The organism is Vibrio sp. 10N.286.51.B11 (genome assembly GCF_041469245.1).
Lineage (GTDB): Bacteria > Pseudomonadota > Gammaproteobacteria > Enterobacterales > Vibrionaceae > Vibrio > Vibrio crassostreae_C.
Genome location: NZ_JBFRKI010000020.1, coordinates 1 through 83,848 on the forward strand (window position 1 = coordinate 1; position 83,848 = coordinate 83,848).

Below are 83,848 nucleotides of genomic sequence, written 5' to 3' on the forward strand. Positions count from 1 at the left end.
CAGTTTATTGAGTGTTCTTGCCCAATAATGTGCACCACCACACGCTTCAACGCCTATACGCATGAGTGGCATATTTGCTATTGTAGTCAGTAGTTTAGAGCGGGTTACTGACTTATGAAGTATGACCTTACCATTTTGGTCTACGGCATGAAGACTAAAGTGGTTTTTAGCTAGGTCGATACCGCAGAAATAAGAATAATCAGACATGGTGCCTCCGATGCATTTAAGTACCACATAAGTGTGGCAGATCCTCGGTAGGGGGAATCCATGTCATTCGTTGATACCGCAATCAATCATCTAACCTTTTCATAGCTTTACGGTAAACATCGCTACGTTCGCGTTTTCCGACTGCTAAGACGGTTACAATGATGACATCGTCTTCAACTTTGTAGACGAGACGGTAGCCCGATTGGCGCAGCTTAATCTTATACATGTTGTCAGCTCCAGAGAGTTTTGAAGCCGGAACATGCGGGTTATCTAAACGCTCGATTAGCTTTTTCTTAAATTGTTGTTGAAGCGTTGAGCCAAGCTTTTTCCACTCTTTGAGTGCACTCTTTTTAAAGTCGAGTTTATAGGTCATCAATATTTACCGAAATACTCTCTTCAGATTCACGCTCTTTCGCAATAGTTAGTAGTTCAAGATCTTCGAGTCTGTCCATCATCATTTCGTACGCTTCGGCTGGTACGCAATAAAATGCTGGCTCATTTCGGTTCAGTACAGCAACAGGTTCACCGTAAGCACTAGTTGCAACTTTCATAGGGTTAGCTTTCAACTCAGTAATGCTTGCAGCAACATCGGCTAAAATTCTAGTGGTCATGTAATAGGTCTCTTAAGTGGTCTTTGTTTTGGTCATTTTAGCCTCAACCAAGAGGTATAACAAGTTGCTTAAGAATAATTCGCAACGCGTGGCATTTTTACTATGCGTTGGTTTATGTGTTTAAGGTATTATGCGGAGGCTAAGGTATTGGTTTGCTCACACCTTAGCAAGGCGTAAAGTGTCGATATCTTGGGATAATAGTTCTAGATATCTAATTCAGAATAGCTGCGTAAACCTTAATTTAGAGGCTCTTGAACCATGGTATTACTTATAGTTTGGTTGGCTATTTGGGTTTCTTCAGCCAAACCACTTGCTTCTGTCGCCTGACGAACATACCGCATTAGAGTACAAAGTAGTTCGAATGGTTGGAAAAGTATTTTGTTTTCTATATTGGCTCACCTTACCTTTGTTCAACTATTTAGCTTTCCTGTAGATAGTTGGTTTTACTGGGTACTTCCAGTACTAAATGTTTTGTTTGTTATGCACATGCTCTTGCTCTTGGATTTGGTTCTAGATCGTTATAGTGTGGTTGATACTTCACGTTTTACCCATCGTTCAATTGCACCTTTTTTGGTGTCATGTAGTGCATTTATTGCAATGCTTTTCTACTCAGCTTATCTCAATGATGCAATACTGAGGGGAGTATGTATTACTGCTCTCTCAATAGGTTTGACAGGGTTTCTAGTAACTTATAGAAATGTAAAATAGGGTCATACAGCTAACAGAGTATTTTAGGTTGATAAGATTCAACCCAACCAAACAGGGCGCCAATAACGGCGCCCTTTGTGTTAGTTGGACACGCTGTAAGTGTCGTAATTGCGAAGTAAGAAGATTGCGATACAGGCTGCGAGCATTGGCCAAGAGGCGAAGAACAGTAGGTTGTTGAACGGGTCCATGTATTTTCCAAAAGAGGAAAAGGTTGAGCCTGCATGAAGGACTAAAATGGCTCCGTAGGTGTACTTTTTCCACATGCCTACAACGAATGCGCCTAAAAATCCGAGCTGCGCGACACCCAGAGCCATCATCGCATTGTTCGAGATGTCGATGCCGTAAAAGCCAGACAGTACTTTTGTTGCGTGCTCAGGGACAAGGATCTTATCCAAGCCCCAGAATAAGAAGACGATAAAAATGCCGATTCTCAGCAGTAGTAGGCTAGTCGCCAGTTTGGTTTGAAGTGTCTTTTCCATGATATCCCTTGTGATGCATTCAATGATGCGATGATTTAAATGTTCATCAAAGGAGACCCATAGCCTTCGCGTTTTCTTTCGCAGTTTTTCAGTGGCTTATGTAACAGGAAATGTCTGGTTGGTTTGTTCCTCAACGTTGTCGGACTCAAAATGCTGCTGCCTGAGTAAGCTGACAGTCAGGTTTATCGGCATCGGCTTATAAAAATAGAAGCCTTGGATATAGTCGACACCAAGCTTAGATAAGATTTTTACTTGTGACTCATACTCGACACCTTCGACGATCACTTGCATCCCTAAGGTGCGTGATAGTTGAAGCATGGACTCTAGTAAAGGGAGACCAAAGCTGGATTCGTCGGATATGTTTTTCACAAACACGCGATCGATTTTGAGAATGCTGAACGGGAACTGTCTTACGAAATCTAACCCTGCGTAGCCTGTACCAAAATCATCAATCGCGACTCTGACGCCCCTGTTCGATAGCTTGGTTAGGTTGTCTCTAATTTTGACCATGTCGGCATCAGAACATTCACCATATTCGGTTACTTCAAAAACCACCTGCTTGAGGATCTCAGGGTGTCTTTTAAAGATGCTGATCACTTTGTTAGAGAAGTTACTGTTAGACACTACGTTGCGGCTGATGTTGACGCTGATGTACTTTGAGTCGAACACATCTTGATTGCTTTTCAACGTCATTAATACTTTGCGCAGCACGAAGTAGGTGAGTTCCTCAATCAAGCCTAAGCTTTCAGCAAGCGGGATGAAAATAGCCGGGGAGACGTTACCTTCAATTGGGTCGTTCCATCGCAATAATGACTCACAGCCGACGATCTCGTTGGTGTTTTGGTTAACGATAGGCTGCATGTGAACATGAAGGTGCTGGTTTTTTAGCGCACTTGAAAGCGAATATTCTAAGCTGCGTTGGCTCTGCTTTTTATGCTTGATGGAAAGGAGAATAATGGTCGTGATTCCGGCCATCAAAAAGCCAAACCATAAATAACTCAACATGAAGTGAAGATAAAACTGATACCCAATGTATGAGGTGATGGTTAATGGGTAGGTGTTCGATTGTATCCGCACCTTGGCGATTGATGAGTCAATATCGATAGGGTGGATATCTCTTTTGATCACTTCAACTTTGGCCTGTATTCCATGGTTGCTGAGGCTTGTTTCAACAAGGTCATAGATGAAGTGTGGCGGAATCATCAGGCTCACTCCGGCATCTTCTTTGTTCGAGAAAATGAGCATGATGGACTGAACTTGTGTGATGGCCGAGTTGGAATACGACAGGGTCGCTAAATTCGGGTCGTCATTGAGTCGCTGCCTGATGGTGCTGTATAGGCGAAATGAAACGTCACCATCGGTGGTTGAACAGTAAAATCGGTTCTCTTTATTGAATACCGCTGCTTCTTTTACCCAATCGGCTTCAAAAACGTTTTGTCGAAGCTGTCTAACGATCGCGTCGCATGACTGTTCAGGTCTAACTTCAGATAAAAAACGGTCGAACCTTGATTGGATCCCTTCTAACCTGGTTTCGACTAACCTTGATGTGTCTTCGGTTAATGTTTGGTAGTGATGCGGTGTAAAAGGAATGAGTATTGCCATGGAAAAAAAGAAAGAGATGGCAAAGTAAAATGAAGTCTTGGCAATGTTTTGGTACTTGATATCCATAGTTGGAGAAGCGTTACCGATTTATGTGAGCATTCGATTTAATTTATAAAGTTAACGATTACGTAGCAATATAAATAATTAATATTGTGAATGCAGGCACGAATTATTGATATAAATAATATGTTTTCTAGTTTTACCAGCAAAATCTGAGCGTTATCTCGTTTATTTGAGTTGGCGAGGCGTCATTTTTGATGATTCATGCGGATAACAAATGCTTATATCCTGATAAATTTTATTGTTATTTGGTCTGGCTGAATGAGTTGAATGAGCTAAATATTGAGCCACGTTTAAATAAATAAAGTCACGACTCGATTCGTTTTGGTGGTGACAGCATAAAGGATGATTATGACAAAACTGATATCAGCACTCATAGCGGTGTGCTTCTCATTCTCTGCGTTGGCCGACGAAGGTGTTGTTGATTGCGAGAATGCGATGAATACCATCGAGATCAATCACTGTGCGGCAATTGAGTTGGAATCTGCACAAGCGGAACTGGATAAATACCTTGCGGTCAGCTTTGAGCACAATGCTTACGATGCTGAGCTGGTGGCGTCAATTAAGAAGGCTCAGGAGAGCTGGCAGGCGTACATGACAGCACATTGCGACTCTGTTTACACCCAATGGCGTGATGGTTCTATTCGAGGGGTTATGGCGCTTTCTTGCAAGACGACGTTAACCAAGCAGCGCACGCATGAGGTGTGGGTGAATTTCTTAACCTATATGGACAGCACGCCTCCGGTTTTACCAGAGCCTTAATTAGCGCCGTAGGCAGGTTTAAAATACGTACAGGACTGTGCACCTGCTTCAACCTTTGGCGGGCGAATAAGAAAGCGATAGGGGATTGGCCTACTCTTTCGTTCTTAGTTCTTAGTCTCCAGCTTGAAGTATTACCTAGCAAGGAATCGATTGTGAACAATGTCAGTATCACGCTTATTCAGCTTGAAGTTGAATACAAAAACAAACAAAAGAATATGGATTCGGTCTCTGATCTTTTGCAAGCGGAGCCGTCAGTCGGTGATATTACTTTACTGCCTGAACTGTTCACGACTGGGTATATTTTTAACGAGGCTGAAGAAATTCACGAATTGGCTGAAGACTTCGCCGACAGCAGTACTATTGATTCATTAACTCAGCTTGCAGCGAAGCATCACACCTTGATTGTTGCTGGTATTGCCGAGAAAGATAGCGGCCAATATTACAACAGCGTCGTGGTTGTGGATGCTTCCGGTTTACGACACAAATATAGAAAAATCAGTCAAACCAAATTCGATAAGCAGTATTTCTCGAGAGGGGAGGAACGCCTCTCGTTTGAGCACAAAGGCTTAAAGTTTGGTGTCGCGATTTGCTTTGATATTTGGTTCCCGGAGATCATGAGAGGGTATCAGTCGGTCGACGTTATTCTTCACCCTGCCAACTTCGGTGGGCATCATAGTTTTGCCATTGCTCAAGCGAGAGCCTTGGAGGAAGGGTGTCACATGGTTACTTGTAATCGCGTCGGGCAAGATGTGGTTAATGCGTTTACCGCGACATACTGTGGTGGTAGCCGAGTCTACTCACCCAAAGGGGAGTTAATGACTCAGCTCAACGAAAGGCAATCGGTAGAAACCGTAAGTATTCAAGATCTCTCGATTGCGCCGCAATACAATGGCGTTGATGTTGAAGATGAGATGCAGCAAATCACCACTCTGTTAAACCGTTAAATCGTTAAATCGCTAGAACAGAGACTAGCGCGGTATAAGATCGAAAAACGCAAGGTGATTAAGCCTTGCGTTTTAGCTTGGGAGCGAAGCGTTCTTAAGCTTGATCGTTCATTTGATTCAGATGCTCGACTGAATGGGCGTTTTTCATCCGCTGAGCTTGATGGATATTGACCATAAGGCGATTGAGCAGCTTTTGCAGTCGTTCAATATCCGGCAATTGTTGATTTTTGGCTTCGACTTCTAGTTCCAATGCCTGCTTAGAAAGCATGTTAAGGCCTAAGTTTAGTGACATGCCTTTAATGGAGTGCAGGGTGCGACAAAGTGGCGCTAATTCTTTATCTAAATAGTATTCGATGACACGATCAACCGACTGTTCGAACTCAATAATGGTTGAGTCGATGAGTAAGCTGAACCCTTCCGTGTCGTCTTTCAGTATGTGTGTCACTTCTGAGTGGCTGATCTCTTCTTCCGTTAACCTCAGCGTTTCAATAGGCTTACGATGAAGCTCGACAATATTTTCATTCTCACTCGAACCTTCGGCTGCGGTTTGTTTCGGTAATCGACTTGAGAACTGTTGTAGGGCGTCGAAGAAACTCTCTTGCTGCAGAGGCTTGGTCAGAATATGGTCGACACCGGCTTGAATGAAGTTGTCATGCGCCTCACGGAATACATCGGCCGTATAAGCGAATATCAAGGTATCGAGTTTCAGCTTTTCGCGGATGTAATTTGTTGTCTCGACCCCGTTCATTTCAGGCATATGATTGTCCATCAAGATAAGGTCATATTGAGTGGTTTTGAGGCGTTCAATTGCTAGTTTTCCGTTCTCTGCATGATCGACATGATGGCCGAGCTTTTCACAAAAGCCCTGTGCAACAATGGCATTAATACGGTTATCTTCCACCAACAGGATACTTAACGAGTCATAACTGAGAGTTTCTGCATCGACTGTATGGGTTGCGATGTCTTTCGCTTTGCTTTCTTGCCATGTGATAGGCAGAGAGACTTGGAATTTTGTGCCAAGCCCAACAGCACTGGTTAATGTGATTTCTCCATTCATGAGGTTGACTAGGTTCTTGACGATTGCGAGGCCAAGCCCTGTTCCGCCAAACTTCCTTGTTGTGGAAGTGTCGGCTTGTTCGAACGAATTGAATACCTGCTCGTGCTTATCTTTCGGGATACCAACTCCGGTGTCTGTTACCGTGAGAATCAGTTGATTGTTGGGGCGATTGAGGTCAGCTTGAATGGACACATGACCCTCTTTGGTGAATTTGGTCGCATTGCCGCCCAAGTTGAACATGATTTGACGTAGCCTTGCACAGTCTCCGACGAGTTGGATGTTTTTCGGTATGTTATTTTCGATCAACAGGCGAATGCCTTTTTCATCGGCTAAGGGTTTTAGAGCGCTGCATACAGGCTGCATGACTTGAACAAAATTAAAGGGTGCCACATCTAGCTCAAGCTTGTTTTCTTCGACTTTTGAGAAGTCGAGAACGTCGTTGAGTATTGTCATCAAGTGGTGACCAGAATCGAGAATGATGTTGATGTTCTCTTTTGTTTCGGGTTCTTGGGTCTGGCTTGCAATGATTTGAGATATTCCAAGAACGCCGTTCATTGGCGTTCTGATCTCGTGGCTCATGGTAGACAGAAAATCGCCCTTAGCTTTTACTGCGGCTTCAGCTTTGGTTCGTTCGGCGATTAGCTCCCGAGTTTTCGCTCTCATTTCACTGTCATTACTGATCAAATTGTCTGTCATTTTTTGAAAGCTTTGTTTGAGATGAGCGATTTCGTCTTGGGTGTTTATATTCGAACTCAATTCCAGAGTTGCAGCACCTTGATCCAAATGGCCAGCGGCAACTTGGTTAGTGGCCTCAAGTAGGGTGTGTAATCTTCGATTAATACGCTTTGACGCCCACGCAGCAACAAGGAGTGATATGAACACGGAAAACAGTGTTCCGAGGATTAATATGTAGCTGGTTTGATTGGCTGAGTTCTCCGATTTTTCGACCCTGGTAATAATAAGTTGTTGTTCAATTTCAATGAATTGAGCAATCTCTTGGCGAATCTCATCAATCAATTTTTTTCCGGTTTGCTGCTGAGTGAGGTCGATGACACTTTGTATTTCAGCTTCGCCTTTATTGACAAGGCTGCGTTGATTGATCTCTTTCTCTCCAGACTGTTTCAGCCATGTTTTATGAATATCCTCGATTCTATATAGGCGTTCTACTTGAGGTGGGTTATCACTCACTTGAGTCGCAAGGGTTTGGAGTTTTTGAGGCCATACATCAAGCGCTAAATGGTAGGGTTCTAAAAAAACAGGATCTCCCGTGATCAAGTAACCACGTTCAGCCGTTTCTATGTCGACCGTTAAGCTGAGAAGTTCTTGAGCCCGAGCGATGGCTTTATGTGTGTGTACAACCCAATTATTGTCTTTTACAACCGTTCGGGTGTTTTCATGGACAGAAAAAGCCACGATAAGCATCAAAGCGATAGGAATCAAAAAGCTGACTAATAGCTTTTTCTGTAGGGATATATTGTCAAACCAACCCGCGATCATAAAACAGCGCTCTCCATGTCGTTGTTATTCACTGTTAGTGTAGATGATAATCAGTCGTTAAGTGCGCAAATAGTTGCTGAGTGCGTAAATACATATTTTAGCGTGTAAGTTTCGTATATTAACGGCATTTTAGGGGCGATTAAGCGGCGTTATTATGTTTCAAAGACAAAAAAGCTAGCCCGAATAAGCTAGCTTTCAACTGTATCATGGGCGGGTTGAGCCCTAAATCGCTTTTACGCTGCTTCGCTCTACAAGAGTCGGTTCTAGTTCAACGACTTGCGGGTAGGCGTCTGGCGTTTGTAGTCGGCTTAACAGGGTATCGACCGCCGCTTTACCTAAACGGTGCTTTGGCTGGTGGATTGTGGTTAAAGCGGGTGTCATGTACTTAGATAAGTGGATGTCATCGTAGCCAATGATAGACAGGTCATTTGGAATCAATGTGCCATCTTGAGCTGCCGCATGAATCACACCCATCGCCATCATGTCGTTACTAACGAACAAGGCCGAAGGCATTTGACCACGAGCTTTCAATGTTTGGTAAGAGTCAAAACCACCGTCACATTCAAAGTTTGATTCAACAATCCACTTAGGGTTGATCTCTAAATTCGCTTCTTCCATTGCTTGTTTATAGCCTTGATAACGAGAAGAAGCTTGGTTGCGATGCAGTGGGCCAGTAATACAGCCAATATCCGAGTGACCATTATCTATCAAGTGTTTGGTTGCCATGTAGCCACCTTGATGCGAATTGTCTTGGATCTTATCACTTGCGAACAGCATTGGGCCCCAGTCCATGACTACAACAGGCAGTTCTGGGTAGCGCTCGAATACATCGATATGTTGACCTTCAAGCGTTGAACACATCAGCATCAAGCCATCGACACGCTTTTGTAGCAAGGTATCGATAGAGGATTTCATGCGTTCGCTATCGCCTTCTGTATTACACAAGATAAGGTTGTAGCCTTTTTCGTAGCAACGACGTTCAACACCCTTCACTACTTCACCAAAGAATGGGTTGGTAGAGGTGGTCACTAGCATTCCCAAGGTTTTGGTTTGCTTCATTTTCAAGCTGCGAGCCAATGCAGAAGGCGCGTAGTTGAGTTCTTTGGCCGCACTGTTAACACGCTCAGCAATCTCTTCACTGACAAAACGTGATTTGTTCATCACATGGCTCACGGTAGACGTTGAAACCTTTGCAACCCGAGCGATGTCTTTCATTGTTGCCATATAAAATCCTTGTGGGAATCACTTTTCCACGTTGGGCGATATTCTGCCTGAAAACAGGGGCTTATGCTTGTTATTTGTTGTTACCGATTAACAGTCAAAATCAACTAAGCAGACAGTTGCTCTGCCAAAAACGCATCGGTTTCAGCACGGCTTGGAATCGACGTTTGAGCGCCAAAGCGAGTCACTGAAATGGCAGCGGCAGCGTGAGCAAACTTGATCGCACGTTCTAATGGCATGTCTTCAAGTAAGCCTGTGACTAATGCGCCATTGAAAGTATCACCAGCAGCGGTTGTGTCCGTTGCTTCAACGCGGAAGCCTGCGATTAATTCACCTTCGCTAGCTTCATTACCTTGACCACGATGACTCACCCAAACGCCTTTCGCGCCTAGCGTGATCATTACCGTTTCGATGCCTTTAGCATGCAGAGCCAAAGCTGCCTGATGAGCAGATGCATTGTCCGTCACGGTAATGCCCGTCAGCACTTCTGCTTCGGTTTCGTTGGGTGTGATCACATCAACACAAGCAAGCAGTGAATCCGATAATGGACGAGCAGGTGCCGGGTTAAGAATCACTTGCGTGCCGCTCTCTTTTGCTACTTTTGCTGCGTATTCAATGCCTTCAATTGGCGTTTCAAGTTGAGTCAGCAGGTACTTAGCACCGCGAATCTTCTCTAGATGCGGTTCGATTTGGTCGCAAGTCAGCTTGTTGTTGGCTTCTGCAGAAAGACAAATGCTGTTTTCGCCCGTTGCTGATACTTGGATCATCGCGATGCCCGTCGGTGTGTTTTCTGCAACGATCACACCGTCGATGTTGATGCCATCTTTGGCGAAGTCTTGACGAATATTGATCCCAAATGGGTCGTCACCAACACAGGCGATAAAGCCAATGTCTGCGTTTAATCTTGCTGCAGCGACCGCTTGGTTTGCGCCTTTGCCGCCAGGGATGACCTGATAGTTACCGCCAATCAAGGTTTCACCCGGACGAGGGAACGAAGGAACTTGCAGTACGTGGTCAGCGTTAACGCTACCTAAAACAATCAGTTGAGTCATGATACGAGCCTTATGATATATCGTATTTGAAAATGCATGGGTCTTTCTCATGGTGTTAAGTGCGCTCTCTTTTGTGAGCGGAATGAGAAACAGCGATGCACTGTCGGGGTTTGCTTTTGTTTGAGTCAGCGAGCCTATCAAAGCAGGGAGATAGGGAACTCCCTGCTTTATATCGCGTTACCTAGTAACGATTACTTAGCGATGATTTTTAGAGGTACTGGTACGTACTCGTCTACTGTTTCGCCTTTCAGTACTTTGTCTGCCATTTCGATACCTAGAGAACCGATTAGGTCAGGTTGTTGTGCAACTGTAGCGCCTAGTAGGCCGCGGTTAACAGCAGCGATGCCGTCGTCTGTGCCATCAAAGCCAACGATCATCACTTCTTTACCTGACGCTTGAACTGCGCGAAGTGCACCTAGTGCCATTTCATCGTTTTGAGCAAATACTGCTTGTACATCTGGGTTAGCCGCAAGCAAGTTTTCCATTACGTTCAGACCTTTAGTACGGTCGAAATCAGCAGGTTGGCTTGCAAGAAGCTCAAGGTCGCTGCCGTTTACTGCATTCATGAAGCCTTCACCACGTTCACGAGCTGCAGAAGTACCAGCAATACCTTCAAGTTGGATTACTTTCGCTTTTTCGCCCACTTTTTCCATGATGAAGTGACCTGCCATTTCACCACCGATTACGTTATCAGAAGCGATGTGGCTTACTACGTCACCACGGCTTGCACCACGGTCTAGTGTTAGTACTGGGATGTTTGAACGGTTAGCCATGCGAATTGCGTTAGACACGGCGTCTGAATCTGTTGGGTTGATCAGGATTGCCTTAACACCACGAATGGTTAGATCTTCAATGTTCGACAGCTCTTTGCTTGGGTCGTTTTGAGAATCCAGAACGATAAGCTTGTAGCCTAGCTCTTCAGCTTTCGCTTCTGCGCCATCTTTCATGGTTACAAAGAATGGGTTGTTCAATGTAGACAGAACGATTGCCATTGTATCTTGCGCCTGTGCAGACACAGATACTGTTGTAGAAAGAAGAGCAGCAGAAATAAGAGTCGCTAATTTTTTCATGGTGTAAGTCCTTTGTGTAGGGGGAGCTAAGAGGTGAGTCCTAGCTCGTTGTTACATTATTTATAGATTCTAATATTTTAAGGTAAAACAGGGTGTTACTTGTATTAACCTAGAGTGTGAATAGGTTTTATTTGTTTTTGTTGTCGACCAATACTGCCAGAAGAATAACCACTGCTTTTGCAATCATCTGGTAGTAAGAAGATACGTCTAGTAGGTTTAGGGCGTTGTTTAGGAAGCCGATAATCAGAGCACCAATCAATGTGCCCATGATACGGCCACGACCGCCAGCTAAGCTTGTCCCGCCAAGAACTACGGCTGCGATAGCGTCTAGCTCATAACCCATACCTGCGGTTGGTTGAGCAGATGACAAACGCGATGCCACGATGATGCCTGCCACTGCAGCTAGCAGACCACAGATTGCGTAAACACCGATTTTTACTTTGTCTACGTCGATGCCTGATAGGCGAGTTGCTGATTCGTTGCCACCCAGTGCGTAAACGTAGCGACCAAAGCGTGTGTGGTTAAGTAGGTACCATACTGCTGCGAATACCACGACCATGATCCATACTGGAACCGGTACACCCATTGCGTAGCCAGTACCGAACCAAGCGAATGCGTCTGCTGTGTCTGTGAAGCCTGTTGAAATAGGACGACCATCTGTGTAAACCATGGTTACGCCGCGAAGTAGTGTCATGGTGACAAGCGTTGCGATGAAGGCTTGAACCTTACCCTTAGCGATAATCACACCACTAATCGCACCTAATGCTGCACCTGCTACAAGAGCGGTTGGTACTGCGATCATCACAGGGATTTCCATACCAATCATGCTGGCTGCGAACGCACCACAAAGCGCCAGTACAGAACCAACACTCAAGTCGATACCCGCGGTTAAGATAACCAGCGTCATACCTACAGCGATAATTGCGTTAACCGAGGTTTGGCGCAGAATGTTTAGGATGTTGTCGACAGTAAAGAAGTTCGGGTTTAAGAAAGAAACGACAACAATCAGGAAGATCAAAGCAATCAATGACTTTTGATCAATCAGCCACTCTTTGCTGATTAACGGTTTTTTCTTTGGAGCTTCAGTTGTTTTGCTCATGGTTTTAGTACTCATGCTGCGTCCTCGTTGATCTTTTTACCGACCGCACACGCCAGTAATAATTCTTGGTTTGCTTCTTTAGCATCAAATTCACCGCTTACACGGCCTTCATGCATCACCATGATGCGGTCACTCATTCCTAATACTTCTGGCATTTCAGATGAGACTAAGATGATGCTCATGCCGTCGGCTTTAAATTTATTAATGAGTTGGTAAATCTCTTTCTTAGCACCGACATCGACACCGCGCGTTGGCTCGTCGAGAATCAGTACTTTTGGTTTGGTCATCAAGCCCTTAGCGATAGCCACTTTCTGTTGGTTACCACCAGAAAGGTTGCCAATAATCTGTTCGCGCGTCGGGGTTTTGATGTTGAATAGCTTGATGAAGTCATCTACTGCAATCACTTCGTCTTTATGTTGGATTTGACCGCTCTTTGTTAGTAGGTCAAGTGAACATAACGACATGTTTTCTTTAACAGAAAGCCCTAGAACTAAGCCATCGCCTTTACGGTCTTCAGAGATGTAAGCAATGCCATTGGCCAAGCCGTCTTTCGGGCTTACAGGGTTGATGGTTTTATTTTCTAGGTTGATGACGCCGCGTTCACTTGGAAGGGCACCGTAAATCACTTTCATCAGTTCAGTTCGGCCAGCACCCATTAGGCCAGATACACCCAGGATTTCACCGCGTTTTAGCGTAAAGCTCACATCGTGAACACCAGAACCCGTCAGGCCAATCACTTCAAGACAAGTTTCACCATGGCTCTGGCCGATACGTGGATATTGTTCGTCTAACTTACGACCAACCATCATTTCGATTAGGCCATCTTCGTCGGTGTCTTTTACTTCACACTGACCAATGAACTTACCGTCACGCAGCACGGTGATGTCATCACAAATCTCGAAGATCTCTTTCAAACGGTGAGAGATGTAAACAATGCCACAGCCTTCATCGCGCAATTCGTTAATCACCTTAAACAGAGATTCAGTTTCGGTATCGGTTAGCGCATCGGTTGGTTCATCCATGATGATGACTTTAGATTCAAACGATAGGGCTTTCGCAATCTCTACCATTTGCTGCTCACCAAGGCTCAACTGACCTAGAGGCGTTTTCGAGCTGTGTTTCACGTTAAGGCGTTTAAGTAGCTTGTCTGCTTCTTGGTACATCTCGTTCCACAAGATACGACCCATGGTGCCCGTGATTTCACGACCTAAGAAGATGTTCTCGGCGATGGTCAATTCAGGGATTAGATTCAGCTCTTGGTGAATGATGCTAATGCCTGCTTGTTGAGAATCACGTGGCCCTTTAAATGCAGCAGGTTTTCCTTGGTAGGCAATAGTGCCGCCGTCCAAGTGGTAGATGCCTGTCAGCACTTTCATAAGCGTTGATTTACCCGCACCGTTTTCACCCATTAACGCCATTACGCGTCCTGGATAAACGTTGAGGCTTGCCTTATCCAGTGCTTTCACACCAGGGAAGGCTTTCTCAATTGAGCTAAGTTCTAAAATGGCTTGAGTCATGTCGGTTCCTTTACTCGGGGCCAGTTGTATTTGATTATTCTGTCTATGTATTGTTTTTGGTTCAGTGATGACACTGAGCTGTCGTTGCGTTTTGCTTGAGCTAAAAGGTTACGCCAGCTTGGAAAATAACATTTGCGTATGGTGTGCATTCACCGGTGCGAATCACTGCACGGCTTTCATGCGTTCGCTGTTTGAATTCTTCATGAGTGATGTAAGTAATAGAAAGCGATTTGCCACAACGTGCTTCTTCTGTCTTGATTAAATCAATCAGCGCTGCGTGGTGCTCTGGGCTTACTTTCGCAAACTCTTCTGCAATCACAACGCCTTCGATTTGAGATTCATCCAGCATGGTTTTTACCGTTTGCTGAAAGCTTGGGACACCGTGAGTCAAAGCAAGATCAATACGAGTTACGTGGTCTGGAATCGGCAGGCCCGCGTCACAAATCGTGATTTCATCTGTGTGGCCAAGAGTCGCCACTAGGTAAGAGAGTTCAGAGTTTATTAAAGTACTTTTTTTCATATCACGACCTATCGAAAAATAACGCTTGATGGGTTGAGAACAACTCAAGAAAAGCCATCGAAACGTTTCGATGGTGATAATAGTGTCTGATTTATCATTTGCACGTTTGATTGTTTTAGAGTGTGATAATGATCATCGAAACGTTTCGATGGGGCGTTTTTTGGTGATCTTAGTCACCGCCATTGATTGCATAAATCCTTTTACGTGGGTTCAATCGATAGCGCATATCCGAACTTACTAATGGTAATGATCTGGACGTTGGATGCTCTTAATCGCGCGAACACATTGCGTAGGTTATAGACTACGTTTGCAAGAACATGTGGTGACGAGAGTTGTCCGTCCCAACACACATCAACAATATGCTCTCTTGAAATCGGTCTTCCCACATTTTCCAATAACAAGCAGAGCACTGCTAATAGGCGAGGGCGCAAAGTGATTTTGTTTCCTTGCTGGTTGGTAATCGTTCGAGCGTCGATATCAATGATTAAGCCGTTGAAGTCTATTGTGTGGTTCATCGTGTTTTCTGTTCGTCTTATTCTAAATTGTGGAGATTGAGCAAATTGGCCTGCTGTTGGAGCGGGTAATTATTTAAGTGTGCTAATGGTCGAAGTGGGCGGGTTAACTGACACGATCAGTGAGCCTATTACTTTTAAAGCCGAAGACAAGACTTACCGATTAATTGCTGGTTACAAATTTAACCGCATTGTTTCGGTTGAAGCTCAATACACAGATTTTGGTGATATCGCCCTGAAAACGAAATCTGGTAATAAGGTTTTCACTTGGACACCTCAAATCTTTTCGGTAACGGCGAACCTCGGTTACACGTTTGATAATGGCATTCGTCCATTTGGCACTATCGGTCTGTCGACTATTGATCTAGACATGAAGCTTGCTGATGGCTCTCGCCCTTCAGGAGATGGTTTTGATGATTCGGGAGATGGCATCCGTATGGGTGTTGGTGTTGGATATACGCCACCTACAATGTCTTCGTTGAGCTTTCGCTTAGCGTACGAAGCCGATGCTTTTGATATCGAAGATTACGAAAACGGACACAAGACAGAAGATACTGTTGTTCTGGATTCTTTGTACTTAGGCGCAATGTACACATTCTAAGTTTCATACTTTGCTAAACGGTAAATCGGTTTCTAAATGGGGCGTCGGTTAGCTCAACCCGTTTAGCTAAAGTGGAAGGCCGCAGTTTTTGACTGCGGCTTTTTTATGTTTAACTCTAGGCTTCACGAATATGAGCGGTAACAGACACGATGGCATGGTCCGTACTGAATTGGTCGTGTTCAAAGCTTGGATTGGTGAGGTGATGGTCTAACACTGTGTAGCTAGAGATCTCCATCAAACTAGACGAGTTCTGACAATCAAACTCGTTCGACATCAAAATGTAGTCCAGTACAGACCCAGATGCGCCGTAGTAATGGGTTGGCTTACGCTGTTCAAGCAAATCTTCTTCATGTAGCTGATGGTAAAGATCCCAGCTGTCTTTTAATCGAAAGTGGGATAGCCAATGCTTGCTGTTTTCGTCTCGGTTGATTGAGTAACTCAACAGCCCTTTAAACTCATCATTAAATAGAGGCTTATTAAAATCACCCATCAACACAACAGGTTGATCGGTTTGGTAGCGTTGGTTGGTGATGTATTGATGCAGCATCTGAGCTTCTAGACCGCGTTGGACACTTGATAGCCAAGAGCCAAGCTGTTCTTGGTGAAAACGAGTGAGCGTGTCACTTTGTGGTTTTGCACCTTGCTGAGTGTTGTCCGCATCGACAGATTCTGCTTTTGGCTCTGTCGGACGTTGTGATTTGAAGTGCACCACATAACAGTCGGTTGAACCTAAATGGGGTAACGTAATCGTCGCGTGAACAGGCGTTCTGTTGAATGAGAATTTGTCGTCAAGGTTGAATGCTTTCAGTAACTTCGAATCTGGCGTAACAGGCTGCACGTTTTCAATCGGGTAACGGGAAGCGATCCCAACGACAGGTGAGGTGTATAGGTAATCATCTTCAACGTGTGCGCTATCGACCACTGCAAAGTATGGATAACCTAGGTCGTTCATCAATTGCTCTAAAGACTGCGGGCTAAATATCTCTTGGAAGCCAATCACATCGCAATCTAATGAACGAATCGCTTCAGCCATCCAATGTTGCTTCTTCTGCCATTCTTCGAAGCTGTAGATGTTCTCAAAATCATAATAAGCATTCGGTGGCTCGAGATAGTTCAGAAGGTTGAACGTTGCGAATGTTATTTGGTTTGGTTTGTTCAAAGTGTCATTCCATTTAGACCTAGGCAGCAAGGATACTCCAGTAAAAGTATAGTTTGTTGATTATTTAGAACCTAAACTTCAATTTAGAAGCGAATCAAAGGAAATCTAAGCGGTGGAGGCTTGTGTCATTCAGGCTAAGCAATCAAAGCTCACTGCATCCAATAACTTCGAGTGGTGACGAGTAATTTGTAAATAAACCGTCAGAGATAGAGTGCTGATGGTTTTATTAGTTATTACATGATGTTAGATTTGAACCTATACTTGATTTAACGGCATGCATTCAAAGCCGATAAATCAACTTGAATATAGAATTCATGACATTTGAAGGGAGAGTCAAATGGGAACAGTTTTTCGACGCAAAGCCTCGCAACGCACTCAGTTTTTCAGGTTTAATTTGAAGTCATGTGCAATCATGTTGCCGCTTATTGCTTTACAACCCTCCGTTACTTACGCTTCTGAAACCCAATCAACTCCTGCTGTCACCGTTATTGAAACCACACAACTGGTTGGTTTTGGTGAAGCAAAATATCCAGCCGATTTCACTCACTTCGATTACGTTAATCCTGATGCGCCAAAGCAGGGCAAAGTGACCTATGGCAGCATAGGTACGTACGATAGCTTTAATCGATTCGGTTCCCGCGGCGTTGCTGCAAGTTATACCGGAGAGATTTACGATACCTTGATGTTTTCTCCGAGTGACGAGATTGATGCGTACTATCCATTGATCGCTTCAAAGGTTCGCTACTCCAGTGATTTCACTTGGATGGAAATCGACATCAACCCAAATGCTAAATTCCAAGATGGCGAGCCTATCACTGCGCATGATGTTGCCTTTACTTTTGACAAGTTCTCAACCGAGGGCGTGCCTCAGTATCGTGTGTATTACAAAGAGATTAAGTCAGTAAAAGCGGTCTCTGATTTGGTTGTTCGTATTGAAATGAACAGTCCAAACCGCGAAAAACTGTTTAGCTTCGCGCAAAGCACTCGTGTATTGCCGAAACATTTCTGGAAAGACAGAAAGCTGTCTGAGCCTCTAAGTGAGCCACCAGTCGGTAGTGGTCCTTATAAGATCATCAGCTACAAATCAGGCCAAAGTGTTACCTATGGTCTAGATGAAAACTACTGGGCAGCAGACCTACCAGTTAACGTTGGCCGCAATAACTTCAAGCAGGTGCAATACGATTACTACCGTGACGACACGGTAATGTTGGAAGCGTTCAAAGCAGGGGAGTTCGATCTTCGAACCGAGAATTCGGCTAAGTTCTGGGCTAACTCTTATACGGGCGCGAACTTCGATAAAGGCTACATCATTAAAGAAGAGATCAACCACGAGAAGCCTGAAACGACTCAAGGTTTCGTCTTCAACATTCAATCACCTGTGTTCTCGGATCCTAAAGTGCGTGAAGCGTTAACCTATGCGATGGACTTTGAGTGGATGAACAAGAACATGTTCTATGGTCAGTACAAGCGTACTCGTAGCTACTTCCAAAATACCGACTACGAAGCGAAAGGCTTACCAAGCGAAGCTGAAGTCGAGTTGTTGTCTCAATACAAAGATCAGATTCCACCGCGAGTTTTCACCGAAGAATTCCAACCACCCGTCACCGATGGTAGCGGTCGTATTCGTAGCCAAATGCGTACCGCTTTCAAATTGTTGAAAGAAGCGGGTTGGGTGCTGAAAGACAAAGTCATGACCAACGAAAAGACTGGCAAGCCGATGTCATTTGAGTTGTTGATTTACAGCCCAACCACGGAACGTATCGCAACGCCGGTTCAAAAGAACCTTAAGCGCATGGGTATTGAGATGAAGATCCGTACCATCGATACCACTCAATACATCAAGCGCTTGCGTGATCGTGATTTCGACATGGTTTCGTCGTCATTTTCCGCAAACCCTTATCCTAGCCCGAACTTAATGATCGTTTGGAACTCTAACTACATTGATTCTACTTACAATACTGCAGGTGTTATCGATCCAGTGGTTGACGCGTTAACAGAAGAAATTGCGCGTAACCAACAGCACCCTGAAAAGCTTCTTACACTAGGTCGTTCACTAGACCGAGTATTGCAGTGGAATTTCTACAACATCCCGCAATGGCACGTTGGCGAGTATCGCGTAGCAATGTGGGACAAGTTTGAGCGTCCAGATGTATTGCCTAAATACGATTTAGGTATCGATACATGGTGGATTTCAGAAGAGAAGGCGGCTTTGCTTCCTGAAAAACGTCGCTAGGAGTTAGTTAGCATGGCCGCGTATATATTTCGACGTTTATTGTTGGTGATCCCCACGCTGTGGGCGATCATCACCATCAACTTTTTCATCATCCAGATAGCGCCTGGAGGCCCGGTAGAGCAAGCTGTTGCTCAATTAGAAGGGCATAACTCTGGCATTATGGAGCGTTTTTCTGGTGGTGGACAAGAAGTTGATTTAAGTGAAAGTGATCAAGCGTCTGCCAGTGGCTATAAAGGCTCACGCGGGCTTGATCCTGAAGTGGTTGAAGAGATCAAAAAGCAGTTTGGGTTTGATAAACCGATTCACGTTCGCTACTTCGATATGTTGAAAAACTACGCGACCTTTAACTTTGGTGAAAGCCTGTTTAAGGGTGGTAACGTGATTGATTTAATCATCGAGCGTTTACCTGTCTCCATTTCCTTAGGGTTGTGGAGTACGTTAATCATCTATGTGATTTCGATACCCTTAGGCATTATGAAGGCGATACATCACGGCTCTCGCTTTGATATTTGGTCGAGCGCGGTGGTGATTGTCGGCTACGCGGTGCCGGGCTTCTTGTTTGCGATTATTCTGATTATCTTGTTTGCAAGCGGTAACTACTTCAGTTGGTTCCCATTGCGAGGGCTTGTGTCGAGTAACTTCGACCAGCTCAACTGGTATCAGCAAATTGGCGACTACTTCTGGCACTTAGCTTTGCCTATTTTCGCGATGGTCATCGGCGGCTTTGCCACACTCAGCATGCTGACCAAAAACTCCTTCCTTGATGAAATCAATAAGCAATATGTAGTGACCGCTCGAGCAAAAGGTTTGGACGAGAGCAGCATTCTCTACAAGCACGTTTTCCGTAACGCGATGTTGATCATTATTGCTGGTTTCCCGAGTGCATTTATTAGTATTTTCTTCACGGGTTCTATGTTGATTGAAGTGATGTTTTCACTCGAAGGCATCGGTCTGCTTGGCTTTGAGTCGACCATTCAGCGAGATTACCCAGTGGTGTTCAGCTCTCTCTATATCATGACCTTGCTTGGCTTGGTGCTGAGCATTATCTCCGACCTGACGTATACCTGGGTTGATCCTCGAATTGATTTTGAAGCGCGTTAATGGCGAATGAATAAAAAGGTATTGATAATAAATGTTTAACAACCCTTTAGCTGAAGCTCGTTGGTTACGTTTTAAAGCAAATAAGCGTGGTTTTATCTCCCTTTGGATATTTACCATCTTGTTTGGCTTGAGCCTGTTCGCTGAGATCATTGCCAATGATAAACCACTCTTGGTTTCTTATGATAATCAGTGGTTTGTGCCTGTTATCAATGAATATGCCGAGACGGAGTTTGGTGGTGAGTTTGAAACCGAGGCCGACTACAAAGACCCGTATGTTATCGAGCTCATTGAAGACAACGGTTACATCGTGTGGCCAATCATTCCGTTTAGCTACGACACAATAAACTTCGATATTTCAGGTGCGGTGCCATCGGAGCCCGATTCGGTGAACTGGTTAGGGACTGATGATAAGGGGCGAGATGTATTAGCTCGTATCATTTATGGCTTCCGTATTTCCGTTCTATTTGGTTTTATTCTGACCATTGTATCGAGCGTGATTGGTGTCGTGGTTGGCGCAACACAAGGCTACTACGGTGGCTGGGTTGATCTATTCGGACAACGCTTCATTGAAGTCTGGTCTGGTATGCCGACCCTGTTCTTGCTGATTATTTTGTCGAGTTTTATTGAGCCGAATTTCTGGTGGTTGCTCGGGATTATGGTGCTGTTTAGTTGGATGAGTTTAGTAGGCATCGTGCGAGCGGAATTTTTACGCTGCCGAAACTTCGATTATGTGCGAGCCGCGCAAGCCATGGGTGTTGATGACAAACGTATTATGCTTCGTCACATGTTACCTAACGCGATGGTTGCATCGTTAACCATGATGCCGTTTATTCTTTCAGGCTCGGTGACCACACTGACTTCGTTAGACTTCTTGGGCTTTGGTCTTCCTGCGGGTTCGCCTTCGTTAGGTGAGCTTTTGGCGCAAGGTAAAGCGAACTTACAAGCGCCTTGGCTTGGTATCTCCGCTTTCGTCGTGCTTTCACTGATGCTGACGTTACTTGTCTTCGTTGGTGAAGCGGTACGTGATGCCTTCGACCCACATCAACAGAAGTAAGGATAAGTTATGACTTCAAATACAGCTCCTACTTCAGGGTCAACAGCAGAGGCTGCTAATGCCTCTCCAGTTCTGACCATTGATAAATTGTCTGTCGGTTTCGGGCGTAAAGACTCGATAGAGCAAGTGACTCATGATGTCTCGTTGGAGATATACAAAGGTGAGACACTTGCTCTGGTAGGAGAGAGTGGTTCAGGCAAATCGGTTACCGCTAATTCAGTATTGAAACTGCTGCCTAAAGGCTCGTCACATTACTTAAACGGTAAGATTAACTTCTCTGGCACCGATATTCTGAGTTGTTCTGAAAGACAACTGCGCGGGATTCGTGGTGGTCGCATCGGCATGATCTTTCAAGAGCCCATGGTGTCGCTGAATCCGCTTCATAGAGTCGGAAAACAGCTTGTTGAAACCCTCGCGATTCACCGAGGTATGAGAACCAACAAAGCGCAAGCCTTAGCGATAGAGTGGCTATCCAAGGTGGGGATTCGTTACCCAGAACAAAAGATATCAGCCTATCCGCACGAGCTATCTGGTGGAGAACGCCAACGCGTGATGATCGCAATGGCATTGATCAACGAACCTGAGCTGCTTATCGCTGATGAACCGACAACCGCATTGGATGTATCGGTACAAGCGCAGATTTTGGATTTGTTGAAAGACCTGCAACAAGAGCTCGGTATGGCGATGCTTTTTATCACTCATGACTTAAGTATCGTTCGTAAGATTGCCGACAGAGTAGCGGTAATGAAAGATGGTCGCTTGGTTGAAAGTAACGACTGTCATACCCTGTTTAACGCGCCTGCTCACCCTTACACTCAAAAACTTATTAACTCTGATCCGAAAGGTTTGCCCGTTCCTGTGTCACCCGAAAGCAAACCGCTACTCGATGTAAATCAACTTCGTGTTTGGTTCCCGATCACGGGCGGTTTATTCAAGCGCACCATTTCTCATGTTAAAGCTGTGACCGACATGGAGTTCACTTTGAAGAAAGGGCACTCAATCGGTTTGGTCGGCGAAAGTGGTTCTGGTAAATCGACGACCGGTATGGCGATACTTAAGCTGGTGGATAGTGAAGGGTCAATTACCTACTCGAGTGAACAGCTTCAAGGTTTAGACCGAAAACAAATGCTTCCGTTTAGAAGCCGCATGCAAGTGGTCTTCCAAGACCCGTTTTCTGCGCTAAACCCGAGAATGTCGGTCGCGCAAGTGATTGGCGAAGGCTTGTTAGTGCATCAACAATTGGATGAGCATGAGCTCGACCAACGCATCTGTGACGTAATGAAAGAGGTCGATCTCGACCCTGAAACGCGTCACCGTTACCCAAATGAGTTTTCTGGCGGTCAAAGGCAGCGTATTGCGATTGCTCGTGCTTTGATTTTAAAGCCAGAGTTTATCCTGCTCGATGAACCAACATCGTCATTGGACAGAACCGTTCAAGCTCAAGTATTGGATTTGCTGAAGTCACTTCAAGAAAAGTATGGCCTGACCTATTTGTTTATCAGTCATGATCTGAATGTCGTGAAATCCTTGTGTCATTACACCATCGTCATGAAAGCTGGCGAGGTAATAGAGAAGGGCGACACTGAGACTTTGTTTGGTAATCCGCAGCATGAATATACTAAGCAGTTGGTGAGTCTTTCGAATGTTGGTGGTGTTTTATAACGCAGAGGGTTTATTTAAAACAAATGGGCTCTGGTTGAATTCAACATGGTCATTTCGTTGTTTTAAGATTACACTGCGCCCAATATTTCAGAAGTACATATTTAGGTAGAGGTCACCATGGACCAAGAACATTACGAAGACGCTGATTACGAAGGCCAAGAGCTGGGCGAAGAAGGCGAAGAGATTGAAATTGAAGCAATTGGTATTGATGTTTCATCACAGCCAATCGAGCTCTACAAAGTGTTTAAAATTGCTAACCTAGTGAGTGGTGGCGGTGAAGCTAAGCACATCATCTCTGAAGGCTACGTAGCGGTAAATGGTGAGCTAGAAACCCGTAAGCGTCGTAAAATGTACGATGGCGACTTCTTTGAATTCAACCAAGAATACTATGTAGTGGTGTGTGATCAGCCAGTACAAGAAGAATCAGAAAAGCCGAAAAAGAAAGAAACGCCTAAAAAAGAGAACAAGGCGAAGAAAGGTCAGTCTAAAAAGGATTCTAAGAAGAAGGAATCTAAGAAAAGCAAAGCAGAAATGCTAAGCGCAAAGGCTGAACCAAAGAAAGAGAAAAAAGAGAAGAAACCGAAAAAGAAAGCGGATACGCCAAAGCCAACACGTGATGACAAAAGCGGCCGTAATTCGATTGAGTTCTTTTAAACTACAGTTCTAAACGACTGCTCTAAACTGCTTTTCTAAAACGAATCTTTTAAAACTATTCGTTTGAAATCAAGCAACGTTAGACCTAGGTTTTACGTTACGCAGATATCAAAAGGCTCACTAGTTAGTGAGCCTTTTTTGTATTTGTTTGCTAGCACAGCTAACGGCCAATAACGCTTATTCTCAGTGTCTTGTGTGAGAAGAAGTTAGCTCTGATGCACGTAACTGAGCAACGGCTTTCGCTAATTCTAGCTGAGCTTGTGCAAAGTTAATGTCTATGTTGCCCTTGTTGATGTTCTCTAGAGCGGCATATTTCGCTTCTTCTGCGCGAGCGCGGTCAATGTCTTTACCATGCAAGGCCGTGTCGGCTAATAACGTAACCACATCCGGCTGAACTTCCAGCATCCCACCAGAGACATACAGCACTTGGCCTTCTGATTTAGGGTCTGTAACGAACACGGTTACGCCCGGTTTGATCTTACTGAGAAGCGGGGAGTGACCGGGGCGGATCCCCAGTTCACCGTCAGCGCCAGAAACGGCTAGGGCATACGCTGGACCTGAAAACAGCGTACCTTCCGCACTTACAATATTAAGTTGAAATGTATTATCTGTAATTCCGATAGCCATGGTGCACCTGCCTCTTAGAGTGATTTTGCTTTGTTAAGCACTTCGTCGATAGAGCCACAGTACAAGAACGCTTGCTCTGGGATATCGTCATATTCACCGCTCAATAGACCTTTAAAGCCTCTTAGTGTTTCGCTTAGCGGTACAAAGACACCTTTCTGACCGGTAAACACTTCGGCTACGTGGTAAGGCTGCGTTAAGAAACGTTCAATCTTACGAGCGCGAGATACGGTCTGTTTGTCTTCAGTAGACAGCTCATCCATACCAAGAATCGCGATGATGTCTTTTAGCTCTTTGTAGCGTTGCAGCGTTGTTTGTACTTTTTGTGCAATGTCGTAGTGCTCTTGACCAACCACAAGTGGGTCCAATTGACGAGAGGTTGAATCCAATGGATCAATCGCAGGGTAGAGACCCAATGCCGCGATATTACGAGACAGTACAACGGTCGCATCTAAGTGAGCAAAGGTTGTTGCTGGTGATGGATCGGTTAAGTCATCCGCAGGTACGTATACCGCTTGGATAGAGGTGATAGAGCCTTGTTTTGTTGACGTGATACGCTCTTGAAGTACGCCCATCTCTTCAGCCAGTGTTGGTTGGTAACCTACTGCTGAAGGCATACGACCTAGCAGAGCTGATACTTCAGTCCCGGCAAGCGTGTAACGGTAAATGTTATCAATGAACAACAGTACGTCACGACCTTCATCACGGAAGCGCTCAGCCATAGTTAGGCCTGTAAGTGCTACACGTAGACGGTTTCCCGGTGGCTCGTTCATTTGACCGTAAACCATGGCTACTTTGTCTAGTACACCTGCTTCTTTCATCTCGTAGTAGAAGTCGTTACCTTCACGAGTACGCTCACCTACACCGGTAAATACAGAAAGACCTGAGTGGGCTTTGGCGATGTTGTTGATAAGCTCCATCATGTTGACGGTTTTACCTACACCAGCACCACCGAACAGACCAATTTTACCACCCTTAGCGAATGGACAGATAAGGTCGATAACCTTAACGCCTGTTTCTAGAAGCTCAGTGCTGTTTGCTTGTTCTTCATAAGAAGGGGCTTCACGGTGAATCTCGTAGTTTTCTTTCTGACCGATTTCACCACACTCATCGATAGGTTGACCAAGCACGTTCATGATACGGCCTAGCGTTTCTTCGCCGACAGGAACCGTGATTGGAGAGCCTGTGTTTTCAACCGTTAGGCCACGACGTAAGCCATCTGACGTACCCATTGCAATACAACGAACGATATTGCTACCCAGTTGTTGTTGTACTTCCAATACTAACGAGCTTGCTTCGTCGCTAGTCACTTTCAATGCATCATAAACGCGTGGGCTGTTGCCGCCGCTGAACTCGACGTCAACCACCGCGCCGATTACTTTAACTATTTTTCCAACACTCATTCTTAAATCCTCAAATTCTGTTCTTGACCCAGTCTTTTCTAGCCCTAGACAGCTTGGGCACCTGAGACTATTTCACTCAGCTCTTGGGTAATGGCAGCCTGACGCGCCTTGTTGTAGACCAACTGCAAGTCATCAATGAGTTGGCCTGCGTTATCAGTCGCCGCTTTCATAGCGACCATTCGGGCTGCTTGCTCACAGGCAATGCTCTCAACAATGCCTTGATACACTTGCGATTCGATGTATCGATGTAACAGTTCTGAGAGTATGTCTTTGGGTGCTTGCTCATAGATGTAGTCCCAACGACGCGCTTTTTTAGGCTCACCACCTTCCTCAGAATCCGAAGGGTGGGGGAGCAACTGCAAGGTCGTTGGCGCTTGAACCATGGTGTTGACGAACTGGTTGTAAACGAGATACAAGCTATCGATTTTACCTTCGTCGTAATGCCCGAGCATGGCATTCACCGTACCTAAGATGTCTTCTAACTTAGGTGTATCGCCAAGACCTGACGTTTGTGCAATAACGTTGCCGCCGCGTTGGAAGAACGAGATAGCCTTAGATCCCACTAAGGTTGTTTCTACCTCGACTCCCTTGGTGCGCCATTGCTCCATTTCTTCTAACACTTTCTTGAACAAGTTTGAGTTCAAGCCACCACACAAGCCGCGATCGGACGAGATAATGATGTAAGCGACACGCTTAGGTTCACGCTGTTGCAGGTAAGGGTGCTGGTACTCCAGGGAACCCGATGCAACATGAGAGATAACTTTTCGCATGTTCTCGGCGTAGGGCCGAGTTAGCGTCATGTTGTCTTGAACCTTGCGCATCTTACTTGCTGCAACCATTTCCATTGCGCTAGTGATTTTCTGAGTGTTACTAACACTGGCTATCTTGGTGCGAATTTCTTTAGTACTTGCCATAATCTGCTCCTATTTGTTTTGATTTCCAGCTAACAAACCGGAGCACTTACCAAGCTTTCATCCCAACAAAACCTTCTAGGATCTCTTTAAGAGCACCGTCGATTTCGTCATTGTAATCGCCTGTCGCGTTGATTTTTTCGAACAACGCAGGGTTCTGACCTTTGGCATAAGCAATCAGCTCTTCTTCAAAACGGGCAATGTTGTTTAGCTCAACACCGACCAAGTAGCCTTTCTCTGCTGCGTAGATAACCGTTGCTTGCTCAGCGACTGACATTGGAGAGTATTGTTTTTGCTTCATTAATTCGGTAACACGCTCACCATGGTCTAGCTGTTTGCGCGTCATCTCATCTAAGTCAGAAGAGAACTGAGCAAAGGCCGCCAGCTCGCGATATTGAGCTAATGAAGTACGGATACCACCAGACAGTTTCTTGATGATCTTGCATTGCGCCGCACCACCCACACGAGATACCGAGATACCTGGGTCTACTGCAGGACGTAAGCCTGAGTTAAACAATTGGGTTTGAAGGAAAACCTGACCATCGGTGATTGAGATTACGTTGGTTGGTACAAACGCTGATACGTCACCCGCTTGAGTTTCAATGATCGGAAGCGCCGTTAATGAGCCAGTTTGACCTTTCACTTCACCGTTAGTGAACTTCTCTACATACTCTGCATTCACTCGTGCTGCACGTTCTAGAAGGCGTGAGTGAAGGTAGAATACGTCGCCAGGGAAGGCTTCACGACCCGGTGGGCGTTTCAATAGCAACGAGATTTGACGGTAAGCAACGGCTTGTTTTGATAGGTCATCATAGATGATCAATGCATCTTCACCGCGGTCACGGAAGTACTCACCCATAGTGCAACCGGCATAAGGTGCTAGGTATTGAAGCGCTGCAGACTCTGATGCTGATGCCACGACTACGATGGTGTTTTTTAGCGCATCGTGGTCTTCGAGTTTACGAACCACGTTAGCGATAGTGGAGGCTTTTTGGCCAATCGCCACATACACACATTTGATGCCAGAATCTTTCTGATTGATGATCGCATCGATAGCTAACGCTGTTTTACCCGTCTGACGGTCACCGATGATAAGTTCACGTTGACCACGACCGATTGGCACCATGGTATCAACCGCTTTATAGCCAGTTTGAATTGGCTGATCAACAGACTTACGTTCGATTACACCGGGTGCAATCACTTCTACAGGGTCGAGTCGGTCACAACTTACTGGGCCTTTGCCATCGATTGGCTCGCCTAATGTGTTCACAACACGGCCAAGAAGACCGTTACCGACGGGGACTTCCAAGATACGACCTGTACCTTTCACTTTCATACCTTCAGATAGGTCAGTGTAGGGGCCCATAACCACCGCACCTACTGAGTGCGTATCGAGGTTAAGTGCGAGTGCGTATTTGCCACCTGGTAGCTCAATCATCTCGCCTTGCATAACATCAGCAAGGCCATTGATTGTGATGATGCCATCACGAACCGATACGATAGTGCCTTCATTGCGAGCCTCGGTGCTCACATTAAATTTCGAGATGCGTTCTTTGATTAGATCGCTGATTTCATTTGAATTTAATTGCATAATTGTTACCTATCTCGCGTGAAGTTGATGAGCCAATCGGTCAATTGATGTGTTTAAAGAACCATCGATAACGGTTTCACCCGCCTTGATGACCATTCCACCTACTAACGTGTCATCAATAACCTGCTTCATTTCAACCTGACGCTCTAATTTCTTCTCAAGTGCAGCTGTTAGTGACGTAACTTGATCTTGTGTCAGCATTTCTGAACTGGTGACAGTGACAGGCACTACACGTTCATGTTCGTCCTTTAGCTCGCAGTACAATTCAAACAGGTCTCTTACAACAGAAAGGCGGCCGTTCTCGGCCAAGACTCGAATAAGATTAATGACGTGGTCATCAACGAGTCCTTGGCAAATATGAATGATGAGGTTTGCCAGCTCTTCTGTTTGGTGTGTAGAAGCACCTTCTGCTGAAGAAATCTGACTAGCGATCGTTTCTTCTTCCGCGACAGCCACAAGAATGGACAGCATTGAGTGCCACTCTTGTAACTGGTTTTCACCTAAAGCAAATTCAAACGATGCTTTGGCGTAGGGATGAGCAATATTGGTGTAATCTGACATATTGCCTCTCCTTAGAGTTCGCTAATCATTTGGTCAACTAGCGCTCGGTTCGTTGCGGAATCTAGGTTTTTGCTAATCAGTTTCTGTGCACTTTGAAGTACTGCGTCTGCCATATCTGCCTGAAGTTCACGGCGTATCTTTTGGCGTTCGCCTTCTAGCTCAGCTCTACCTTGTTCTAAGATGCGTGCCTTTTCTTGCTCGGCTTCTTGTTGCGCTAAGCTGATGATTTCATTGCGGCGTTTTCGGCCCTGTTCAACCAGTTCAGTCACATCTTTTCTTGCATCTTCGATGAGTTGCGCGCCATTTGATTTTGCTAGTTCTAGCTCTTTCGCAGCGTTCTCTGAGTGGCGTAAACCATCAGCGATTTCTTTTTGGCGCTCGTCTAACATCGCGGTGAGAGGGGGCCATACATATTTCATGCAGAGCCAAACAAAAATCACGAATGAGATTGCTTGTCCAAACATGCTTGCATTTAAGTTCATACCTTCCTCACTAAATCTTGATTATTTACAAATCGATCTTTCAAAGCGGTTTGATTAAGCCACGGCGAAGATGATGTATAGACCGATACCAACACCGATCATCGGTACTGCATCCACAAGACCCATCATGATGAAGAATTGAGTACGAAGCATTGGAGTAAGGTCTGGTTGACGCGCAACACCTTCAAGGTATTTACCTGCTAAGTTACCAATACCAGATGCTGCACCTGCTGCACCTAAACCGATCAGTAATGCACCTGCTACATATAAAACTGCGCTTACGATATCCATTTGTATCTCCGATAAATAATTTGTTAGTTAAATTTTTTAGTTATTAATTAGTGGTGTTCTTCTGTTGCCATACCTAAATAAACAACGGTCAGTACCATAAATATAAATGCTTGCAAGAATACGATTAATATGTGGAATAGTGCCCAAGGAACACTCAGTGCCCATTGCATCCACCATGGCATTAATGCGATCAGAATAAATATCATCTCACCTGCATACATGTTTCCAAATAATCGTAAGCCTAGTGATATAGGTTTTGAAATTAATGTTATTAATTCAAGAACTAAGTTAACAGGGTATAAAAGAGGGTTATCAAATGGCTGCGTAGTAAGCTCTTTGATAAAGCCTTTCAATCCTTTATTTTTAAATGTATAAGTCAACAGTAAGATAAATACACCGAGTGCCATCGACATTGGAATATTTACGTCCGCCGTTGGTAGATCTCTAAAGTGTTCTAGACCCATTGCACGACTTAATGCTGGTATGAAATCTATTGGTAATAAATCGACCGCGTTCATTAACAACACCCAAACAAAAGTGGTTAATGCCAGTGGCCCTATTAATTTATCCTCCGCTTGAAAAATCTCTTTTACTAGGTTGTTTACAAAATCAAATATCAGTTCGATAAAACATTGAAATCGACCTGGAACACCGCTGGTGCCCTTAGTCACTACGTATCGAAAAGCTCCAATAAACAGTAAACCCGTAATCCAAGATACCAACATCGAGTCGATATTGAACGCCCAGAAACCATCACCTGTAGTTAAGAAGGTTAAGTGATGCTCTATGTATTCGTGAGCGGTAGTTACTTGATCCATACTACACGTACTCCGATCTTGTAGAGGCAGTAATAAATGGTGTTAAGAAGTACCCAACCATAGTGAGAATATATGCGTACAATATTACTGGGTTATCCAATTTGAAAAACTGGAACGCCAAGATAAACATTAAGAACGTATAAGTTATTTTCACGACACGACTCATTTGCATTAAGTCACGTAAACTATAATTAGGATTCTTGCGCACCTTTAGGCTTGCATATATAAAACCAAACAGCGGAGGTAGCATCGCAATTCCGATACCCAAAGCCGACGATTCCATATCTACTTTATTACCAAAAAACACTTCATATAAAACTACACCGACGGCTAATACTACTTGGCAGAGAACAACTCTTTTAGCAGCAACAAGAATGTCACCACTTATCCCATTAAGCCTCATAATAAAACCTTATATTTAACAGTGTAAGCTCATATAAAACACAGTTTGAATATGTCTTGCTACTCGCATTTACTTGTTAATAAAACTTTGCTTGTTAACAAAGAGATAATCTTGCTGGTTTTATATCTCCTGACGAAATAGAACGATATAAACTAGTTCGCTCTCGTTTCGACAAAATATAAACTACGCCTAAAATTATGTGATCAAAACGACAAATATTGATATCAATAATTCCATTTTTGAAATGAATGTTTTTCATTTATGAAAGTAATAGTTCTATCACTTTATTCATGAATATTTAAGATGCTTTATCCTTGTGAAAAAGAGGGTCTTTTTAGAAGGGAGTAGCGAGCTAAATTTTCAACTTATGATCTTATCAATTAAGACTATTCAAACACTTAGGTTCATTTACAAGCTGAGTTGTGAAGTGTGATTTTGGTAGGGGTTAAGCTTGTTTGAGGCAATGATGGAAGATCTGGTTTTTCTGGTAAATTAAACGTACGTCGCTCCTTATCAATAAGCGAATATTTTTTATATTGTCGTCAGCTTGTCACTATTTGCGTGCGCGAGAGTGAAAATTCAGCGCCTAAATGTTGATGATATAGGAGTGAAATGGAGGACTGGGTGTGCGAGAAGCATGGTGCGGAGAAGAAACACCGAGTTTTGAGGAAGTTAATGGCAGCAGAGCGCTGCCTAATTTACTTAATCTAGGCTCTCTTATGACTCTTCATAACTGAGGTATTGAATACATAAGTCATGGAAAGCCTGTGCTTGTGGCGAGATCGTACGATCAGACAGTCTGAAAATGCCGATTTGTCGTTGCAAGGGTGGGTCAATTAGCGGAATCCACACCAAGCGGGTTTCATTGGTTGGGAAAGCCAGCTTAGGTAGCGTGGTCACGCCTATCCCGAGCTCTAACACCGAAAAAAGCGAGGTAATGTTCTCGACAGAGTACAGGGCTTGTTCGCTGAGCATGCGCGCAGGTGTTGGGTCCAGTAGGGTGCAAGTCCCGTTACGAATGAAGGGCTGCTTTAACAAGGTTTGCCATTCGATTCCTTCCTGTTGAGAGGCGATAGGGTTATCTTTGAGGCACACCACACCGATAGGATCAGAAAGCAAAGGCGTGAAGTCGATGCTCTCTTCTTCTAAATGGGAGCTATTACCGAGGGCAACATCCACCTCGCCAGAGAGTAATCTTGCTTCTACCCCTGCCGCATTATCATCAATCAAACTCACTTCTACATTCGGGTACTGCTCACAAAATGCCCCTAAAACACTAGGGATGAGTTTTGCGGCCACCGAAGGCACGCTCGCTATTCGAACTCTTCCTTGTTGTCCTGCTGCCGCTGCGCGTAAGTCATTGTCTAATGCTTTGTAAACGTTCAGAAATTGAATGATCTTGGGCAAACATATTTCTCCAAAAGGCGTCAGTGTCGATTTGTTGCCTGTTTCAAACAGAGGTTGGCCGAGTATTTTTTCCAACTCTTTTATCGAAGTCGAAAGTGCCGCTTGCGATCGATTTGCACGGTGAGATGCCGCTCTAAATCCACCTTCTTCGACCACCAAAACGAAATGTTTTAACTGTTGTAGCTTAATACTCATGACTCCGATCCTTCTCTAGCCCTTGCTATACCTTACTTTTTGCAAGGTGATAGATTTTATTTATCAAATGCACAAAATTTACCGTTAGATTTATCAGGCGTCAAGGTGCAGTATTTAACCATCTTGAAACATAGTTGTTACAAAGTTGGATGAAATCGTGAACGCACAAACTAAAAAACACCCAGTAAAAACCTCTCTTTTTGCTTCAAAAGCACCACTAGAGTGGGCAATCGTTAATAACGGCACTCTATACACTGCGCAGATTCCAATCGATGAAACGGGCGCAGTAGTAGAAGGCGGTATTGAAGCGCAAACGCGTCAGACTTTTAACAACCTTGTTCATACCTTGGAGTGTGCAGGCGAATCGATGGATTCTGTGCTGCAGGTTCTGATTTACGTGACTGACCGTGAATACCTGAAAACGGTAAACAGCGTATACGGAGAATACTTCAACGCACCTTATCCAAATCGTGCAGCAGTCGTTGTTGCAGGGCTAGCTAGAGAAGAGATGTTGGTTGAGTTCGTGGTTTATGCATCGGCGTCTCAACCTGAATAAATGGACTGTGAACTGAGGCAATTTGCCAATCAAAGCTGTTTGTCTACGCAGATCTTTACTAATACAAGCGAATAGTTTTACGTCTAGATACAAAATTAATACTTATTCTCTATATGAATTAACAATTTATTAATTAATCCGATGGTTGCCAGACTCAACCGCAACCTAACGTTACAAGGACAGAATGATGACTCACTTACAGAATGTTCAAGCAGAAAACGCACTTTACATTGGCGGCGAATGGCAAGCGGGTGTAAGCACCGTAGCGAACATTAACCCATCAGATATTTCTGAAAATATTGGCAACTTTGCACAAGCAAGTGCTGAACAAGTTCAACAAGCGATTTCAGCGGCGAAACACGCTCAACCAGAGTGGGAAAAAACGCCGATTGAACGCAAGCAAGCGGTGCTTCAAGCGATTGGTGATGAGCTGATTGCCCGTTGTGATGAGCTGGGCACTTTGCTATCTCGTGAAGAAGGTAAGCCTTTTGCTGAAGGTCGCGGTGAGATTTACCGTGCAGGTCAGTTCTTCCAATACTTTGCGGCTGAAGTGCTTCGCCAAATTGGTGACAACGCAGATTCTGTACGCCCGGGTGTTTCTGTTGAAGTGACTCGCGAAGCGGTGGGCGTTATCGGCATTATCTCTCCTTGGAACTTCCCGACAGCAACAGCAGCTTGGAAAATTGCTCCAGCATTGGCTTTCGGTAACAGCGTTATTTGGAAACCAGCAAACCTAACACCAGCAAGTGCGGTCGCGCTTACAGAGATCATCCACCGCCAAGGTATCCCTGCAGGTACGTTTAACCTTGTACTGGGTAGCGGTTCAACAGTAGGTGATGCACTGATCAACTCTAAAGAAGTGAACGGTGTGAGCTTTACCGGTTCTGTTGATACGGGTCGTAAAGTGGCAGCGGCTACAGCGCCAAACTTCGTTCGATGCCAACTAGAAATGGGCAGTAAGAACGCACTTGTTATTGCTGACGATGCTGATATCCAAACTGCGGTTGATGCAACGATTGCAGGTTCTTTCTCTGGCGCAGGCCAAAAATGTACCGCGTCTTCTCGCCTTGTGGTTATGGATAGCATTCACGACCAATACGTTGAAGCACTGATTAAACGTATGAGCGAGCTGAAAGTGGGTCACGCACTGGAAGAGGGGGTGTTCATGGGCCCTGTCGTTGATGGCAACCAACTTGAAGCAAACCTAGGTTGGGTTGAGAAAGCACGTCAAAGCGGCGGTGAGCTGGCATTTGGTGGCGAACGCTTGAGTATGAAGCACGAAGGTTTCTACATGTCTCCAACGCTGTTCTTGAACACTAAGAACGATTGGGAAGTGAACCAAGAAGAAGTGTTCGCACCAATGGCAAGTGTGATTCGTGTCGCTGACCTAGAAGAAGCGATTGCGACAACCAACGACACTCGCTTCGGTCTAACAGGCGGCATCATTACTCAGAGCCTACGTACTAGCGCAATGTTCAAGCAACAAGCGCAGACCGGTTGTGTGATGGTCAACCTACCAACAGCAGGCACGGATTACCACGTACCGTTTGGTGGTCGTAAAGAGTCTAGCTTCGGTCCTCGTGAGCAAGGTCAATACGCGAAAGAGTTCTACACAGTGGTTAAGACGGCTTACCAACGTCCTTACTAATCCACTTTCTAAATAAGAATTGGATAGCTGAATTAACTTCCTAGCTATCCAGCTATCGAATTGGCCTGATTCACAGAGTCAGGCCAACACCCAAACCAAAGCAGCAAACGAAATTAGACAAGTGATTTAACCCATTTTTGAAAACATGTTATTTGAGCGTGTTTTCAAAACCGAGCTAGAACACTGAGCTTTCAATAGGAGTGGTTATGTACCAGCAACGGATTGTTATAGATGGATTGCAATACTGCAATTGGAACAGAGAATATTTCCAAACACTAAAGGCGAGCGGCATTACAGCAGTTCACGCTACCGCGGTTTACCACGAGACAGCTCGTGAAACCTTATCTCGCTTTGCAGAATGGAACTTAAGATTCGAGCAGAATGCAGACATTATCATGCCTATTCATTCAATGGCTGATGTTGAAACTGCAAAAGCGACGGGCAAAGTCGGCATTTTTCTAGGTGCTCAAAACTGTTCTCCAATCGATGATGAGATTGGTCTTATCGAAGTGATGCGTCAGCAGGGTCTTTTGATCATGCAATTGACGTACAACAACCAGAGCTTATTGGCGACGGGTTGCTACGAGAAGAACGATACGGGTATTACTCGCTTTGGTAAGCAGGCGATTGAAGAGATGAACCGAGTGGGCATGATCATCGATATGTCTCACAGTGCCGAGCGTTCAACGCTTGAGGCGATTGACCTGTCTTCTCGTCCTATTTGTATCAGCCATGCGAACCCAACGTTTGCTCATGATGCACTAAGAAACAAATCAAACGATGTGATTAAAGCCCTAACCGCACGCGGTGGCTTAATCGGATTCAGCTTATACCCATTCCACCTACCAAACGGCAGCCAATGTACGTTGGAAGATTTCTGCCAGATGGTTGCGACTACGGCTGACATGGTCGGCGTAGAACACCTAGGTATTGGTAGTGACCTATGCTTAAACCAACCTCAAGCCGTTCTTGAATGGATGAGAAATGGTCGTTGGTCTAAAGCAATGGACTACGGCGAAGGCTCTGCGAACAACTCAGGTTGGCCAGATGCGTTGCCTTGGTTCTGTGGTAGTGCGGGTATGGAAAACATATATAACGGATTGATGCGTCATGGTTTCAGCGAGTCTGAAGCTGGGCAAGTCTTGGGAGAAAACTGGTTTAACTTCTTGAAAGATGGCCTAGAGCCTCAAACCAAGGGTTAACGGTTTCTCGCGAGCCATCATCGAATTAGCAGCCTTCTAACAAACGTTCAATAAGCAAGTGCTGCTTAAACCAATTTCACTATTCAAAAGGAACAACGGTCTATTTCGCAACGCGGTAACCCAAACATGGATTAGCCTGCCCAACACAAAAAACAATAGGGCAGGTGTTAAATACACCCTTGTAGTCATCATTCAAATGACAGCTGCAAAGAAACCTCTGGAGTCAGAGTATGTCTGATTTAACCAATAGCGTGAAATCTTCAAGCTTAAATGCGGGTCAAGCACACACAACAATTAATGCAAAAAGCAACACAAACGAGTCTGAGTCTACGTCAGACAAATTAGGCCTATCCAACCCAGCACTTTGGTACAGCGGCGGTTTTATCGCTCTGTTCGTGGCACTTGCTCTATTTGATGGCGAGCTGTTATCAAGCCTAGTAAATACGGGCTTTGCATGGTCTGTAAAAGTATTCGGTCCTTACTGGCAAATGCTTCTTCTTCTGACTTTTCTTATTGGTCTTGGCCTGGCGGCAGGGCGAACAGGCAAGGTTATCCTAGGCGGCATCGCTAAACCTGAAATGGACGGCTTCCGTTGGATGGCGATCATCTTCTGTACGCTACTGGCAGGTGGCGGTGTATTTTGGGCAGCAGCAGAGCCTATCGCTCACTACGTTAGCCCACCACCATTGTACGGCGCACAAGAAAACGCACAGCAAGGCGCGGTGAATGCTTTATCGCAATCCTTCATGCACTGGGGTTTTCTAGCATGGGCCATTGTCGGTAGCTTAACGTCTATTGTGGTGATGCACCTTCACTACGACAAAGGCTTACCGCTTAAACCTCGTATTTTGCTTTACCCAGTTTTAGGCGAGCGAGCATTGAAAGGTCACACCGGCGCATTGATTGATGCATGTTGTATTGTCGCAGTAGCGGCGGGCACCATTGGTCCTATCGGCTTCTTAGGCTTGCAAGTGAGCTACGCACTGAACGCACTGTTTGATATTCCTGATGGCTTCACGACGCAGCTTATCATCATCCTGTTCGCTATCGTTCTATACACATTGTCGGCATTAAGTGGTCTTAACCGCGGAATGCAAATGCTAAGCCGTTACAACGTAATTTTAGCAATGTCATTGATGGTCTACATTCTGATCTTCGGCCCAACAAACTTCATTTTCAATGGCTACATCCAAGGTGTAGGCAGCATGATAGACAACTTCATCCCAATGGCAACATACCGTGGTGACGAAGGTTGGTTGAGCTGGTGGACAGTATTCTTCTGGGGTTGGTTCCTAGGTTACGGCCCAATGATGGCAATCTTCATTGCACGTATCTCTCGCGGTCGTAGTATTCGCCAACTGGTTTCAACCATCAGCTTAGTTGCACCGTTTGTTACTTGTTTCTGGTTCACGATTGTTGGTGGCTCTGGCCTTGCGTTCGAAATCGCAGATCCAGGCAGCGTAAGTAAAGCGTTTGAAGGCTTTAACTTACCAGGTGCTCTGCTAGCGGTAACTCAGCAATTACCAATGCCGATGCTTATCTCTATCTTGTTCCTGATCTTAACCACGATTTTCATCGTAACGACTGGCGACTCAATGACTTACACCATCAGTGTTGTAATCAGTGGTGAGACAGAGCCGAATGCAATCATCCGTACTTTCTGGGGCGTGATGATGGGCGTAACGGCGTTGATTCTGATTTCTCTAGGCTCTGGTGGTATTTCAGCGCTGCAATCTTTCATCGTAATCACAGCGGTTCCGGTGTCCTTAATCTTGCTGCCATCGCTTTGGAATGCGCCTCAAATCGCAATCAAGATGGCGAAAGAGCAAGGTTTGTAGAAAGCAGAGTTTGTAGAAAAGCAGGATCTGTAAAGAAACTGTAGAGGAAACGCTCTCTAAAAATTAAAGAGAAACAAGGTATCAGCCTTTGAAATAAGGCTGATACCAGATTCCGAAAGGAAGAGAAAACCCGTACTGGTGAAGATACATCGGACGGCAACTATTTAGGTCAAGAGATCTAGTCAGGACAAATAATAAGGGGCGAGTTCGCTTGCCTCGATAACATCAATAACGATTAAAACGTGAAAGCTAACCAACATACTGTCGCTATACATGCTTCAAAAGACAGCAACGATCGGTTCTGAATGGCTAGCAAAACCCTTATAACTACAAAGGTGGTGAGCAAAATGGATGCACATCGTTCTACCTACACTGAATCAGCACTACGTGACGCAACGGTCGTCATGGCACCGGAAAGACTGGGTGCTATGCACCAAACACGCATCAGCTTCGTAAGAACTCTGATTCGTAAAATGGCGCAACAGCAATGGAAAGTGACTAAACATGAGTGGCAATTAGACCCTCAAGGGTATGGTCATGCAATCTATAAGCTACAGACGCCAAACCATGTTTATCATTTGGTTGTGTTCTGCGATGAGATTGCAGACGACGAACGAAATGACCGTGTAATTGCTGAAAAGTGGGACGTAACGTTTGCTCTGGTTCTTGGTGATGTTGATGTCACCCTACTTGAGAGACTTCGTGCGAATGTACCGCTTCAAGAAGCAGGCCGTAATCCAAATAATGTGCTTGTGTTGGCGCGTGCAAACAAAAGTGTACGTGTGTTTGAACACATCGTGAGTCACTTGGCTAAAGGTGTTCAACCAACGCCAAAAGAGCTGGCTGAAGTGGGTTACATCCTGCGAACGACAGCGGTATACGGTAATGGAAAATTTGGTATTGCTGACTTTAAAATCTTAGAGAAAAATGAAGATTTTAATCAGTCGTTTAGTGCGCAAATGTGTGCGGTTTATATGCTGCGTGAGTTCAGCCTAGATTGGGTTCATTACCTAGCTGAGCAACAGGGCGGTGAACAAGCGATTACCTTGCATAGAGGATTACAGCGTTACCTTGGTGTTGGTAATGCGACTGGTTTAGGCATGGCGCCATACCTTATTAACCACCCAAGTATTGTCGATCAATGGATGACAACCCGTGAACATGCATTGGCGGACGTGTTGGCTAGTCAGACCGATACGGCGTTGTTCGAGCCACTACGTAGATACGTTAAAAAAGCGATTTGTCATTTAGAACAAGTTGTTACCATCAATGAAAACCAGCAAGAGTTGAACAAAACCGCTGTTGATGAGTTAAAACACGCAGAACAGTCACTAGAAGCTTCTGTAAACCATTGCGATACATGGGCGCAGTTAGTTGAACAATCTAAGCACATGAGTATGGAAGCCCAAGAAATCCTTATCTCATGCTTGATGGAATTGTACCCAGAATTAGTGGACGCCCATCAAGAGCATATGAATTGTAGCGAAACACTCTCGCTTCCTAGTGGCAAAAAGATCCAAGACCTATTGGTTGTGTTAGAAGAAAAGTACCGTTGGGCGATCACGACTGACTTTACGAAAGCAGAAAATAACTACTGGTTCTGGTATCGCTCTCAGGACAAAGAAGAGCCAAGGCTCGGTGTTCGAGGCGAGGAACTCGGCGAAGAGCGCGAACTGCCGTTGGATATCGGCCGTCAAGCTTACCGTCTGTACCATGCTTTATTGCAATTCGCGCCAGAGCTTTCATTGGCTGAATTCCTTGTTAAACAACCGCAGCATCGTGCCATTGCGCGCCGTGTGTGGACGTTAGGTAACAAGGCGATGGGCGACATTCAAATGAACGTGCTGCACCAAGACTCGCCACCAATGCATTTGCTGCGTTGTAAGCTAGCGATGTTTGGAGCGACTAAGTTTGATCCTCGCTCAGACCGTTGGGTACGAGTGACGTTTTTCCAAGGTGCACCGTTGCTTGATGAAATTCATCAGGACGAATGGGTGTTCCCAATCTTACCAAGTGAAGCGGAGATCGCTGACTCAAATAAAGTTCCTACACATATCAACGCTCAACATGGAGGTAAATCGTTATGATCGTTTCTCACAATGAACTGGTAGCGGCCGTTAATAAAGCCTTTCTGGGTATGCGTCGTACATGTGGTGAAGCCGATGTGATAGCGAACATGGTGGCAGATTTACAAATGGTTGGCTTGGATGGTGTTCGTCATTTTAACAATGCGAGCAACTTTATGGGGCTAGAAGACGATTGCCCTGTAGACATCCAAGTGACAAGCGACAACACAGTTGAAGTGGACCTGCACAAGGCGAGCTTAGCGTGTCATCTTCCTGTGGTGATGGATTACGCCATTGAAAAAATGGTCGGTAAAAAGACGCTGAAAATCGAGCTAAACAACTGTCATAACCGTTGGTTAGCGTACAGTGAGCTTGTAAAACTGGCAGCGAAAGGCATCGCATGTACCGCACGTTGGGATAATGGCTCAAATCCTAAGAGCACCTTGTATGTGCTTAACCGTGGTTGCGTTGCACCAGAACTGTTTTTATCAGATTTGCCTCTGGCATCGGACGATCATATCCACAATATGACCATCGAGCTTTCCGTCCAGGATTTCGATATCGAACGTTTGTCAGATGGCTACCAAACACACATTGAATCGGAAGCGCTTTTCAAAACTCAAGAGAAAGCGTGGAACGATGGCATTGAAGTTGATGAGGCAGAGTGGGGCGCGTTGAAAGAAACGGCGACGGCTATCCTTGTTGAAAACAGCCAACGTTCAATTCAAGGTGCAGGTGAGCTCGAGGCTTCTTAGCTTTGTTTTATAGAGCTATAAGTTACAGAAGCTCAGTTTATAGATCTTTGGCTTATAGAAACTAAACCTATAAAGCCTGAGCTTGTTCAACCTAAAAACCTCATTTACAACAGATAAAACCAAAGAGCTTAACGTATCCTCACCTCGTTAAGCTCTTTTTATTTGTGTCCCACTTTTGTTCTTCTTCTCAATAGATCACATCTTAAACTCTCTGTTTTGACACAAGTTGTTACGCGTATAAAGCTAATTTGGCGATTTAATGAAGTACCTTCACATTCAGGTTCAACAAACGGTTTCATTTACAAGCTAGTATGCGTATCTTGCTAACTACGGTGCCAAAGGGTGCCATTTTTATTCGTACCAATGACTTTAGAATCAGATAAAAAGGAATGAAGCGTGCAAGCTAACTTTATTGATGGAACCACCCTGTACCGTCAGCACTCTTTCAAGTTGCCACTTGATTATCAAGCCAAAGATGGACAACAGATCCAAGTCTTCGCACGTGAGCTGGTTGATCTCGCTAAAGATGAGCAAGAGCTGCCGTGGTTGATCTACTTTCAAGGCGGCCCAGGTTTTCCTTCTCCACGGGTGAGTGGTCAATCGGGTTGGCTAAAGCGTGCATTACAAAACTACCGTGTTCTGCTTCTAGACCAACGTGGTACTGGCAACAGCACGGTTATCAGCCATGAAACTTTGGCGCATTTGTCTCCAGAACAACAAGTCGAATACTTAACGCATTTCAGAGCGGATAACATCGTTCGTGACGCTGAAGCGATTCGTGAACAGTTTGGTATTAAGCAATGGTCGACGATTGGTCAAAGCTTTGGTGGCTTCTGTACACTGAGCTATTTGTCACTGTTCCCACAGAGCTTGCAGCGTTGTTATGTGACGGGCGGCATTCCTTCTATTGAACGAGAAGCTGACGATGTTTATCGTGCGACTTACAAGCGTGTAGAAGACAAAAACAGAGCTTTCTTTGCTCAGTTCCCACAAGCACAAGCTATGTGTCGCGAGATCTCTGATTACCTGCTCAACAACGATGTGAGACTGCCAAACGGTCAGGTGTTCACAGTTGAACAGTTCCAGCTAATAGGTATTAATCTTGGTGGCGGCGAAGCAAACCTTCCAATGTATTTCACACTGGAGAGTGCGTTTGTTGAAGTGAACGGTAACAGACAGCTGAGCTACAGCTTCCTAAATCAAATGCAGCAAGAGCAGGGTTACTTAACTAACCCAATTTACGCAATCTTGCATGAATCGATTTACTGTCAAGGTACAGCGTCTAACTGGTCTGCACATCGTGTTCGTGAGCAGTACCCACACTTCAACTACCAATCGGGCAGTGAGTTCTGGTTTACTGGTGAAATGGTGTACCCATGGATGTTCGACCAACTTGAAACGCTGAAGCCACTGCGTGAAGCCGCGAACATGTTGGCTGAAAAGTCGGACTGGGGCACTTTGTACAACGCAGAGCAGTTGAGCAAGAATACAGTGCCAATGGCGTGTGCCGTTTACGCCGATGACATGTACGTTGAGTTGGATTACAGCCGTGAAACATTGGCGAACATTCCTAACTCGAAAGCGTGGATCACCAATGAATATGAACACAATGGCTTGCGAGTAGACGGCGAAAGGATTGTCGATAAATTGATGACGATGGTTGAAGCGTTAGAAAATCTGCCAAAGTAATCAAGCTATTTGCACTAGAAACAAGATGCGTTAGAAGCTTTCTACTTTAGAAAAGATCTACGTTAGAAATACGATACGCCAGAAACAAGAAAACGCTGCACCCATGCAGCGTTTTTTTATGTCATCGAACTATTCGATTTAAGGAACTAGGAGGGGTAGCCCTTGAAGCCATTAAGGTTGGATGACGATATCTTGATTTTCAGTGGTCGATAAGCTGGCGCGGTTTTGTTCGATAAGCTGAGCCGCATAAGAGGGAGTCACAGCTTGAATTTCGCCTTTTGAACGAATCGTTAATGCTTCCCACGCATGATCACGGTATTTGCCTGTCTGTGTATATTCAATAAGTACTCTCATGATTCTTCCATCCGATGTGTGGTTAACGTGCTACTAACATTAGCGCCATTATTGTGGTTACACACCTGTTAAAAATGGAACATAAGATTAACCAAATGAGAATGCGTGTAACTTGAAAAACAGATCCAACTGCACTTATCTTCTTAACCGCGTTTATCGCAACTAACCGTATTTATCGCAACTAACAGCATTTATCGTAACCAACCTTACTTATCGTAAATAGCGTCCATAAAAAAACGCTGCACAATGGCAGCGTTAAAGTTGAGATAGGTTGAAGATTGCTTAGCTGTTTTCTAAGCCAACAATCTTGCGTGCAGACATCACTGCACTATCCAAATCGGTCAATCTACCAGCACTTGCTGGACCAAGAACTGATGAATACAAAGCCAACTGCTTCTCAAATGATAAATCTAATTGGTTATATAGATTTTGGCGGATTTGAGCGTGTTGCTGAGGCTTTGCGCTCGACAGGCCTTCCAACGTATCGTAGATGAGTGTAGTTGTATCCATAACTGTCCTTAGTACATCTTTAGAAAATTTTGCATATTATGCACTTGGTATCATCTTTGTTCTGCGAGATTGATCGCATTATGTGCAGCTCTGCTTAATTGTGTAATCAGTTAGTTACAATTGTGTTGTACGGCAAAGTGTCGGAACTCGGGTTTGGGCAAAAGAAAAGGAGACACAGTGGTCTCCTTTTGGCTTGTTAGCAAAGATAAAAGTTACGTGCTGTTCGCTGTTTATTGAGCCAATCGGCTACGCACAGCTACAGCGCCTATCGTATGTTAATGTTCTTATCTCGATTTTCGTACATTTCAGGTGTGGTGTGTAATCCACCTGCATAGCCTGCTGCTTCAAGTGTTTCTCTTACCTCTCGAACATGCTCAGCCGTGACCGGTTCATTTCTGTCGCCAAGGTTTAAACGCACAAACGTGATTAACTCAGCTAAGCGTTGATCCGACAGTACATCCTCAAAACTTGCCATTGGCATGAAATTTCTGTCTTTGTCGAGATAGGTGGGTTGCAAGCCGCGCACCGTTACCGCAATGGTATTGAATGGGTCGCTGTGCATGATAATACCGTTGTTCAACAGAGTAGGGGCGATTGGATCGCGACCTTTACCATCGTCACCATGACAGGCCCCACAGGTTTGACGATACGTGGTGTAGATTTCACTGGCATACGCAGCTTCATCAAACCCTTTAGGCTGTAACTGAACGGCATCACTGGCAATGGTGTTGTTGATGTCCCCACTGAGTAGGTAATAGGACATCGACTCAATATCTTCACGCGTCATCAAGCTTAGGCTGTTTTTCACTACATCAGCCATACCCGCAAAAGCGGTGCCTTTGTCTGAATGTCCTGTGTGTAAAAAGTCTGTGAGTGTTGCTTCATCCCAACCATCGATATAGAGCTCATTGGCTGTAATATCAGGCGCGTTCCAACCGTCGATCAAGTTACCTTGGAAAATACGTTCTGGTATCAGTGCTTGGGCAATATTTCGAGGTGTATGGCACTCCGAACAGTGACCAAGTCCTGCGACCCAATATTTGCCTTGTTGCCACTTATCGACATTCTCAATTTCTCCTTTGAGTTCCTCTGGCACTTCATAATCAATAGGGTCGGTATCCATGAATACGATGTTCCAGCCAAGCAAACCTAAGCGAATATTGGATGGAAACATCATGCTGTTGTCATCATTGCGTCGCGGCACGGCGGTGATTGACTGCATGTATTCCCATAAATCCACCATGTCTTGGTCGGTGAGGTATTGATAGGAGGTGTAAGGCATTGCAGGGTACAGGTAACCATTCTTGCCTTTACCTGCGACTAACGCCGCTCGGAAATCATCGAAGTCATAAGTCCCAATACCTTCGGTAGTGTGTGGCGTTATGTTGGTTGAATACACGGTGCCGAAGGGGGTGACAAAGGGTAGGCCGCCAGCAAAGGGTTCGCCACCTTCTGCACTATGACAAGCCACACAGTCACCGGCATAAGCGAGATATTCTCCGCGCTCAACAGATGATGCTTTCAAACTCGCGAGCCGTTGTTGCTCTACGTCACCAGCGTGTCGGATATAAGCCCCAAGCGCGAGTATCTCGTTCTCACTGAGCTGCTCATCAAACGCAGGCATTAGGTTGTTCAAACCGTAATTGATGGTGTGCTGAATCTCTTCAATACTCCCTCCGTGAAGCCAGATATCATCGGAAAGATCAGGTACGCCAATCGCTGGGTTAGCGACAGCACCATCGGCATGACAAGACGAACAGTATTGGACGAACAAGGTTTTACCGAGCTCGACTTTAATCTCCGGCACATCGGTATGACGTTGGTTGAGGGAGGCTAGATAGTAGGAGACTTTTGCCACCTCGTCTGGGCGCATGATTTCACTCCAACCCGGCATCGCTCCATTTCGCCCTTTGGCAATCGAATGGATCACAGCTTCATCACTGCCGCCGTATAACCATTCTTGGTCGATAAGATTAGGGAAGTGTTTCTGACCTTGTGCATTATCTCGGTGACAAGCGGCACAGTGAGTTTGGAATAGAATCCTACCGCTGTTCACGATCTCTGGGACAGCAGCTAATCCCTCTAACGTGGTTTCGCTGGTTTGTGCAAATTGCTCATTGAGAGTGGTGGATGGTGAACTGAGCTTATCGTCGCTTTGTTCCCAATCGACTAAGCCTTCCCATTCTCCAAGCCCGGGGTAGAGCACCAAATAACCCGCAGACAAAAGAAATGCCACTGCATAACTGATAAATAACAGCTTAGGTGGAGGCGCATCTTTCTCTTCAATACCATCAAAGGTGCCAATGGTGTGGTCGTGATCGGCCTTGTGATTGCTACGCCAGTATTTAACGACAACAGACACCATCAGAACAAAGAATATTAAGGTTAAGAGTACCGCCCATAGATTCCAGAATGTGCTCATTGTGATACCTCCTGTGACGTATCTTTACCCAGGCTTTGTAAATAGCGAATCAGAGCTTCACCTTTGGTTTTGCCTCTTACTTGCAAACGGGCATCACCAATTTCTTGATCGGTATAAGGCACACCTAAGGTACGTAACACTTCCATTTTGGCGCTAATATCATCGCCAGTCAGAGTCTGCTCAAATAGCCACGGGTAAGAGGGCATGATCGAGGTCGGTACGACTTTTCGAGGGTCAATTAAGTGAATAGCATGCCATTGGTCAGAATACTTTCTACCTAAGTTAGTGAGGTCAGGACCAGTACGTTTAGAGCCCCACAAGTTAGGAAACTCATAGATATCGTCTGCTTCTTGGTTCGGGCGACCATTACGCTTCACTTCTGGCTCTAGAGGGCGAACCATTTGTGTGTGACAAACATGGCAGCCTTCACTGATGTATATGTCTCGGCCTGCTAACTCAATCGGTGTGAGAGGCATCGCTAAGCTGCCTTTGGCAATATCATCGCCACGGACAATGCTTGGCACTACCCAGACCAATAAAGAGAAGGAGGCCACGACAACAGTGGTCAAAATTAAAATGACGATTGAATGTGTAAAGTCTTTACTCATCATTTAAGCTCCTTCATTAACAGTGTGTTTAGCATCATTTGTTACGGGCATACGAACCGTTTTGTACAAGTTGAAAGCCATTAAGAACAATCCGAGTACAAACAGCGCGCCACCAAAGAAACGCATGAATAGCCAAGGTGCTTTAAAGTCCATAGCTTCTACAAAACTGTAAATCAGTTCGCCATTTTCATTTTGAGCGAGCCACATATATCCCTCGCCGATGCCTGCGATCCAAAGTGCTATTGCATAGATGGCGACGCCAGCATGAGCAAGCCAAAAGTGCCATTTAATCAGTCGTCGTGACCATAGATCGGTTTGGCCCCATAAGCGTGGAATGAAGTAGTAAAAAACCGCTATCCCTGACATCCCAACCCATCCGAGAGCCGCGGAATGTACGTGCCCGATGATCCATTCGGTGTTGTGTGCCACCATATTGAACCAGCGAATAGCGAGTAGCGGACCTTCGAATGTTGCCAAGCAGTAGTAAAGAATCGCTGAGAAAAAGAATAAAAGAATGTAGTCGGACTTCAGCTTTTCTTTATTTTGTAGGAGGGTCATTGCGCTATTGAACGCGCCTGCCCAAGAAGGGAGCCACAGGATCAAAGACATAACGATGCCGATGTTCTGAATCCAGATGGGAACAGAAGAATAAACCAAATGGTGCGTTCCGGCCCACGTGTAAAAGCCGACCAAGCCCCAGAAATGGATCACAGACAAACGGTACGAGTAGATAGGTCGATCCGCCGCTTTGGGTATGAAATAGTAGTTCATACCAATCACACCAGCGGTCAGCAAGAAACCGACGGCATTATGTCCCCACCACCATTGAACAATCGCATCTTGAGCGCCTGCAAACACAGAGTAGGACTTCATCGCCAACACAGGCATCGCGAGGTTGTTCACGATGAAAATCATTGCAACGACGATAATGAATGCAGCAAAGAACCAGTTAGCCACAAAGATATGGCTGACCTTTCGTTTAGCAAGGGTGCCAAAGAACAACACCGCGTACAGCACCCAAACCAACACAATCATCAAGTCGATTGGCCATTCAAGCTCCGCATACTCTTTTGAGGTAGTGTGGCCTGCGGGTAAGGAAATGACCGCAAGTAACAGGATGAATTGCCAGCCCCAAAATACCATCCATGAAAGGCTTTTGTTGAACAAGTCACAATGGCCTGTTCGCTGGGCAATGTACAAAGACGTCCCCATCAAGATATTCACGACGAAGCCGTAAATTACTCCAGAGGTATGTAGCGGACGCAGTCGACCAAATTGGAAATACTGAGAATCAAAGTTTAAGACTGGCCAATATAATTGCGCGGCGAGAATCACGCCGATGATCATACCTACAATCGCCCACACTAAGGATGCAATGATGAAGTACTTCACGACCTTAATGCTGTATTGCGTTGTCACTTGTTCCATAACAAGGCTCCTTGCCTAGAGGTTTTGAATCGCTGACTTAATTTGAATCGCTGAGCGAGCCTGCTTCGTTGCCGAGCACAGAATAGAAATAGGAAATGTCACGGATGTCTTGGTCTGAGAGCGTGTCGGCTTGTTGTTGCATGAGAATCGCTAAGCCACTGGTTCTTTCTCGAGTCTGGTAATCTTTCAATGAAGAGATGAGATAACCCACTTTTTGACCGCGAAGGTTCGGGTAGGGATCTTGTGTTGAGATGCCATCAGCGCCATGACAGGTCATACACACTTTAGCTTTTTGTTTACCTAATTCGAATTGTTCTTGATTAACTTCAGCAGAAACAGGAAACATGACCAGCGTCATTACTAGGGTAGAAAGTGTCGCCATGGGGTTAAATTTTTTTATATTCAAACTCATTCTCGATTCCCTTGATTATGAAATGAGTAAGCTTTCTAAGATCAATACACGAGATCAACTGGTGAAGTAGAAACGACTGGAACTCGTTATTAAGTCTCTTAAAGCTGCTTACGTTCGATTAAAGGTTATGCAGCAACCAGCATTCTCGCTACTGACTTACTCATATTTATTGTTAATTTTGTTGTTTCATACGTATTCATAGGGCTTATTGGTTTACTTACGCAGAGTAAAATACGAGTTTTTGTTACTAGACGGTTGAGAAGGAATACGTCAAGCGGGTAGGGAGTGCTGAACGAGAGCGGTGATGGAAGAGACAGAGAAACGGCGAAGTTATTGAAAAACAGCGAGGTGTAGGAGCATTAGGGATAAAGCGATAGCGTTCAATCTAAGTGGTATCGGTACAAGTTAAATGGTCAATTTATACTAGACTCAATTTAGTGACCTTTTTAAATGGAGTTTAGAATGAGAACTGTATTCTTGTTGATGCTTTGGCTTTGCTCGTTTTCGATTTTTGCAGCCTCAGAGTTAACGGTTTTCGACCACTCTGGGCAAAAGCATGGTTTTAGTAGAGAGCAACTCCTGTCACTTCCTCAAAAAGAAATTACTACCACCTTGCCTTGGGTCGAGGGTCTGACCGTTTATAGTGGCGTGACGTTACAAACGGTGCTTGGAAATATGGATTTACCGATATCATCACAAGTTACTTTTGTGGCATTGAATGACTATAAAATTGCCGTGCCCAAAGAAGATTTTGATACCTATGAACCCATCATTGCGATTAAAAAGAATGGTGAGTTTATGTCTGTGAGAGAAAAAGGCCCGTTTTGGTTGATTTACCCACTCTCTGCGAATCCTGAGACTAATACCCCTGATTTCCATGCCAAGATGATTTGGCAGATTCGTGATATTCACCTGTAGAGGCTAATTATGAAGAAGCTGTTGTCTATGGCTGCAATCAAAGTCGTTGTTTTGTCTTTGGCCGTGGTTGTTCTATCCGTCAATATCTACAGCGTTACTCGAATTAATGACATCAACAAGAGCTTTTCTAATCGCCAAAATGAGGCAACATGGTTTGTTTTCCAATTGGTAAAGGAATACGCGAATTTCTTGATGGTGAGCCGTTCGGATAATCTCAATTACGACGATTTGTGGTTAGCCTATGATATTACGTGGAGCCGCTTTGATATTCTGATCAACAGTACCGAATCTTCTAACTTCATTAAATCTGCCAACTTCAAACCTTATTTCACCGGAGAGTTTGAAAAGTTTAAGTCGTTAGAATCCTCAATTAAGTTGGTGAATCAAGGCGCTTTGCCTAAGGAATCACTGCAGAAGAAAATTGATATTTGTTACAACACGCTGGTCGAATTTATTAACGAAAAGTTTCGACTTCAAAGCCCGGTTATTGAAGAAAACACCACAATGGTCGACAAGTTGGTGATGATGCATCAGATAAGCAGCGTATTTCTGGTGTTGCTACTGCTTGTGACAGGAGCGATTTTTTACGTCGACTTTGCAATCAAACGAAAACTTCATTCTACCGACTTCATTACTGGCTTTCGCAATCGAGTCTCGCTCATGCAGTTTGTTAAGAACAGCTATCCAACAAACGGTAATTTCGACCTTTACTTTGTAAGAATCAGAAACCTTAGTGAGATAAACCAAAAGTATGGACTTGAATATGGAGACTTGGTGGTGAGTTCAGCTGCTAAGTCCCTGACGGCAAAGGTACCGGAAAGTACTATCTCGTTTCGTAGTAGTGGCAGTCAGTTTCTATTCTTCATTCCTGAGCAATTGTACACAAGTGATGAGATACAGGAAAAATTCAATGACGTGCTTAAGGATTATATCTCTGCGGGGAATTTAGAATTGATGATTGACGCTGTAGTCAGGCATAAGAAGAACATCAGCTCTAAAGATATGATGGAGCTACTAACGACAATGCAGAGTTAATCCCCGCATCAGCGATAAGTTAGATCATTAGGTTTTGTTGACTGTACGCTCACCATTTTCCCGCTTCACTATCATGGCTTTTGCCATTCTTTATTTGCCTCCTCATTCAATGTGCAGCCAATAGAGAGCTCCTGCTCTGATGAAGATAGTTCTACTACTAGTTATAGCTATAGTGGCTTTCCGCGCTTGAATAGGAAGAGAGGCTTTGAGGTTTAGGTTTAGGTTTAAGGTTACTGCTTTTGAGTGAGTGCAACGATTCGCTCGTTAGATCTCGAACTGCTAACAGACTGCGGGTTTAAAATTGCTTGCGGGTTATGGTTTCGAACAAACTCGATGAATTCCAGGTAAGTGAGTGGCTGACTGAAGAAGTAGCCTTGTATTAGGTCACAGTTGGCTTTTCTGAGGTAATGATACTGTTCTATCGACTCAACACCTTCTCCGACGACTAGCGTGTCACAAGAGTGGCCTAAGTTAACCATAGATTCGACCATCTTGCGGTCGGCCTTGTCGTCTACCATGTTATCGATAAAGCTCTTATCAATTTTGAGCTCATCCACAGGGTAGTGGAGAAGTTGGTTAAACGCTGTGTAGCCCGTACCAAAATCGTCAAGGGAGACCTTTAAACCTAAGCTTCTGAGGCTCTCGATAGTCTGCACCGTAAGCTTGGTACTTTTCACGTAACTGGTCTCGGTAATCTCTATAATAATGTTGCCAGGTGGCACTTGATAACGTTCGAGTACTTTACGGATGTTGTCGGCAAAATTACGGTTGTAGAGCTCCATCGCCGAGATATTAATTGACAGAGTGCCCTTGTATTTATGAAGTTCTGAAAGCTCTTTATAGCTTTTGATCGCGGTGCCAATGACCCACATGTCGAGCCTGGCAATAAGGTTACTCTTTTCTGCAACTGGGATAAATTCTTCTGGTCCCGCATCGATATCGAATAAGGCTGGGCAACGAATCAGGCACTCCGCGCCATCTATCTGAAGTGTCTTGGCGTTAAAAATAGGCATAAAGCGAAGTTCAAAGTTGTCACTTTCGCAGCACTCTAAGAGTCTTTTCTCTACAACGTCATGGCGTTCCAAGGTATGTAACAACTCTTCGCCATAAACAATACGACTTTCGCCATCACTATGAGACTTCGCATTAGCTAACATTTCATCGATGCATCGGTGCCAAATCTCATCGAACTTTGGTGTGTCGAGCGGTAAAACACCTGTTGCGAGTGATAATCGAAACCCATAGTAGTCAAGGAAGGTGGTGCCGGTCAGCGTATTGTTGATGTTCTCAATTTCTTCGTTTATCACTTGGTTCTTACCCATCTCCAAGATCGCGATAAACTGATTCCCTCCCAGTCTGGCTAAAGAGTAATCACTGCAACTAAAGCCCAAAGAGGCTTGTTGGTTTTGTAGTGTCTCTTTCAGTGCTTTAGCTAAGCTTATCAGTACATTATCACCAACTTTTGCCCCGTAGAGATCGTTAATTTTACGAAAATCGATGATGTCCCAACAAACCACATAGCAGTGTGGGCTCATCGAGCTTTTTAGTCGTACATCAAGGTGTCTGATGAAAGAGCGTCGGTTAGCTAGCTTGGTGAGTTGGTCGAATTCGGCTTCGAACTTCAACTCTGTTAATGAGCCTATGTACGCGTTCTTTAAACCATCAATTTCACTTTGCCCCGATGAACGCTTGAAATACCTAAGCTTGAGCCCGCCGATCGATATCTCTTGCAGTAAGTCTTTAAGCGGGCGCACAAGTTGGTAACGCACCACTAAATGCACGATCAACATGATCGTAAAGAGAGTGCCAAAGCCACCTAACAAGGTTTGTTTAGCGATGATGGCTTTCTCATGGTTGAACTTTTGTTCTCGAATATTTACTTGCGCGATGAGATTTCGGCTGGTCATCTGCACATTGATATTATCTTGGGTTTGCTCAATTGATTTGATAACGAATTGGGTATTTCCGATGTTGGCAGCGTCAGAGGATGGCTCGATTAAGAACTGAATATTGTCATCGTCATTGTATTTGATTAATAAGCTAGAGAGTTGTATCAGAGGTCCGTCAGCAATCAAGATGTAGCGATTTAAACTGTTACTTGCACGTTTGTCTTGAGGAAGGAGGTAAGGGTCAATTGCTGCAACATACGAGTATCTGAGCTCTCCACTGATCGAGACATAAGAGAAGCCTTCGTAGGAGAGTTCCTTCTTGCTGATTAACGAGGTGTATATATCGAAGACTCTTTCGTAAATCTTGTCAGGGATCTTTAGCCCCTCGAAAGGATCGGCTCTGAGAGTCGAAAGCGTTAATTTGAACTTAGGGTCCACGATATAAACATTGCGTTGCCCAAATTGATTGACGTGATTCTGGCTTAATACTCGGAGTACTCGTTTTTCCAATAGCGATAGAGTCGTGTAGTCGCCAGGATTTTGAATGTAGCGGAGGAACTGCAACGAAGAACCGATATCTTTAACTAGTAAGGACAAGCCGAGCTGCTCGTATTCCGCCGCGACTAAAGCGGTGTTCACATCAGATTGCACCTTGTCCAAATACATGTGCTTAGCATGATTTGATGCGAAGTTGTACATCACGATTCCCGCTATCAGGAGCACAAATGTCAGCGTTGGTAAAAGTACAAAATAGAGCTTCTTCAATACTGGCATGAGTTATCTCAAACTGTCGACAATACGATTGCGAATTTGAATGCTACTCGGTTCTAACGGCTGATAAAGGTAGCTGCGATCTAATACTTCTTTATTCGGGAAAAGCTCGGGATCGTTTTGATACTCCTGAGAAGTGAGTGCTTTTGCTTTTGAACTTGGCGTTGCAAACCATGAATCCATTGCGTTTTGAGCGGCGATTTCGGGTTGCGATAAGAAGGAGAGAATCGTGGTTGCCTGTGGAGATCGCTCTCCGTTGTTAATTGCAGCCATACACTCTAACCATAAGGTTGTTCCTTCTAGAGGTACTGTGTAGGCCCAAGATGCCTCAGGTTCGGCATCATTAAGCACATAGCTGTCACCTGAGTATCCGTAGGCGAGGTCGATGTTGGCTAAGTGTTCGGGATGACGAATATAATCGACAACGTATTCATTACTTTCAAGGTGAGGCTTCTGTGCTTGTAGCGTTTTGTAAGCGACTCGAAGTTCTTGTTCGTTGTTGGTAAACGGCTCAAATTGATTCATCAGAAGCGCAGCACTCACCAAATCCGTAGGCTCATAATACATGCTGATTCGGCCGCTGGTTTTGGTTTCAGGGTCTAGAAGAGCGCCCCAAGACTTGGGAGTCTCAACTTTTCCGCTTCGGTATAAGATGCCGGATGTCCCCCAAGCGTAGGGGATTCCATATTCGCCACACCCATCCACCCATCTTGAGTCAAAGTTGCTTGAAAGGGATTGCTGCAAGTCGCTCAGGTTGTGGAATAAGTTCTGTTTAGCCAGCGCTTTCAGTTTCATACTTTCAATGACAACCAATTCAAACGCACCTCGTCGTTCACTCAATAGCACTTCATCACGAATGGACTCGTCAGAAAAATATTGCTGCTTTAGTGAGATGCCGTAGGTATCACTCAACTGGGTAACGACGCTGTCAGATAAAAATTCATCCCAATTGTAGAGATAAATATCATGCTGCTGGCCAAATACAGGGCTAGCCAAAAAGGATGTTGACGCAAGTATTGATACGCAAAACGCTTTCACTGACGGATTCCCTTTCGTACGTGATAACTAAATCGTAGCCCAAAATTTGCAACATGATTCAAATTTAGGCACTTAATTTAACTTCAACTTCATGCATTTCATGCAAATAGCAACTTGCTACTCCTACTTGATACCGAACCTTTATCGTGTGAGGCAAGGATGACTCCGTCGTATCGTATTCAACACAAGTACGTATTCCAGTTTATTGTCCGTGAATGGATTATTTAAATTAATATTCATCATAATATCCATTCTTACAAGTTATTATGCAAATATTAAGCATTAAATAATGATGCGGTGATTACCTTTTTCGGGTTTTCGCTCGTATTAATCGTCGTTATTCCTTTGTTTTGCCATCGCGTTTTACTCTTATGTTCAATGTTCTTTTATCCCTAAAAACACTTCTATAACGTTTTGTTTATCATTTGTTTCGTTTCTCAATAAGTATCGATAAAGTTGTTGCTAAAGACTTGTAGCACAAGGTGATTGTGCTTATTGTGGGCAGCAATATCTAGGTTATGTCCCAACGAGCCATGATTGCCGGTTTGGGAAATGTTGTGCATTTAGGAGCCATTGTGGATTTAGAGATATATCAAGTAGATTCGTTTACAACTCAAGCGTTTAAAGGGAACCCTGCCGGGGTCTGTATCTCCAAAGAGCCGTTGGATGAGTCGTTAATGTTTTCAATCGCTGAAGAGATGGCGGTATCTGAAACGGCTTTTCTCGCGCTTAACACTATGACGCTTAAATGGTTCACTCCCGAAGTCGAAGTGAAGCTGTGTGGACATGGCACACTGGCAACGGTTCATGTGATGAAAGAACAAGGACTGCTTGAGACAGGTGATAAGGTCGTGTTTAACACCTTATCTGGGGAATTATCTGCCGCCGTTTGTGAATCGTCTATCGAGCTTGATTTTCCTAGTACACAGCTATCATTGCGTTCTGAACCCAACCTCACGCTGCTTGAACACCTAGGTTTAGATCCGCATCAAGTAGTTTCATTCAGAGAATTTGACTCTAAGCAGTTAATCGAAGTTTCCAACGAACAAGTGTTATTGGAGCTTTCACCAAACTTTGATGCGTTAAAAGGTATTCAAGGGCGAGGTGTAGTGGTGACAGCATTGGCAGCAAATACGGAACTTGATTTTGTTTCTCGCTACTTTGCACCTTGGGTTGGGGTTAATGAAGATCCTGTGACTGGCTCGGCACATTGCGCATTGACGCAACACTGGGCAGAAAAGCTCAACAAAAGCAGTTTCAGTGCTTATCAGGCGTCTCGTCGTGGTGGCTATATGTCGACTGAATTATTGGCTAATGGGCGAATAAAGTTAATCGGCTCTGCGACCACTGTGATTAGTGGTGTGTTGAAGCTTTAGATTTTTATAGAAGCTTTAGAGCGCTGTTTGCTCTGTTTTGTTGTAACCGCCTAGTATGTTTTATTCGACTGTTCACCGTGAAAGAAGCGGCTAGGGCGGAATGTTATTATTGAAGGAATCACCGTGTCTGCCTTTTATCTTTCCCAAGTATTAGTCGCGATAGCCATTTGTTTTGATCTTCTGTCATTCCAATTCAAGGAAAGGAAGAAAATCGTCACTTGTCTGTTCTTTGCTGGCGTTCTTATTTCGAGTCACTTTATCCTTCTTGAACAATGGACAGCGGCGAGCTTAATGACGATTGCCACGATTCGCTATTTGACGAGCGTATTTTCTACCTCGTCTAAGTTTAAATATTTGTTCTGCTCGATGTCGGTGGTCGCAACCGCTGTGACTTATTCGGGGCTGACCAGCATATTGAGTTGCTTTGCCTCCGTATTTCAGACCTTTGCTGCCTTCAATAAAGATGACCGTCGATTAAGAGAATTGATGATCATCGGAACCAGCTTTTGGTTGATTCACAATTACTTAGTTGGCTCGCCAACAGCGGTTGTTATGGAGGCGCTGTTTATCTGCAGTAACTTGGTGGGCTATTACCGTTTTTACTTCAGAAAGAGTGCCACTGCTTAGGTTTACAACTGAAGCTAAGGCCCAAATTATTAATCAATTCAATACTAGCTAGGAGAGCTTGATGCCAAACATTTACAATGATGTTCCTTCATCAATACCCAATGAAATATTCAATGACCTGATTGCCAACGACAGTGTTCGAATTGAAAGAATATTGTCGCATGGACACAGCTCCCCGGAAGAGGGTTGGTATGATCAAGATGAGAATGAATGGGTGATGGTGATAGAAGGTCAAGGCGTCATCGAGTTTGAAGATGGACGCGTTGTTACCTTGTCTAAAGGGGATTACACCAATATTGCTGCGAGAGAAAAGCACAAGGTTATTGGCACAGATAAAGATACGGTGACGATCTGGCTCGCTGTGTTTTATCGTTGATATCTTGCTCTAAAGCTGAGGCTGTTAGGTTATAAAGCTTGCTGATTCAGCTGTTTATTTGCACCTCAGAAAGGACTTAAGACAAAAAGGAGTATGTTGTGGTTAGAATTCGAAACTATCAAGCGAGTGATGACAAAGCACTGTGGGAGATCTTCTTTCATACCGTACGTAACGTGAATGTTCGAGATTATTCTCAACAGCAAGTCGAAGCTTGGGCACCCAGTAGCTTTGACTTTGCGTTATGGCAAAAGCGTATGAATGGGTTACAACCCTTTGTGGCTGAGCTCGATGGCTGCGTTGTTGGCTATACTGACCTGCAACCTAACGGCTTGATTGATCACTTTTTCTGTCACCACGAATATCAAGGGAAGGGTGTCGGGAAAGCGTTGATGGAACATGTTTTCACTGTGGGTCGAGTTCGTGGCGTATCGAGATATTTCTCTGAAGTAAGTATTACCGCAAGGCCTTTTTATGAGCACCTTGGCTTTAAGGTAGTAAATGAACAGGAAGTCGAAATGCGTGGCGTAAAGCTGACCAATTACGTGATGGAAAAGATAGTTGAAGATGGACAAGGCAGCTGAATAGGCGGACTCGTGTTCTTAGGGATACAGAAACCGAGTTTAAAATATTAATGAACCTTATTAAGGATAACTTTTCCTGATCTATTGATATTGTCGATGAGTTCAAATTGTGTGCAAGATAATTTGTCTAATCTAAACATTGAATGAATACAAGGAGTGTTGTTCATGAGTCATGTGAGTAGATCTAAACTATATACATTGGTGTCGATGTTGTCCTTCGCTGTTGGCGTTCTTGCCTTAGATGCTGGGGTGTCGGGGTTATTTCCTCTCTTTGTTGTCGTCATCTCATTTTTTTCATTCGTCATTAACTCGTTTCTTTGTTTGTTCGGAGGTAAACGCGAAGATGGCTTTGATGCCTATCAAAAAGCAAATCAGACTCGGTCTGAAGCACTGGTCAAAGGCTTAGAAGACTCGAGCAAATAAACCTATGCCTTCAGGCGAACGGTAATCTCATTTTTGATACAGTTTTCACCTGTTTTTGGTTCTCTTCTTCAAGAAAAATCATCACTTTAGAGATAATATCCACTTCAACTAATTTCAGTGAAGGAAGAAAAGTGGGTATTGAAGCTTTAGCGTTTGTGATGGACGCATTAATCACCGCATGTTGTATGTATATCGCCTCTAAAATGTCATTCGTGGTCGCAGATTTTAAATCCCTTCTTACTATTGCTGTAATTGTTGCTCTGGTGTCATTGATTCCGACAGTGGGCTGGGTGTTAGGGTTGATTCTGTTTGTGTTCTTACTCGGGAAAGCGACGCACTCTAGTATTGGTGACTGCATCTGGGTAGTGGTCTTCACGAAGGTGGTATCGATGGCGGCCTTTCTGATATTCGGGCGCTTGTTTATGTAATCCGGGTTCTTGCTTATATCAAGGCAGGCTTGGCTAGTTTGATACCGATCTTAACTTGGTATTTAAACGTCAAAAGGGTGTGAACCTGTCACACCCTCTAAGAACCTTTGATTTGTGTTCATCTTTATTATTTAGGCAGTAATACAGCATCAATCACATGGATAACACCATTGCTTGCTTCAACATCTGCCATCACGACCTGCGCTTTGTTGATCATCACGTTGCCGTGATCAATTCCTACCATTACCGCTTCGCCTTGCACTGTTACGGCACTATCAAGTTTCATCACTTCAGACGCCATTATTTTCCCTGGCACCACATGATAGGTCAGTACTGCGATCAGCTTGTCTTTGTTTTCTGGCTTCAACAGCATATCAACCGTTCCTTCTGGTAGCGCAGCGAACGCTTCATCCGTTGGCGCAAACACAGTGAAGGGACCGTCACCTTTCAATGTTTCAACTAAGCCTGCCGCTTTTACCGCTGCTACCAAGGTGTTGAAAGAGCCGTTTTCAGCCGCCACGTCAACGATGTCTTTCTTCATTCCGTGGTGATCAGCGTGAGCAAAAGCCGTAAAAAGAAGCGTCGCAACTAGCACTGACATGCTTTTGATTAATTTATTAAACATATTGTCTTCCTTTGAGTTTTGTCCGTTATTTTCGAGAGGTATTACGAAAGCCCAATCGTGATAGATCAATTTGTTGTGTCTTTGAGTGAATGGTTAGCGATATCGACAGCGCCAAGCGAATAAATTTATATTGTTAAATGCTTGTTATAATTCCATTTTGATGCTTATAGTTATTTGGTGATTATTCAAGTAATGGATGTGAATATGAGGTTTGTTTTACCAGTAGTCTTTTCTGCATTGGCTTCAATACCTGCATACAGTGGTCTTGCTCCAAGTGAAGGTTTCAGCGGTAATTTCAGTGTATTGGCCGGTTTCTACTCTGACAGTAGTAATTTGAGTACTGAACAAGATTCGAATCAAGCCACCAACACCCAGGAAGGGGAGAGTGAAAACCAAGGGCTACTCGGCTTTTTGGGTACTGTTCAATATACTTTTGGCGAATCGCTGACTCACCAAGTGTATGCGGGTACGACACGAGAAGATATTGCAACAGGTACCATTGCGTTTGAGATCGGTTATCGATATCAACTTTCTGGTGGCACCATATTGGATTTTTCTGTTCTTCCTACGCTTATCTCGGGCAAGGCTTGGACGGATCCGTATGCTGTTGGCGTTAATCGAAATGAAACGGATGTCAAAGGTAATGTAGGACGAATGCAGCTCACTAATATCGGTGGAACTGGTTTTCGAACGGATCTCGCATTTGGGCAATCTGATGTTGATGAAGAGCTATCTGGTAGCCAAGGCTTATCTCCGGAAGATGCTGTGCTGCTGGATAGGGAAAGAACCTATGTGTACGCCAAAGCAGGATACCGCTTTATCTTACCAAACCACGCAGGTCTATTTGTTCCTTCAATGGTGTATTTCCACTCAGACGCAGAAGGAGGAGCACTCAGCTTCGATAGTTATGGTATTGAATTAAACTACGCGAAGAGAATCGGTCGTCATGGTTTTGTTGTCACCCTAGATGCAAGTGATCGTGAATATGATGAGTCGAATCCAATTTACGGGCAAGTACGTGAAGAGAATGAATTCGGTGCATTCTTAGCTTATGAGTTTGGTGGTTTGATGGGCTATAAAGATTGGGCGTTCATTACTTTACTGGGTTTAAGAAGCATAGATTCTAATATCGATTTCTATAACTCCGAGCAAGTATTAGCGAGTGTGGGTGTGGATTATAAATTCTGATATTCACACTATTTTAAAAATACTCATCAAAGCAGAAGTTTAAGTTCAGTCTTACTATTTGTTTAATTATTTCGGGCACTTACACCTTTAAAGGTTGTAGGTTCCCGTTGCTATCCGTAATATGAAAATTAGCTTATGGATAGAAATAATAGGATAAGGAAGCGCTTTGGAAATACAAATTAGACATTTAGAAGCAACGGATAGCCAAGATATTTTCGATATTTATCGCCGCCCTTCAGTTTCAGAAAACACCTCACAAAAGCCTTATCTTTGTTCTGAACAAGTGGAGCGACTGTTTGGTCATTCAGACCATTTCACTCTGGTTGCGGAAGTCTCCGGCAAAGTAGTGGGTCACATTACTTTATTCATGACCACCAAGGTAAGAGACAGGCACTGCGCTGGTCTTGGTATTGCTATTCACCCGGATATGCATGGTAAAGGGGTCGGTAAGGCGTTAATGCAAGAAGCGATCAATCAGGCGGATAACTGGCTTAATCTCGTGCGTCTTGAGTTAGAGGTTCATGCCGATAACCACGCCGCTATTGCTTTGTATGAACGTGTAGGCTTTCAGTTAGAAGGCACAAAAAGACTCAGTACGTTCAAAGCGGGTAAGTACATCGAAATGTTGCTGATGTCGAGAATACGACCAGATTACCGTTGAGATCGAACCAAACAGGTTCCTGCTTTAGAAATCGGTTAATGAGCAATTGATTAGTGAAATTCCCATTAAACTCTGTATAGTAGCAACCGTTTGCTTCGTATAACCCCAATGATATGGTTTGGGGGTCTCTACCAGCACCCGCAAAGTGCTGATTACGAAGGGTTTAGATCACAATTGTGTTCTTACTCTTTGTAATGGCGTTCAAGAAAACCTCCTGTCTATTATTCAGAGTAAGTGCACACCTAAAATCCATAGTAGGTGAAATATGAACGCATTTATTCAAGGGCTCCCAAAAGTAGAGTTGCATTTACACATTGAAGGTTCGCTCGAACCTGAGTTACTTTTCCAGCTTGCTCAACGCAATGGCATTGAGCTGCCTTATTCATCCCCAGAGCAACTAAGACGCGCATACGAATTTGATGATTTACAGTCATTTCTGGATATCTATTATCAAGGTGCTGATGCACTGCGCACAGAACAGGATTTCTACGACTTAACATGGGCTTATCTAGAACGCTGTAAAGCCGACAATGTTATCCATACTGAGATTTTCTTTGATCCTCAGACACATACCGATCGTGGCATTGCATTCGACACCGCTATTAACGGCATTCATCGTGCGCTTGAACAGGGTCATAAAGAGTTGGGCATTACCTCTCAAATCATCGCATGTTTTCTGCGCCATTTATCTGAAGAGAGCGCCATTCAAACGTTCGCAGAGGTATTGAAGCATCAAGATAAGATCGTCGGGGTTGGACTGGACTCTTCTGAATTAGGACACCCACCAGAGAAGTTCAAGCGTGTATTCCAACAAGCAAAACAAGCGGGCTTCTTGACGGTGGCGCATGCAGGAGAAGAAGGGCCGGCTCAAAACATTGTCGATGCGATTGAAATGCTCAGCGTGAGTCGAGTGGATCATGGTGTCCAGTGCATGACAGACGAAGCTCTAATCGAAGAGCTGATTGAAACCAAAATGCCACTGACGGTGTGCCCACTGTCGAATATTAAATTGCGTGTATTCGATGTGATGGAAGACCACAACATTGTCGAACTGCTCAGAAAGGGTGTGGCTGTAACGATTAACTCGGATGACCCTGCTTATTTTGGTGGTTACATGTCGGATAACTTTAATGCGGTGAGCAAAGCTCATGAGATGACGCATCAGGAGTTAGCGCTGTTTAGTTTGAATGCGATAGACGCGAGCTTTATTGAAGCGCCATTGAAGCAGCAATATCGAGAGCTTGTTCAAAGTTACTTAGCTAAAGCTGATTTTGACCAGAATTTCTAGCCGCTGTGCCCATTTACTAGCAGCTGAGTATAAAGCGCTAGGATGGCCAACTAAAGTGGATGGTAAAGTGTTATCGACTGAGTCTGCTTAATCTCTATAAGCCTAAATCATCTAGATGAAGACAAAAAAGAAGCTGGCAGTTTGCCAGCTTCTTTCATTTTTAAATTAAGCTCATTGAGCTACTTGTTCACGTAGTCTTTGAATTTCTGCTTGGTTTCAGCATCCGCTTTTTCGTACCAGAAATAGAGCATCTCTTCAGCTGTATTTGCTGCATTTCCGTCAATCTTTGTTGGAAGCGTTACCGGTTGTGCGACAGCAGCTGCTACGCCCGCGCTAGAACCTACTGTAAGTGCAGCGATGCCGCCTTTCTGGTTGTACTCCTTCGCTTCTTGCGGGTACTTACGACCAATCTGCATGCCATCTTTGATAAGTTTGTCTTGCTTAACACTGATTGCATTTTGGTTTTCATCAACCAGTTTCCAATCTAAGTTTTGAAGGCCTTTTTTCGCTTCGTTGGTGTTACGGAACTTAGGCATGTCAAACGTCAATGCTGTGTCTGTCGCATCAAAAGTAGCAATAATGGTATCGCTATCGACAAACTCTCGGTCGTTACCTTGGCTGAAAGCCAGTTGATATTTGAAAACGATTTGGTTTACGCCATCTGGAACGGTGATCGTTTTGCTCGAAGAGAAGAAACCACCGTCGAGATCAGGTTTAGCCTCATTAACAGCTAAGACTTCGACTAAAGCATCTGCGCTAGAAGGAACTTCAATTGTTACGTCAGCTAACACTTGTGGCGCTGCGATAATTGTGGAAAGCAGCGCGATGGATTTTAATGTTTTCATAATCATACAGTTGTTTATGGGCAGTTGAACTACAATCGCATGGTAAGAACTCCAATTCAAGTCATGTCATAAGGATTTGAAAAAATTTGCGAAATCTTAACGCAACGGTCATATATTAAGGTTCACATTGACTAGTGTGAGTTTTTATTTTTGAAAAATGAGAGGGTAGGTTGGGTGTGAATTGTACTAGTTGGCGGTTCGCGTCTTATGTTATTTGTATTGGATACTAAAAAGCCGCGGTCACTGCATTCAGTCACCACGGCTTCGTTATTACATTTTTAATCTAGAGTAGCTTATTTAGCTTGTGCTGCGGCTGCTTCTAGTTGCTTAAGTTTACCTTGAAGCATGTATGCATTCTGGTTGAAGTTACCTGGGTTCAGTACTTGGCTATTCTGCATAGGGTAATCTGGTAGCGTCGTCATAAACTCTTGAACCTGATTTCCTACTGGAACGAATAACCACATGTTGTCTGCCATCCAGCGTAGGTACATACCAGACTCGTGCGGTGCTTTCTCGAATGGGTCAGCACGTAGGTGAACAACTTGAGGCCAGTTTGGTTGGAAACGAACTGCATCCACAATGTTACCATCCATCACAGCAAACGAAATCTTGAAGTCATTCCAACGTACTGCGTTTAGCTCAGCGTTAGCAGAGAAGTAAAGCATGCTGTCACGAGGGCCTTTCTCTTCTTTACCTTGGAAGTAAGGCAGGAAGTTGTAACCATCTAGGTGTACGCGCCAGTTTTTACCGTTGTAAGTTGCACCTTTGTCAGATGCTAGCTTCTCAACCACTTTATCATCACCAGCGGCTGCTAGTAGAGTAGGAATCCAGTCTTGGTGGCCCATGATATCGTTGATTTTAGTTCCAGGTTTGATAGTCCCAGGCCAGCGAACTAGCTGAGGCACACGCATACCACCTTCGTAAGTTGTACCTTTCTCACCGTGGAAGTAAGTTGCGCCGCCATCAGGCCAAGAAACCGTTTCAGCACCGTTATCGGTAGAGTAAATTACGATAGTGTTGTCAGCGATTTTTAGTTCATCCAGCTTGTCTAGAAGCACACCAACATGGTCATCATGCTCTAACATACCATCAGCATAAATACTGATACCTGACTTACCTTGGTATTTCTCTTGTAGGCGAGTCCACACGTGCATACGAGTGGTGTTGTGCCAGATGAAGAATGGTTTGTCAGCTTTTACCGCTTTTTCCATGAATGCTAGAGATTCTTCTAGGAACTCTTCATCCGCATGCTCCATACGCTTACGCGTCATTGGGCCAGTATCTTCAATCTTACCGTCAGCAGTAGACTTGATTACACCACGAGGGCCGTAGTTCTTACGGAACTCTGGGTCTTTAGGGTAGTAATATGTTTCTGGCTCTTCTTCGGCGTTTAGGTGGTACAGGTTACCGAAGAACTGGTCAAAACCGTGGTTCGTTGGAAGGTGTTTGTCTTGGTCACCCATGTGGTTCTTACCGAACTGAGCTGTCATGTAGCCTTGTTCTTTAAGAAGGTCTGCGATCGTTGGAGCCCAATCAGGGATACCGTGGTCCGAACCTGGCATGCCGATAGTCAATAGACCAGTACGGAAAGGTTCTTGACCTGTTAGGAATGCAGCACGACCAGCAGTACACGATTGTTGACCGTAGTGGTCAGTAAATAGTGCGCCTTCGTTAGCAATACGGTCGATGTTAGGTGTTTCGTAACCCATCATACCGTTGTTGTATGCACTGATGTTGAATACACCAATGTCATCACCCCAGATAGCAAGAATGTTTGGTTTTTCTGCTGCTGTTGCCGCTGAAGAAGCTGCTAATAAGCCAACACCTAATGCTAGTTTATTAATTTTAGTACCCATAAGGACTCCGATTCACTTTTAAGATTAATGCGTTAGAACAACGCATCGATGAGCAAATGTTATTCTCAAAATTCCGTTACGTCCTTTTATAGTGCTTATAACCAATCGTTATGATGCTTAGGTAACCTATTGATTAATATCAGCTCCAGTGGGTACGTAGAATAAAGCCTTAGTTTGTATGTGTGATCCTTATCATGTTTGTTGGCGTAAACCTTATCGATGATTTCTGTATCCGTATCTCAATAAAAATGACAAAAAGATTAATAGCTTAGGGTATCTCGCGCATGTGTAAAAAATGGACTATACGTTGTAGGGCAGGATGCAAATAACTTACGAAGAGGTTTCTATGACAGCGAAATATGGCGCTAAACGTCGATTAGCGATTTTGGGTACAGCGATGATGGCCGCGTCCAGCGCCACTTTTGCGGCTGAAAAGCCAAATATATTGGTTATTTGGGGGGACGATATTGGTCAATCCAATGTGAGTGCATACACCTTCGGTCTCATGGGTTACAAAACCCCGAATATTGATAGCATCGCGAAAGAAGGGATGATGTTTACGGACTATTACGCAGAGCAATCTTGTACTGCGGGTCGCTCTACCTTTATCACGGGACAAAGTGTATTACGAACGGGTTTGAGTAAAGTAGGTTTGCCGGGCGCAGACATTGGCTTACAAGCAGAAGACGCGACAATCGCAGAAATGCTGAAACCTATGGGTTACATGACAGGTCAATTTGGTAAAAACCACCTTGGCGATAAAGATGAATTCCTTCCAACAGCACACGGGTTTGACGAATTTTTTGGCAACCTTTACCACCTAAATGCTGAAGAAGAACCAGAGAATGAAGATTACCCAACCGATCCTGAGTTTCGTAAGAAATTTGGCCCTCGTGGTGTCATTAAGTCATTCGCTGATGGCAAGATTGAAGATACCGGTCCACTGACGCGTAAGCGTATGGAAACGGTTGATGAAGAAACACTAGACGCGGCACTTGATTTTATGGATCGCGCAGTGAAAGCGGACAAACCATTCTTCGTGTGGTGGAACGCGACACGTATGCACTTTAGAACGCACGTGAAAGCCGACAGTAAAGGCGTAACCGGTGTCGGTAACTACGCTGATGGTATGGTTGAGCACGATCGACACGTTGGGCAACTATTGAAGCAAGTGGATGAGTTGGGTATCAAAGACAACACGATTGTTTTCTACTCAACGGATAACGGCCCTCACATGAACTCTTGGCCTGATGCGGGTACAACCCCGTTCCGTGGTGAGAAAAACACCAACTGGGAAGGCGCATACCGTGTACCAGCAATGGTTCGTTGGCCTGGTAAGATTGAACCAGGAACCGTATCTAACGAAATCATGCACCATATGGACTGGATGCCAACCTTCGTTGCCGCCGCTGGTGATGACCAAATCAAAGAGAAACTACTCAAAGGTCATACTGCCGGTGATAAAACGTTTAAGGTTCACTTAGATGGTTACAACTTCCTTCCTTACCTAACGGGTGAAGAAGAGAAAGGCCGTCGTTCGGAGATCTTCTACTTTACCGATGATGGTGATTTAGCGGCGCTTCGTTACAACCAATGGAAAGCGGTGTTCATGGAGCAGCGTGCAACGGGTACCATGCAAATTTGGGCTGAACCGTTCGTGACGTTACGTCTTCCTAAGCTGTTTAACCTGCGTATGGACCCATACGAAAACGCAGACATTACATCGAACACATATTACGACTGGTTGTTAGACCATGCTTATATGTTCGTTCCAGCACAAGCGTATGTGGGCAAGTTCCTAGAAACCTTTGCTGAATATCCGCCACGTCAAAAAGCTGCGAGCTTTAGCTTGGATCAGGTAATGGAAAAACTGCAGGAATCTCATAACAAGTAAGTGATTGTTTGAGTGAAACTGAACAGATTGAAGAGCTCTTAGGAGCTCTTTTTTTATGCGCATATCGATGAGTAAATCCCGGTCGTGAATACGAATCACAACAATCGAGATCATTGCCACTAAATAATTGTAAATTCGTTGTTTTTACGTCTACCTTATTAAGCATAAGGATGTATAAAAACAAGGAATGTTATGTCTGCATGGTTGTGCTCACTGGTAAACGGATTGAAACACCAGCGAGTCGCAGTATTATCCGCAATCTTGTCTTCACTGATGTTGTCGCTGTTCAGTCTGAACGCCTATGCCAACGAGCAAGACCCTAATATCAACTCTGATATTTCAAAGGCCAACTCTGTAGCTTCGCACGTTAGCTCTGATGCTTTACCTATCGGCTCTAAAGCCACGTATGTCGGTTCGGAAGCGTGTGTTGATTGTCATAGTGCAGAAGTCGAAGCGTGGGAGGGCTCTCATCATGATATGGCGATGAAGCACGCTACAGACGAATCTGTATTAGGCGATTTCAACGATCAAACATTCACTCATGACGGTAAACCCAACCGATTTTTCCGCAAGGGCGAAGAGTTCTGGGTCAATATTGAAGGGCAAGACGGCCACTTTAAAGATTACAAAATCAGCTATACCTTTGCCTTTGAACCACTACAACAATACATGGTTGAATTTGAAGACGGCCGTGTACAGTTGATTCCTTTCGCTTGGGATTCTCGCACTGAGGGCGAAGGCGGTCAACGCTGGTTTCACCTCTATCCTGATACCACCAACACCGATGAATTCTACTGGACCAATAGCGGTCAAAACTGGAACTTCATGTGTGCTGATTGCCATTCAACGAACCTAGAGAAAAACTACGACAGCGCGAGTAATACCTACAACACTACTTGGTCTGAGATTAATGTCGGTTGTGAAGCGTGTCATGGCCCTGCGAGTGAGCACGTTGAAAAGGCTCAGCTAGCAAAAGCTAACGGTGGAAAGGATGCTCCAGTCTCGGCGCATTATGGTTTTGACCGCGACTTGTCGAAGTCGGTCAAAGAGTGGATCTATCAAGAGGGTAATTCAACCCTGCAACCAAAAGACATCATCCATACCAATCAAGTTCAAACCTGTGCTCAATGCCACAGCCGTCGTACTCAGTTAAATGAAACGGGTGATCACGTTAACGGGTCTTTCTTTGATAAGTATCGCTTGAGCTTGATTACCCCAGAGCTTTACCACAACGATGGTCAAATCTACGATGAAGATTACGTTTACGGATCTTTCCTTCAATCCGTGATGGCTGAAAAAGGCGTCACATGTACTAACTGCCACGATCCTCATACCGCTGAACTAAAAATTGCGGAAGAAGCCGTGTGTAGCCAATGTCATATTGCATCAGAATACACGCCTGAAAAGCACACATTCCATGAAGCGAATACCGAAGCTTCACAATGTACGACTTGTCACATGCCCGAGACGACTTACATGGAGGTCGACCCAAGACGCGACCACAGTTGGCATATCCCGCGTCCTGATATTAGCCAACACATTAAAACGCCGAACGTTTGTACTAGCTGTCATGAAGACCAAACCGACCAGTGGGCAGATAAGCAAATCGGTGAGTGGTTCCCAGATTCTAAGTATCGTAATCAGCAGCACTTTGCCGTTGCCTTTTATGCTGACTCAATAGGGCACAGAGGGGCAGAGGATGCGTTGGCATACTCGGCTCAGGACTCCAGCTTAAGCAATATCATTCGTGCATCGAGCTTAGAACGTTTGGGCGGCAATACGGGTAAGAATACGCTTATCTCGCTAGCAAGAGCGGTGAAACATGATGATGAAATGATCCGTTTGGGTGTGGTACAAGGCTCGTCTGGTTTCCCATTCACTGACCGTTGGCAAATTCTAGAGCCGCTACTGAAAGACCCTGTATTGTCGATTCGTTCAGAAACCGCAGGCGCATTAGTGCGTTATTGGGGAGAAATGAACCCTCTGCAGAAAGACCAAATCAAGCCTGCATTAGAAGAGTACATTGAAATACAGCAATTTAATGCCGACAGAGGATTTGGACGTACTAACCTAGGCAACGTTTACCGAGATTTAGGCCAGCACGACAAAGCGATTGAGTTTTATCTAGGCGCTATCGAGATTGAGCCTTATTTCGAAAACAGCTACGCCAATTTAGCGGATTTGTATCGAGCGCAAGGTAACGAGGCAAAAGCGTTGTCGACCTTGAAGCAAGGTATTGAAGCTCAGCCTAAATCGAGTGTTTTGCCATACAGCACAGGATTGTCTCTGCTTCGTGTGAAAGATTACGAACAAGCAACGGACTACCTTAAACAAGCCGCTGAAACTGCGCAAACCGACCCTCAATATTGGTATGTGTACGGATTGGCTTTGGAAAAATCGGATGTGCTTGCGGCAAGTCAATCACTGCATAAGGCTTACCAATTTAGCCGCAACCCACAGCACCTGTATGCCCAGTGTGAAGTGTTGGCGCGAAACAGTCATATACCGGGCGTACCAAAGGCGTTTGAGCAATGTATTTCATCATTGAGCAAAGTGGCACCGCCGGAAGCCATTAACCAATTGAAAGCTAGGTTTAAATAAAGCGATGAGGTGAGCTTGGCTATCGAGCTTGCTGCTTATTCCGCTTGTAACCAATTATCGCGTTTATAACTAATAGTTATGGGGCTTGTGAGTAGGATGTACGCAGCCAGATTGAATTAAGGGAAGACCTATGAACCATGCGCAACAAGCAATAAACCAACTGATTGAACAAACAGAGAAAAGTGTTATCGGTCAGAGCCACGTCGTTCGGGCTCTGGTGATAGGGTTATTGACTAATGGCCATGTGCTTTTAGAGGGACTTCCCGGTACAGCGAAAACTCGCTCAGTAAAATCGCTGGCGAATCTACTGAACACCAGTTTTGGTCGAATTCAATTTACGCCAGACCTGCTGCCATCTGATGTGACGGGCACGGAGGTGTATCAAGAGCTTGATGGAAAGCCTCAGTTGCATTTCCAACCGGGTCCTATTTTCAACAGCATTGTATTAGCCGATGAAGTGAACCGTGCGCCTGCAAAAGTACAGGCTGCTCTGCTTGAAGCGATGGCGGAAGGGACGATTACGGTGGGTGGTCAAACTCACATCCTGCCAGATTTGTTCATGGTGCTAGCCACACAAAACCCAGTTGAGCAAGAAGGTACGTATCCACTGCCTGAAGCACAAATGGACCGTTTCATTATGAAAGTGACAGTCGACTATCCAGAAGATGAAGCTGAACGCGACATCATTCGACTTGTGCGCAGTGAGGAACTCGGTAGCGAGACCAGTTCAGAATTAGTCACGCCACAACATATTGAACCTGAGTTGGTACTTGAAGCTCGGCGCCAACTTCCAGACATTGCCGTTTCTGATTTAGTTGAGAACTACATTGTGGCCTTGGTGATGGCAACTCGTAAGCCAGAGCGTTACCCAGAATCAAACTTGTCTAAATGGATTGAGATTGGTTCAAGTCCGCGTGCTTCCATCGCGTTGGATAAATGTGCTCGCGCTTATGCATGGTTGCAAGGGCGTGACCATGTCACGTTGGACGATGTGCGTGCCATGTTACCAACCGTATTAGGTCACCGATTCTCGTTGTCTTACGACGCATTGGCCGATGGTGTTGACCATCAAAGAGTGGTTGAAGAACTGCTCGATAATGTTGAGATTGGATAACTAGGGGGCGTCATGGCGAAGCCAACACAAGCTCCCAAATCGCAAGGCCTTGATCCACGACTGTATTGTGATTATTCAAGGTTAGTGCGAATTCAGGCTCAAGCTGAGTCGTTTTCACTGTTACCTCATTTAAAAGCGGGCAGCGTACTTTCGGGCAGACATAACTCTTTGTTCCGTGGTCGTGGTTTGAACTTCGAAGAATTACGTCATTACCAATTGGGTGATGATATCCGTAATCTCGATTGGAAAGTTACGATGCGAACGGGTAAGCCTCATGTTCGTAGCTATACCGAAGAGAAAGACCGTAATGTGATGATCTGTGTCGATCAGCGCAGTTCGATGTTCTTTGCGTCTCAAAACACCATGAAATCTGTTGTGGCTGCCGAAGTGGCGGCATTGTGTGGATGGCGAGTGCTGAAAGATGGTGATCGAGTTGGTTTCGTTTTGGCGTCGCACCAAAAGCTCTTTCATACCAAAGCGCAGCGTTCTCAATCGGACTTATTGGCTCAGTTAAAACATCTTACCAAGGCTAATCAAAGCTTAGGTGTCAGTGTGAGCGATAGCGAAGGTGTTGGATTTAGCCAGTGGATTGAACTGATAAAACGAATGAGATTAAAGCAATCGACCTTAATCTTTATTAGTGATTGGCGAGATTGCCAAGAGCAACATCTTGACCGACTAAAGCAACTGCAACAACACAACGACATCTTAGCCATTATGGTCACCGATCCATTAGAACAATCATTGCCTCAAGATCTGGCAAGCGCAAACTGGGTGGTGGGTGATGGTCGCTTTCAACTTAATCTGGATAGCCAATCTAAGGTTAACCTCGCAAGTAAAAGCCTTGCCCAAAAAGCGGCACTTCAGAAACTGTCCCTTGCTAAATTGATGGCGATGAAAAACCTCCCTTATATAGAATTAGACACGTCGGGCAATCACATATCACAGCTGCAGAAACTAGTGGGAGGGCGCTAAATGGCTGTTGAACATACGCCTCCAAGTACTTATATCCTTCGCGACCTACATGATGTCGCCATTCCTGACAGTGTGAGCTGGGCTCCTCAAACGATCGGCTGGAAGATCCTTGGCGTTATTCTGTTATTGGTCGCTATCTATCTGGCTTATCGCTTGGCGTTAAGGTGGTGGAATAACCGTTATCGCAAAGAAGCGCTTCAAGAACTCATGGTACTGGATGCAAGAGACAAGAACTCAACCGAACGAACCTTTAAAGTCCTCAAAGTGGTGCTTCGTTACCTAGACAGCAGTAATGCCAAGTTGTTTGGCCAAGCTTATGTGAACCGTTTGAACGCTTATCTGCCTGTTAGCGCCAACACGATTGAAAACAGCAATGCGTTCTTTGCCGATGAAGTTTCGGAATTATGGATGCAAAGCCTAATTGACCCTAATGTGCGTTTGAGCTTTGAACAGCGTTTAGAGGTAATTCAAACCGCGATGATGTGGCTAAAACTTCACAAGCCGAATGTACAGGTAACGGTTGAGGGGCAAGACAATGTTTGATGTTTTATCTGCCAGTTTTGAATTTGCGCATCCGCTGTGGTTTATTGCGCTGCCTTTACCGTTGTTGGTCTACTTTGCGGTGCCAGCTTATCGAACTAAGCAAATGGCGATTAAGGTGCCATTTTTTCGAGAATTGGTAGAAGCGATTGGGGAAGCACCGTCAGAAGGTGCAAGCCAGTTAACTCCAAGCTGGTGGCAACGAACCACGCTCATTATTACTTGGGTATTGGTCGTGTGTGCGTTAGCGAAACCAACCATTCTTGGTGAGCCACAGGTTCGCGAACAATTGGGTCGTGATGTGATGGTGGTGGTCGATTTGTCTGGCTCAATGGCGGAGCAAGATTTCACTTCTAAACAAGGCGATAAAATCTCTCGTTTAGATGCGACCAAAGAGGTGCTGGCTGATTTTGCGAAAACCAGAAAAGGTGACCGACTCGGTTTGATCTTGTTTGGTGATGCAGCGTTTGTACAAACGCCATTTACCGCGGACCAAGATGTATGGCTTGAACTGCTTAATCAAACCGATGTCGCGATGGCAGGGCAAAGTACGCACTTGGGCGATGCAATTGGCTTGGCGATCAAGGTGTTTGAACAAAGTGAAAAGCAAAGTGCTGCCGTTCAAGATTCAAACGTCGACACCAACGAAAAAGAGAAAGTCGTGATCGTATTAACAGACGGTAATGATACAGGAAGTTTTGTTGAGCCTATCGATGCCGCAAAAGTCGCCAAGGCTAAAGGCGTTCGAATTCACGTTATTGCGATGGGCGATCCGCAAACCGTTGGAGAGGTTGCTCTGGATATGGAAACCATCAAGCGTGTCGCTCAAGAGTCAGGTGGCGAAGCCTTTGAAGCACTTAACCGCGACGAACTGACCAAAGCCTATGCTCAGATTGGTGAGCTTGAACCTCAGTTATATGAAAGTACCACTTATCGCCCTAAACAGGGGCTGCACCACTATTTGATGGCGATTGTTGTAGTGATGTATTTGACCGCATTCAGCTTAGCAACGATACGCCGAAGATCGCTGCTCGCTTCTTCTGTTAAGAATTTGAAAGGAGAGAGTGATGCCTGATTCTCTCACGATACAACAGTTTTTTACCCAGTTTCATTTTATCCGACCTTTGTGGTTGTTGGCCTTTATTCCGATGTTCTTCCTGTTATGGGTTCGTTGGAGAGAAGAGACCAAACCAACGTGGAAAGACATTTTACCTACACATTTACGTGATGCATTGACGATTGGCGAAACAGGCTGGCGCAAGCAACTGCCGTTGAAGCTATTGGTGGTGATTGTGACTATCGCCATCATTATCTGTTCTGGCCCAACATGGCAGCGTGAGGCTTCGCCTTTTGGTGAAGACAAAGCGTCGATGTTGGTTGTGCTTGATAATAGTGAATCTATGCTTGCTAAAGATTTGCCTCCAAGTCGCTTGGAACGATCTAAGCAGAAAATTAGAGACTTATTGGCAGCTCGCAAAGGCGGTAATACGGGCTTAGTGGTTTATGCAGGCAGCGCACACGTGGCGATGCCCGTCACGCAAGACAGCAAGGTGTTTGAACCGTTTCTAGCGGCTATCACACCCGATATCATGCCTGTTTCAGGTAAGTCAGCAGAGGAAGCGTTGCCGCTCATCAATCAGCAATTGTCTGGTGAGTTAGGTTCGTCAGTGTTGTTGGTATCAGATGGTGTGAATCCAAGTACCACACGAGCTTTTGAAACTTTCTTTAACGAAAACCCATATCAGCTGCTGATTTTGGCTGCCGGAAATAGCGATGTGGTGAGCGATAACCCTGTCGACCTAGATTCACTGCGTAACTTAGCGAGTAAGACGGGTGGACGAGTGATTGAAGTGACCGTTGATGATTCGGATATCCAACAACTGAACAGAGCGGTTGAAAGAAACATGCAGCTCAACGGCGAATCTTCAATGCCTTGGAAAGACATGGGCTATGGACTGCTTATTCCAATGGCTTTCATTATGTTGCTATGGTTCAGAAAAGGGTGGTTGGTGCAGTGGTGTGTCGTTGGTTTGATGATCACAAGCAGCATGTATTCACCAGACACTTTGGCGAAAACAGTCAACTTAACCGCTGAGAAACCAGTTGTGGTGGAGTCGGTTACTACTTGGGACAAAACAGCTCAATGGTGGTGGGACTTATGGTTAACGCCCGATCAGCAAGGTCAACGCCTGTTGAATCAGAAAGAATATCTTCAAGCTGCCAAACATTTTACTGACCCAATGCGAAAGGGCGCGGCTTATTACTATGCTCGTGATTTTAAGCTCGCTCACAGTGCGTTTTTGCAAACCAAAACTGACCTTGGTTTGTACAATGCAGCGAGTGCGTTAGCTAGGCAGCGTGAATACCTTGCCGCACGAGACCTCTTGAAATCATTAAGTGAGAAAGAGGATCTGTCACCAGAACTAAGAACGGATGTGGAGAACAATCTTGCTGTGCTTAGTGGAATTGTCGAAGAGGTAAACCGAACCAGTGAAAGCCAGTCTGGAACCACAGATGGCCCTGAAGAATCTTTAGAACTCGAAGACGATCAGCCGCGAACGGGTGATGGCGCTGAAGAAGAAACGGTAGCGGAATTGATGCTTAAGGAAACACTTAACGCGAATGAGATTTTGGGCAGCCAAGAGCTTGCCGACAAGTGGTTAAAGCGAGTAGAAGCCGATCCTAAGTTCTTCTTGAAATCCAAATTCCAAATTCAGTTAAGAGATCCTGCGCCTTCCATCGAACAAGCGTCAAAACAGGAGCAAACGCAATGAGTCGATATGATTTAGCTCTTGAAGCGATTCAATCAAAGCGAGCGCGATTCACAGCCCGCACATGGTTGTTGTCGATGACTCTTATGTTGAGTTGGTTTTTTCCTGCTGTTGCTTCTGCTGCCGATATCTTCGATCTGCAAAAAAGTGGTGACGTTGAGCTTATCGCTTGGGTAGGGGAAAAGCCAAAGTCAGGCGATAAGATAACGCAGACTAAAGTCAGCGTAAATGAGCAGGTCATTCTGAACATTGAGGTGGCGACACCGCGCTGGTTAACGGGCGGCACTCGAATCGGCAGTATCGAAATCCCTAACGTTATCGCTAAGCAGCGTAACCAACTCGCGACGAACTACACAGAAAGAGTCGGTGGTACTACATGGTCACGTCAGCGTTGGGAAGTGACGCTTTATCCGATGACTTCCGGTGAGTTTGTTATTCCAACCGTACCGGTTCGTATCCAAGTTTCTGCTCCTGATGGTTCAAACGTGGGCGGTACGCTTTACACGCAGCCGATTAAGTTTGAAGCTTCGTTGCCTTCAGGTTTACTCGATAATGAAACGCCTTGGTTTTCTGCGACAGAAGTAGATATAGAGCAGCAATGGCAACGCTCAAGTGAAGAGCTAAAAGTTGGCGATGCTATTACTCGAACTATCACGATTAAGGCAAAAGACAGCTTTTCTGTGTTGCTGCCAGATGTGCTAACCAATAAGTCCACTAAGCAGTTCCAAGCTTACCCACAGCCCAACCGTTTGGATGACACTCAAGAACGTGGTGATTATCGCTCAAGCCGAGTTGAACAGACTGTATATGTGATTCAGCAGGGTGGTGAGTTTACGCTGCCAGAGTTTTCATTTCAGTGGTGGGACAGCAAAAATCAACGCCTTGAAAACGTGGTGATAAAAGGCGAGGTGTTTGAAGCTAGACATACAGTCCAATCTTTCATCAAGGCCTACATGTCGGTGTTTATTAGTGTTGGTTTGGCGTTGTTGGTCTGCATTGCGTTGATTGTTTCCGTTAAGCGTTACTATGCAAATCGCCCAACACCGAGTTGGCTGGTACTACGTCGTTTAGTTAAGCAAGGTAATTGGGCTGCATTAAGAACCTTTATCTACCGTCAATTGCGAAACCAAACCTCTCAGTTAGAACTGAATAAAGTGCAACTGGATAAAGCGCAACATGGTAAATCAAATGGACAAAAGCGTTGGCTAGAAGATAGCGAAGCCCTTCAACAAGGATGTGAAGATAAAAACGTATTCACTCGTTTATGGAAAGGGTTACGTAACTTGCCCAGTGACACATCAAACTCAAGCAATTCTCGTTCAATTGCCGCTCGCTTGAAAATCCCTAAAGCCTTGCCAAACTTAAAAGATAGAACTAAGTAGCAAACTTTAGTTATTCGTATCGAACATAATCGGCAGGTTCTCTACTATGGGGAACCTGCTTCTTTAATATGGAACTGTATGAAAAGTACCGAACTAAATCTAATTCCTATATTTGTTGCTATCTATGAAGAGCAGAACTTATCTAGAGCTGCTAATCGCATGGATATAAGCCAACCAGCAGTGAGTAAAGCACTTGCAAGGTTGAGAGATATCTATGATGAGCCACTGTTTCATCGCACCACATCAGGCGTAGAGCCAACCACATTCGCTATTGATATCTATCCTGCAATGGCCGCTGCACTTAAAAACTTTACTTCTACCTTATCCGCATCAAGAGACTTCGATCCTAAAACCTCAGGCCGCGTGTTTTCCATTGCCTGCGTCTCGGCGGCGAGCTACGAAATGATGCCAAAAGTCATGCGGTTAATCAGCCAAGTCGCACCAGGTATCGCGTTAGAGGTTCATCCTCTGTTTACCGAAGACTATGAGTCTGATTTAAGGCTGCAAAGACACGACGTGATTGTTGATATGACGCCTAAAGGAAGAACCATGCTTAAGCACGAGGTGATTTCTACAGAAGAGCTGGTCGTGGTGTGTAGTAGTGATCATCCTACGGTTGGCGATACCATCGATATGGAACAGTTCTTAGCACTCGAGCATGTGGTGGTCTCTAGGTGGCATGCGCGCAAAAGCTTATTAAGCTCTGAGCACTATAGTGACCTTGAGAAACGTAGAATCGTGTATCGCGCAGCGGGCGTTGTAGAGATGCTTCCTGTTATCGAAGGCTCTGAGTACATCGGAGTAATGCCTATTTCATCAGTGCGTTGTTTTGCTGAAAAGTACGCGGTAAAAACACTACCATTACCCTTCGAGTTGGAAGACCTCGATATGTGTATGATTTGGCATCCAAGCCGTACTAATGAACCAAGCCATAAGTGGTTACGAGCTAAGATCAAAGCGGCAGCAAAAGAGTTATCAAGTTAGCCTATACAAGGACATAGCCATGGACAGCATTCGCGTGATTTTAAACGGAAAGAAAGCCAATATCCCGGAATTAAGGCAAGCCACCTTTGCGGCGAGGGACAATGATATTGACCTGCAAGTTAGAGTGACTTGGGAATCGTCGGACATGTTTCGTTTGGTAAGCGAGGCAATATGCGATGGTGTTAAGCGTCTGATTGTTGTCGGTGGCGATGGAACGGTGAATGAAGCCGTTAACGCGCTCAACCTGTTCCGTGCCAGTGAAAGACCACAACTGGCGCTTGTCCCAATGGGCGCTGCGAATGATTTTGCTACCGTAACGGGAATACCTAACGATATTTCGGGTGCTTTTGAACTAGCGCTGGAAGGCAAGGCGTTTGCGGTGGATAGCGTGCGTGCGAATGACCGCTATTTTATGAATGTCGCTGCGGCGGGTTTTGGTGCTGAAGTCACAGCTGAAACGCCAGTCGAGCTTAAAGATTTTCTCGGTGGCGGTGCGTATACACTAACAGGTGTGGTGAAAGCACTTGGCTTTAAGCCCTACAGTGGCACGTTGCCCATAGACAAAGGCAGCTTTACCGGCGAGATCCTTGTTGGTGCTTTTTGTAATGGTCGCTTAGCGGGTGGAGGACAAGAGTTAGCACCCAATGCATTGATTGATGATCGCTGTTTACCCAGTCGGGTATCGAGCTATCACGCGCCACCATGGCAAGGTGGGTTATCCAAGTCAGTGAGAAGTTCGCCCCGCTGTATGTGGCCTTGAAGGAGAACCTACTTCAACAAGTGGTGGTTCAGGCGGATGAAACGCCGCTCAATGTGCTCAAAGAAGAGAAGCAGTGTTATATGTGGCTTTACTGCTCAGGCGCTGACTCGCCCGAAGCGGCACTGCCGAATGTGAAAAAATCGCCTTGTACGACTATCAAAACAGTCGCGCGAGGGTGTGCCCCGTGGACTTTTTAGGTGACTACAACGGTTATCTACAAACCGATGGCTACACGGCTTATCATGGTCTGCATCACGTCACTAATGTGGGGTGCTTAACGCAAGTTCATGGACGCGAAGAAGCTTCAAGGGGAAGGTAAATCGGGCAAGGCTGATAAAGCGCTGGCTAAACCCCCAAAGCTCTGCGGGATAGAATCACGCTTAAAAGGTGCGCCTGCCGAAGAACGCAAAGCAGAGCGTTAAGCGTATGCCAAGCCGATACTGGATGAGCTTTACCAATGGATGACAACCCAGAAGGTGATAGGCTCTAGCCCACTAGGCAAAGCAATAAAGTACTAGCTCGGGCAATGGCCTAAACTCATTCGTTATATCGACGATGGTCACTTATCTATCGATAATAATCGCGCTGAACGCGCAATTAAACCGCTGGTTATTGGCAGGGAAAATTGGCTATTCTCCAACACACAAACGGTGCTGAGGCGAGCGCGATGCTTTACAGTATCGTCGAGACTGCAAAAGCCAACGGTCTTATCCTCTAAGACTACATGGTCAAGTGCATGAAAGAGCTCGCGAAAGCAGAGCCTGATATCGACGCACTTCTACCTTGGACCTCTTCGGGTCAAGTCAAAACAGACCTCAACAATATTGGCTTTGGCCTCGAAACTTACGTTTGGTGCTAACTATGCCATCGGACTCTAATAACATATTTGGGTTCTTTGATGAGTTTGAAGCTTCAGAAGGAGAGTCACAGCAACCCCCTATAGAGCTGTTTCAAGAACCCGTTGAAATTTTATCAACCCTAGATAGTCAGCCAAAGAAGGTACAACAAGAAGTCTTTGTGATAAATAAAAAGCGACATCCACTCACGGTAGTGAATATATGTAGGATCACGTCCTGCATAAGCGATTTATTCAAATTTAAAGAGTGAATTAATATCGCACCATAAAGAAAAAATACTCCAGAAATGAGCATGGCTGAGCATAGGGATTCTCAGGTTTGATGATACCAATATCAGGTCAGATGGCCGAACACATTTATGGGTACAACCATGAATTTAACGCATCGCTCACTCATGGTTATCGCTATCACTGTTGCTCTTTCTGCGTGGGGTAGTGATGAAACCAGCTCACGTCCTATTAAGCCAGAACCGCTTCAGACATTACCAACAGAGCAGGTTTCAGTATCCATCGGGGACGCGACTCTTTTCGCAAATAGAGAGTCTGTTGTGATCAATACCTTAGCAGGTGACGAGCAACGCGTATCCATTGAAGCGTTTAAAGGAATCACTTACGCCGATCAACAACGTTTTCAGCACAGTCACTCCGTCAATTAGAACACAATGCTGATAGCGCTATAGATGCGACACAATTTGGCGCCGTGTGCCCACAGCTTAAAATAACCCAGCAAGAGCAATCTGAAGATTGCTTGAATCTTAATATTTGGCGTCCTTCGGAGATCAATGGTTCAGAGTCATTACCCGTGTATGTCTTTATTCATGGTGGGGACTTTGAATATGGCGCAGGTTCTGATACCGACATTAACGGTGATACCGTCGTGGCTAAAAGATACCATTCGATATACGGGTGGCGTTGGCGCTGGAAAGGCGAACCTCGATATTTTCAAAGAGTTCAGTATAGGTGCGTCGTACAACAAAACGATTCAATTCGGCACAAAAAACTCGGGAGTCGCTGCGCTTCAGCAGCTCCAGTTTCGAGTGGCAAACACACCATTGATGCTGGGTGTGAAACATATTATTGGCCAGAGCTCGGTAGAGTTTGAGACCAGTAATGAAGATGTGAATAACGCTATCAATGGCGTTATTCAATATTTTATGGGCGAAAGCTCGGTGACCTCTGGGCTGGGTGTTGTCGCGGAATACGATAATACGATTGATAATCGTTGGACCGTTTCTGCGTTTTATGGCCTGGGTAAAGCGACAGTAGAGGGCAGTCTGTCAGACGATGAAAGTGTCGATGCGTATGGTGCTGGATTTCGCTATCAGATAGCTTGCCGATATGGGTTACACATGGGGGTAGACCTCGCTTTTAGTGACGTTGACAGCGCGTTTTATATAACGGTTGGCAGTGGATTCTAATGATGGAAAGGTGGGTGTTAGTCAATCGATTGATTTTTCTACATGCAGCATAGTTTTCATAGCAATCATGAACTAATATTCTTTTACAACAAACATAACAGGTATCAATATGAAAAATTACGACCCAAATGAATTGGACGCTACGCAAGTATTACTTGATGGTGTCGATACAGATAAACGTTCGACTTTGACTAAGTTAGCGGTTGGGGCTGCGGCACTGCCTTTTGCCTCTGTTTTACATGCAGCCCCTGAAAAACTGGTTGGTCAAAACATCAAACTGATGCCTAACGAGAAAGGGCCATTTGATATCGTTATCGAAAATGGCCGTGTTGTTGATCCTGAAACTGGACTCGACGCAATTCGTCACGTCGGTATTAAAGGTAAGCGTATTGCTGCAATCTCAGACAAAAAGCTGCAAGGCAAAACAATCATCGATGCTGAAGGTCTCGTGGTTGCACCTGGCTTTATCGATATGCACGCTCACGGACAACAACTTCCTGCTGCCCGTGCTCAAGCATTCGATGGCGTAACCACCGCTCTTGAGATGGAATCTGGTCTATTCCCAATCGGAACGTACTACGATATTACTGCTGCTGAAGGTCGCCCGATTAATTACGGCGCTTCTGTAGCATGGACTTACGCTCGTATTCAAGCAAAAGAACCTACGATGCCTGCTCCTGATGGTACGATTGTTTGGTTCCAGAAAGCTTTTTCTAAAAACAATTGGCAAAATACCCTAGCAACCCCAGATGAATTAAAACAAATTCTGGGCTCGGTTGAGCAAGGTCTTAAAGAGGGGGGCTTAGGCATTGGTATTAACGCGGGTTACGCACCAGGTTATGGCCACAAAGAGTACTATGATCTTGCTAAACTAGCAAAACGCTATGAAGTACCAACCTACACTCACGTTCGTTACCTAAACAGCGCAGAGCCACAATCAAGCTTTGAAGCATACCAAGAACTCATTAGCCTGTCGGCGACAACGGGTGCACACATGCACATTTGTCACCTCAACAGCACGTCAGTACAAGATATCGAAGATTGTGCCGATTTAGTTCAATCCGCCATTGATCAAGGTTTAGCCGTTACTACTGAAGCTTATCCTTATGGTGCTGGCTCTTCCGTTATTGGCGCAGAAGTTTTCCGTGGTGACGATTGGTTACAACGTTGGGGTGTACCAAGCGCTAGCTACATGGAAGCGAATGGTAAAGCACTAAACCAAGAAAAAGTCACTGAACTACAAGCATCAGCGCCCGGTACCGTGGTTGTCATGCACTTCTTAAAACCCGATGAGAACAAAGAAGATCGCGCTAAAATGGACCGTTCAGTATTGTTCCCAGGTGCAGCTATCGCTTCAGATGCAATGCCTTGGATGGATGATAAAGGCGTATTAATTGAAGGTGATGTATGGCCACTTCCAAGCAACGCAATAGCTCACCCTCGCTCACTTGCTTGTTTCTCTCGTTTTATTGAAAAATATGTCGAGGAATACAAAGCGGTAACACTAGTAGAAGCGATGGAAAGAACTAGCTTAAACGCATGTCGTATTCTTGAGGATGCTGTGCCACAAATGGCAAATAAAGGTCGTATTCAAGTAGGTAAAGATGCTGATTTAGCTATTTTCAAACTTGATGAAGTAAAAGCCGTTGCAACATTTGATAAACCAAATGCCCTTTCTACAGGCATGAAATACGTACTTGTAAACGGGACACCTATCATTGAAGCTGGTGAAATGTTGTTAGATTCAAACCCAGGTGAAGCGGTTCGCAACAAAGTTACTGGCTAAGTTATCCTGACTTAAAAGGTTGGGCATTAGCTCAACCTTTTTTATTGCTTACCGAGTAAATATAGACAACGAAAATCGAAAGAGAGCATGCTATGAGCAAGAAGCCTATTCCAGTAACAATTTTAGCCGGATTTTTAGGAGCAGGGAAAACGACCCTACTAAACCATATATTAACCAATGCAAATGGAATGCGCATGGCTGTGATCGTCAATGATTTTGGATCAATCAATGTTGATGCGGAGTTAGTTAAATCTGAAAGTGAAAATATGATCAGCCTAGAGAATGGCTGTATCTGTTGTAACCTTGCAGAAGGACTAGTCGTTTCGGTAATGCGTTTACTCGCATTAGAGGAACGCCCAGACCATATTATTGTTGAAACTTCAGGTATCGCAGAACCCAAAGAAGTGGCACTTCAATTTGAAGATCCGGAACTGCAAGCACACGCACCTTTAAATGCAATCGTGACGACGATCGATGCGGAAAACATTTTAGGGCTAGAAGGCCCAATGGAGACGTTGTCGAAGCAGCAAATTCAAGTGGCTGACATTGTTCTGGTTAATAAAGTTGACCTAGTCGATGCTGATAAACTAGAGCAAGTCAAAGCATGGTGCCGAGTACAAGCTCCGTTTGCTAAATTGATTGATATTTCATTCGGCGAAGTGGATTTACCTATCTTATTTGATGCCCCTGAAAGTACGCGCTTTGTCACTAACAAAATAGCGGCTGATCAAAGGGAATGCCAGCACCATGATTGTCATGATGAGCACTGTCATCACGTGAACCATGATTTCGAAACATTCAGCTTTGAAACTGATCAACCGCTTAATCTACAAAGTTTGTATCCTCTACTGCAACAGTTTTCAATTGATGCTTATCGCATGAAAGGTATTTTAAATTTAACCGATCGTCCTGATCATCGCTGTGTATTTCAGTGCACGGGCCAGCGAGCCAATGTGACGGTTGGAGATGCATGGGAAGATGATGAATCTCGTTCGTCACGGTTAGTCTTCATTGGACCTAAAGGTGGCCTTGATAAAGAGAGTATGCGTAAAAAACTGAACGCACTGGTGGCGTAGTTAGAACGGAAATGGAGTAGATGGCAAGCCTATCAACCTAGCGCTTGCCTATACCTAGCTTACCTCTGCCTACTTTGCATTGACTCATCCTAAGCATCCTTATCTTATTGAATTATTGGCTACTTTCGATTCTATTCGGTTTTTCCAAATCCATATTGCTCATTCCCCTCGCCATCTGAAACAAAATAGTCTTATCGATTTTCGAGACTCTGTTCATCAGTACCTTCTCAGAATCGGTTAACGTCAAAAAGCAGATAAAGACTCAATCGTGGGTTATTAGGGCGTGTTGATCAGCGATTGTTAGATCGATGGTTATTCCTCAATGATGGAATCAAAATGACGACTAAATATAGAATAAACCATGATTTGTCCCGCCATAATCGCGCCAAACATCAGCAAGGCGGACAGACCAATATTCGGAATGGGTAAAATGGAGGTCGCAAAGAAGGACTCACTTGCTCCGACAATGATTCGACTACCGGGGACAAGAATGATGATCCCTTGAATAATGTATATGAGTGGTGGAACGTGACGCAATTTTCCCATCCCCAACCCGTAAAGCGTAATGAGTATTGTGCTTACCCATGTACCTACAACCCAATCGGAAGTAAACCAATGTGGCCCCCACATGCCAATTGCCGCGACAGGAAGGCCTAAGAGAATTTCTGTCATACTTGCGTTGAAAATAAGGCCAATAGCGACAGAAATCCCGATCAGTGCGGTGACATGAAGAACGAATGGGATTTCATCAATAAATACCGGTACCGATAATGGTTGATTGATTATGTTGGCTAAGCCTAACCCCATAACAATGCCGATGAATATTTTCATTACTATGAGTGCGCTTTGTGCAAGCAGTTCGATACCTGACCGAAAGTCATTGAGAGCAAGACTGGCTAAGCCGTTGGTGACGGTTAACCCAGGAATAAAAAGGACAATGGAAGAAATGCACAGTGCCAATGTTGGTAAGCCGGGAACCTGTGCCGCTATCATACCGGTTAAAAAACTGGCTACTAAGGCGACAAAGAACTCGACAAGAATGCTTCTTGGCCCAGTCAGGAAAATTTGTGCTAGCCAGGCTATAGCGCCCAGAATAATGGATAAACCGACCGCCAGATAAGTACTGCCAACTAACATTAAATAACATGGCGGAAGCAATAAATTGGCAAAGCACAAGGTACGATTCGAGTAGGTTTCTGAACCTTCGTAATGGGAATGAGTCGAAAACCCTTTAAGCGTTGCGACTAAATCACGTAAGTTAACCGAGGGTGGTTTTTTGTTTTCCATCACGACTTTTTGCGTGGGTTGCTCAAAAATAGTGATGACTTTTGTCGGGGTCACATCAATAGAGACATCAATGTTCTGGCGTTTTGCATAAGCTTGAGTGTATTGAGCTACCGAGTAAGGCGCACAACCAGATTGATGTAATCGGTCCGAAAAGCTCAAAATTTCTTGCTGGCATTGTTCGATATGATTTGTTTGTTTCATTCTGTTTGTTTCTCAATCACCAAGGCGATATATGTTTGAGGGGCATTCTAATTCAATAGTATCCTCATTCAAGCGTAACCAATAGTCGTGTATAGAGGACGGGCCCCTACAAACGAACAAGGCAATGGTTAAAAAGATAGGATTCATTGAATGAGAGGTTATCAGTTTATCGTTGAGGTAAATCAGTCATTGTTGAAGCTGCAACCTCAAAAATAGATCCGCTCATGCAGCTATTTGAAGGCGTAAAACTCCAAATCCATGAGGTGATTGATTTAACTCTGAGGCTTTTAGAAAAGCTCGGTAATGAGTAAAGGAAACTAATATTTAGGAAATGGAAGCCTAAATAAGATTGATGATGAGCGTTAGAATCACAACTAGAATGGAACCGACATAAGCAATTTCAATAATGTTTGAATCAATCCAGTTGCAGTATGCTTGAATTGCTAAACTCAGTTTGTTTTTCATAATGGCCTTTGGAAAATTAACCGAAATCTACTGTAAATAATAGCTTATTATGAGTGAGCTTTGGTGACGGTTTCAAAGGTTCCTTAGCGCTAACAGTGTGATTGCGGCGCTCACGTATTAACAATATCGTCCCGTGGGTTCATGGGGCGGATACAGTCGATAAGGTTTAAGAGCAGAAAATTGGGGTAAAAAAGAGCCGCTTATTTGTGGTTCATCGCGGCTTTCCAAGAAGTAGTCTGTATCTCGATACCCATACC

General features: G+C 44.7%; 74 protein-coding genes, 4 pseudogenes and 1 riboswitch. Of the genes and pseudogenes, 42 read left to right on the plus strand and 36 right to left on the minus strand.

The annotated features are described in order from the left end of the window. From AB4154_RS10655 to AB4154_RS10675, 5 genes and pseudogenes are all read right to left on the minus strand, one after another. Window positions 1–207: pseudogene (locus AB4154_RS10655) on the minus strand (IS110 family transposase); the annotation flags it as partial. Window positions 208–289: 82 nt separating this feature from the next. After that, window positions 290–580, minus strand: coding sequence for a type II toxin-antitoxin system RelE/ParE family toxin (locus tag AB4154_RS10660; RefSeq protein WP_005377002.1), 291 nt, complete (start codon window positions 578–580; stop codon window positions 290–292). Further along, complete coding sequence (locus AB4154_RS10665) at window positions 570–818, minus strand: type II toxin-antitoxin system Phd/YefM family antitoxin (RefSeq protein ID WP_004730320.1); 249 nt, start codon at window positions 816–818, stop codon at window positions 570–572. Before AB4154_RS10665 ends, AB4154_RS10660 begins: the two co-directional genes overlap by 11 nt. Window positions 819–1,606: 788 nt before the next feature. Further along, window positions 1,607–2,005: a hypothetical protein gene (locus tag AB4154_RS10670; RefSeq protein WP_017064752.1), complete on the minus strand. Its 399-nt coding sequence runs from the start codon at window positions 2,003–2,005 to the stop codon at window positions 1,607–1,609. A gap of 96 nt (window positions 2,006–2,101) precedes the next feature. Continuing rightward, on the minus strand, window positions 2,102–3,673 hold the full coding sequence (locus AB4154_RS10675) for an EAL domain-containing protein (RefSeq protein ID WP_372122975.1): 1,572 nt from the start codon (window positions 3,671–3,673) through the stop codon (window positions 2,102–2,104). Window positions 3,674–4,018: 345 nt separating this feature from the next. Between AB4154_RS10675 and AB4154_RS10680 the strand changes: the two genes are divergently transcribed. Together AB4154_RS10680 and AB4154_RS10685 are read left to right on the plus strand one after the other, a co-directional pair. Further along, window positions 4,019–4,429 (plus strand): lysozyme inhibitor LprI family protein, encoded by a 411-nt coding sequence (locus AB4154_RS10680; RefSeq protein WP_372122977.1) that lies wholly within the window; start codon window positions 4,019–4,021, stop codon window positions 4,427–4,429. A gap of 152 nt (window positions 4,430–4,581) precedes the next feature. After that, a complete protein-coding gene (locus AB4154_RS10685) occupies window positions 4,582–5,373 on the plus strand; it encodes a carbon-nitrogen hydrolase family protein (protein WP_017060860.1) in 792 nt (263 codons plus the stop codon). 94 nt (window positions 5,374–5,467) lie between these two features. Here the strand turns inward: AB4154_RS10685 and AB4154_RS10690 are convergent, their stop codons facing one another. From AB4154_RS10690 to AB4154_RS10725, 8 genes are all read right to left on the minus strand, one after another. Next, window positions 5,468–7,927: a CHASE3 domain-containing protein gene (locus tag AB4154_RS10690; protein ID WP_372122979.1), complete on the minus strand. Its 2,460-nt coding sequence runs from the start codon at window positions 7,925–7,927 to the stop codon at window positions 5,468–5,470. 222 nt (window positions 7,928–8,149) lie between these two features. Further along, window positions 8,150–9,151 (minus strand): substrate-binding domain-containing protein, encoded by a 1,002-nt coding sequence (locus AB4154_RS10695; RefSeq protein WP_108208732.1) that lies wholly within the window; start codon window positions 9,149–9,151, stop codon window positions 8,150–8,152. Window positions 9,152–9,255: 104 nt separating this feature from the next. After that, the gene (gene rbsK / locus AB4154_RS10700) at window positions 9,256–10,200 is read right to left on the minus strand and encodes a ribokinase (protein ID WP_102456392.1); all 945 of its coding nucleotides are present in this window, start codon (window positions 10,198–10,200) and stop codon (window positions 9,256–9,258) included. Window positions 10,201–10,391: 191 nt separating this feature from the next. Next, window positions 10,392–11,270, minus strand: coding sequence for a ribose ABC transporter substrate-binding protein RbsB (gene rbsB / locus AB4154_RS10705; protein ID WP_017060856.1), 879 nt, complete (start codon window positions 11,268–11,270; stop codon window positions 10,392–10,394). Window positions 11,271–11,397: 127 nt separating this feature from the next. Further along, on the minus strand, window positions 11,398–12,384 hold the full coding sequence (rbsC, locus tag AB4154_RS10710) for a ribose ABC transporter permease (RefSeq protein WP_229648140.1): 987 nt from the start codon (window positions 12,382–12,384) through the stop codon (window positions 11,398–11,400). Beyond that, a complete protein-coding gene (rbsA, locus tag AB4154_RS10715) occupies window positions 12,381–13,886 on the minus strand; it encodes a ribose ABC transporter ATP-binding protein RbsA (RefSeq protein WP_009844906.1) in 1,506 nt (501 codons plus the stop codon). The genes rbsC and rbsA overlap by 4 nt, the downstream gene beginning before the upstream one ends. A 100-nt stretch (window positions 13,887–13,986) precedes the next feature. After that, window positions 13,987–14,406: a D-ribose pyranase gene (rbsD, locus tag AB4154_RS10720; protein WP_017060853.1), complete on the minus strand. Its 420-nt coding sequence runs from the start codon at window positions 14,404–14,406 to the stop codon at window positions 13,987–13,989. Between the two features lie 200 nt (window positions 14,407–14,606). After that, window positions 14,607–14,921, minus strand: a complete 315-nt coding sequence (locus AB4154_RS10725) for a winged helix-turn-helix domain-containing protein (protein ID WP_017060852.1) — start codon at window positions 14,919–14,921, stop codon at window positions 14,607–14,609. An 85-nt stretch (window positions 14,922–15,006) separates the two neighbouring features. Here AB4154_RS10725 and AB4154_RS10730 point away from each other — a divergent pair, with 85 nt between their 5' ends. Then, entirely contained in the window at window positions 15,007–15,519 is a 513-nt protein-coding gene (locus AB4154_RS10730; RefSeq protein WP_372122982.1) for an outer membrane beta-barrel protein, read from the plus strand. A gap of 115 nt (window positions 15,520–15,634) precedes the next feature. Here the strand turns inward: AB4154_RS10730 and AB4154_RS10735 are convergent, their stop codons facing one another. Then, window positions 15,635–16,678, minus strand: coding sequence for an endonuclease/exonuclease/phosphatase family protein (locus AB4154_RS10735; protein WP_372122983.1), 1,044 nt, complete (start codon window positions 16,676–16,678; stop codon window positions 15,635–15,637). A gap of 337 nt (window positions 16,679–17,015) precedes the next feature. Here AB4154_RS10735 and AB4154_RS10740 point away from each other — a divergent pair, with 337 nt between their 5' ends. The 5 genes from AB4154_RS10740 (at window position 17,016) to AB4154_RS10760 (ending at window position 23,382) form a co-directional block, all read left to right on the plus strand. Continuing rightward, window positions 17,016–18,911: an extracellular solute-binding protein gene (locus AB4154_RS10740; protein WP_017068488.1), complete on the plus strand. Its 1,896-nt coding sequence runs from the start codon at window positions 17,016–17,018 to the stop codon at window positions 18,909–18,911. A gap of 12 nt (window positions 18,912–18,923) precedes the next feature. Continuing rightward, the gene (locus tag AB4154_RS10745; protein WP_004730359.1) at window positions 18,924–20,012 is read left to right on the plus strand and encodes a microcin C ABC transporter permease YejB; all 1,089 of its coding nucleotides are present in this window, start codon (window positions 18,924–18,926) and stop codon (window positions 20,010–20,012) included. A gap of 31 nt (window positions 20,013–20,043) precedes the next feature. Further along, complete coding sequence (locus tag AB4154_RS10750) at window positions 20,044–21,066, plus strand: ABC transporter permease (protein ID WP_017060847.1); 1,023 nt, start codon at window positions 20,044–20,046, stop codon at window positions 21,064–21,066. 9 nt (window positions 21,067–21,075) lie between these two features. Next, a complete protein-coding gene (gene yejF / locus AB4154_RS10755) occupies window positions 21,076–22,728 on the plus strand; it encodes a microcin C ABC transporter ATP-binding protein YejF (RefSeq protein WP_372122985.1) in 1,653 nt (550 codons plus the stop codon). 117 nt (window positions 22,729–22,845) lie between these two features. Continuing rightward, on the plus strand, window positions 22,846–23,382 hold the full coding sequence (locus AB4154_RS10760) for an RNA-binding S4 domain-containing protein (RefSeq protein WP_017064730.1): 537 nt from the start codon (window positions 22,846–22,848) through the stop codon (window positions 23,380–23,382). Between the two features lie 183 nt (window positions 23,383–23,565). On the opposite strand, the gene AB4154_RS10765 is transcribed toward AB4154_RS10760, so the two are convergent. The 10 genes from AB4154_RS10765 to AB4154_RS10810 all read right to left on the minus strand — a co-directional run bounded on the left by AB4154_RS10765 (window position 23,566) and on the right by AB4154_RS10810 (window position 32,068). Next, a complete protein-coding gene (locus tag AB4154_RS10765) occupies window positions 23,566–24,009 on the minus strand; it encodes a F0F1 ATP synthase subunit epsilon (RefSeq protein ID WP_017060844.1) in 444 nt (147 codons plus the stop codon). Window positions 24,010–24,023: 14 nt separating this feature from the next. Beyond that, window positions 24,024–25,409, minus strand: coding sequence for a F0F1 ATP synthase subunit beta (gene atpD / locus AB4154_RS10770; protein WP_210441835.1), 1,386 nt, complete (start codon window positions 25,407–25,409; stop codon window positions 24,024–24,026). A 44-nt stretch (window positions 25,410–25,453) separates the two neighbouring features. Continuing rightward, window positions 25,454–26,323: a F0F1 ATP synthase subunit gamma gene (gene atpG, locus AB4154_RS10775; protein WP_017064727.1), complete on the minus strand. Its 870-nt coding sequence runs from the start codon at window positions 26,321–26,323 to the stop codon at window positions 25,454–25,456. Window positions 26,324–26,369: 46 nt separating this feature from the next. Beyond that, window positions 26,370–27,911, minus strand: a complete 1,542-nt coding sequence (atpA, locus tag AB4154_RS10780) for a F0F1 ATP synthase subunit alpha (protein WP_017060841.1) — start codon at window positions 27,909–27,911, stop codon at window positions 26,370–26,372. Between the two features lie 9 nt (window positions 27,912–27,920). Then, window positions 27,921–28,472 carry a F0F1 ATP synthase subunit delta gene (locus AB4154_RS10785; RefSeq protein WP_017060840.1) on the minus strand — a complete coding sequence of 184 codons (552 nt, stop codon included), beginning with the start codon at window positions 28,470–28,472 and terminating at the stop codon, window positions 27,921–27,923. Between the two features lie 11 nt (window positions 28,473–28,483). Next, window positions 28,484–28,954 carry a F0F1 ATP synthase subunit B gene (locus AB4154_RS10790; protein ID WP_372122987.1) on the minus strand — a complete coding sequence of 157 codons (471 nt, stop codon included), beginning with the start codon at window positions 28,952–28,954 and terminating at the stop codon, window positions 28,484–28,486. 54 nt (window positions 28,955–29,008) lie between these two features. Further along, window positions 29,009–29,245 (minus strand): F0F1 ATP synthase subunit C, encoded by a 237-nt coding sequence (atpE, locus tag AB4154_RS10795; protein WP_004730405.1) that lies wholly within the window; start codon window positions 29,243–29,245, stop codon window positions 29,009–29,011. Between the two features lie 47 nt (window positions 29,246–29,292). After that, window positions 29,293–30,063 carry a F0F1 ATP synthase subunit A gene (gene atpB, locus AB4154_RS10800; RefSeq protein WP_017060838.1) on the minus strand — a complete coding sequence of 257 codons (771 nt, stop codon included), beginning with the start codon at window positions 30,061–30,063 and terminating at the stop codon, window positions 29,293–29,295. 1 nt (window position 30,064) lies between these two features. Beyond that, complete coding sequence (locus AB4154_RS10805) at window positions 30,065–30,466, minus strand: hypothetical protein (RefSeq protein WP_017060837.1); 402 nt, start codon at window positions 30,464–30,466, stop codon at window positions 30,065–30,067. A gap of 717 nt (window positions 30,467–31,183) precedes the next feature. Beyond that, window positions 31,184–32,068: a LysR family transcriptional regulator gene (locus tag AB4154_RS10810; protein WP_017071346.1), complete on the minus strand. Its 885-nt coding sequence runs from the start codon at window positions 32,066–32,068 to the stop codon at window positions 31,184–31,186. A gap of 157 nt (window positions 32,069–32,225) precedes the next feature. On the opposite strand from AB4154_RS10810, the gene AB4154_RS10815 reads away from it, so the two are divergent. The 7 genes and pseudogenes from AB4154_RS10815 (at window position 32,226) to AB4154_RS10845 (ending at window position 41,822) form a co-directional block, all read left to right on the plus strand. Next, window positions 32,226–32,624, plus strand: coding sequence for a RidA family protein (locus AB4154_RS10815; RefSeq protein WP_017060835.1), 399 nt, complete (start codon window positions 32,226–32,228; stop codon window positions 32,622–32,624). A 187-nt stretch (window positions 32,625–32,811) separates the two neighbouring features. Beyond that, a complete protein-coding gene (locus AB4154_RS10820) occupies window positions 32,812–34,272 on the plus strand; it encodes an aldehyde dehydrogenase family protein (RefSeq protein WP_017060834.1) in 1,461 nt (486 codons plus the stop codon). 206 nt (window positions 34,273–34,478) lie between these two features. After that, window positions 34,479–35,474: a membrane dipeptidase gene (locus AB4154_RS10825; RefSeq protein ID WP_372122989.1), complete on the plus strand. Its 996-nt coding sequence runs from the start codon at window positions 34,479–34,481 to the stop codon at window positions 35,472–35,474. Window positions 35,475–35,704: 230 nt separating this feature from the next. Next, the gene (locus AB4154_RS10830; RefSeq protein ID WP_372122990.1) at window positions 35,705–37,312 is read left to right on the plus strand and encodes a BCCT family transporter; all 1,608 of its coding nucleotides are present in this window, start codon (window positions 35,705–35,707) and stop codon (window positions 37,310–37,312) included. A gap of 273 nt (window positions 37,313–37,585) precedes the next feature. Beyond that, a pseudogene (locus AB4154_RS10835) lies at window positions 37,586–39,399 on the plus strand (hypothetical protein). Then, window positions 39,396–40,133 carry a DUF3726 domain-containing protein gene (locus tag AB4154_RS10840; protein WP_372122992.1) on the plus strand — a complete coding sequence of 246 codons (738 nt, stop codon included), beginning with the start codon at window positions 39,396–39,398 and terminating at the stop codon, window positions 40,131–40,133. The pseudogene AB4154_RS10835 and the gene AB4154_RS10840 overlap by 4 nt, the downstream one beginning before the upstream one ends. A gap of 396 nt (window positions 40,134–40,529) precedes the next feature. Further along, the gene (locus AB4154_RS10845; RefSeq protein ID WP_372122994.1) at window positions 40,530–41,822 is read left to right on the plus strand and encodes an alpha/beta fold hydrolase; all 1,293 of its coding nucleotides are present in this window, start codon (window positions 40,530–40,532) and stop codon (window positions 41,820–41,822) included. Window positions 41,823–41,993: 171 nt separating this feature from the next. Here AB4154_RS10845 and AB4154_RS10850 read toward each other — a convergent pair whose 3' ends face one another. The 6 genes from AB4154_RS10850 to AB4154_RS10875 all read right to left on the minus strand — a co-directional run bounded on the left by AB4154_RS10850 (window position 41,994) and on the right by AB4154_RS10875 (window position 47,556). Further along, a complete protein-coding gene (locus tag AB4154_RS10850) occupies window positions 41,994–42,176 on the minus strand; it encodes a hypothetical protein (RefSeq protein WP_004730424.1) in 183 nt (60 codons plus the stop codon). Window positions 42,177–42,458: 282 nt separating this feature from the next. Next, on the minus strand, window positions 42,459–42,686 hold the full coding sequence (locus AB4154_RS10855) for a PAS factor family protein (RefSeq protein WP_004730426.1): 228 nt from the start codon (window positions 42,684–42,686) through the stop codon (window positions 42,459–42,461). A gap of 265 nt (window positions 42,687–42,951) precedes the next feature. Next, window positions 42,952–45,108 (minus strand): cytochrome c, encoded by a 2,157-nt coding sequence (locus AB4154_RS10860; RefSeq protein ID WP_102393760.1) that lies wholly within the window; start codon window positions 45,106–45,108, stop codon window positions 42,952–42,954. After that, window positions 45,105–45,719 (minus strand): cbb3-type cytochrome c oxidase subunit II, encoded by a 615-nt coding sequence (locus tag AB4154_RS10865; RefSeq protein ID WP_017064719.1) that lies wholly within the window; start codon window positions 45,717–45,719, stop codon window positions 45,105–45,107. Before AB4154_RS10865 ends, AB4154_RS10860 begins: the two co-directional genes overlap by 4 nt. Next, on the minus strand, window positions 45,720–47,144 hold the full coding sequence (gene ccoN / locus AB4154_RS10870) for a cytochrome-c oxidase, cbb3-type subunit I (protein ID WP_017069846.1): 1,425 nt from the start codon (window positions 47,142–47,144) through the stop codon (window positions 45,720–45,722). A gap of 37 nt (window positions 47,145–47,181) precedes the next feature. Continuing rightward, a complete protein-coding gene (locus tag AB4154_RS10875; RefSeq protein ID WP_029235248.1) occupies window positions 47,182–47,556 on the minus strand; it encodes a cytochrome c in 375 nt (124 codons plus the stop codon). Between the two features lie 462 nt (window positions 47,557–48,018). Between AB4154_RS10875 and AB4154_RS10880 the strand changes: the two genes are divergently transcribed. After that, window positions 48,019–48,474 carry a hypothetical protein gene (locus AB4154_RS10880; protein WP_017060028.1) on the plus strand — a complete coding sequence of 152 codons (456 nt, stop codon included), beginning with the start codon at window positions 48,019–48,021 and terminating at the stop codon, window positions 48,472–48,474. 9 nt (window positions 48,475–48,483) lie between these two features. Then, window positions 48,484–49,509: a GGDEF domain-containing protein gene (locus AB4154_RS10885; RefSeq protein ID WP_017060027.1), complete on the plus strand. Its 1,026-nt coding sequence runs from the start codon at window positions 48,484–48,486 to the stop codon at window positions 49,507–49,509. Window positions 49,510–49,739: 230 nt separating this feature from the next. Here AB4154_RS10885 and AB4154_RS10890 read toward each other — a convergent pair whose 3' ends face one another. Both AB4154_RS10890 and AB4154_RS10895 read right to left on the minus strand, forming a co-directional pair. Next, window positions 49,740–52,172 (minus strand): putative bifunctional diguanylate cyclase/phosphodiesterase, encoded by a 2,433-nt coding sequence (locus AB4154_RS10890; protein ID WP_372122996.1) that lies wholly within the window; start codon window positions 52,170–52,172, stop codon window positions 49,740–49,742. A 3-nt stretch (window positions 52,173–52,175) separates the two neighbouring features. Continuing rightward, window positions 52,176–53,207, minus strand: coding sequence for a PotD/PotF family extracellular solute-binding protein (locus AB4154_RS10895; RefSeq protein WP_017060025.1), 1,032 nt, complete (start codon window positions 53,205–53,207; stop codon window positions 52,176–52,178). A gap of 575 nt (window positions 53,208–53,782) precedes the next feature. Between AB4154_RS10895 and AB4154_RS10900 the strand changes: the two genes are divergently transcribed. The 6 genes from AB4154_RS10900 to AB4154_RS10925 all read left to right on the plus strand — a co-directional run bounded on the left by AB4154_RS10900 (window position 53,783) and on the right by AB4154_RS10925 (window position 57,018). Beyond that, window positions 53,783–54,583, plus strand: coding sequence for a PhzF family phenazine biosynthesis protein (locus AB4154_RS10900; protein ID WP_065584627.1), 801 nt, complete (start codon window positions 53,783–53,785; stop codon window positions 54,581–54,583). Window positions 54,584–54,706: 123 nt separating this feature from the next. Then, on the plus strand, window positions 54,707–55,210 hold the full coding sequence (locus tag AB4154_RS10905) for a YgjV family protein (protein WP_372122997.1): 504 nt from the start codon (window positions 54,707–54,709) through the stop codon (window positions 55,208–55,210). Window positions 55,211–55,271: 61 nt separating this feature from the next. Further along, window positions 55,272–55,586 (plus strand): cupin domain-containing protein, encoded by a 315-nt coding sequence (locus AB4154_RS10910; protein WP_017060022.1) that lies wholly within the window; start codon window positions 55,272–55,274, stop codon window positions 55,584–55,586. A 98-nt stretch (window positions 55,587–55,684) separates the two neighbouring features. After that, complete coding sequence (locus AB4154_RS10915) at window positions 55,685–56,167, plus strand: GNAT family N-acetyltransferase (RefSeq protein ID WP_017064712.1); 483 nt, start codon at window positions 55,685–55,687, stop codon at window positions 56,165–56,167. 165 nt (window positions 56,168–56,332) lie between these two features. Next, entirely contained in the window at window positions 56,333–56,590 is a 258-nt protein-coding gene (locus tag AB4154_RS10920) for a hypothetical protein (protein WP_048611086.1), read from the plus strand. A 131-nt stretch (window positions 56,591–56,721) separates the two neighbouring features. Then, window positions 56,722–57,018, plus strand: a complete 297-nt coding sequence (locus AB4154_RS10925; protein WP_017064710.1) for a hypothetical protein — start codon at window positions 56,722–56,724, stop codon at window positions 57,016–57,018. Window positions 57,019–57,145: 127 nt separating this feature from the next. Here the strand turns inward: AB4154_RS10925 and AB4154_RS10930 are convergent, their stop codons facing one another. Further along, complete coding sequence (locus tag AB4154_RS10930) at window positions 57,146–57,643, minus strand: fasciclin domain-containing protein (protein WP_372122999.1); 498 nt, start codon at window positions 57,641–57,643, stop codon at window positions 57,146–57,148. A gap of 204 nt (window positions 57,644–57,847) precedes the next feature. On the opposite strand from AB4154_RS10930, the gene AB4154_RS10935 reads away from it, so the two are divergent. The 3 genes from AB4154_RS10935 to AB4154_RS10945 all read left to right on the plus strand — a co-directional run bounded on the left by AB4154_RS10935 (window position 57,848) and on the right by AB4154_RS10945 (window position 60,780). Then, on the plus strand, window positions 57,848–58,831 hold the full coding sequence (locus AB4154_RS10935; protein WP_372123001.1) for a DUF2860 family protein: 984 nt from the start codon (window positions 57,848–57,850) through the stop codon (window positions 58,829–58,831). Between the two features lie 166 nt (window positions 58,832–58,997). Further along, the gene (locus AB4154_RS10940) at window positions 58,998–59,492 is read left to right on the plus strand and encodes a GNAT family N-acetyltransferase (RefSeq protein WP_372123003.1); all 495 of its coding nucleotides are present in this window, start codon (window positions 58,998–59,000) and stop codon (window positions 59,490–59,492) included. Window positions 59,493–59,567: 75 nt separating this feature from the next. Beyond that, window positions 59,568–59,667: riboswitch (purine riboswitch) on the plus strand. Window positions 59,668–59,757: 90 nt separating this feature from the next. Further along, window positions 59,758–60,780 carry an adenosine deaminase gene (locus AB4154_RS10945; RefSeq protein ID WP_372123005.1) on the plus strand — a complete coding sequence of 341 codons (1,023 nt, stop codon included), beginning with the start codon at window positions 59,758–59,760 and terminating at the stop codon, window positions 60,778–60,780. Between the two features lie 179 nt (window positions 60,781–60,959). On the opposite strand, the gene AB4154_RS10950 is transcribed toward AB4154_RS10945, so the two are convergent. Both AB4154_RS10950 and AB4154_RS10955 read right to left on the minus strand, forming a co-directional pair. Then, window positions 60,960–61,625, minus strand: a complete 666-nt coding sequence (locus tag AB4154_RS10950) for a DUF2057 family protein (RefSeq protein WP_102320967.1) — start codon at window positions 61,623–61,625, stop codon at window positions 60,960–60,962. A 293-nt stretch (window positions 61,626–61,918) separates the two neighbouring features. Beyond that, on the minus strand, window positions 61,919–63,481 hold the full coding sequence (locus tag AB4154_RS10955; protein WP_017064704.1) for an arylsulfatase: 1,563 nt from the start codon (window positions 63,479–63,481) through the stop codon (window positions 61,919–61,921). A 346-nt stretch (window positions 63,482–63,827) separates the two neighbouring features. Here AB4154_RS10955 and AB4154_RS10960 point away from each other — a divergent pair, with 346 nt between their 5' ends. From AB4154_RS10960 to AB4154_RS11035, 16 genes and pseudogenes are all read left to right on the plus strand, one after another. Next, window positions 63,828–65,375, plus strand: a complete 1,548-nt coding sequence (locus AB4154_RS10960; RefSeq protein WP_017060009.1) for an arylsulfatase — start codon at window positions 63,828–63,830, stop codon at window positions 65,373–65,375. Between the two features lie 192 nt (window positions 65,376–65,567). After that, window positions 65,568–67,976: a tetratricopeptide repeat protein gene (locus tag AB4154_RS10965; protein WP_372123007.1), complete on the plus strand. Its 2,409-nt coding sequence runs from the start codon at window positions 65,568–65,570 to the stop codon at window positions 67,974–67,976. A gap of 130 nt (window positions 67,977–68,106) precedes the next feature. Then, complete coding sequence (locus AB4154_RS10970) at window positions 68,107–69,090, plus strand: MoxR family ATPase (protein WP_017060007.1); 984 nt, start codon at window positions 68,107–68,109, stop codon at window positions 69,088–69,090. A gap of 12 nt (window positions 69,091–69,102) precedes the next feature. Beyond that, the gene (locus AB4154_RS10975; protein WP_372123008.1) at window positions 69,103–70,065 is read left to right on the plus strand and encodes a DUF58 domain-containing protein; all 963 of its coding nucleotides are present in this window, start codon (window positions 69,103–69,105) and stop codon (window positions 70,063–70,065) included. Next, window positions 70,066–70,608, plus strand: coding sequence for a DUF4381 domain-containing protein (locus AB4154_RS10980; protein WP_372123010.1), 543 nt, complete (start codon window positions 70,066–70,068; stop codon window positions 70,606–70,608). Then, window positions 70,601–71,680 (plus strand): VWA domain-containing protein, encoded by a 1,080-nt coding sequence (locus tag AB4154_RS10985; RefSeq protein ID WP_102332862.1) that lies wholly within the window; start codon window positions 70,601–70,603, stop codon window positions 71,678–71,680. The genes AB4154_RS10980 and AB4154_RS10985 overlap by 8 nt, the downstream gene beginning before the upstream one ends. After that, window positions 71,673–73,379, plus strand: coding sequence for a VWA domain-containing protein (locus AB4154_RS10990; protein WP_372112944.1), 1,707 nt, complete (start codon window positions 71,673–71,675; stop codon window positions 73,377–73,379). The genes AB4154_RS10985 and AB4154_RS10990 overlap by 8 nt, the downstream gene beginning before the upstream one ends. Beyond that, entirely contained in the window at window positions 73,376–74,758 is a 1,383-nt protein-coding gene (locus tag AB4154_RS10995) for a BatD family protein (RefSeq protein ID WP_372123012.1), read from the plus strand. Before AB4154_RS10990 ends, AB4154_RS10995 begins: the two co-directional genes overlap by 4 nt. Before the next feature lie 78 nt (window positions 74,759–74,836). Next, the gene (locus tag AB4154_RS11000; protein WP_017064697.1) at window positions 74,837–75,742 is read left to right on the plus strand and encodes a LysR family transcriptional regulator; all 906 of its coding nucleotides are present in this window, start codon (window positions 74,837–74,839) and stop codon (window positions 75,740–75,742) included. Between the two features lie 19 nt (window positions 75,743–75,761). Then, window positions 75,762–76,502, plus strand: a complete 741-nt coding sequence (locus AB4154_RS11005) for a YegS/Rv2252/BmrU family lipid kinase (protein WP_372123014.1) — start codon at window positions 75,762–75,764, stop codon at window positions 76,500–76,502. Further along, window positions 76,403–77,361 (plus strand): annotated as a pseudogene (tnpC, locus tag AB4154_RS11010) (IS66 family transposase); the annotation flags it as partial. The gene AB4154_RS11005 and the pseudogene tnpC, both read left to right, overlap by 100 nt. 368 nt (window positions 77,362–77,729) lie before the next feature. Continuing rightward, the gene (locus AB4154_RS11015; RefSeq protein WP_017062010.1) at window positions 77,730–78,014 is read left to right on the plus strand and encodes a hypothetical protein; all 285 of its coding nucleotides are present in this window, start codon (window positions 77,730–77,732) and stop codon (window positions 78,012–78,014) included. 44 nt (window positions 78,015–78,058) lie between these two features. Next, a pseudogene (locus AB4154_RS11020) lies at window positions 78,059–78,181 on the plus strand (carboxylesterase family protein); the annotation flags it as partial. After that, window positions 78,141–78,776, plus strand: coding sequence for a hypothetical protein (locus AB4154_RS11025; protein WP_372123016.1), 636 nt, complete (start codon window positions 78,141–78,143; stop codon window positions 78,774–78,776). The pseudogene AB4154_RS11020 and the gene AB4154_RS11025, both read left to right, overlap by 41 nt. A gap of 109 nt (window positions 78,777–78,885) precedes the next feature. Then, window positions 78,886–80,562, plus strand: a complete 1,677-nt coding sequence (locus AB4154_RS11030; RefSeq protein WP_017062008.1) for an amidohydrolase family protein — start codon at window positions 78,886–78,888, stop codon at window positions 80,560–80,562. A 92-nt stretch (window positions 80,563–80,654) separates the two neighbouring features. Further along, window positions 80,655–81,638: a GTP-binding protein gene (locus AB4154_RS11035; protein WP_032548688.1), complete on the plus strand. Its 984-nt coding sequence runs from the start codon at window positions 80,655–80,657 to the stop codon at window positions 81,636–81,638. A 312-nt stretch (window positions 81,639–81,950) separates the two neighbouring features. On the opposite strand, the gene AB4154_RS11040 is transcribed toward AB4154_RS11035, so the two are convergent. Continuing rightward, entirely contained in the window at window positions 81,951–83,126 is a 1,176-nt protein-coding gene (locus tag AB4154_RS11040; protein ID WP_372083680.1) for a threonine/serine exporter family protein, read from the minus strand. Window positions 83,127–83,848: the final 722 nt, after the last annotated feature.

Coding starts and splice junctions, on each gene's coding strand:
- AB4154_RS10660 (WP_005377002.1), bottom strand. CDS start 580: ATGACCTATAAACTCGACTTTAAAAAGAGTGCACTCAAAGAGTGGAAA.
- AB4154_RS10665 (WP_004730320.1), bottom strand. CDS start 818: ATGACCACTAGAATTTTAGCCGATGTTGCTGCAAGCATTACTGAGTTG.
- AB4154_RS10670 (WP_017064752.1), bottom strand. CDS start 2,005: ATGGAAAAGACACTTCAAACCAAACTGGCGACTAGCCTACTACTGCTG.
- AB4154_RS10675 (WP_372122975.1), bottom strand. CDS start 3,673: ATGGATATCAAGTACCAAAACATTGCCAAGACTTCATTTTACTTTGCC.
- AB4154_RS10680 (WP_372122977.1), top strand. CDS start 4,019: ATGACAAAACTGATATCAGCACTCATAGCGGTGTGCTTCTCATTCTCT.
- AB4154_RS10690 (WP_372122979.1), bottom strand. CDS start 7,927: ATGATCGCGGGTTGGTTTGACAATATATCCCTACAGAAAAAGCTATTA.
- AB4154_RS10695 (WP_108208732.1), bottom strand. CDS start 9,151: ATGGCAACAATGAAAGACATCGCTCGGGTTGCAAAGGTTTCAACGTCT.
- rbsK (WP_102456392.1), bottom strand. CDS start 10,200: ATGACTCAACTGATTGTTTTAGGTAGCGTTAACGCTGACCACGTACTG.
- rbsB (WP_017060856.1), bottom strand. CDS start 11,270: ATGAAAAAATTAGCGACTCTTATTTCTGCTGCTCTTCTTTCTACAACA.
- rbsC (WP_229648140.1), bottom strand. CDS start 12,384: ATGAGTACTAAAACCATGAGCAAAACAACTGAAGCTCCAAAGAAAAAA.
- rbsA (WP_009844906.1), bottom strand. CDS start 13,886: ATGACTCAAGCCATTTTAGAACTTAGCTCAATTGAGAAAGCCTTCCCT.
- rbsD (WP_017060853.1), bottom strand. CDS start 14,406: ATGAAAAAAAGTACTTTAATAAACTCTGAACTCTCTTACCTAGTGGCG.
- AB4154_RS10725 (WP_017060852.1), bottom strand. CDS start 14,921: ATGAACCACACAATAGACTTCAACGGCTTAATCATTGATATCGACGCT.
- AB4154_RS10730 (WP_372122982.1), top strand. CDS start 15,007: ATGGTCGAAGTGGGCGGGTTAACTGACACGATCAGTGAGCCTATTACT.
- AB4154_RS10740 (WP_017068488.1), top strand. CDS start 17,016: ATGGGAACAGTTTTTCGACGCAAAGCCTCGCAACGCACTCAGTTTTTC.
- AB4154_RS10745 (WP_004730359.1), top strand. CDS start 18,924: ATGGCCGCGTATATATTTCGACGTTTATTGTTGGTGATCCCCACGCTG.
- AB4154_RS10750 (WP_017060847.1), top strand. CDS start 20,044: ATGTTTAACAACCCTTTAGCTGAAGCTCGTTGGTTACGTTTTAAAGCA.
- yejF (WP_372122985.1), top strand. CDS start 21,076: ATGACTTCAAATACAGCTCCTACTTCAGGGTCAACAGCAGAGGCTGCT.
- AB4154_RS10760 (WP_017064730.1), top strand. CDS start 22,846: ATGGACCAAGAACATTACGAAGACGCTGATTACGAAGGCCAAGAGCTG.
- AB4154_RS10765 (WP_017060844.1), bottom strand. CDS start 24,009: ATGGCTATCGGAATTACAGATAATACATTTCAACTTAATATTGTAAGT.
- atpD (WP_210441835.1), bottom strand. CDS start 25,409: ATGAGTGTTGGAAAAATAGTTAAAGTAATCGGCGCGGTGGTTGACGTC.
- atpG (WP_017064727.1), bottom strand. CDS start 26,323: ATGGCAAGTACTAAAGAAATTCGCACCAAGATAGCCAGTGTTAGTAAC.
- atpA (WP_017060841.1), bottom strand. CDS start 27,911: ATGCAATTAAATTCAAATGAAATCAGCGATCTAATCAAAGAACGCATC.
- AB4154_RS10785 (WP_017060840.1), bottom strand. CDS start 28,472: ATGTCAGATTACACCAATATTGCTCATCCCTACGCCAAAGCATCGTTT.
- AB4154_RS10790 (WP_372122987.1), bottom strand. CDS start 28,954: ATGAACTTAAATGCAAGCATGTTTGGACAAGCAATCTCATTCGTGATT.
- atpE (WP_004730405.1), bottom strand. CDS start 29,245: ATGGATATCGTAAGCGCAGTTTTATATGTAGCAGGTGCATTACTGATC.
- atpB (WP_017060838.1), bottom strand. CDS start 30,063: ATGGATCAAGTAACTACCGCTCACGAATACATAGAGCATCACTTAACC.
- AB4154_RS10805 (WP_017060837.1), bottom strand. CDS start 30,466: ATGAGGCTTAATGGGATAAGTGGTGACATTCTTGTTGCTGCTAAAAGA.
- AB4154_RS10810 (WP_017071346.1), bottom strand. CDS start 32,068: ATGAGTATTAAGCTACAACAGTTAAAACATTTCGTTTTGGTGGTCGAA.
- AB4154_RS10820 (WP_017060834.1), top strand. CDS start 32,812: ATGACTCACTTACAGAATGTTCAAGCAGAAAACGCACTTTACATTGGC.
- AB4154_RS10825 (WP_372122989.1), top strand. CDS start 34,479: ATGTACCAGCAACGGATTGTTATAGATGGATTGCAATACTGCAATTGG.
- AB4154_RS10830 (WP_372122990.1), top strand. CDS start 35,705: ATGTCTGATTTAACCAATAGCGTGAAATCTTCAAGCTTAAATGCGGGT.
- AB4154_RS10840 (WP_372122992.1), top strand. CDS start 39,396: ATGATCGTTTCTCACAATGAACTGGTAGCGGCCGTTAATAAAGCCTTT.
- AB4154_RS10850 (WP_004730424.1), bottom strand. CDS start 42,176: ATGAGAGTACTTATTGAATATACACAGACAGGCAAATACCGTGATCAT.
- AB4154_RS10855 (WP_004730426.1), bottom strand. CDS start 42,686: ATGGATACAACTACACTCATCTACGATACGTTGGAAGGCCTGTCGAGC.
- AB4154_RS10860 (WP_102393760.1), bottom strand. CDS start 45,108: ATGAGCACATTCTGGAATCTATGGGCGGTACTCTTAACCTTAATATTC.
- AB4154_RS10865 (WP_017064719.1), bottom strand. CDS start 45,719: ATGATGAGTAAAGACTTTACACATTCAATCGTCATTTTAATTTTGACC.
- ccoN (WP_017069846.1), bottom strand. CDS start 47,144: ATGGAACAAGTGACAACGCAATACAGCATTAAGGTCGTGAAGTACTTC.
- AB4154_RS10875 (WP_029235248.1), bottom strand. CDS start 47,556: ATGAGTTTGAATATAAAAAAATTTAACCCCATGGCGACACTTTCTACC.
- AB4154_RS10880 (WP_017060028.1), top strand. CDS start 48,019: ATGAGAACTGTATTCTTGTTGATGCTTTGGCTTTGCTCGTTTTCGATT.
- AB4154_RS10885 (WP_017060027.1), top strand. CDS start 48,484: ATGAAGAAGCTGTTGTCTATGGCTGCAATCAAAGTCGTTGTTTTGTCT.
- AB4154_RS10890 (WP_372122996.1), bottom strand. CDS start 52,172: ATGCCAGTATTGAAGAAGCTCTATTTTGTACTTTTACCAACGCTGACA.
- AB4154_RS10910 (WP_017060022.1), top strand. CDS start 55,272: ATGCCAAACATTTACAATGATGTTCCTTCATCAATACCCAATGAAATA.
- AB4154_RS10920 (WP_048611086.1), top strand. CDS start 56,333: ATGAGTCATGTGAGTAGATCTAAACTATATACATTGGTGTCGATGTTG.
- AB4154_RS10930 (WP_372122999.1), bottom strand. CDS start 57,643: ATGTTTAATAAATTAATCAAAAGCATGTCAGTGCTAGTTGCGACGCTT.
- AB4154_RS10935 (WP_372123001.1), top strand. CDS start 57,848: ATGAGGTTTGTTTTACCAGTAGTCTTTTCTGCATTGGCTTCAATACCT.
- AB4154_RS10945 (WP_372123005.1), top strand. CDS start 59,758: ATGAACGCATTTATTCAAGGGCTCCCAAAAGTAGAGTTGCATTTACAC.
- AB4154_RS10950 (WP_102320967.1), bottom strand. CDS start 61,625: ATGAAAACATTAAAATCCATCGCGCTGCTTTCCACAATTATCGCAGCG.
- AB4154_RS10955 (WP_017064704.1), bottom strand. CDS start 63,481: ATGGGTACTAAAATTAATAAACTAGCATTAGGTGTTGGCTTATTAGCA.
- AB4154_RS10960 (WP_017060009.1), top strand. CDS start 63,828: ATGACAGCGAAATATGGCGCTAAACGTCGATTAGCGATTTTGGGTACA.
- AB4154_RS10965 (WP_372123007.1), top strand. CDS start 65,568: ATGTCTGCATGGTTGTGCTCACTGGTAAACGGATTGAAACACCAGCGA.
- AB4154_RS10970 (WP_017060007.1), top strand. CDS start 68,107: ATGAACCATGCGCAACAAGCAATAAACCAACTGATTGAACAAACAGAG.
- AB4154_RS10975 (WP_372123008.1), top strand. CDS start 69,103: ATGGCGAAGCCAACACAAGCTCCCAAATCGCAAGGCCTTGATCCACGA.
- AB4154_RS10980 (WP_372123010.1), top strand. CDS start 70,066: ATGGCTGTTGAACATACGCCTCCAAGTACTTATATCCTTCGCGACCTA.
- AB4154_RS10985 (WP_102332862.1), top strand. CDS start 70,601: ATGTTTGATGTTTTATCTGCCAGTTTTGAATTTGCGCATCCGCTGTGG.
- AB4154_RS10990 (WP_372112944.1), top strand. CDS start 71,673: ATGCCTGATTCTCTCACGATACAACAGTTTTTTACCCAGTTTCATTTT.
- AB4154_RS10995 (WP_372123012.1), top strand. CDS start 73,376: ATGAGTCGATATGATTTAGCTCTTGAAGCGATTCAATCAAAGCGAGCG.
- AB4154_RS11000 (WP_017064697.1), top strand. CDS start 74,837: ATGAAAAGTACCGAACTAAATCTAATTCCTATATTTGTTGCTATCTAT.
- AB4154_RS11005 (WP_372123014.1), top strand. CDS start 75,762: ATGGACAGCATTCGCGTGATTTTAAACGGAAAGAAAGCCAATATCCCG.
- AB4154_RS11015 (WP_017062010.1), top strand. CDS start 77,730: ATGAATTTAACGCATCGCTCACTCATGGTTATCGCTATCACTGTTGCT.
- AB4154_RS11025 (WP_372123016.1), top strand. CDS start 78,141: ATGGTTCAGAGTCATTACCCGTGTATGTCTTTATTCATGGTGGGGACT.
- AB4154_RS11030 (WP_017062008.1), top strand. CDS start 78,886: ATGAAAAATTACGACCCAAATGAATTGGACGCTACGCAAGTATTACTT.
- AB4154_RS11035 (WP_032548688.1), top strand. CDS start 80,655: ATGAGCAAGAAGCCTATTCCAGTAACAATTTTAGCCGGATTTTTAGGA.
- AB4154_RS11040 (WP_372083680.1), bottom strand. CDS start 83,126: ATGAAACAAACAAATCATATCGAACAATGCCAGCAAGAAATTTTGAGC.